Raw genomic sequence first — 112,622 nt, 5'->3', positions numbered from 1 at the left:
CCGATGCCCCTGGATCCTCCGGTGACGACCGCGACCCGGCGTGCAGTGGTGGTGGTCTGCTCAGTCAAGGCATTGCTCCCGCTTCAGGGGGGCGGTGATGTCCGCATCCCGATGGAACAACGCTAACACCATTTGGGTAGCGTCGCTACCTTCTATGCGTAGCAACGTTACGCCCGTCGCTACCCACTCTTCGGTCGGTCAAAATTCCGATGCGTCGAGGTTGGCCGCCGTGATAGTCCGGCGAGTCATGGAAGCTCTTGTGACAACGCGGCTCGTGCTCCACCCACTGACCCCCGCGGAGGCGGAGTGCGTAGTGGAAGGCAGTCCCGGACCGGACGCCCTCTGGGCACCCGACTACCCCAACGACGGCGACCGGGCGGGCGCGAGGCACTTCCTGGAACACTGCGCGGATACCGGCAATCCTCATCCGTTCGGCGCCTACGAGATCCGCCTCCGCGAGGACGGGCACGCCATCGGTGGAGTCGGTTTCCATGGCGTCCCGGACGACCGGGGGCAGGTCACGATCGGCTACGGCCTGATACCGGCGATGCGCGGCAAGGGGTACGCCTCCGAGGCCCTGCGTGCGCTGCTGGAGTTTGCCCGCGCCGCGGGTGTCGCGTCGGTGAAGGGCGACGCCGACGTCGACAACACCGCGTCCCATCACGTCATGGCAGCGGCGGGTATGCACTTCGTCAGGGAGGACGACCTGCTGAGGCATTACCGGATCGACTGGCCGGCCGGATCGGCGGCCGAACCCGGGGGCGGAGCGACTGCGACGGACGAAGCCGCCGGTTCCGAGCCTTCTCTCCAGGTCTCCGCTCGACGTCCGTCGTGACGCCGGACGGCCGGACCCCGACCACGACTGAACCCGCCAGGCGTCTCCAGGCGGGTTCGGTCGTAGCGGTGTTCCGGCCGGTCAGTCGGCAGCGGTGGCCGTGCGGGATGCCGTGCCGCCGCCCGCCGGGACCGTGTCCGGTCCCGGCACCAGCAGCCGTTCGGTCAGATAGCCGAAGAACAGACCGAAAGTGGTCCAGAGCGTGACCTGAACGGCGAGGGTGGCGAGGCGGAACTCCCACAGCAGACCGGCCGGGAAGTCCTTGCCGACCTCGTTGAACGAGGGCAGGAAGGCGTAGGCGAGCCCGATGACGAGGACGTAGCCGACGGACGCGGCGATCGTCGCGTTCCAGTTGCCCAGCCGAGGAGCCAACCGCTTGCCGAGGATGACGGCCGCGACGGCGAGCAGCACGCTGAGAGCGACCATGAGGAAGAACAGGGCGGTGCGTTGGCCGATCGTGTCGGGGTTGCCGACGGCCGGCGGGTTGGCCGGGTACTTGAGGAACGGCACGACATACACGGTCAGCAGGGCGCCGAACGCGATCAGTGCTGCGGTGGCCCGCGGGCCGAACCTGCCGATGCGGCCGAGGGCGTAGCAGAAGACGAGCGCGGCGATGCCGCCGATGGCCACGCCGAAGACGAGGACACCGGTGGCGAGGCCGGCCGTGGACTGCATGGCGCGGCTGACGAGTTCCTCGCCGCCGCCGTGGTCGTGGCTGTGCGCCTCTTCGAGGGCGATCGCCGCGTCGACCCGCGACTCCCCGAGGAAGTAGGCGACGGCAAGTGCGAGCGCGCCCGCCACAAGGCCGGCCAGCATGCCGCGGACCAGTAGGGCTCTGACAGATATGGAGTTCATGAGGGGTTCCCCTGGCTTGCGCGGTGTGTCAGTGGCAGGGGAAACCGAGCAGGTGGCGACCGTCGTGGACCCATTCGTGGACACCCTCGCCGGAGATGACCGCAGTGGCGCCCTGCTCGGCGCCGACGAAGTACAGCAGGACGAGCATGAGAATGCCGAAGAAGACCGCCCATGGGGCGATGGCCTTCAGCGAGATGGGGGTGATGGCGGGTGATGCGACGGCGGCGGGGGCAGCAGTCTGTGCCATGGCAGAACCTCCTGGGGGAACACGCGTCCCGATCGTGGTGCCTGAGACGACAGTGCTGGGTCTGACTTCCCGTACGGATACGGGTTCACAGTGGCGCGACCGTGCCGGATTCTCACCGGACTTCCATCACACCGTCGTCATGTTCGTCGCGACCATACCGTCTGGGAGCACCCCGCCGCCATGGCACCATCTGCCCACCTCACAGCCCTGGATGCCATGGTGTGCTTACTGAAGAGGCCACAGTTCAGGGAGTTGACACGGGTGTTGACGGTACGGGTGATGTTGATCTCACCGGCGCTCAACGCAGCGCTGCGCGAGGCCCGCTTCGACGGCGACGCCCCGCTCGACGCGTCCGGTGTCCGGCGGGCGCGGGCGGCCGCGACCGCGGTGCCTGGTGCCGATCGCCGGGTGCACGGCCCGGACGAACGGTGCGCCGGGACCGCCGAGGCGTTGGGGCTGCGGTCCGATCCCGAACCTGCCCTTCGTGGCTGGGACTTGGGGCGCTGGAGCGGGCAACGGCTGGCGGAGGTGAGCCGGGACGAGCCGGAGGCGGTGTCGACCTGGCTGTCCGGCCCCTCGGCGGCCCCGCACGGCGGTGAGTCGCTGCTGGATCTGCATGCGCGGGTGGGCGGCTGGCTGGATTCGCTGCATCGGGAGGGTGCCGATGACGGCAGCGTGCTCGCCGTGGTCGAACCCGCGGTGGTGCGGGCCGCGATCGTGCATGCGCTGGGCCTTCCGTCGCAGACGTTCTGGCGGTTGGACGTCGCTCCGCTGACGCTGACCGAGCTCAGCGGGCGGTCCGGGCGCTGGAACCTGCGATGCGGGCGGTCCCTGGGCACCGGAACCGACGAGACCACCGCAGTGCACAGACGGTAGCCGGGGGGAGCCACCTCCGTGATGGACCGGGAATCACGTACGTCGCCTTCACCATGCGTCGCGACGGACTTCGCCTCCCTGTCCCGGACCGGAGGGCGGGCACCCGAGGCCGGACTCCCCCACAACAACCCACTCCCCTCAGCGGCGGGCTCGGCCATCCACCCTTCCGCCCAAGCAATGCCGACAAATGGTACGTAAAATGGCCAAGGCGATCGAGCCCACCTCCTCTTCGGAAGGGCGACCGACCATGACCGATCAAACACAGCTGAGCCGGCCCGAGACCACCCGCCCGGCGTCCGAGTCCACGCACGGACCGGGACCGCATGGCGAAAACCGCCGAACGGAACCCGGGGCACGGGGGCGTACCACGATCGCCGACGGTGTGGTGGCGAAGATCGCCGGGCTGGCGGCCCGGGGCGTGCCCGGAGTCCAGGGCATGGGCGGAGGATTCATCCGCGGTATGGGGACCGTGTGGGAGCGAGTGCCCGGAGCGGGAAGCCGGTCCGTCACCGGCGGTGTCAAGGTCGAGGTCGGCGAGGTCCAGACCGCGGTCGACCTGTCGATCATCGTCGAATACGGCTTCCCGATCGTCGAGCTCGCGGGCGATGTCCGGACCGAGGTGATCGCCGCCATCGAGCGGATGACCGGTCTGGAGGTCGTAGAGGTCAACATCACGGTGACCGACGTGAAGCTGCCCGACGAGGAAGAGGAGCAGCAGGCGCCGGAGAGGCGAGTCGTGTAGTGGTTCGCCGGACCGGATCGCGCCTGGTCGAAGGGGGTGACCATCGGCCATGGCGACGGCCTGTTCGGCGGCGGCATCTGCAAGAACGCTTCGGGCCCGAGTACGAGCGCGCTGTCGAAGCCGGTGACAGCCGCACGGCGGCAGAGGGTGATCTGCGCGACCACGAGCAACGGCACGACGACCTCGATCTGAAGCCGCTGGCCCGGCCCCGGACGACAGTGTGAGCGCAGCAGCCGTCGGTCACGTGGAGAAGCATGCATGTCTCGCCCGACGAGCTCGCCGCCACTTCGTCCGCACTTCGGGACGCGGGTACAGCGTGCGAGTACGCGGGGGCGACGGATCCCGACAACGCAGCGACCCCGTCTCTTGCCGGGGGGTCGGTCATGTCGGGATCCGTCCCTCCACGCGCCGGCACATCGTCCGTGCTCAGCCGCGGTACGCCTCCAGCAGGCGCAGCCAGACCTCGCTGATCGTGGGGAACGCAGGGACCGCGTGCCAGAGCCGGTCGATGGGGACCTCGCCCGCGACCGCGACGGTCGCCGAATGCAACAGCTCGCCGATGCCCGGCCCGACGAAGGTGACGCCGAGCAGGATCTCCCGGTCGAGGTCGACGACCATGCGGGCGCGCCCCCGGTAACCGCTCGCGTAGAGGCCGGAGCCCGAGACCGCGGCGAGGTCGTAGTCGACGGCGCGTACGCGATGACCGGCCCGCTCCGCCCCGGCGAGGGTGAGACCCACGGACGCGGCCTCCGGGTCGGTGAAGACCACCTGAGGGACGGCCGCATGGTCGGCGGTCGCGGTGTGGGCGCCCCAACGACCGGTCGCCTGCGGGGTGCCCTGGGCGCGGGCGGCGATCGCGGCACCCGCGATACGGGCCTGGTACTTGCCCTGATGGGTGAGGAGCGCCCGGTGATTGACGTCGCCGACGGCGTAGAGCCAGTTACTGCCCTCTACGCGGCAGCTGTCGTCGACCGGGAGCCAGGATCCGGGCTTCAGGGCCACCGTCTCCAGCCCGAGGTCGTCGGTGCGCGGGGCGCGGCCGGTGGCGAAGAGGATCTCGTCGGCCTCGATGCGCTCGCCGTTGTGCAGCTCGACGGTGACGGGGCCGTCCGGGGCTGTGCGGTTGACGGAGCTGGCCGAGACGCCGGTACGGATGTCGGCTCCGGCCTCGGTGAGCGCCTCGGCGACCAGCTCACCCGCGAACGGCTCCATCTTCGGCAGCAGGCCGTTGCCACGGATCAGCATCGTGACCTCGGCGCCGAGCGCCTGATAGACGGTGGCCATCTCCACGCCGACGACCCCACCGCCGACGATCACCAGGCGGCCCGGAACCTCCTTCGCGCCGGTTGCCTCCCGGCTGGTCCAGGGGTGGGCATCGGCGACTCCGGGCAGGTCGGGAACCACGGCGCGGCTGCCGGTGCAGACGGCGACGGCGTGCCGCGCGGTGAGCCGGTGTTCGGTGCCGTCGGGAGTGGTGACGGAGACCTGCTTCGTACCGGCCAGACGGCCCTGGCCCCGGTAGAGATCCGCACCGACGCCCTCCAACCAGGCGACCTGTCCGTCGTCGTGCCAGTCCGAGACGTACCAGTCACGATGGGCAAGGATCGCAGCCGTGTCCAGCGGGCCCTGCACGGCTGCGCTGAGGCCGGGCACCCTGCGCGCGTCGGCACGGGCGACGACCGGGCGCAGCAGGGCCTTGCTGGGAATACAGGCCCAGTACGAGCATTCGCCGCCGACCAGCTCCGCCTCGACGACCGCCGTACTCAGCCCGGCCGCGCGGGTCCGGTCCGCCACGTTCTCCCCCACCGGCCCCGCGCCGATCACCACGACGTCGTATACGGCGTTCTTCACAGCATCAGCATCTGTCATGGGGACAGTCTGGTGGTGGGTGTGGGCTGCGGCCACATGGGCAGGCGGAATAGCGCAAAGAAAGCCACCGTTGTCCGGGGACAGGTCCGAACGGGCACAGGAAGAGGTACAGACGCATGAGCACCGTAGAGCTCACCAAAGAAAACTTCGATCAGGTCGTCAGCGAGAACGAGTTCGTCCTGATCGACTTCTGGGCTTCCTGGTGCGGCCCGTGTCGGCAGTTCGCGCCGGTCTACGACGCGGCGTCCGAGCGCCACGACGACCTGGTCTTCGCCAAGGTCGATACGGAGGCGCAGCAGGAGCTGGCGGCGGCCTTCGAGATCCAGTCCATTCCGACGCTGATGATCGTCCGGGACAATGTGGCGGTGTTCGCCCAGCCCGGGGCGCTGCCGGAGGCGGCGCTGGAGGATGTCATCGGGCAGGCCCGGAAGCTGGACATGGACGAGGTGCGCAAGTCCATCGAGAACCAGCAGAAGGAACAGCAGCAGTAGCCTGCGCGCGCCGGAACTGTGGGTGGAGGAGGGCCCGGCCATCGGCCGGGCCCTCTCGGCGCTACGGAGGCGGACAGGCCCTAGAAGGGGTGGCCGGCCGGTTCGTGGCGCACGGTCGTCCAGCGCAGCTCGGTGAAGGCCTCCAGATTGGCCCCGCCGCCGAACCGTGCGCCGGTGCCGGACGCGGCGATGCCGCCGAAGGGCGCGACCGCCTCGTCGTTCACCGTCTGGTCGTTGATGTGGACGATGCCTGTCGGGATCCGGTCCGCAAGTTCCAGGCCGAGCGCGGTGTCACGAGTGACGATGCCGAGGGAGAGTCCGTACGGGCTGTCGGCGGCCAGTGCCGCGGCCTCGTCCAGGGTCTCGAAAGACCGCACGGGGGCCACCGGGCCGAAGACCTCCTCCGTGTAGGCAGGCGTGTGGTCGTCGACGTCGGTGAGGACGGTGGGGCGGTAGAACAGATCGCGGTGGGTGCCGCCGGCCGCGAGCTTCGCGCCACCTGCGGTGCTCGACTCGACCAGCCGGTGGATCTTGCCGAGCTGGCCGCGGTCGATGATCGGGCCGAGGTGGACCTGCTCACGGTGCGGGTCGCCGACCGCCAGCGCGTCCGCCTTGGCGACGAGCCGTTCGACGTACTCGTCGAGCAGCGAGGCGTGTACGAGGTGTCGGCCGGTGGTCATGCAGATCTGGCCCTGGTGGAAGAACGAGCCCCAACTGGCCTGGGCCACCGCGCCCTCCAGGTCGGCGTCCTCCAGAACGACAAGGGCGGAGTTGCCACCGAGCTCCAGGTGGGCGCGCTTGAGGAGCCGTCCGGCAGCCTCGCCGACGGCTCGGCCCGCCGCGGTGGAGCCGGTGAAGGAGATGACCGGGACGCGCGGTTCCGCGACCAGCGCCTGTCCGGCCTCGGCGCCGCCGGGCAGGACGTGCAGCAGGTGTTCGTCGAGTCCGGCCTCGGCGAAGACCGCCGCCAGCGCGAGCCCGCCGCAGACGGCGGTGCGCGGGTCGGGCTTGAGGAGGACCGCGTTGCCCAGGGCGAGTGCGGGGGCGACGGACCGGATGGAGAGGATCAGCGGCGCGTTGAACGGGGCGATCACGCCGACGACGCCGACCGGGACGCGCCGGGTGTAGGAGAGACGCTCGTCCTCGCTGGGCAGGACCTCACCGGCCGGCCGGGATGCGAGCGCGGCGGCCTCGTAGCACTCCTGGGCGGCGACGTGGAGCTCGAAGTCGGCCTTGCCGGGGATCGAGCCCGACTCCCGTACGATCCATTCGCGCAGTTCGTCGGCGTGCGCCGTGAACAGGTCGCCGGCCCGGCGCAGGACCGCGGCGCGGACGAAGTGCGGGGTGCGGGACCAGGCGGCCTGGGCGGCGGCCGCGGACCGGGCAGCCGCGGCGATGTCCTCGGGCGCGGCGAGGGTGACACGTCCGAGCACCTCACCGGTGGCGGGCTCGACGACGTCCGACTCACCTCCCGCAAGCGTGCGGGACTGCCAGGCTTTGGGGTCGAGCAGGGACATGACGGCTCTCCAGTCGATCGGTTCGAGGGGTGGTCCCATGCGGTGGGGCGCGGGGGTGCGGGCGCGGCTTCGCGGGACGACGCGATCCGGCGCAACCGTGCGAGCTGCGTCCGGTGATCGAACGTGTCCTCGCTCGGTTGAACGTGCAACATCGTAGCCACGCGGCACCCACCGACAAGGGAATTGATCGAACTGCTGCTCCCTTTTCCACTCGACATTCCGTGCTGACCTCACACAGCGACGGCACCTCCCAACTCTCCGCTGACAGAAGGAAGTTGTCTGTGCCCCGGCTCAGCCTTCGGTCTTCCGCTCCGAGACCCTGACCGAGAGGCCGTAGTCCAGTTCGGCGCCGTCGATCAGCAGGGCCTCCACGGTCCGGGTCGCCGGATCGATATCCGCCACCATGCCCTCCCCGGCGTATCTGGGGTAGCCCGAGGCCCCCGTCTCGCCCGTGGCCTCCACGACGGCCGAGCGGATGGCGGCGACGGAGTCGGAAGCCTCGGTGGTGTCCGTGTGCTCGGTGTCGTCGGTGGCTTCTGGGCGTTCGGTGGCCTCGGCCGGTTCGGCCGTGGTGTCGGTGAACCCGGGAACGAGCAGGATCTCGTAACTCTGCGGATAGCTCATGGTCATGACGCTAAGCAAGCGACGCGCGGCGCGCACGTTGCCGCGCTGCCGTGTTGCAGTGCCGGGCAAACCACCCCGGGTGCTGCCGCCGGCGAGCCCGGCGACCGCACCCCGCCGCCTCAGCTCGACTCGCGGGGAATCGTCCGTGCACTCAGCAGGTCGTGACGCTCGGGCTCGCTCACCGGGTTCTGCACCAGCCGGTCGACGAGATCGGCCAGCGGCTGCGCCGCCGCCAGTTCCATCCGCACACTGCTCAGCCGGGGCCGCAGCAGCCTGCCCAGCATCAGATCCCCGGCTCCGATCACGGCGGTCTCGCCAGGCACCTCGATGCCCGCGTCCTGGAGCGCCCGCATCAGAAGCATCGCGTACTCGTCGTTGTACGCGAACACGGCGTCGAGTCCGAGCGTGCGCCATCTCGCGGCGAGGGCGGCGGCCGACTCCTCCTCGTACCGCAGGGGCAGCGGCTCGATACGGGCTCCGCCACCGGCCGCGGCCCGCCGGGCTCCGGCCAGCCGGGGTTCGGCGAACACGCCGACGCCCCGTTCCTCGGGCATGACCACTCCGATCCGTCGGCGGCCGCGCTCCAGAAGATGCGTGGTGGCGCAACTGCCCACCTCCCGCTCGTCCATGACCAGGGCGTGGGCGCCGTCGACCGGCTGCGGGCCGAGAGTGATCACCGCCTTGGCCCCGGAACGCCGGAGCACGGCGATGCCCTGCGGGGTGAGGGCGATCCCGCCGGGTGCGACGACGGCGACGGGACGGAGCTCGGCCCAGGCGCGGGTGGCTTCCTCGGCGTCCAGGCCCAGACTGCCGTGCCGGACCACGGTGTAGTCGAGGCGGCGCAGGCCGGACTCGAGCTCATGGAAGAAGTGGTGGTGAAGCGATCCGGCCGGATGGTCACCGGTGGGCAGCAGCACCATCCGGGTGTGTCCGGCGCGCAGACTACGGGCCGCCGCGTGCGGCACGTAGCCGAGTTCGCCGGCCGCTTCCCTGACCCGACGGCGGGTCGGATCACTGATCCGTACGGTCGAGTTGTTGTTGAGTACGTACGACACGGTGGCCCGGGAGACACCTGCGAGTCGCGCCACGTCGGCGCTCGTCGGGACCGGACCTTCGGAGGGCTGCTCGGGTAACTGGCTCATGGCGTCGGGCAGTCTTCCAGACCGGTCCTGCGTGGGTACGCTCCGGGGCATGGATGACTCGTCGATGGTGGGACTGCTCGGCCGGGTGACCGGGACGGTGGGGCCGGGGCTGGTCGGCGAGGTGATCGTACGGATCCGTGGGGGCGCCGAGCACTTCCTGGCGTACCCGTCCTCACCGAAGGACCGCATGGAGCCGGGGACAGTGGTGACGGTGATCGACTATCTTCCCCCGCGCACGGTGTATGTGGCGCGCGCGTACGACTGTTGAGGTGTACACGCAGAACAGTTCAGGTGTGTGACAGACAGGCGTCGGGTCCGCGCCAGTCAAGAATGCGACAAGGTTTTGCACACCCCTTCTCCGTCGTCGCGCGCAGGAGAAGACTCCGTCTGTTCAGCAGTGCCGACGGGGCACTGCGATAAGGGGGCGCATGCCGATGGTCATCGGCGTCATGGCGGGGCTGGTTCTCGCCGCCATCATTGTGTTGATCGGCCTGTTCAAGCTGATGTGGCGAGTGGCCGAGCCGAACGAAGCACTGGTCATCTCGGGCTCCAAGCACAAGACCGAAGGCCTTGGGCAGGGCATGGGGTTCCGTATCGTCACCGGGCACGGCACGCTCGTCCTCCCCGGTGTGCAAGCGGTACGGAAGATGTCTCTCGACCTCAACGAGACGGAACTGTCCGTCGATTGTGTCACGCATCAGGGGATTCCCCTGCGGGTGCGCGGTGTCGTCATCTTCAAGGTGGGCGACGACTTCGTATCGATCGCCAATGCGGCCCGCCGCTTCCTCGACCAGCAGAAGATGATGGCGGAGCGGGTGCACAACGTGTTCGCCGGTCATCTCCGGTCCATCGTGGGCGGGTTGACCGTCGAGGACATGATCCGGGACCGGGAGAAGCTCACCGGTCAGACCCGGGCGGCGTGCGGCAGCGAGATGGAGAAGCTCGGGCTGATCGTCGATTCGCTGCAGATCCATGAGATCGAGGACCCGACCGGGTACATCAAGAATCTCGCCATGCCGCATGCCGCCGCCGTTCAGCGGGATGCCCGGATCGCGCAGGCCGAGGCCAACCGGCGGGCGACCGAGGCGGAGCAGCAGGCCGCCGCCCGGATGTCGGAGGCGACCCGCGACAGCGAGATCCTGCAGGCCGGCTACCAGGCCGAGCGGGACAAGGCCGCGGCCAAGTCGCGGCAGGCAGGTCCGCTCGCCGACGCAGCGGCCCGGCAGGAGGTCGTGGTCCAGGAGACCCGGGTCGCCGAGCTGGAGGCCCAGCGGCGCGAGCAACAGCTGCAGGTCGACGTACGGAAGCCCGCCGATGCCCAGGCGTACGAGAAGCGCACGCTGGCGGAGGGCGAGCGCGACGCCCGGATCTCGGCCGCCCAGGCGCATGCGAAAGAGACGGAGCTCGCCGCGATCGCCGAGGCCAACCGGGTGAAGACGGCGGCGATCGCCGAGGCCGAGGCGACCAAGGCACGTGGCGCCGCCGCCGCGTCGGCGACCCGGGCGACCGGTGAGGCGGAGGCAGCAGCGGCCCAGGCCAAGGGGCTCGCGCTGGCGGAGTCGACCCGGGCGAAGGGTCTGGCCGAGGCAGAGGCGATCAAGGCACGGGCCGCAGCCCTGGCCGAGAATCAGGAGGCCGTGGTCGCACAGCAGTTGGCGGAGAAGTGGCCGGAGATCGTCGAGGCCGGCGCAGGCGCCTTCAGCAGCGTCGATCACATGGTGCTGCTGAACGGGGCCGACGGCATGTCGGAGATGTTCGCGAAGGCGCTGACGATGGGTGGTACGGGGCTGGGCCTGGCCCGCCAGCTGCTGTCCACGATGAGCCAGGGCGACGGCCGGAACGATGGCCGGAGCAACGGCGGGACGGAGGCTGCGCCCCCGGTCAACGGTGTCGCACCCGCCGCCCCGCCCGCGCCGCTCAAGGAGCACATTCCGGTGACGGGTGGTCAGGAGGGCGGCAGGCCCTCCTGACCGGTCGTGGCAGCTGTGGCCCGGTTCTTGTCCGTCAACCACGGACGAGTACCGGCCACAGCTATGTGCTGTCCCGTCCAGGTCCCATCGAGCGGCACGGCGCGCCCGGTGCACGCCGCAGCGCATCCGCGTCGTCCTTCCCGGTCCGCTGCGTGTTCGGCGGACCCGACTCCACGGAATGGGTCGTGCACGTTCTACGGTGTCCGGATGACGATCCCTCACCGTTCAGTCGGCACATTCAGCATGATCAGCACCGACGGCTCGGCCGACTTCCCCGGCCGTTCCGGTCCGACCGCCACCGCCGAGGCCGACCCGCACGACGTGGGCCAGGTCCGCACCTCGTACGCCCCCGACCGTGACGGCGATCCCGACCCCGGCGAGATCGTCTGGACCTGGGTGCCGTTCGAGGAGAACGACAGCCGGGGCAAGGACCGCCCGGTGCTCGTGGTGGCACGGGAGGCGACGGGCACGCTGCTCGCCGTGCAGCTCTCCAGCAAGCAGCACGACCGGGAACGCGAGTGGGTGGCCCTCGGCGCCGGGCCGTGGGACAGCTCGGGCCGGCCGTCCTGGGTCGATCTGGACCGGGTGCTGCGGGTGCACGAGGACGGGATGCGCCGCGAGGCGTGCGCGCTGGACCGGGACCGGTTCGATCTGGTCGTCGGGCGGCTGCGGGAGCGCTACGGCTGGAGCTGACCGACGGGGGCCGGGCCCACCGGCCGTGGCGGCCGACGTCGATCTCTCCGGCTCGACACCGTTCCGGCCGGCGCCCATCCCTCCAGCTCAACCTGACGGTTACGGTTGGCACCCGTCCCTCCGGCCCGACGTCCCCTCGCAGTCGGTACCCGCACCCCCGGTCGGACGCCAGCCGTCACGGTCGGTGCACACTCCTCTGGCTCAACGTGACCGTTGCGGTTGGCCTCCACTCCTTCGGCCCAACGTCAGGGTCACGTCTGCGGCTCATGGCCGACCGTCCGGGCGAACGCGTCCCGGGTGGCCGCGGTGCGGCTGCGGTCGAGGATGCCGAAGACGATCTGCTCGAAGTGGCCGGCGAACCGGCCCCCGTCGGCGAGCAGCGCCCGGAACGCGCCGGCCACCTGCGCCGGATCGTTCATGAACACGCCGCAGCCCCACGCCCCGAGCACGAGCCTGCGGTACCCGCGCACGGCGGCGACCTCCAGCACCCGCTCGGCGCGGGACGCGAGCGCCGCAGGGATGCGATGGGCGTCCTCGGGTGTCCGGCTGCGGATCACTCCGGCGTTGGGTGCCGGCGAGGTGAGGAAGCCCACGGTGTACGGGGTGTCCAGCAGCCGCCCCCGGTCGTCACGGAACACCGGCACGCCGGGCGAGTGGATCACCCGATCGGTGTAGAACGCGCTGCGTTCGGCCCGGTGGTGGGCGTAGTAGTCGGGGGCCCGCAGCAGGGTGGCGTACAGGGCGGAACCACGGCACAGGGCCTCCTCCTGGGCCTGCGCGCCGTTGAGGTAGCCACCCCCGGGGTTACGGGCGGAGGCGTAGTTCAGGACGGCGATCCTGCCGGGCCCTTCGCCGGTCATCCGGTGCGCCGCCTGCAGGCTGCTCTCGCCGGTCACCTCGATGACCGCGGTGCGGTCGGTGTCGAGTGCGGCGACGGGCACCGGGTCGGGCCCGTACAGCCGGGTCCCGGAGAGCGCGGCGGCCACAGTGCGCTCAATACTGATCTCACGCCCCTCGGGCGTGCGGTAGAGCCCGGCTTCGACAATGGACTCGGTCTCTGTCGCGATGGCGCGCAGCCGTGCGCTCATCGGCACTCCCCCGTGTGATGCATACGGGGCATGATCGACGCTCCTGCGCTCCTTGCGCAACGGGATTATGTGCCCGCGCAAGGGCACCCTTGTGCGATCTCCCTGCAAGGGTTTGGGTGGTACGGACGTACCGAAAAAGGAGGCCCCGGCATGTCACCGGACGCACCCGTCGGCCACGGTCCGACCGATTACGACCGCCCCCTCGGTGAGGGCGAAGCGGAGGATTTACTGCGATGCATCTGCTTCAAGACCGGCCCGCCCCGGACGGTCGGTGTCGAGCTCGAATGGCTCATTCACGACCGTGACCGGCCCCGTACCCCGGTCGCCCACGACCGTGTCGACGCGGCCGTCGCCGCCGTGGGCGCGCTGCCGCTGAGTGCGGCGCTCACGTTCGAACCCGGCGGACAGCTGGAGCTCAGCTCGCAGCCGGCGGACTCCCTGATGACCTGTATCGATGCCATGGCCACCGACCTGGCCGCCGTACGTGCCGCGCTCGGCCGGCTGGACCTCGTACCGGTCGGTCTCGGCGTCGATCCGTGGCATCCCCCACGCCGTCTGCTGCACGAGCCCCGCTACGACGCCTTGGAGGCCTCGCTGGACCGGTCGGGACCGGCGGGTCGCGCCATGATGTGCTCCACCGCGTCCGTCCAGGTCTGTCTGGACGCCGGCGAGGAGGAGCCGGGGCCGCTCGGCTACGGGCGGCGCTGGCAGCTGGTGCATCTGTTGGGTGCGGTGCTGGTGGCGGCGTTCGCCAACTCGCCGTACCGGGAGGGCCGGCCGACGGGATGGCGGTCCACTCGCCAGTCGCTGTGGGCCGACCTCGATCCGGTACGGAGCCTGGCACCGCCGGGCCGTCTCGCCCCGCGCGACGACTGGGCCACGCATGTGCTCGACGCCCCGGTGATGTGCATCCGGAGCGACGAGGCGCCGTGGGCCGTGCCGGTCGGTCTGACCTTCCGGGACTGGATCCGTACGGGTGCGCCGCGGCCGCCGACGCGCGCCGATCTCGAGTACCACATGACCACGCTGTTTCCGCCGGCTCGCCCGCGCGGACATCTCGAACTGCGCATGATCGACGCACAGTTCGGTGACGACGGATGGCTTGTGCCGCTCGCCGTCACCACCGCCCTGTTCGACGACCCGGAAGCTGCCGAGACCGTGTACCGAACCGTCAAACCTCTGGCCGAGATAGCAGGCGCGCGGTCCGCTCCGCGCAATCCGCTCTGGGTCGCCGCCGCCCGTGACGGCCTGACCGACCCGGAACTGCGAGGGACAGCCGCGACCTGCTTCGAAGTGGCGCTGGAGGCTCTGCCCCGACTGGGCGCGTCCGAGGCCGTTCAGCAGGCTGTGGCGGACTTCCACGACCGTTTCGTCACCCGGGGCCGATGTCCGGCCGACGATCTGCCCGAACTGCTCGCGATGCCCTCGGTGCATGCGGCGCCCCCGGCGCTCCGTCCGGATGAGGGAAGGAAAGCCCGCTCATGACTGAATCCCCCGCAACCCCGACGCCCGATCTCGATACGGAGGCGCTCCGGCAGCGCGCTCTCGCGGCGCTGCTCACCGCCCGGGAACGCACCACGCTCCTCACCGACAGCGTCGACGACCGTGAACTGACGTCCCAGCACTCACCGTTGATGTCGCCCCTGGTCTGGGACCTCGCGCACATCGGCAATCAGGAGGAGTTGTGGCTGCTGCGCGGAGTCGCCGGGCGGGAGGCGATGCGCCCCGAGATCGACGGGCTGTACGACGCCTTCGAGCATCCGCGGGCCAGCCGCCCCTCTCTTCCGCTGCTGCCGCCCGCCGAGGCCCGCTCGTACGCCGCGGAGGTGCGCGGCAGGGCCCTGGACGTCCTGGAGAGCACCGCACTGATCGGTGATCGTCCCCTCGTGGAGGCCGGCTTCGCCTTCGGAATGATCGCCCAGCACGAGCAGCAGCACGACGAAACCATGCTGATCACCCATCAGTTGCGATCCGGTCCGGCCGTGCTCACCGCACCGGAGCCGCCGCGGCCCACCGACGCGGGCTCGCTGCCCGCCGAAGTCATGGTTCCCGGCGGCCCGTTCACCATGGGCACGTCGACCGAACCATGGGCACTCGACAACGAACGCCCCGCCCACGTGCGTGAGGTGCCGGGGTTTTTCATCGACACGGCTCCGGTCACCTGCGGCGCGTACGAACGCTTCATCGAGGACGGCGGCTACACCGATCAGCGCTGGTGGGCACCCGAGGGCTGGGCGATGGTCCGTGAGCACCGGCTGACCGCCCCGCTGTTCTGGCACCGGGACGGAGGCCAGTGGCTGCGCCGCCGTTTCGGTGTGACCGAGCCGGTGCCCGCCGACGAGCCGGTGCTCCATGTCAGCTGGTACGAGGCGGACGCGTACGCTCGCTGGTCGGGGCGCAGGCTGCCCACCGAGGCCGAGTGGGAGAAGGCGGCGCGGCACGACCCGGCGTCAGGGCGTTCGCGGCGCTATCCGTGGGGCGACGAGGACCCGTCCCCCGAGCGGGCCAACCTGGGCCAGCGCCATCTGCGGCCCGCACCGGCCGGGGCGTATGCGGCGGGTCGGTCACCGCTCGGAGTACGGCAGTTGATCGGCGATGTGTGGGAGTGGACGTCGAGCGACTTCCTCGCCTATCCGGGCTTCTCGGCATTCCCCTACCGCGAGTACTCGGAGGTCTTCTTCGGGCCCGCCCACAAGGTGCTGCGCGGCGGCTCGTTCGCCGTGGACACGGTGGCCTGCCGGGGCACGTTCCGGAACTGGGACCTTCCGGTGCGGCGCCAGATCTTCTCCGGATTCCGTACCGCGAGGGATCTCTGATGTGCCGCCATATTGCCTATCTGGGGCCGCCCGTGGCGCTCGGTGAGCTGCTGACCCGGCCGCCACACGCGTTGGTCCGCCAGTCCTGGGAGCCACGCCGGCAGAAGTACGGAACGGTCAACGCGGACGGCTTCGGCGTGGGCTGGTATGCGGACGGCGACCCGGTCCCGGGACGCTACCGGCGCCAGGGACCCATCTGGGCCGACCAGTCGTTCGACGATCTGGCCAGAGTCGTACACAGCACGGCGCTGCTCGCCGCCGTCCGGGACGCCACCGAGAGGGACGCGGACGGTGAGGCTGCCGCTGCGCCGTTCGCCGCGGGGCGGCTGCTGTTCAGCCATAACGGCGCGGTGAAGGGCTGGCCCGGATCGCTGGCGCCGCTCGCCGCCACACTGCCCCCGGCCGAGCTCCTCGCCCTTGCGGCCCGCTGCGACTCGGCCCTGATCTGGGCGCTGGTGCAGCACCGGGTCGCGGATGGCGACGACGTACCCCAGGCGGTCGCCGACACGGTGCGCGAGGTCGCGGAGGCGGCGCCCGGTTCACGGCTGAATCTGCTGCTCACCGACGGTACGACGATCGTGGCGACGGCCTGGGGCGACACCCTGTGGTATCTGGCCGAGCCGGGCCACCGAACGGTCGTGGCCTCGGAACCCTACGACGACGATCCGCACTGGCGCGAGGTCCCCGACCGCACTCTGCTGGCCGCGACCCGCGCCGATGTTCTGCTCACCCCGCTCAAGGAGCCCACCGAGTGAGTCCCTTTCTGCTGACCCGCACCCTGCCGGTGGACGCGACGGACGCGGCGCTGCGCGCCGATGTGCTGCACGGCCTGACCCGGCACCCGAAGACGCTGCCGCCCAAGTGGTTCTACGACGCGCACGGCAGCGAGCTGTTCGAGGAGATCACCAGACTCCCCGAGTACTACCCGACCCGCGCGGAGCGGGAGATCCTGGTCGCCCGCGCGCCCGAGATCGCCGCAGCGTCCGGGGCGAAGACCCTGATCGAGCTGGGTTCCGGCTCGTCGGAGAAGACCCGGCATCTGCTGGACGCGCTGCCCGGACTGCACAGCTACGTGCCGGTGGATGTGAGCGAGAGCGCGCTGCGAGGCGCGGCCGAGGCGCTGCTCGTGGAACGGCCGGATCTCTCGGTCCACGCCCTGATCGCCGACTTCACGGGCGAGCTCGCGCTGCCCGACACGCCGGGACCGCGACTGGTCGCGTTCCTGGGCGGCACGATCGGCAACCTGCTGCCGGACGAGCGGGCGGTGTTCCTGAAGTCCGTACGGTCGCTGCTCTCGCCGGGCGACGCGCTGCTGCTCGGCACGGATCTGGTGAAGGACGAGGAGGTACTGGTCGCGGCGTACGACGATGCGGCCGGAGTGACGGCGGCGTTCAACAAGAACGTACTGACCGTCGTCGACCGGGAGCTGGGCGCGGACTTCGACCCGGCCGACTTCGACCATGTGGCGCGGTGGGACCGGCGGCAGGAGTGGATCGAGATGCGCCTGCGGGCCCGCAGAGCGCTGACGGTGAAGATCCCCGGGCTGGATCTGGTGGTTCCGTTCGAGGCCGGCGAGGACCTGCGCACGGAGGTGTCGGCGAAGTTCCGCAAGGAGGGGATCCGGGCCGAGCTCGCCACCGCCGGGCTGAGGTTGACTCAGTGGTGGACGGACTCCGCGGACCGCTTCGCCCTGTCGCTGGCCACGGCGGTCTGAGCGGCACGGGCAAGCGCACGGCGGCCGGGCAGCGTGCCCGCGGGGATCGGCGGCAGGACGCGGATCTCTGCGGTCAGCCCGGCCGCCGTGACCACGCGCCACAGTGAGGCGGTGAGCGGATCGTCCCCGACGAAGGCGGCGGCGCCGGCTGCCGGCTCGTCCGGCCGGGCGGTGCGGTAGGTGATGCGTACCGGGCGGACATCGACGTGCGCGTCGAGCGCGGCCTGGAACGCGGCGGGCCGGAACCGGCCGCCGGTTCCGCGCCCGCACCAGGTGCTGCCTTCGGGGAACACCACCACCCGGGACCCGCCGCGCAGCGCCCCAGCGATGTCGCGCACCGTCGTGGGCAGCGCCCGCAGCCGGTCGCGTTCGACGAACAGAGTGCCGCCGAGGGCGGCGAGCGCGCCGAGCACCGGCCAGCGCCCGATCTCGCTCTTGGCGAGCATGCGGCCGGGGAGCACGGCGGCGACGAGCGGTATGTCCAGCCACGAGATGTGGTTCGCGACAACGAGCGCGCCGACGTGCGCCTCTCCGGCCGGCTGCTGAGGTCGGCCGATCACCCGTACCCGTACGCCGAACGCCCGCACCACCCCGTATGCCCACCAACGGATCAACCGGTCCCGAGGTGCCCGGCCGAGCAGCAGCACGGCCGGGACGCTCACCACGCCGACGAGGACGACGATGCACCCCGCGACCAGCAGGGCCGAGGCCGGGAGCCGGCCGCGCACGGGGCCGGTGTGACCGGCGCAGGTGTGCGGGGTGCAGGGTGCCGTGGGCAGCCAGACGCTCATGTCAGCGGAGCGAGTGACAGGAAGTGGCGCAGATAGCGCGGGTCGGTGCGGCGCAGCGACAGCAGTACGTAGAGGTCGGCGACGTTGAAGTCCGGGTCGTGCGCGGGCGCACCGCAGACCCACGCACCGAGCCGCAGGTAGCCGCGGAGCAGCGGCGGGAGGGCGGCGAGCCCGGTGCGCGCGGTGGTCTGCCCGGGGGCGCCCACGGCTCCGGTGGGGCGGGTGGCGGCGGTGGGCTGCCAGAGACGGTGCGGGGTGACCCAGTACTCCTCGGGGGCCAGGTACTTCGTCCTCACCGTGTCCCAGGAGTCGGCGGCCAGCATGCCGCCGTCGGCCAGGGAGATCGAGCAGCAGCCGGCCAGCCAGTTGTGCCCGCTGCGCTCCATGTAGCGGGCGAGGCCCGCCCAGATGAGGGCGATGACGGCGCCGTCCCGGTGGGCCGGGTGGACGCAGGAGCGGCCGACCTCGATCAGGTCGTGGCGGATCGGGCCGAGGCGGACGAGATCGAATTCGCTCTCCGCGTAGAGACGGCCGGCGATCCGGGCCCGCTCGGGCGGCAGGAGTCGGTACGTGGCGATGACGTCGCCGCTCGCCACCTCCCGTACCAGAAGGTGGTCGCAGTACGAGTCGAAGGCGTCGCTGTCCAGGCCGGGTTCGGGGCCGTCGAGCCGGGCGCCGAGTTCACCGGCGAAGACCTGGTGGCGCAGCCGCTGTGCGGCGCGCACGTCTTCCTGGCTGACGGCGAGGGAGACCCGGTAGAGCGGCGGGGCCGGACGGTCGGACGGGGCCGGGGCTTCGGACAGTGCCGGGGCGGACTGCACCGGCGCGGACTGCACCGGCGCGGACTGCACCGGCGCGGACTGCTGCGGTACGGAGGTGAGCGGTCCGGCGACGAGTGGTGGAGTGGGCGGCGCGTTCATGACAGTCTCCGGGGACGGATCGGCAAGGGCGGCTGCCGGGCTGCCGCACTGCTGCGACGGCCCGGCCCCTTACTTCTTCCGTGACCGGCTGGATTCGACATGACCGCTGTGGAGAGCCTGGATGTGCGACGGCTGAATCCCGAGGTGTCGGGCGGCGGACCGGGCGCCCTGCCGAACACCGATCAAGCTGTCCCTCAGCTGCCCGCGAGCTGGGCGGTGATCCGTTCCGAAGCGGACTTGGCCTCTTTCAGCGGGTCGCCGCCCTGCAGGACAGCCGTCATGTACGGCTTGATGGGGTTGGCGGCCTCGACCGCCGCCCACTGGGGCGAGCTGGGTGTGGCACGCCCACGCCGGGCGCCCTCGGCCATGGCGACGGTGCCCTCCTGGCCCTCGATGACATGGGCGAGGGTCGCCTTGTTCGGCACGTAACTCATGGTCCTGGCGAGGTCCTCCTGCCACTTCTCGCCTGCGAGCGCCGTGATCACGTCTATACCGGCGCTGCGCTCGGCCGCCTTCTCCGGAACGATCAGATCGGAGCCGCCGGTGAATACGGAGCCGGGGTTCTTCGCGGTCTTGCCGGGGATCGGGAAGTATCCGAGTTTCCCCTTGAGTTCGGGGTTCTTCTGCTCGATGAGCTTTGCGCTGCCCGGCACGGAAATGATCTGCGCGACATCGCCCTCGGCGAACACGTCGGTCTGTGGGGGCTTTTCCTCGTCGGCGTCCTTGGGGCCTTTGCCGTACGACTGGAGTTCCTTGTAGAAGGCCATGCCTTTGAGTGCGGCGGGAGTGTCCAGGGCGCCTTCCCATTCGCCACCGTTGTCGTCGGCCAGCTCGCCGCCCTCGTCCCAGATGAACCCGGCGAGTACGTACCAGTTCTGGCCCGCGAGATACATGCCCTGGTTGCCCTTCCGGTTGAGCACCCGGCTGTCCTCGATCCACTCCTGCCGGGTCTTCGGCGGGTTCTTGATGCCTGCCTGCTCGAAGAGGTCCTTGTTGTAGATCACCACACGGTTGGCCGCGTACCAGGGGATGCCGTACTGAATGCCCTCGATGCTGCCCGGGTCGGCGAGGCCGGGCAGCCAGTCCTCGCTGCCGAGGTCACGCATCGATTCGAGAGTGAGGTCGCGCAGACCGCCGCTCTCCGCGTACTGGGCGATCTGGGTGTTTCCGACTTCGATGACGTCCGGGGTGTCCTCACCCTTGAGGGCCGCGGTGACCTTGGGCCCGATTCCACTCCATCTCTGAATCTTGAACTCCAGCTCGATGGTGGGGTGTTCATCCTCGTACGACTTCGTGAAGCGGTCCAGGAAGTCGGCCGAAACACTGTCCTTCATCAGCCAGATCGTGACCTTCTGGTCGCCGGACCCACCCGAGCCCGGGAGATAGCCGCAGCCACCCAGCACAACGGTGGACACGAGCGCGACGGCGCCGATGAGTACGCGGTTCTTCACAGGGGTCACCTTCTGCGAAACAGCACGACTGGTACAGGACCCGATGTGGGGGGACTGCGGGCGGTGCTCGCACGGGCGTGGCTGGATTTTGGTATGGACCATTCAATTTGGTCAAGACCAGTTCACGACACGTTCCCCACCCCGACCCCTCGCGTACCAGGGCCGGATGGGGCACCGTGGTAAGGACGAAAGGAGACACGCGATGTCAAGCCACACCTATCGGGTCACCGAAATCGTAGGAACCTCCCACGAAGGGGTCGATGACGCCATTCGCAGGGGCGTCGCAAGGGCCTCGGAAACGTTGCACAACCTCGACTGGTTCGAGATCACCCAGGTGCGCGGGCAGATCGTGGACGGTCGAATCGAGCACTACCAGGTAGGCCTGAAGGTGGGCTTCCGGCTCGACGAGACCAGCTGAGCCGACGCAACGTGCACAGCCGAGCCGGTCCGACGTGACGACCGAGCCGGCCCGACGACGTCACGTACGCCCTTTGCGTTCCTGCGCGTCCCGCATCGAAGGCGAGGTCACCGCCCAGCGGGCCCGCACGACGGCGAACCCGGCCTGCTCGACCGCATCACAGACCAGCTCGTCGTCATCGACCAGCATCCGCACGTCACGCTCCCGGCCCAGCCGCTTCAGGATCTCCAGCTTGGTGTGGCGGGCCGGCCGGCGGTCGTCGTTGCGGCGCATGTACACCCGCCCCTCGGGCAGGCCCTGTTCCTCCAGCCAGGCCACGGTGTCGCGGCGGCAGCGCTCGGGCCGTCCGGTGAGATATCTGATCTCGCACTCCTCGGCGCTGCTCAGCACCAGCCGTACGCCCTCGTCGAGCGGCGGATCGTCGACGGCGGCGGCGAAGAAGCCGCCCCAGTCACGCCGGACTCCTTCCAGGAAATGCTGCCGGTGGCCGCTGTCCGCGAGCGTGCCGTCCAGGTCGAATACGGCCAGCGGCCGGGCGTCGTCCATCACGCCCCCAGTGTCCTGGGCGACAAACAACGCGTCCACACCTCCGGACTCCCCAGGTCGCTTCGCACGGCCTGCGGCAGGCCTCTTCCCGGGCCCGGCCACCATCGACGCCTAGGATCGTGCTGTTTGCCCTCAGGTGCCATCCCTGTCCCGATCCGTACGGAGTCCCGCGCGCATGCCCACCCCCCACGATCGGTACGTCCGGGTGCGCGGCGCCCGCGAGAACAATCTTCAGGACGTCCGGGTCGACATCCCGCGCGACACCCTCACCGTCTTCACGGGCGTCTCCGGCTCGGGGAAGTCCTCGCTCGCCTTCGGGACGATCTACGCCGAGGCTCAGCGCCGCTACTTCGAGTCCGTCGCCCCGTACGCCCGCCGGCTGATCCACCAGGTCGGCGCGCCCAAGGTCGGCGAGATCACCGGGCTGCCGCCCGCGGTCTCCCTGGAGCAGCGCCGGTCCGCGCCCGGCGCCCGGTCCTCCGTGGGCACGGTCACCACGCTGTCCAACTCGCTGCGGATGCTGCTCTCGCGCGCCGGGGAGTATCCTGCGGGCGCCCAGCGGCTGGACTCCGACGCGTTCTCGCCGAACACCCCCGCCGGGGCCTGCCCCGAGTGTCACGGCCTGGGCCTGATCCACCGCACCACGGAGGAGCTGCTCGTCCCCGACCCGTCGCTGTCGATCCGCGACGGTGCGATCGCGGCCTGGCCGGGCGCCTGGCAGGGCAAGAACCTGCGCGATGTGCTGGACGCGCTGGGGTACGACATCGGCCGGCCGTGGCGCGATCTGGACACGAAGGACCGGGATTGGATCCTCTTCACCGACGAGCAGCCGGTGGTGACGGTCCATCCGGTGCGTGACGCGGGCCGGATCCAGCGCCCCTACCAGGGCACGTACATGAGCGCGCGGCGCTATGTGATGCACACCTTCGCGGACTCCAGGAGCCGCACCCTGCGGGCCAAGGCCGAGCGCTTCCTGACCGGTGTCGCCTGCCCGGTCTGCGGCGGCAGCCGGCTGCGCCCGGAGGCGATGGCCGTCACCTTTGCGGGCCGTACGATCGCCGAGCTGGCCGCACTTCCCCTCGCGGATCTCGCCGAGGTGCTGTCGACCGCGGGCGGCGACGACACCGCGCGGGTGCTGACGGCGGATCTGCTGGCCCGGATCGAGACGGTGACCGAGCTCGGTCTCGGCTATCTCGGCCTCGACCGTACGGCTCCGACGCTGTCCTCCGGCGAGCTGCAGCGACTGCGGCTCGCCACCCAGCTGCGGGCGGGGCTGTTCGGGGTCGTCTATGTGCTGGACGAGCCGTCGGCCGGTCTGCACCCGGCGGACACCGAGTCGCTGCTCGCGGTCCTCGGGCGACTGAAGGAGGCCGGGAACTCGGTCTTCGTCGTGGAGCACCAGATGGATGTGGTGCGGCAGGCGGACTGGCTGGTCGATGTGGGGCCGCTGGCCGGCGAGCACGGGGGCAGGGTGCTGCACAGCGGGCCCCCGGCCGGGCTCGCGGACGTGCAGGAGTCGGCGACGCGACGGTTCCTCTTCGACGGGGGTCCGGTGCCGGTACGGGAGCCGCGTACGCCCTCCGGGTGGCTGGAGCTGATCGGTGTCGACCGGCACAATGTGCGCGGAGTCGACGCCACGTTCCCGCTCGGGGTGTTCACGGCGGTCACCGGTGTCTCCGGTTCGGGCAAATCGACCCTGGTCGGCCAGGTGCTCGCCGGGGCCCTCGCCGACCGGCAGGCTTCCACCACCGCCGATCTCCGCGCCGAGCGACCCGTGCCGGGGTGCGCATCGGCGCTGGGGCTGGAGGCGGTGGACCGTCTCGTCCAGGTCGACCAGCGGCCGATCGGCCGTACGCCGCGCTCCAACCTGGCCACGTACACCGGGCTTTTCGATGTCGTACGGAAGCTCTTCACCGCGACCGACGTGGCGCGCGAGCGCGGCTACCGGGCGGGGCGGTTCTCGTTCAATGTGGCGGGCGGGCGGTGCGAGACATGCCAGGGCGAGGGGTTCGTCTCTGTCGAGCTGCTCTTCCTGCCGAGTACGTATGCGCCCTGCCCGGACTGTCACGGCGCGCGGTACAACCCGCAGACACTGGAGGTGACTCTGCGCGGGCTGAACATTGCGCAGGTGCTGGACCTGACGGTGGAGTCGGCGGCCGGCTTCTTCGCGGGGACGCCCGCCGCCGAGCGCAGTCTGCGGACACTGCTCGATGTCGGGCTCGGCTATCTGCGGCTGGGGCAGCCGGCGACGGAGCTGTCCGGTGGTGAGGCGCAGCGGATCAAGCTGGCCACCGAGCTGCAGCGCACCCGCCGCGGCCACACCCTGTATCTGCTCGACGAGCCGACCACGGGTCTGCATCCGGCCGATGTCGAGGTGCTGATGCGGCAGTTGCACGGGCTGGTCGACGGGGGCAGCACGGTGGTGGTCGTGGAGCACGACATGGCGGTCGTCGCGGGCGCCGACTGGGTGATCGACCTCGGTCCGGGCGGCGGGGACCGGGGCGGCCGGATCGTCGCCGCGGGACAGCCGGCGGAGGTGGCGCGTGCGACGGACAGCCGGACGGCGCCGTACCTGTCGGCGGCGCTAGGACTGGACTGAGCCTTGGCCCTCCGGTCCCGGGAGCGGGCGGCTCCCGGGAGCGGAACGACGGCGACGCTCTAGCGGTGTACCTTGCGGGTCGCTCGCAGCCACTCCTTGTTCATGGCCGAGATGGACGGCAGCGGGATGCCCTTCGGGCAGGCCGTGGCGCACTCCCCGGTCAGCGTGCAGCCGCCGAACCCCTCGCTGTCCATCTGGTCGACCATGTCGAGCACCCGCGTCTCGCGCTCGGGGGCGCCCTGCGGCAGGACGTTGAGGTGGTTGATCTTCGCCGACGTGAAGAGCATCGCCGAGCCGTTGGGGCAGGCCGCCACGCAGGCGCCGCAGCCGATGCACTCGGCGTGCTCGAACGCGAAGTCGGCATCGAGCTTGGGCACCGGGGTGGCGTGGGCGTCGGGTGCTGTGCCGGTCGGGGCAGAGATGTAGCCGCCCGCCTGGATGATCCGGTCGAAGGCCGAGCGGTCCACGACCAGGTCCTTGACGACCGGGAAGGCCGAGGCGCGCCACGGTTCGATGTCGATCGTGTCGCCGTCCTGGAAGGACCGCATGTGGAGCTGGCAGGTGGTCGTGCGTTCCGGGCCGTGGGCGTCACCGTTGATGACAAGACTGCAGGCGCCGCAGATGCCTTCACGGCAGTCGTGGTCGAAGGCGACGGGATCGTCTCCGGTGAGGATGAGCTCCTCGTTGAGGGTGTCGAGCATTTCCAGGAACGACATGTCCTGCGAGATGCCGTCCACCTGGTAGGTGGACATGGCGCCGGGGGCGTCGGCGTTCTTCTGGCGCCAGACGCGCAGGGTGAGCTTCATGCGTAGCTCCGCTGAGTGGGGTGGACGTACTCGAAGACGAGGTCTTCCTTGTGCAGGACGGGTGCTTCGCCGGTGGCGCTGAACTCCCACGCGGCGGCGTACGAGAACTCCTCGTCCCGGCGGGCGGCTTCGCCGTCCGGGGTCTGCGACTCCTCGCGGAAGTGGCCTCCGCAGGACTCGGCGCGGTGCAGGGCGTCGAGGCACATGAGCTCGGCGAGCTCCAGGTAGTCGACGATGCGGTTGGCCTTCTCCAGGGACTGGTTGAACTCGTCACCGGTGCCGGGGACCTTGATGCGACGCCAGAACTCCTCGCGGATCTCCGGGATCCGGTCGAGTGCCTTGCGCAGCCCCGCCTCGGTGCGGGCCATGCCGCAGTACTCCCACATGAGTTCGCCGATCTCCCGGTGGAAGGAGTCGGGAGTGCGGTCGCCGTCGACGGCGAGCAGCAGGTTCAGCCGGTCCTCGGTCTCCACGAGGGCCTCTTCCACGGCCGGGTGCGAGGCGTCGACCTCGTCGTGGTGCGGGTTGCGGGCCAGGTAGTCGTTGATGGTCGACGGCAGGACGAAGTAGCCGTCGGCGAGCCCCTGCATCAGCGCCGAGGCGCCGAGCCGGTTGGCCCCGTGGTCGGAGAAGTTGGCCTCGCCGATCGCGAACAGGCCGGGGATCGTGGTCTGGAGGTCGTAGTCGACCCAGAGTCCGCCCATCGTGTAGTGCACGGCGGGGTAGATCCGCATCGGGGTCTCGTACGGATTCTCCGCGGTGATCCGCGCGTACATGTCGAAGAGGTTGCCGTACTTCTCCTCCACCCCGGCCTTGCCCATCCGCTCGATGGCCTCCGCGAAGTCGAGGTAGACGCCCTGTCCGCCGGGGCCGACGCCGCGGCCCTCGTCGCAGACGTTCTTCGCGGCGCGCGAGGCGATGTCACGCGGTACCAGGTTGCCGAAGGCCGGGTAGATGCGCTCCAGGTAGTAGTCGCGCTCGTCCTCGGGGATCTCGTTGGCCGGCCGGTTGTCGCCCTTGGCCTTCGGGACCCAGATCCGGCCGTCGTTTCGCAGCGACTCGCTCATCAGCGTCAGCTTGGACTGGTGGTCGCCGGTGCGCGGAATGCAGGTGGGGTGGATCTGGGTGAAGCACGGGTTGGCGAAGTACGCGCCGCGCCGGTGAGCGCGCCAGATGGCGGTGGCGTTGGAGTTCATGGCGTTCGTCGACAGGTAGAAGACGTTGCCGTAACCGCCGCTGGCCAGCACGACCGCGTCGGCGAAGTACGTGTCGATCTTCCCGGTGACCAGGTCGCGGGCGACGATGCCACGGGCCTTGCCGTCGACGATGATCAGGTCGAGCATCTCGGTCCGTGCGTGCAGCTCGACATTGCCCGCGGCGATCTGCCGCGACAGCGCCTGGTAGGCACCGAGGAGGAGCTGCTGCCCGGTCTGGCCGCGGGCGTAGAACGTACGGGAGACCTGGACGCCGCCGAAGGAGCGGTTGTCGAGCAGACCGCCGTACTCGCGGGCGAAGGGAACGCCCTGGGCGACGCACTGGTCGATGATCTCGACGGAGATCTGGGCGAGCCGGTGGACGTTGGACTCGCGGGCGCGGAAGTCGCCGCCCTTGACCGTGTCGTAGAAGAGCCGGTGGATCGAGTCGCCGTCGTTGCGGTAGTTCTTCGCGGCGTTGATACCGCCCTGGGCGGCGACGGAGTGGGCGCGGCGGGGGGAGTCCTGGAAGCAGAACTGGATGACGTGGTAGCCCTGTTCGGCCAGCGTCGCCCCGGCCGAGCCGCCGGCCAGGCCGGTGCCGACGACGATGACGGTGTGCTTGCGCCGGTTGGCCGGGTTGACGAGCTTGGCCTCGAAGCGGCGGGTGTCCCAGCGTTCGGCGACGGGGCCCTTGGGGGCCTTGGTGTCGACGACGGGTGCACCGGTCTCGTAGTGCGAGTAGTCGGTCATGTCAGCTCACGACTCCGGTCATGACGGCGACGGGTACGGAGATGAAGCCCACCGTCAGCACCAGTGCGAGGACGTTGGCGATGGTCTTGAGAACACGGTCGCGGGTCGCTCTGCCTGCGCCGAGGGTCTGTGCGGCGCTCCAGAAGCCGTGCTGGACGTGGAGTCCGAGGGCGAGCATGGCGACGATGTAGATGACGTTGCCGTACCAGGTGGAGAAGGTGTCGATGACGTTCTGGTACGGATGCCCGGACTGGAAGCCGCCGGAGTGCACGGTGCCCGTGGTCAGGTCGAGGATGTGCCAGACGATGAACAGGGCGAGGATGATCCCGCCCCAGCGCATGGTGCGGGTGGCATAGCTCGCGCGGGGCCGCTTGTGGACGTACTTGCTGGGGCGCGCCCTGGTGTCGCGACGGCTCAGCTGGTACGCGGAGGTGGCGTGCAGCACGACAGCCGCGACGAGCACCACCCGGACGATCCACAGGGCCCACTCGTAGTGCAGGAAGGGCTCGCCAATGGTCCGCAGCCAGTGGGCGTAGTGGTTGAACTCGCCGGACCCGAAGAAGATCTTCAGGTTGCCCACCATGTGAACGACCAAGTAGAGGAGCATGATCAGGCCGCTCACGGCCATGATCGCCTTCTTGCCGACGGACGAGTCCCAGAGCGTGCGCGTCATGGACGGCCGTCGGTCCGTCCGTGTTGCCAATGCCATGGACACGACGCTAGGGCGGAAGGGCCTCATCAGTCCAAGACATGGTCTGGCTCATATCCATAGGCTGAGGCTATCGTGGGGTTAAGCTGCGTGTATGCAATTCCAGCAGCTCACGTATTTCGTGGCCGTCGCCGAGGCGCGGCATTTCACCCGCGCCGCGGAAGAGGTGCATGTCTCCCAGCCGTCGCTCTCCCAGCAGATCAGGGCCCTGGAGAACGAGCTGGGGGCGGAACTGTTCAGCCGGGCCCGCGGCAACATCACGCTCACCGACGCGGGCGAGGCGCTGCTGCCGCTCGCCCGCCGGATCCTGGAGGACGCCGACACCGCCCGCCACGAGGTGCAGGAGCTGGCCCAGCTGCGCCGCGGCCGGGTCAGGCTCGGCGCGACTCCGAGCCTGTGCACAGGACTGCTGCCCGACGTGCTGCGCGCCTTCCACGACCGGCATCCGGGGATCCAGCTGCTGCTGGAGGAGGGCGGCTCCCACGACCTCGTACGGGAGCTGGCGCGCGGCGCACTCGATCTCGCACTTGTGGTGCTGCCGCTGCCTGCCCCGTCTCCGGCGCTGACGACGGTGGAGCTGCTCCAGGAGGACCTGGTGGTGGTGTCGGCGGCGGAGGCTCCGCGGCCCGGCAAGGGCGGGAGCGTACGGATCGCGCATCTGGAGGGCGAGCCGCTGGTGATGTTCCGGCACGGCTACGACCTGCGGGAACTGACGGTGGCTGCCTGCCGGGCGGAGGGCTTCGAGCCGTCGTTCACGGTGGAGGGCGGCGAGATGGACGCGGTGCTCGGGTTCGTACGGGCGGGGCTCGGGGTGGCGGTGGTGCCGAGCATGGTGGCGATGCGGGCGGGGCACGATCTGCGGACGACGCCGTTGGCCCCGCCGGGGTTGCGGCGCACCATCGCGCTGGCGCACCGCAGTGACGTGGCGCCGCCACGGGCGGCGCGGGAGCTGCAGAAGGTACTGCTGGCCAGTCGGCCGGAGCAGGATTAGCTCACCGGACGGGCTTGTTTTTCCCCCGGACCACGATTGTCTGCGGGCGCCCCGACGGGCTTGGTTTCGGCCTTCGCCCGCGGGTGCCGGACGGGGTGATCGAGCCCGTCCGGCGAGTGAGGACGGAACCGTTGCCCCGTCTCCCCGTTCAGACCGCGTCGGCCAGTAGCAACGAATGGATCCGGTCCGGCGCACCGGGCCGCGCGTAGTACCACCCCTGCGCCGTGTCGCAGCCCAGCTTCCGCAGCTGCTCCGCCTGGGCGCCCGTCTCCACGCCCTCCACCGTCACTGCCAGGTCCAGGCTGTGCGCCAGCGACACGATCCCCTCGACGATCTTCAGGTCGACCGGGTCCGCCGGATGCTGCTGCATGCCCCGGGTGAAGGAACGATCCAGCTTGAGCACGCTCACCGGCAGCCGGCGCAGATTCGCCAGGTTCGAGTACCCCGTGCCGAAGTCGTCGAGCGCTATGTCGACGCCCATTTCGGCCAGTTGGCGCAGCGGCTTCAACAGATCGTCGTCCGCACCGATGAGCGCGGACTCGGTGACCTCCATGCAGAGCGCCCTCGGCTCCAGCCCCGAACGCTCCAGGACATCGACCGTCTCGGCGACCAGCTGCGGGTGGTGCAGCTGGGTCGGCGACAGGTTGACGTTGATCCGCAGCGGGCCGCCGTCGCTGTGCCGCTCCTGCCAGAGGTTGGCCTGTCGTACGGACTCCTCCAGCACCCAGCGCCCGAGCGGCACGATCAGCCCGGTGCGCTCGGCGAGCGGGATGAACCGGTCCGGGCCGAGCACCCCGTGCTGCGGGTGGCACCAGCGCACCAGGGCCTCCGCACCGTGCACCGTACCGTCGCCGAGATGCACGAGCGGCTGGTACTCGATGAAGAACTCGCCGCGTTCCAGGGCGGCGGGCAGTGCGGTGGTCAGCCCGTGCCGGGTGATGGCGCGGGCGTCCGCCTCGGCGTCGGCGAGTTCGAAACGGTTACCGCCCGCCGACTTGGCCCGGTACATCGTGATGTCGGCGCTGCGCAGCACTTCGGCGGCGGTGCGTTCGCCCGCCGGTCCCTCGACGACGCCGATGGAGCCACGCACCGTCAGTTCGCGGCCGTCGAGCCGGATCGGGGTGGCGATTACGCCGAGGATCCGGCTGGCCAGTTCGTCGACCTCCTCCTCGGTGCTGGGCCCGGTGGTCAGTGCCACGAACTCGTCGCCGCCGAGCCGCGCCACCATTTCGCCGGGCGCGGTCGCACAGCTCTGCAGCCGGTCGGCGACCTCGACGAGCAGCCGGTCCCCCGCCGCGTGGCCCAAGCTGTCGTTGATCGCCTTGAAACCGTCGAGGTCGAGGTAGCAGAGCCCGAAGCGGCTGCCGTCGTCGGCGGACAGCGCCTTCTCCAGCCGCTCGAAGAACAGAGTCCGGTTGGGCAGCCCGGTGAGCGCGTCGTGGGTGGCCTCGTAGCGCAGCCGCAGATTGAGCAGCCGGCGCTCCGTGGTGTCCTCCATCAACGCGAGCTGGTACTCCGGCCGCCCCTCGGAGTCGCGGAGCAGCGACACCGTGAGGTTGGTCCACAGCACGGTGCCGTCGTTGCGGTAGAACGGCTTCTCCACCCGGTAGTGCTCGCGGTCGCCGCGTACCAGCTCGTCGTAGTACTTCCACACGTACGGCGAGTCCTCGGGGTGGACCCACTCGTTGACCTTGTGGCTGCGGACATGGTGGTCGAGCCCGCCGAACATCCGGGTCAGGGTGTCGTTGACCTCCAGCACATTGCCTTCCAGGTCCGCGATCCCGATGCCGATGGCGGCGTCCTTGAAGACGGCACGGAAGCGCGCCTCCGTGGCGTGCAGGGCCTGTTCGGCGTTGGAGCGGGCGGTCAGCGCCGAGCGGGCGATGGCCTCCTGCTCGGCAAGGGTCCGTTCGCGCAGCGCCTGGGTGAAGCCGCCCGCGAGGGCGTGCTGCATCCGGGCGCAGCGGGCCCGGCTGTCCTCGGTCGACAGCGCCACCGGGCCATTGCCGCCGCAGTAGAGCACCAGGTACGAGTCGACGACGCCGAGCGTGGAGCTGAGCGCCTCCGGGTCCGTGCAGTGCGCGTCGACGAGCGCGGCCCCCACCTTGTTCGCGGGCGCCGCGTCGAAGGGCCGGGCGTGCAGGATGTCACTCAGTCTGCGGGCCAGCGGCAGCAGATGCTGCTCGAACTCCGGACGGGTCATGGAGGTGGCCGTCGACGGGAAGGTGGCCCGGCTCCAGATCGTCGCGAATCTTCGGAGCCGGTCCTCGGGACCGTCGGGCTCCGCGTCCGGTGCGTCGGACGCCTGGGCGGGAATGCTCACGCCTTGCGTCCCACTCCGGCGAAGCCCGAGAACGCATACGGGTCTTCCTGTTCCTGCGCCACGGAGGTGTCGGGACGCCACTCCGGCATCGCCACGAGACCGGGCTGGACCATCTCGTACCCGTCGAAGAACCTGGCGACCTCGTCGCGCGACCGCATGATCAGCGGGTTACGGATGTTCCGGTAGACGCCGACCGCACCCCCCGCCTCCTCCTGGGTGAGCGGAATGCCCTCGTACGAGGCGTGGGTGATGATGACGAGGCTGCCGGGTGCGAGCCCCTCGCGCAGTTCTGCGACGGCCGTCTGCGGGTCGTCGGCGTCCTCGATGAAGTGGAGGACGGCTACGAGCAGCAGCGCCACCGGGCGGTCCATATCGAGGAGTTCGGTGATCTCACGGCTCTTCAGGATCTCCTGCGGGCGCCGCAGATCGGCGGTGACGATCACCGCCCGGTCGTTGCCCTCGAGTACGGCCTGGCTGTGCGCGACCGCAACGGGGTCATGGTCGACGTAAGCGACTCGCGCCTCGGGGTCGGCCGCCTGGGCGATTTCGTGGACATTGCCGAAGGTCGGTATGCCGGAGCCTATGTCCAGGAACTGAGTGATGCCCTCACTCACCGCGTGACGCACAGCCCTGCGCATAAAGGCGCGATTGGCTTGCATGATCTTGGGAAGTCCCGGCATGAACTCCATGGCCTTGCGGGCCGCTTCCCGGTCCACCTCGAAATTGTGCGATCCGCCCAGATAGAAGTCATACATGCGTGACACGCTCGGCACCGAAATGTCAATGCCCTGCGGTGCCCAGGCGGGACGCTCCATCGATGTCTCCAACAAGTCGCCACGGCGATCCGGCCATGTTCATGGTCAGTGTGGACCAGAGGCTACTGATCGACCGCCAGGAGAGCGAGCGGAAACGGAAATTAGCGGTCCGTTATTGGTCACACACCAGTGGCATGTGCAACCGGCCCGTCGCTAAGTGTGACATTCAGCGACGGGCCGGTCCGGAGCGGCAGTTGTGGGGTTACTTGGGAGCGCCCACGAGCTTTGCATCGGGCGACACCGCGTACCATGTGCCCCCGACACCTTGGCCGTTGGTGTCACCGGGCTTCGTGTCACCGGAGAACGTATAGATGGGCCAGCAGCCGATGGACTGCTGCTTGAGTCCGTCGGGCCGATTGAAGGTGACAAATCCCTTGGTGGTAACACCCGAAACATCATTCTTGGCCAACGGGGCGACAACCGGCCACTTCGAGAGGCAGGCCCCGGTGCAGGCCGACTTCATCGGCCAGGCGGAGTCCTTTTTGAACCGGTAGACCGTCATGCCCCGCTTGTCGACAACGATGTTTCCGAGTTTCGGGTCCTTGCGCACCGAAAGTCCCGCGAGATCGGCCTGCTCGCCACCGGCCGGCCCGTCGGCGTTCACCGCAGCCTTCTTGCCGTCGGGAGCGGAGGCGAACCAGGTGCCTCCCACACCCTGCCCATTGGCGTCGCCGGGCTTGGCGTCCTTCGCGTACCGGTACATCGGCCACCCCGCAATGGTGAGTTGCTGGGTGCCGTCCGCGCGGGTGACCTTGCCGATCAGTGCCGCATCGGTACCGGCGGCGGCCGTGACATTGCCTGCCGGAACGACCGGCCAGATCTTCGCGCAGTCACCTTCGCAATTCGACTTCGGCGGACTCGCGGTGTCCTTGTCGAAGCGATAGAGCGTGAACCCCTCGCTGTCCGTCAGCACCTTGCCGAGCTTCTTGCTGTCCCACACCGCGAGCTGTCCGGCCTGCTTCGACTTGGCGGACTGCGCCTCGGAACCGGAACCGGAGCCGTAGCCGGTGTCGGAGCCGTACCCGCTGTCCGTGTCGTAGCCGCTGCCCACCTGCCCGGCCGGGCTCGCATTGCCCACGTTCTGCCCGTTGGGGGACTCGGTGCCCTTGTCCTGACCGCACGCCGTCGTCAGCGCCAACAGGGCCGCCGCGGTCACCGCGAGCGAGGCGTTCCGCCAGGTGTTCATGTCAACTCCCGTAATTCTTCCGCCAGTTACGACGCAAGTCCGCGTCGTTCATGGCCCTAGGTACGGGCGGCGGGTGCTTCTTTGTTCAACGCGTCCGCAGAATTTTCCGGAGCCGCAAACGTCCAGCGCCCCAGGTCCCCTCCATCAGGGGAACCTTGGCCGCGGTCCGCGTGTGGTCCGACCAGCCGGAACATGCTCACCGTCGTGTACGGATCACTCGTAGGGCGGCTCACCGCTGCCCTCGCCCTCATCTGGCTCCTGGCCGCCCCGGTACCCGCGACGGCCGACAACTGTTCGTACGCCTCAATCGGGGACGGCGGCGGGAACGCGGCGGTCGCCACGACGGGCGACGGGCACTGCCAGGCGGGCCCAGCGCCCAAGCCGACTCCCCGGCCCGAGCCACCACCCCCACCACCGCCTCCCCCGCCTCCCCCACCACCGCCACCGCCACCGCCACCGCCACCGCCCGCACCGGAACCGGAGCCCGTGCCGCCACCTCCGCCGCCCCCGCCCTCCGCACGCCCCACGCCGCCCCCGCCCAGGCCGGTGGCGCTACCCGCCTACCGCAGGCCGCCGCGCAAGGCCCCGCAGCGCGGCCCCTCCCTGGTCACCCTCACCCTGCTGATCACCGCCCCCGCGGTGTTCGCGGTCGCCGTGCTACGTCCCCGCTCCCGATGACCCACGGAGAAGCCCATGTCGGAATGGCTTGTTCTCACCCTCGCCATGGCCGCGGCCAGCGCCGTCGTGCTGACCATCGCCGTACTCAACAACCGCCGGATCGCGGAGGACGACGACCCGTCAGAGACCCCTGACGTCATCGAGTACATGACGATGATGATCGGCGTGGTGTACGCGATCGTGCTCGGCCTCGCCATCGCGGGCGTCTGGGAGGGCCGCAGCGCCGCCCAGGAGTACGTACGCCAGGAGGCCCAGGCCCTGCACGAGGTGAACGTCCGCTCCTCGGTCTACCCGGCCGAGGTGCGTGCCCGGATCCGCGCCAACGTCGACGCGTACGTCAGCTATGTCGTCCACGACGAGTGGCAGGCGATGAGCGAGCACGGAGACCTCACCGACCGGGGCGCGGAACTCCTCGGCCGGGTGCGTGCCGATGTCACCGAATACCGGCCGAAGACCGACCACGAGGGGCAGGCCTATCAGCCACTGGTCGACCAGGTTGCCGCGGCCGACGACGCACGCAGCGCCCGCGGGCAGAGCGCCGGCGCCACCATGCCGGGCGTCGTCTGGTTCGGTCTGATCACCGGGGCGCTGGTGACCGTCGGACTGATCTTCACCCTGCAGATCCGCAGAACGTTCCGGGAGCTGCTGCTGGCCGGACTGTTCAGCGTGCTCATCGCCTTCCTGCTCTTCCTGATCTGGGACTTCGACTCCCCGTTCGGCCGCGGCATCTCCGCGACCGCGGCACCGTTCCTGGATCTGTTCCCCAACGCGACCGGTGACCCGTTGTCCTGACGGCATGGCGGTGCGCCGCCCGAGGGACACCCGTGCCCCATTCGCCGGACCCCGATCGCGCATGATATGCGGCACTCCTAGCGTTTCTCCCATCGAGGTGCATATCTGACGCTTTGTGGGAAACCGTTCCGCAGCTGCTCCTCGGGACTCGGAGGAATCACCATGCGCCCCATAGGTGTCGCACCCGTCGCCCTGCTGGGCGCCGCCGCTCTCACTCTGACCGCTCCGGCCGCGACCGTGCATGCCGCGATGTCGGGGGAGGCGCCCAGCGCGACCGGACCCATCGTCGCCCCGTCGGTGGTCGCGCCGGGCGGCCAGGTCACCCTGACCGCCCGGGGGTGCTCAAAAGCAGCGACGGCCAGTTCGGGCGTCTTCGACAGCATCACCATTCCCAGCGGGGGCACCGCCGCGGCCACGGTCGACTGGGATGCCAAACCTGGCGCTACCCATGAAGTGACGTTCATCTGCAATACGTCCCCGACCTCCACGACGAAGGTCCGCCTCACGATCTCCGCCGGCACTCCCACACCCACCGGCTCCACGACGATCGCGCCGCACAGCGTGCGGGGTGGCCTCGGCGGCATCGGCCGGATGAGTTCCGCGGAGGCCGTCGGCGCTACCGCACTGGCAGTGGTCGCCACCACCGGCGCCGTCTTCGTGGTGCGCCGGCGGAAGGAGAGTCGTCACCACTGAACGGCGCGAGCCGACGGTGGAACGCCCGTCGCCCCGGGTCCTGATCCAGGACCCGGGGCGACGCGCACATCGGACCGATGATCCGACACATCCCGTCGGGATCCGCTGATCTGACGGGGCCACATGTAATGGACGGACAGAATCGTCATCCGGTCCCGGCTCCCATGAAGAGGAGCTCTCGGCCGGCCACCCATTCGCCCTTCCCTGATCGCCGCTCGGCCGCCGCGCGCCTAGCGTTCCTAGCGTCGCGACGAAGGGAGAACCGTGACTCCTCCTCCTCGTAAACGAGGCGGCTTCTCACCTGACCCCACGGGGTCACATGACGGCCAAGCCCTGACCGCTGCCGAAGCAGGATCGCAGCGTACTGTGCCGCTTCGCGGCTCCGAATCTCAGGATGTGTTTCCCGCCAGGCCTGAAGGCCGGGATTCCCACCCAAGATCAGGGATGGGCCGGGACCACTGGCGCGTCGAGCGGACCGGATACTCGCCCTGGGGCGCGCTCGCCCTGGTACTGCTCACCGGCCTTGCCCTGGTGCGGAACGGTCCGGACCACTCGCCGGGCCCGCCCCAGCCGGTCGCCGCCGCCTCGGCCGAACACCATCAGGACGCCCCCGGTGCGCCTCGGGCGGACGTCACGGTGCAGCCACTGGCGTACGCCCCCGCCTCGCGTGTGGTCATCCCTGCGATCCGGGTCGATGCGCGGCTCACCGATGTGTACCTGGAGCCGGACGGCTCGATCGGGACGCCCCCTCCGGAGGATCCCCAGCTTGCCGGGTGGTACCGCAACGGTGTCGCCCCGGGCCAGCTGGGCACTTCGGTCCTCGTCGGCCATGTCGACACCATGGCGGGACCCGCCGTCTTCCACGGTCTCGGTTCGCTGAAGAAGGGCAACCGGATCGAGGTGCCACGCCACGACGACCGGGTCGCGGTGTTCGAGGTCTACGGGCTCGAGGTGCTCTCCACGACCGACTTCCCCGGCGACCGGGTGTACCGCGACACCGGCAGGGCGGAGCTGCGGCTCATCACCCACGGCGGCTGCACGACAGCCGATGGCCACGACGGCAGTGTCGTCGTCTTCGCCCGCCTGGTCGCGACCCTCTGATCCAGGGCCGAGCAGCCGCCGCCGCGCGCTCAGCCGCGGTGCGACACCGTGATCCGGTGGCCGTCGTCGGGGGCGGCGTCCTGCGCTCCGGAGCGCTTTGCACCCAATGGAGGGAGCGCATCTGTGGTAATCGGCGGCTCCGGACCCAGCAGCGGGGCAGCCCGGGTCGGGGGTGGCGGCGGGAGCGGCTAACCTCACTGCCGTGACAGACCAGCAGCCCCACCAGTTCGAACGTGGCACAGACGGTCCGAGGGTGATCGTCGCGGGCCTCGACGGGTCCGATTCCTCGATGCGCGCCGCCGCGTACGCCGCCGGGCTGGCCCGTCGGCAACACGCCTTGCTCGCCCTCGTCTATGTGCAGCCCGTGATGCCTGCGGGTGCCGCGCTCGGCGCGCCGGTCGCCGACACGACCGGCGAGGTCGCGGAGGGTCTGGTGAGCGAGATCCGTGCGGCGACCGAGCGGCTGAAGGACATATGGGATGTGCGCTGGGAGTTCCACACCTTCCGCGGTGATCCGTACAACGGGCTGGTCACCGCGGCCAACGAACTGAAGGCGGACGCCGTCGTGGTGGGCGCGTCGGAGTCGGCGGGGCACCGGTTCATCGGTTCGGTGGCGATCCGGCTGGTGAAGGCGGGGCGCTGGCCCGTCACCGTCGTTCCGTAACCGGCCGACGGTGTCGGGGCGGCCGCCGCCTTCCGCGCCGTCAGGCGTTCCTCTCGATGGACTTCTGGAACTCCCGGGCCATCCGGTCCAGCCCTCGGAGCGCCACTCGGTCCAGAACGGCTTCCACTCGCCGATCTTCTTGCGGTCGCTGAGATGTCGTTGACCAGGTCCGTGGCCTCGGTCGACATGCGCCCGTAGTGCTCGGTGTACGCGTCGGAGTAGTGGCCCACCGTCGGGTTGGCGATGGCGGTCTCGATGAGCTTCTGCTCGACGGCGTACATCGCCTTCACGTCCTCGGGGCCGTGGGTGCCGGGGAAGGCCGACGGCAGCAGCGCGAACGGTGCGGTCGTCGCGGTCGCCAGTCCGCTGTAGAACCCCTCGACCTGCTGCTTCCCCTTCTTGGTGCGCTGCGGGAAGCCCTGCTCGTCGTACGTGAAGTCGGCTCCCTCGGTGCCGAACTCCAGGAGCTCGCGCTCCTTGCTGCCGAACGGCGCAGCGAAGTGGTCCAGCAGGCCGAGCAGCATCCGTACCCGCTCCTCGCTGCCCTTCTTGATGGCGGTGCAGCCGATCGTGCCCAGGTGGTAGTGGTGGCGTACGACCGGACCACCATGAAGCGCGTACGCAGGATCCTGGCCCGCTCCGGCGACACGGCACCCCTGATCGATCTGCACTCCTGCACCCAGTGCCGGGAGCCGGACGGCTTCGCGTCCAGCGCCAATCTGTACGTCCAGCGCCAATCTGTACGCGGAATTGATGCCGTACACCGACCGGCTATGGCTGGGCGAGCTGTTCGACTACGAGGGGAGCGATCCCACGTACTGGCTGGTGGAGTTGTCAGGCATCCCGTTCGGGCTGATGGGCGAGATGCTGGAGGGCGGCGGCAACCCGTGGCGGGGACTGGTCTTCGGGATGACGGCGCGTGCCCCGATGACCGATGTGCGGCCGATGTGGCGGGTCTTCGACGAACTTCGCCTCATTGAATTCGAGTTCACCGGCTGGTGGGCGGACGAACCTCCCATGGCCACGGGCCGGGACGATGTCCTCGCCTCCAGCTGGGAGGGACCCGGTGGGACGGTGACCGCGGTCGCGTCATGGGCGGCGGAACCGGTGGGGTGTGTCCTGACGGATGCCGATGGCCCGGTGGCGGCGTATGCGCCCGCGATCGAGGGCTTCCAGCCGGAACGCTCCTTCGTGGCGGGTGAGCGGGTGCCGGTGGCGCCGGGACGCGGCTGGCTGCTGTCCGTACGGCCGGCTCCGGTGCCCTGCTGACCGGCCCGTCCTCGGCCGCGGCGGCCGAGGACGAGCCCGGGGTCTGCCGAAGAGCGCCCTGAGCCCGCTCGGCGTCCCTCCGACCGTTCACCGCACCATTCGCCGCTCTGTGCGACCGCTCGTCGCACGCCTCGGTGCATCTGCTGTTCGTCTCGGCGCGAATGCGTTCGTATACGGCGCAGGCAGCGGCGCGGCGGCAGGGGCCTCCGCGGGAAAGGGCGTGCACGATGACCACGACGACGACCGACGAGCAGGCCCTCGCGAAGGTGCAGCGCGAACACGGTCCCGCGCTTCTGCACTTCCTGCTCGGTCTGACCTTCGGCGACCGGCAGCGGGCCGAGGACCTCCTCCAGGAGACGCTGGTACGGGCCTGGCAGCACCCGGAGGCGTTCGACGGTCCGTACGACTCGATGCGGCCCTGGCTCTTCACCGTCGCGCGGCGCCTCGCGATCGACGCGCGCAGGTCCCGGCAGGCCCGGCCGACCGAGGTCGGTGACATCGCGCTGGAGAGCGCCCCGGACCGGGAGGACTCCACGGAGTCCACCGTCGCCGCGCTCGATGTACGCGAGGCGGTGCGCACGCTCAGTCCCGAGCACCGTGCGGTGCTGGTGCAGATATATTTCCGCGGGCTGAGCGTGGGCGAGACGGCGCAGGTGCTCGGCATTCCGGCGGGCACGGTCAAGTCCCGCTCGTACTACGCGCTGCGCCTGCTCTCCCGTAATCTGCCCGGCTACTCCCCGAGCAGGTCCTCCTCGCTGACCAGGCCGAGCAGGGCCGCGGCCTCCGCGACCTCCACATAGTCGGCGGCGCAGCGGTCGCACTCCCGCAGATGGTGGCAGACGCGGCGGGTCTCCCCGGGCGTGAGCGCGTCGAGAACATAGGCGCCGAGCAGCTGCCGCACATGCGGGCCCTCCCCGGGATCGGCGGTCATCGCAACCTCATGTCTGTTCTGTGACGGATCCGGTCCGACGGATCCTGTCCTTCTGGCCACGCGGGGCGCGCTCCCCCGGTTCAATGCTGCGTGTAGCCCGGTGCCGAGAAGAGAAAGAGGCGAGACGGGATGCGTCCGGAACGTACGGATGGAACCAGTGGGGGCGGGCTGCTGGTCCCGATGGCCTGGATGTACGCCGAGTACATCGCCGATGAACTGCTGCGGACCGGCGATCTGATGGAGCCGTCGACGCTTGAGTACCGCGCGGGGCGCGATGCGCTCGCCCTGACCATCTTTCTCTCCGACGGAGGCGTGGCCGACGTCCTGCCCGCGACCCGGATGGACGAGCTGCGGCTGCTGACCGCGTACGGGACGGCCTGGCGCATGTGGGTCTGCGAGCGGCTCGACGCACTGGCGGCGGCTCCGGCGCCGGACGGTGAGCGGGACGGACCGGACCCCGATCTGGCGCTGGCCCGCGTCGCGTGGCGGTGGCTGGAGGAGACCGAGCTGCTCGCGGCCGACCTCGATGCGATCGGTCCGGTGCCGTGGGAGCCGGTCGACGTCGAGGAAGATCTGGAGTGGCCGCAGGACACGGCCCAGGTGTGGACGCCGGCCTGGCAGCTGGGACTGCCGCTGGGGCATCTGGCGATCCACCTGTACTGACCGCTGTCCGCCCGGCGGGTGTCGCTCGTGGCGGCGGTCACGAACCGTGCACCCCGGCGCGGTACTTCGGCAGCCGCACCGTGATCTTCATCCCTGCGCCGGTCCCCGTCTCGATGACGAGCCCGTAGTCGTCGCCGTACACCTGACGCAGCCGCTCGTCGACGTTGAGCAGCCCGATGCCGGTGGAGGTGCCGCCCTCGCCGCGCAGGATCTGCCGGAGCCGTTCGGGGTCCATGCCGGTGCCGTCGTCCTCGATGACGACCACCGCCTCGGATCCCGCGTCCAGGGCGCTGATGGTGATGCGGATCGGGGTCTCCCCTGCTCGAACAGGGTTGAGAGGTCGGGGAAGGGTGACGGCGCCTTCGAGGCCGTGCTTGACCGCGTTCTCGACGAGCGGCTGGAGACAGAGGAACGGCAGGGCGACGGGCAGCACTTCGGGGGCGACCTGGAGCCTGACCGAGAGCCGCTTGCCGAAGCGGGCCCGTACGAGCGCCAGATACTGATCGATGGAGTGCAACTCGTCGGCGAGGGTTGTGAAGTCGCCGTGGCTGCGGAACGAGTAGCGGGTGAAGTCGGCGAACTCCAGCAGCAGCTCGCGGGCCTGCTCGGGGTCGGTGCGGACGAACGACGCGATGGCAGCGAGGGAGTTGAAGATGAAGTGCGGGGATATCTGGGCGCGCAGGGCCCTGATCTCGGCCTCGATGAGCTGGGTCCGGGACCGGTCGAGTTCGGCGAGTTCCAGCTGTACGCAGACCCAGCGGGCGACCTCTCCGGCCGCCCTGGCCAGCACTGCGGACTCGCGTGGGGCGTAGGCGATCAGGGTGCCGAGGACCCGGTGGTCGACGGTCAGGGGCACGGCGACGGCCCAGCGCAGCGGGCAGTCGAGGTCGTCGCAGTCGCTGTGGAAGGCGGTGTCGCGGCCGCTGACGAGGAGGCCTCGCACCTGGTCCATGACGTGCTTGCCGTGGTGGTCGCCCTCGCCGTCCCAGACGAGCACCCGGTCCCGGTCGGTGAGGCAGAGTGCGTCGGTGCCGAGCAGGGAGCGCAGCCTGCGGGCGGACTTGCGGGCGCTCTCCTCGGTGAGTCCGGCGCGCAGCGGGGGCGCGGCGAGCGAGGCGGTGTGCAGGGTCTCGAAGGTGGCGTGCTCGACGGGGGTGCCGACGTCGCTGGTGCGCACGGGGCGGGCGGTACGGCGGCCGAGCAGAAAGCCGCCGCCGAACAGCAGGAGTACGAGCAGGACGAGTACGGCGTATCCGGCCCCGGTCATGGCTGTCCCCCATGCGTCGCGGCCCCCGGCGCATCGCGTTCCTCAGTCATCGCGGCCCCGGTCATCGGTGTCTGCCGGGCATCAGCGCTTCCGGCAGGTGGAAGCGTGTCATCGCGGCGTTCGTCCCGGGCGGGATACGGCCGGGCGTGGCCAGCGACACCAGAACCATCGCGAGGAAGCCGACCGGCACCGACCAGACGGCGGGCCAGGCGAGCAGCGTGTGCGGCCATCCCGGCGGACGTACCGCACCGCTGACGGTGACGGCGACGGACAGGAACGCCGAGCCGCCACCGAGCAGCAGTCCGGCGATCGCGCCGGGCGGGGTGAGCCGCCGCCACCAGATGCCGAGGACCAGCAGTGGGCAGAACGACGACGCCGATACGGCGAACGCCATCCCCACCGAGTCGGCCACCGGCACCCGGCTGACCATCAGCGAACCGGCCAGCGGGACACACATGGCGAGCACGGTGGCCAGCCGGAAGTGCCGCACCCCGCGCGACGGCAGGACGTCCTGGGTGATGACTCCGGCGACGGCCATGGTCAGTCCGGAGGCGGTCGACAGGAACGCGGCGAACGCGCCGCCCGCGATGAGCGCGCCGAGCAGATCCCCGCCGAGCCCGCCGATGACCCGCTCGGGCAGCAGCAGCACAGCCGCGTCCGCGTCCCCGCCGTGGATCAGCTCGGGGGCGTACACCCTGCCGAGCGCTCCGTAGACGGGCGGCAGCAGATAGAACACGCCGATGAGGGCGAGCACGACGACGGTGGTGCGGCGGGCGTCACGGCCGTTGGGGCTGGTGTAGAAGCGGACGACGACGTGCGGCAGCCCCATGGTGCCGAGGAACGTCGCGATGATCAGCCCGTACGTGGCGTACAGCGGATGGTCGGCGCGGAAGACGGACAGCGGCTCGTCGAAGGTGCCCCGGGGATGCCCGCTGCCGTGCCAGGCCAGCACCAGGAAGATCGCGGGGACCAGGAGCGCGGTCAGCTTCAGCCAGTACTGGAAGACCTGCACGAAGGTGATGGACCGCATGCCGCCCGCGGCGACGGCCGTCACGACAACCGACGCGACGAGCACATCGCCGAGCCAGCCGGGCGCCCCGGTCAGGATTTTCAGGGTGAGCCCGGCGCCCTGGAGCTGCGGTACGAGATAGAGCCAGCCCGCTCCGACGACGAGGACGCTCACCAGCCTGCGGACCTGCCGCGACTCGAGCCTTCCCTCGGCGAAGTCGGGCAGGGTGTACGCCCCGGAGCGGCGCAGCGGCGCGGCGACGAACACCAGCAGCAGCAGATAGCCGGCGGTGTAGCCGACCGGGTACCAGAGCATGTCGGGGCCGTGCACGAGTACCAGGCCCGCGATGCCGAGGAAGGAGGCGGCGGAGAGGTATTCGCCGCTGATCGCGGCGGCGTTGAGCCGGGGTCGGACGGTGCGGGAGGCGACGTAGAAGTCCGAGGTGGTGCGGGAGATGCGCAGCCCGAAACCGCCGACGAGGAGGGTGGTGAGGACGACGGCGGCCACGGCCGCCACCGCGTAGCTCCGGCTCACTGTGCGGGGCGGCCTTCCACGAGCCGCGCGAAGTCGCGCTCGTTGCGCTCGGCCCGCCGCACGTACCACCAGGCGATCAGGGTCAGCGGCGGATAGGCGGCGAAGCCGAGGACCGCCCATACGACGGCGACGCTGTGCAGGGCCTCGAAGACCAGCGGGAGCGTACCGACGACCACGGCGAGGACGCCGAAGGCGGTGAGTCCGGCGCGCAGCTGACTGCGCATCAGCGAACGGACATAGGCGCCACCGAGGGCGGTCTGCTCGTCGATCTCCGACTGGGTGCGGTAGCGCGGCAGCGGGCGCACCCGCCGGGGCTCCCCCGTCACCACTTCACGCCGGGGCGTCGACTCTGCGGACATGGGCCCGGAGTGTACGCAGCCGGGGACGCTCTGGGAAGGGTTCGAACCCGGGTAGGCCCTGGTCAGCGGCCGGTCCGCCGCATCAGCAGATCGCGCAGCGCGCGGGTGTGGCGTCGGCTCACGGCGAGCTCCGCGGTGCCGATGCGGACGCTCATGGTGCCCGCATCGAGCCGCAGTTCGTCGATGCGGGCGAGGGAGACGAGATGGCGGCGGTGGATGCGTACGAAGCCGCGCGAGCGCCAGCGCTCCTCAAGGGTGGTGAGGGGAATACGGAGGAGGTGGCTGCCGGTGGCGGTGTACAGCCGCGCGTAGTCGCCCTGCGCTTCGGCGTACGCGATGTCGTCGACCGGGATGAACCGGATGACTCCGCCGAGTTCGACGGGTATCTGGTCGGCTGCGGTGTCGTGGACGGACGCGGAATGGACAGGCGTGGAGTACACGGGTGCGGAGCGGTCGCCGAGCTGTTCCGCGACGCGGCGGACGGCTTCGGAGAGCCGTTCGCGGCGCACGGGCTTGAGGACGTAGTCGACGGCTTTGAGGTCGAAGGCGTGGACGGCAAAGCCTTCGTGGGCGGTGACGAAGACAATGAGCGGGGGCGCGGCGAACCCGGCCAGCAATTGGGCGACATCGAGTCCGGTGAGCCCCGCCATGTGGATGTCGAGGAAGACGACATCGATGGCGGACGGGTCGTCAGGTCCCGCGTCGACGGCGCTGCCGATCCGGCGCAGCGCCTCGGTGGCCCCGGTGGCGCCCTCGGCGCTGCGGATGCGCGGATCGGCGCGAAGGAGGTAGAGCAGCTCCTCCAGGGCGGGTGCTTCGTCGTCGACGGCCAGTACGCGCAGCATGAGGCCGGAGTGTAGAGCGTGTCCGGTGGAGTTGGCTTGAGTGATTCGCGGGCCGGTTCCGTACCAGACGGCATGCGCACCCCGGAACCTCATCGCAATGTCGGCGCCTATGCATTGGGCGTGCTCGGCGCTGCCGATGCCTTCCGCTTCGAGGAGCATCTGACCCAGTGTCCGCTGTGCGAGATCCGGGCGGCGGAGTTCGGCGCGGTGACCGCGGTGCTCGCGGAGCATGCCCGGCGGACGCCGCCGGGTGTGGATCCGGTGGTGCGGGCGGGCCCGGAGCTGATGCGGCGTGCGGTGGGTGCGGTGGTGGCCGCGCGGCACAGGAGCCGCAGGCGACGGCTGGCGCTGGTGGCGGCGGCGGTGGTCCTCGCGGTGGGCGGGCCGCTCGTGGTGGTCGGTGAATCGGCCGGATCGGCCGGGCCGCCGGGGCAGACGCAGCTGCAGCGGTGGGCGGCGGCCGACCGGTCCACGGGGGTGGCTGCCGTGGTGACGACCGGGGCGAAGGAGTGGGGCACGGATGTCGGCCTGGAGGTGTCGCGCGTGCCGTTGGCGGGGGTGTGCGCTCTGGTCGCGGTGGGGCGGGACGGCAGCGAGGAGACCGTCACCACCTGGTCGGTGGCCGGTCCGGACGAGAAGCCGCTGTCGATGCAGGGCGGGGCTGCGTTGCACCCGGCCGCCATCGACCGTTTCGAGATCCGCGCGGCGGACGGACGACGGCTGCTGCAACTCACCCGCTGAGAGCCGGCAGTGAGCGCGGCGGCACGCTATTTGAGCAGCTTCGAGAGCCGGCGGTCGGCCAGTGGTTTGCCGCCCGTCTGGCAGGTCGGGCAGTACTGCAGCGACGAGTCGCTGAACGAGACCTCCCGGATGGTGTCCCCGCAGACCGAGCAGGGCTCGCCGGCGCGGCCATGGACGCGGAGCCCGCTCTTCTTCTCCGCCTTCAGCCTTCCGGCCGCCACGCCGCTGGAGCGTGCCACTGCGTCCTGGAGGGTGGTGCGCAGCGCGGCGTGCAGCCGGGTGGTCTCGTCGTCGGTGAGGCTCGCGGTCAGTTTGAACGGTGACATCTTCGCGGCGTGCAGGATCTCGTCGCTGTAGGCGTTGCCGATGCCCGCGATCAGCGATTGGTCGCGCAGAGCGCCCTTGATCCGACGGCGTTCCCCGGCAAGCAGCGCGGCGAACGCGTCACGGTCGAAGGCGTCGTCGAGCGGATCGGGCCCCAGGCGGACGATGCCGGGCACCTCGGCCGGGTCGCGCACCAGATACACGGCGAGGCGTTTGGTGGTGCCCGCCTCGGTGAGGTCGAAGCCGTCGCCACCGGTGAGTACGGTGCGCAGCGCCAGGGGGCCCTTGCCGGGGCGCGGCAGGGTGGCGGGGAAGCTGTCCTTCCAGTGCAGCCAGCCGGCCCGGGCGAGATGGGTGACCAGATGCAGCGAGCCGGCGCCGATGTCCAGGAACTTGCCGTGCCGAGCGACGCCGGTGACGGTGAGGCCTTCCAGGGCGGTGAGCGGTGGGTCGTAGGTCTTGAGCACGCTGACAGCGAGCGGCAGGACGCGGGCGATCTCCCTGCCGACCAGGTTTTCGTCGAGAAAGACCCGCAGGGCCTCGACCTCCGGTAGTTCGGGCATGGTTCCCAGGGTGCCGCACCTGACGGGCCCGTGCCTATCGAAGTCCGTACACCCGCTCGGCGGTGGTCGCGAAGACCGCCGACCGCTCGTTCTCGGCAAGGTCGTCGGTGAGGGTGCGGGCCACGTCGACGACTTCCGCGTAACTCGCCGCGAGCCGGCAGACCGGCCAGTCGGAGCCGAACATCAGCCGGTCGGGCCCGAACGCCTCGAGAACGGTGTCGGCGTACGGGCGGAGGTCGTCGACCGTCCAGGAGCGCAGGTCGGCCTCGGTGACCAGGCCGGAGAGCTTGCATACGGTGTTGGGGCGGTCGGCCAGGGCCTTGAGGTCGGCCGCCCAGGGGTGCAGGCTCCGGGTGGCGATGGGCGGCTTGCCGGCATGGTCGAGTACGAAGGTGAGTTCGGGCAGCAGGGCGGCGGCCGAGACGGTGGCGGGCAGCTGATGGGACTGGACCACCAGGTCGTAGACGAGTCCGGCGGCGGCCACGGCGGACAGCCCGCGACGGACGTCGGGGCGCAGCAGCCACTCGGGGTCGGATTCGCCCTGGACCTGGTGGCGGATGGCGACGAGCCGGTCGCCGCCGGGGAGTTCGCGCAGCGCAGCAAGCGTGTCGGCGATGTCGGGCGCGGTGAGGTCGGTCCAGCCGACGACACCCGCGACGAGGTCGTTGCCGTCGGCGAGGGCGAGGAACTCGGGGGTCTCCTCGGGGACGGTGACGGTCTGGACGAGGACGGTGGCGTACACCCCGGCGGCGCGGGCCTCGGGCTCCAGGTCGGCGAGGGTGAACGTGCGGGCGAGCGGGGCCAGTTCGTCCCCGGTGATCCACTCCTGGTCGCGTACCGCCAGGTCCCATACGTGGTGGTGGGCGTCGACGATTCGTTCCCGGCCGGTCATGTCACAGCTCCCAGGCGACGGGGAGACCGGCTGCGGCGCCGTCCGACGAGTAGTCGTGCGCGACATCGAGGAGCTCGTCCATCCGGGCCTGCCAGGCTACGTTGACGGGGAGCTGCTCCAGCTCCGCGAGGAGCCGGGCGTAGTCCGCGCAGTCGATGACGTGGAAGAGGTCGGTGCCGCTGCGCCAGATCGTCCACGAGGTGGCGCCCGCCGCGCGGATCGCGGTGGTGAGTTCCGCGGGGACTTCGCGGTGCGCTGCCTCGTACTCCTCGATGCGGTCGGCACGGACCTTGGTGTGCAGGGCGATCCTCATGATCAGCGTCCGTCCTCGTGGAGCGGGTCCTCGGTGAGCAGGCCCTCGGCGCGCAGGTCGTCCCAGACGGCGTCCGGGATCTCGCGGGAGAGCAGGTCGGCGGCGTCGTGCATCTCGTCCGGCGAGCGGGTGCCGACGAGCACCGAGGCGACGGCCGGGTGGGCGAGCGGGTAGCGCAGTGCGGCGGCGCGCAGCGGTACGCCGTGCGCCTCGGTGACGGCTTTGATGCGCAGGGCCCGGTCGAGCAGGGGCATCGGGGCGGCAGCGTAGTCGTAGGTCGCGCCGGGGCGCGGGTCGGCGAGCAGCCCGGAGTTGAACACCCCGCCGATGACGACGGAGCGGCCGCGGGCGGCTGCTTCGGGCAGCAGCTCGGCCAGCGCGGACTGGTCGAGGAGGGTGTAGCGACCGGCGCAGAGCACGGTGTCGACGTCGGTGTCACGCAGGAAGCGGGTGAGCATCGCGGTCTGGTTCATGCCCGCGCCGATGGCGCCGACAACACCTTCCGCGCGCAGCTTCTCCAGGGCCGGGTAGGCCGTGCGGAAGGCTGCCTCGGCGTGGTCGTCCGGGTCGTGCAGATAGGCGATGTCGATCCGGTCGACGCCGAGCCGTTCGAGGCTGTCCTCGATGCTGCGGCGTACGCCGTCGGCGCTGAAGTCCCAGCGGCGGCGGTGGGTCGCCCGTACGGCGAAGCCTTCGGAGAGACCGTCGTCCGGGGCCGGCGCGTCGGCCGGCAGAGGGTCGAGCACCCGTCCGACCTTGGTGGACACCACGTACGCGTCGCGGGGCCGGTGGCGCAGGGCCTCGCCGAGCCTGCGTTCGGAGAGGCCGAGCCCGTAGTGCGGTGCCGTGTCGAAGTAGCGAACGCCCTCGTCCCAGGCGGCGTCCACGGCGGCGGCGGCCTGCGCGGGATCCACCTCGTGGAAGAGATTGCCGATGCCGGCCGCCCCGAAGGACAGCTCGGTCACTTCGACCGCACTGCTTCCCACCCTGTTTCGCCGCATGCCGTTGCCGCCCTCCCCGATGATCGTTGTTTCTGCACAACGAATATTCATCGGATCACTTGGGCACGTCAACTCTCTGAACGCCACCGCGTACCGCTCGTGCGAGTAAATCTGTCCGACCTATAGCCGGATGCCTTCCGACAGTCGGGCGCCCTGGTCCGCCGGCATCAGGGCGAGCAGCTCGCGCAGCTCGTCCTCGGCGCAGCGGGCCAGCCGCTCCAGGTCCGGGACCGCCTTGCCGTCGGCAACCAGACCGAGGTGCACCCGGCCGCTGTACGTGGACAGGGCGACGGCCAGGGACTGGCCGCGGGCCAGCGGCGCCATCGGATAGACGGCCTGCAGCGGACAGCCGCCGAGCGAGAGCGCCGAGCGCGGCAGGGGCACACTGGTGACCAGCACGTCGAAGAGCATCCGGGCCGCGCTACCCGCCAGCGGGGCACCGAAGCGGTGCGCCAGCGAAGGCAGTTGGTCGGCGAGTACGGCGACCGCACCCGCACCCCGCAGCGGTCCGGCGGCCTTGTTGCGGTCCATGGCCGTACGGACGGCGCGCAGCCGGTTCCACGGGTCGGCCTCGGAGACGGGGAGGCCCAGCAGATAGGCGGAGAGCCGGTTCCCGGTGGCGGCGGTGGCACCGGGCCTGCGCCGGGAGACCGGGACGAGGGCGCGCGGGTCGGCGTCGGGCAGCTGGTCGCCGCGCTCCAGCATCCAGCGGCGGAGCGCCCCGGCGACGACGCCGAGCAGGACGTCATTGGTGGTGCCGCCCACGATCCGGCGGATCCGGCGGACGGCCTCCGCGTCCAGGTCGGTGGTGGCCAGTCGCCGGGTACCGCTGGAGGTCGCGGTGAGTGCGGGGGCGCCGCGCAGATCGAGGCGACTGGCCCGCACGACGGAAGCGCCGACACCGAACGCCCGGCCCAGATCCTCGATCCGGCCCAGCGCGAAGCCGGCCACCTGGCGTGGCCCGGGCATCCAGGAGCGGGGCGGGACCGGGCGCGCCAGGCGGGTGCTCGCGCCGCCGCGGGAGCGTGCCCCGACGGAGGCGATCTCGTCGAAGATCCCGGCGCCGATGGCGACCGCGCGCATACCGTCGGCGAGCGCGTGATGCAGCTTCACGAGCACGGCGAAGGGGCCGTCGTCCGCGCCGCTGATGACGTACATCTGCCAGGGCGGCAGCCCGCGTTCGAGGGACTGCTCCATCAGCTCACCGGCGAGCCGGGTGGCCCCTGCCATGAACCCGCCGCCCGCCGGATCCACCTCGCTCCGGGGCAGTCGCACCCGCTTGACGTGCCGGTACACGTCGAACTCCTTGTCGACGGACCAGGCGGCGCCGCCGACCGGCAGCAGGACGTCCCGTACGCGCATCCGCAGCCGGGGGATCGCGGCCGCACGGGTGCCGAGCAGCTGCAGGACCGCCTCCGCATCGACGCCCGGCGCGGAGACAGGGGGCGGCGAGAAGACGGCGAGCGCGCCGAGGTGCATCGGGTGCGCATCGGTTTCGAGGTGCCAGAAGGCCAGATCGAGAGGTGCCAGTAGCTCAGTGCCCAACGGATCCTCATGTCATCGAAGACAAAGATTGCCGGAGTCAACGACTGCCGCAGTCGCAGTCAATCCCCCTCGATCGGTTACGGTCAAGTACAGACATGTTACGTTCTGTTACTGTTCGGTAGTGTCGCACGCCCCCTCCACCGGCCCAGCCCCTCCGCCCGACCCGTCATTCGCGCTCCGGAATGATGAATTCACACCAGACGCACTTGCCGGTGCCGCGGGACTCCACACCCCAGGCGTCAGCCAGCCGGTCCACCAGCATCAGGCCCCGTCCGGACACCCCGGTCTCGCCCGCGTCCCGGCGTCGCGGCAGGGCGCTCGACCGGTCCTCGACATCGACCCGCAGCCGCCGCCCGGGCCCGGTGAGCACCCGAACGGTGACGATCGCCCCGCCGTCGGTGTGCATCAGCGCATTGGTGATGAGCTCGTCGGCGGCCAGCTCGACCTCGTCCACCCGTTCCTTCGCGCCCCAGGCCCGTACCGCGGCCCGGATCATGTGCCGGGACGAGCTCAGCGCCTCCGGGTCGTTCTGAGCCACATTCTGCTGGAGCCGGCCGCCCGGCTGGGGCGCGTGCGCGGCCTTGCGGCGCAGCAGCAGCAGCGCCACGTCGTCCTCACCGCCGCACTCCTCGACCTCCTCGCAGAGCTGGTCGGCCAGTTGCTGAAGGTCCTGCGGACCGTTGCGGATCATGGCAGCCAGCAGCTGCATCCCGTCGTCGAGATCGACGCCGGGCAGCTCGACCAGGCCGTCGGTGTACAGCACGATCGTCTGACCCGGGTCCAGCTCCATGGTGCTGACCGGGTACTCGAGCCCTCCGAACTCGGCCGAAAGGCCCAGCGGCAGCCCGCCCTCGACGGGCATCCGGCGACAACTCCCGTCGACATCCCGGACCAGCGGGTCGATATGACCGGCGCGGACCAGCTGTATGACTCCGGTGGTCAGGTCGAGCTCGGCGTACGTACAGGTCGCGAAGCGGTCGGTGTCGAGTTCGTGGAGGAACGCGGAGGCCCGCGCCATGACCGTGGCCGGGCTGTGCCCTTCCGCCGCGTACGCGCGGAGCACGATGCGCAGCTGTCCCATGACGGCCGCCGCGTGCGTGTCGTGGCCCTGTACGTCCCCGATGACGGCGCCGACGCGGCCGCCGGGAAGCGGAATGACGTCGTACCAGTCGCCCCCGATGTCCTGCCCCTGCCGGGCCGAGCGGTACCGGACGGCGATCTGCGCGCCGGGCACCTCGGGGATCCGGCGGGGCAGCATGGCCTGCTGGAGCCCCTCGGCGAGATCGTGCTCCTGCTCGTACAGCATGGCCCGCTGGAGGCTCTGGGCGATGGAGCTGCCGAGTGCGACCAGCAGATTGCGTTCGTCGCCCTCGAAGCCGTCCTTGTCGCTGTAGAGGAGTCCGAGTGCACCGATGGGCCGGGCCTGGGCGATCAGCGGCAGATAGGCGGCGGAGGTGATACCGAGACCCGTGATGCGCGGCCACAGGATCGGGTACGAGGTGGCGAAGTCCTCGGCGGACACGATGAAACGGGGCCTGAGTGTACGGATCACTTCGCTCATCGGGTACGGCTCGTCCGTACGGGTGAAACGGGTGCCCGGCACGAAGGACCCCGCAGGACCGTCCGCGACGAGATGGATGCGCCCGGCTTCGAGGAGCCCCACGACGAGACTGGTCGCACCGAGGTGGGCCAGGCCTTGCGAGTTCTTCAGGACCTCGATGACGTCCTGGACGGTACGGGCATGGGCCAGGGCGGCCGTGGTGGTCTCGACCAGGCTGGTTCGGCGACGCCGCTCCTCGTCCAGCTCCCGGCGGGCGGTGGAGTCGGCCAGTTCCTCGGTGGCGTCCCGGACGATGCCGATGATGCGGTGGGGGCGGCCGGCCTCGTCGCGACGGATGAAGCCCTGGGTGTGGGTCCAGCGCAGCGTGCCGTCGCGCCGGAGTATGCGGAAGTACGCCCCGTAGTTGACCTGCCCGCGCTTGAGGGCCTCGGACACCATGGCATCGAGTCGTGCGGCCTCGTCGGTCGGTACCCGAGGACCGAGGCTCTCCGGCCGGCCGTCGTATTCGTCGACGCGCAGGTCGAACACGTCGAGTGCGGGCCGGTCCATATGCATGAGACCGCTGTCGAGGTCCCAGTCGAAGCTGCCCATACGGTTCAGGGCGAGGCTGAGATCCGGGTGGGCGGGCCAGTCGTCCGGGAGTGACAGGGCACCCGCAACCCGATCATCCATGCGGGTCACTCTGCCATCAATTGTCCGATTCTTCGAATGATCCCGATCGCCGGGCGCCCTGCGCCGCAACGCTGCCTCGCCGATTTCAGCGACCCTGGAGCGCCTTGACGTTGTCCCCGAACGTCCACTGCTTCGAGCCGTCCCGGTTGAGCGACCAGTCCATCAGGCCCTTCAGCCCGCCGCCGTAGGTGTTCCAGGCCTGTGAGACCGGGTCGGGCACCATGTAGCCGCTGCCGGCGCCGGGCTGCGCCGGCAGCCCCGGGACCTGTTTGTCGCCCCAGATGGAGCCGTACGCCACGCTGCCCCCGGTGACGTATGCCTGGACCGACGACGGGCGAGGGCGCCGAGCGGGCCGCTCGGCGCGGGAGGCTCCACGAGCAAGGCGCGGCACGGCCCGTGCCGCGCCCGAGCGGCGGCGCGGAAGAGCGCATATCGTTCACTAGAGGTGGTGCGCCGGTGCGGCTGCAGTCCGCGTGCACAGCACCCCGGAATCCGTGGTGGACGGAGGACGGAATGTCAACGGCCAGGAATCTGCTGGACGCGCTCCCACCCGAAGGGCGCGCGCGACTGCTCGACCAGGCGGCCCGCGAGGTGTCATTGCCCGTCGGTACCCGGATCTTCGAAGAGGGCCGAAAGGCCGACCGCTTCTGGATCATCCGTTCCGGCCAGGTCGAACTCGACCTCCATGTGCCAGGCCGTCGTGCCGCGGTGATCGAAACGCTCGGCCGAGACGAACTGCTGGGCTGGTCCTGGCTGTTCCCGCCACGCATTTGGCATCTCGGCGCCGCCGCGGTCCGCCCGGTGGAAGCCGTGGAGTTCGATGCCGCGGCCGTCTGCGCGCTGTGCGACGACGACGCCGAGCTGGGCCGCGCGTTGTACAAATACGTCGCGGAGACCGTGGCGGCACGGCTGCGCGGGACCCGGACCCGGCTGCTCGCACTGTACGGTCCACAGTCCGGCAACCCGGCGGGTACAGCCCATGAATCGGACATCGGCCAGGACCTCGCGGATATCTGACGCGCCGCGCACGTTCGCACCCGACCCGCCGTTCCACCATCCCCCGTTGAAGCGTGCGCACATCCCCGGTACTCCATCTTGAACACGTTCAAGAAAGGCTCTAGAGTCGGCGCAGGCAACCACTTGAACGCGTTCAAGACGGGGGATGTGCCGTGTCCGTACTGGTCGACCTGATCGTGATGCTGGGCATGCTGGTCGTCGTACCGGCCGGGCTGCGGCTGACCGGGGCACCTGAGCTCGACCGGATCCGGCGTCTCTGGCCGCTCTTCGCCGTCCCCGGAGCCGTAGCCCTCTGGCTGCCACGCGGCGGACCCGCCACGGTGCTCGCCGGCTGCTACGCGCTCGGGGCCGTACTCCTCGCCCTGCATGCGCCGCCCCGTCTGCTCCGCCCGGTCCGGGCTTCCGCCGCTCACCGCACCGCCGAGCTCGCAGTGTTCACCGCCCTGGTCACCCCGTCGGTCGCCGCCACCGCGCTGGTCGCCGAACGCTCCGGGCATGCCCTCTTCGGCTTCGGTCCCGGAATCCTCGCGCTGACCGTGCCGCACTTCCATTTCGCCGGGTTCGCCGCCGCACTGATCGCCGGACTCGTCTGCCGGGTCGCGGACGGCCCGGCCGGCCGGTTCGCCGCGTCGAGCGTGCCGTTGGGCACCCTGCTCGTGCTCATCGGATACTTCATCGGCGACTGGGCCGAGCTGGCCGGCGCAGTCGTGCTGACGGCCGGGATGTGGACCGTCGCCCTGCTGACCTGGCGCACGATCCGCGGCAGCGGCCGGGACCGGACCACCCGCGCGCTGTTCGGCGTCTCGTCCGCCGTGCTCGTGGCGACCATGGTGCTCGCGCTGAGCTGGGCGCTCGGCGAGGCGACCGGGCTGCCCCACCCCACGTTGACCTGGATGGCCGCGACCCACGGTCTCGGCAACGCACTGGGCTTCGCGCTCTGCTCGGTGCTCGCCTGGGGACGGCTCCAGGACCGTCCCGAACAGGCCCCACCCGAGCAGGCCCCACCTGACCGTCCTCGTACCGAGCGGCCCCCTGCCGACCCGGCCCTCACCACCTCGGCCCTCACCACCTCGGTCCGCACCGGCCCGCCCCTCGCCGGCCCCGACCTCACCGACCTCAAAGGCAGGACGTCATGAGCACCCTCACCTATCCGGAGGTCGGCGCCACTCGGCTCGGCCCGCTCCCCGACGGATACCACCATCTCCACCACCGGGTCGCGGTGGGCCGCGGCCGCGCCGACTTCGAGGCTGCGGGCGCCGCCGTCACCGACTGGCGCATGCATCGCACCTCCGGCGCCCGGGTGCGGGCCTCGACGGCACGCGCCGAGGCCGGGGCCACCGTGCGGGTATCGATCGGGGTCGGCCCGTTCCGGTTCACCGCGCCGTGCGAGGTGGTCTGGACCGCGTACGAGAAGGAGCGCATCGGCTTCGCCTACGGCACACGTCCGCACCACCCCGAGTGCGGTGAGGAGTGCTTCGTGGTGGACCTGGCGGACGACGGGACCGTGTGGTTCACCGTGCTGGCGTTCTCCCGTCCGGCCGGCTGGTACACGCGGCTCGCCGGGCCGCTCGTGCCGGTGGCCCAGCGAATGTACGCGCAGCGGCTCGGGACCGCACTGCGCCGGATCGTATCGGCGAGCTGAACCGGCTCAGTCGCTCCGCAGCGCCGATACTGGACGTGATGGAGTGGTTCACCGCAGATGGCTACTGGCTCAGCCGGCTGATCTTCCAGCGGGCTCTCGCCGGCATCTATCTGGTCGCCTTTCTCGCCGCCGCGCTCCAGTTCCGGGCGCTGATCGGCGAACGCGGCATGCTCCCGGTGCCGGAGTTCCTGCGGCGTACGGAGTGGCGGGACGCCCCCGGTCTCTTCCGCCTCCACTACTCCGACCGCTTCTTCGCCGCCGTCTGCTGGACGGGCTGCGCCGTCGCGGTCGCGCTGATCGCGGGGGTGGACTCGTACGTTCCGCTGTGGGCGGCGATGCTGCTGTGGCTGCTGCCCTGGGCGCTGTATCTGTCGATCGTCCAGGTCGGCCAGGTCTGGTACAGCTTCGGCTGGGAGTCGCTGCTCCTGGAGACCGGCTTCCTCGCCGTCTTTCTCGGCAACGCCGCTACGGCTCCGCCGGTCCTGGTGCTCTGGCTGCTGCGCTGGGTGCTGTTCCGGGTCGAGTTCGGCGCCGGACTGATCAAGATCCGGGGCGACGAGTGCTGGCGCAGGCTGACCTGTCTGGACTTCCACCATGAGACCCAGCCGATGCCGGGCCCGCTGAGCTGGTTCTTCCACCGGCTGCCGAAACCCCTCCACCGGGTCGAGGTGGCGGCCAACCATGTCACCCAGCTCCTGGTCCCGGTGCTGCTGTTCGCCCCGCAGCCGGTGTCGAGCGCGGCCGCCGGGCTGATGATCGCCACCCAGCTGTGGCTGGTGCTGTCCGGGAACTTCGCCTGGCTGAACTGGGTGACCATCACCCTCGCCCTGTCCGCCGTCGACTGGTCCCTGGTGGCCACGCCGCCCGCACAGTCCGCCCCGCCGCTCTGGTACGAGGTGGTGGTCATCGCCGTCACCGCGCTGGTCGTGGTGCTCAGCTACCGTCCGGCGCGCAACCTGATCTCCCGCCGCCAGGTGATGAACCGCTCCTTCGACCCGCTGCATCTCGTCAATACGTACGGTGCGTTCGGCAGCATCAGCCGGGTCCGTCTCGAGATCGTGGTCGAGGGCACCGACGAGCAGCTGCTCCACCCGGGCACGGCCTGGAAGGAGTACGGCTTCCACGGCAAACCGGGCGATCCGCGCCGATTGCCGCACCAGTTCGCCCCGTACCATCTGCGGCTCGACTGGCTGATGTGGTTCGCGGCACTGTCCCCCGTGTACGCACAGTCCTGGTTCGGCCCGTTCGTGGAGCGGCTGCTGGAGAACGACCGGGACACTCTGCGGCTGCTGCGCCACAACCCGTTCCCCGACGCCCCGCCCACGCACATTCGCGCCAGGGTGTACCACTACCGGTACACGACCTGGCGCGAACTGCGGGCCACCGGACGCTGGTGGCACCGCACCTATGTACGGGACTTCATCCGGCCCGTCTCGCTCGGACCCTCGTTCCTCAGCCCGACCAGGCGACCTTGAAGACCCAGGCGTGCTTCCCGGTCCTCCGGGCGCCCGCCGGTACGTCGATCACCAGCGAACCGCCCGTGGTGCGCCAGTGGAGCGGCCGGTCGTACCCGAGCAGGGTGACCCGGTCGCCGCTGCGGATCGGCACCGGGGCCTCGACGGTGAGGGTGGCGCCGGGCTGTGCCAGCGAGTGGATGTAGAAGGCCTTGTCCGGCCGGACGGTGAACCGCAGATCCTCGCCGAGCTGCGGCATCCGTGACCAGTACGTGGTCCCGTGGATGGCTTCGCCGTTGGTCTTGAGCCACTCCCCCGTCTCGCGCAGCCGGCGCTGCATGATGTCGGGGATCGTGCCGTCGGCCTTCGGCCCGATGTCGAGCAGGAAATTGCCGTTCTTGGAGACGATGTCGACGAGCGAGTGCACGACCTCCTCGGTCGTCATGTACTTCTCGTCGGGTGTCTGGGCGTTGTAGCCGTACGAGAACGGGTCGAGGCCCCGGCTGGACTCCCATTTCGCCGTGACGATCTGGTCGTACGTCGTGTATTCGGGCGTCGTGAAGTCGTGCGGCCCGATCCCGGAGCGGTTGTTGACGGTGACGTCGATGGGCCGGGCCCGGTTCTTGGCGTGGTTGAAGTACTCGGACAGCACCCGGTGACTGTCGTTGTCCCCGCCGATGTCGCACCAGAGGATCTCGGGGTCGTACCCGTGGACCAGCTCCAGCATCTGTGGGCCCTGGAACTCGGTGACGTAGTCCTTGCCCGCCGTGTATCCGGTGTACGGGACGGGTTCCAGGGTGTACGGGTTGCGCGGGGCGTGGCCCATCCATGGGTGGTCGGGATTGAACCATTCGGGCATCGAGAAGTACAGCCCTCGGTGCAGTTCCGGGGTGTAGCGGCGCGAGGCGTCGAAGAGCTCCTTGACCAGGTCGCGCCTCGGCCCCATCTTCACCGCGTTGCGGTCGGAGAGCTTGGTGTCCCAGAGCGCGAAGCCCTCGTGGTGCTTGGAGGTGAGGACGTGGTACTGCGCGCCTGCGTCCCGGAACAGCTCCACCCAGGACCGGGGGTCGAAACGTTCTGCGCGGAACTGAGGGATGAAGTCGTCGTAGTTGAAGGACTCGCCGTACGTGTCGCGGTGGTGGGCGTACGTCGGGTTGTTGGGGTCCTGCATCTGATTCCAGTACCACTCGGCGTACTGCGTGCCGACCGGCGCCCAGGCGGGCACCGAGTAGACCCCCCAGTGGATGAAGATGCCGAACTTCGCCTCCTGGAACCAGTACGGCGCCTGATGGATGGAGAGGGAGGTGTCGGTGGGCCGGTAGTCGGGGACGCCGAGGGTGAGCGACCGGCGGACGGTGGCCGCCTGCTGTCCGCGGCCGCGCGCGACAACGTTGCCGTCCTGGGCGGTGCCGGGTGCGGTGCCCGGCCTGCTGCGGATGCCGATCCGGACGCGGGCCTGGTCACCGGGGGCGAGCCGGGTGATCCGGGCGGGTTCGACGGTACGGGCTCCGGGGACGTCCACGGAGAGACTGAGACCGTCAGCGGCCAGGACGGCGACGGTGCCCGCGTTGACGACGGTGGCCTCGACGCTCTGCGCGCCGGAGTCCAGCAGCGAGGTGGTGGAGTGCGCGTCGCGCAGGGACAGTGCCCGCCCCTCGGCGGCCGGCTGGAGCGAGAGCGCGAAGATGTGCAGGGATGAGCTGTTGGCCTCGGCGGGCCGGGTGGTGGGCAGGGTCAGCGCGACGGCTTCCCTGGTCGGGTCGAGCGCGATCTCGGCGACGGCGATGGAGACCTGGTGCGCGTCCTTGTCGCCGTTGGGGCGGTAGCGGTACGCGACGGTGAGCGCGCCACTGCCGGAATACCAGTCGGGGCCGCCGAGGGCGGGGGTCGATGTGGTCCCGTCCGCGTAGTGGACGGTGGCCTGACCGGAGGCGGCGCCGTAGCTGCATGCGGTCAGGAAGAGCCCGGAGAGGTAGCGGCCGGGCGGCAGATCGATGCGCTGGCCGAGGGCGACGATGTTGTTCTTGGCTCCGGCGTCGGAGGCCGGGAAGAGGAACGTGGTGCCGTCGATCTCTGTTTCTCCGGCGGGGAGCTCCTCACCGGGGAAGGTGTAGCCGGAGCCGTCGAAGTTGCCGCCACGGGCCTCGGCGGTATCTATGCCGTCGTTGTCGAACCAGCTGTCCAGGGGCACGGGGACAGCGGCGGGGACAGTGCCCCAGTCGCTGCCGTGGGCGTCCGGCCCCGGGAGTGCGGCTCCGGTTCGCGGGGCCGCATCGGCGGTGGCGGGGGTGAGCAGGGCGGCGCCGACTGCCGCCCCTGCCGTCATTCCGAGTACATGGCGTCTGGGAAGTTCGGTCATGACGTCCGATGATTGAAGCGTGGCGGGAACCTGTCAATGAAATTTTCCAGACAGAACGAAACTTCTTCCCCACAACCATCGGATGACTGGATGCATCTGCGGTCCGCCGGCCCTGCCGAACTGCTGGACCACATGCCGAAGCCCCGGCTCTCCATGGTGGCGGAGGGCCGGGGCTTCCGAGCTGACGGACCGGGGCGAGTGATCGGGCCGCGCGGGTCGGGCCGGAGGATCAGTCGATGCCCGGCAGGATGTGCGGCTCGGCGAGGTCGTCCTCGTAGCCGGCCAGCCGGATCGGTGCGGACCTGGCCCAGACTTCGATGTTCCGGAGCTTCTCGGGCCGCTTGGCCTGCTCTCCGTGTCGCTCCGCCGGTCGCTTCTCGTGCTTCGTCACTTCTGGTGTCACCGCGCACTCCTTTGTGTCACGTCACCCCGGGCGGCGCCGAGCCTCCGGCCTCAGTAACCGGAAATCGACTGCCCGTAAGGGGCAGGGGAAGGAACAGTTCGGTCGCGGTGGCGCCGGGTGTGGGTCGGGGACGACGGCCTGGTTACAGACCTGTCCCAGGACGGCCGAGGAGGTTTCGTGGATCCCTTGGTGGCGTCCGTGCACATCAGACTAACCAAATGAGCGCGTCCGCGCTCGATGGAATGCGTGCAGTGACTCACTTTCGGACAACCGGGTGATCTACCAGCCTGCGGGCGCGTAGTCCTTGAGGAAGCAGCCGAACAGATCTTCGCCCTCTTCGCCCCGCACGATCGGGTCGTAGACCCGGGCTGCGCCGTCCACCAGGTCGAGCGGGGCGTGGAAGCCCTCCTCGGCCAGGCGGATCTTGTCGGGGTGCGGACGCTCGTCGGTGATCCAGCCGGTGTCGACGGCGGTCATCAGGATGCCGTCCCTCTCGAACATCTCCTGGGCGCTGGTGCGGGTGAGCATGTTCAGCGCGGCCTTCGCCATGTTGGTGTGCGGGTGGCCCGCGCCCTTGTAGCCCCGGCTGAACACACCCTCCATCGCCGAGACGTTGACCACATAGGCCCGCTTGGCGGCCGTCGCGGCCATCGCCGGGCGGAGCCGGCTGATCAGGATGAACGGTGCGGTGGAGTTGCAGAGCTGGACCTCGAGCAGCTCGATCGGCTCGACCTCTTCGACCGTCTGGATCCAGCTGTTGGTGTGATGCAGGTCGGGTACGAGACCGCCCGCGTCGATCGCGGTGCCTGCGGCGATCCGTTCCAGGGACGCGGAGCCGGTGACCAGGGCGAGCTCGGTGACGTCCTGCGCGGTCAGGCCCTCCTTGCGGGCGGCGGGCAGGGCCGCGACGCGGTCGACCGAACCGCTGCCGAAGGTGCCGATGACCTCGGCGGCAGGGAGCTCGCCCGCAGGCAGCGGAGCGGATTCGGCACTCACCAGTTCGCTGTACGCCTGCGGGGAGCGGCGCACCGTCTGGGCGGCGTTGTTGATCAGGATGTCCAGCGGCCCTTCGGCGGCGACCGAGTCGGCGAGCGCGACGACCTGGGCGGGGTCACGCAGATCGATGCCGACGATCTTCAGCCGGTGGATCCACTCGGCGCTGTCCGGCATCGCCTTGAAGCGGCGGATCGCGTCGTTGGGGAAGCGGGTGGTGATCGTGGTGTGCGCGCCGTCGCGCAGCAGCCGCAGCGCGATGTACATGCCGATCTTGGCGCGGCCGCCGGTGAGGAGCGCCCGGCGCCCGGTGAGGTCGGTGCGCGCGTCGCGGCGGGACCGGTTCTCCTTGGCGCACTGCGGGCAGAGCTGGTGGTAGAACGCGTCGACCTCGACGTACCGGGTCTTGCAGATGTAGCAGGACCGGGGCCGCTGAAGTATCCCGGCGATCTCGGCACCGGCCGAGGAGGACGGCAGGACGCCCTGGGTCTCGTCGTCGATACGTTCGGCCGAACCGGTGGCTGTGGCTTCGGTGACGGCCTTGTCGTGCGCGGTCTTGGCGGCCCGGCGCTCCTGGCGGCGGCGCTGCTTCACGGTCCGGTAGACACCGGCGGTGGCGCGGCGCACGGCGATGGCGTCCGGGTGGTCGACCTCGATGGTGTCGAGTTCGTCGAGCACGCTCAGGCAGACGGCCAGCCGCTCCGGGTCGATACCGGGACCGAACTCCTCGATACCGGGAGCGAGTTCTTGGCTGTCCTCTGTCACCGTCATTGCCGTTCCTCTGTCAGTCATGCCGCCGGGATCTCTCGGCGGCCCCGGGCGCACTGCCGCCGTGGGCTCACGAGGACTGGCATCCACGGTGTTGAGGCCCGGCTGCGGGCTTGCGCGAAGCCGCCGCACTTCGGGCCGAGTGCCCCGCTCAAGTCTGCCATGTCCGCCGCGCTGCTCCATCCGGGTACGCGGACTGGAACGGCGGGAGGCGCGAGGGGCGCCAGGACCGGGGCGACCGGTGAAGCCACTGGGACCCTGCGCGGACAGGGTCTCGTCCGTCGGCGCCCGTCAGAACCGGTCCGAAGGGCATCACCGGAAGAGATGAAGCACACATAACGGGGCACAGTGCGCGCCGTGACCGGCCCGGCGAAAAAAATCCGGACCTTCGCGCATCACTCACGGGAAGCGGGGCAGACGCGGCTCGATGCATCCAACGAACAGGGAGGGCGACGAGATGGTGACCGCGTCGGAGCAGATCGGCGGAGCAGGAACACTGCACCAGCAGACCGGTGCACTCACCGACGCCGGGGATGTTCAACTCCCCTGGATCGAGGACACCGGAAAGGTCGCCCCGAAGGACGCGCGCCAGCTTTCCAAGCTGTTCCTCGACAAGCTCCAGGTGCTCGAAGAGGGCACGCACGACTACCAGTACGCGCGCAACACCCTCATCGAGATGAATCTCTCGCTGGTGCGCTTCGCCGCGTCGCGGTTCCGCAACCGGGCCGGTGACGACACCGAGGACATCATTCAGGTCGGCACGATCGGCCTGATCAAGGCGATCGACCGGTTCGACCTCTCCCGTGAGGTGGAGTTCGCCACCTTCGCCGTGCCGTACATCGTCGGCGAGATCAAGCGCTTCTTCCGTGACACCACCTGGTCGGTGCATGTGCCGCGCCGGCTCCAGGAGCTGCGTGTCGACCTCGCGAAGGCGAAGGAGCAGCTCGCGGCCGAGCTGGACCGCGACCCCACCGTCAAGGAGCTGGCCGCCCATCTCGACCTTCCGGAGGAGGAGGTCATCGAGGGGCTCGTCGCCGCCAACGGTTACTCCGCCGGTTCCCTGGACACCCCCTCGGCCGACACGGAGTCGAACAAGGACCAGCGGTCGTACGCCGAACTCCTCGGTGAGACCGACCCCGGCATGGAGGCGGTCGAGAATCTCCACACGCTGGCTCCGCTGCTGGAGCAGCTGGACGACCGCGAGCGGCGGATCGTGCAGATGCGGTTCGGGCAGGAGATGACGCAGTCCCAGATCGGTGCCGAGCTCGGGGTCTCGCAGATGCACGTCTCGCGTCTGCTGGCACGGATCGTCCAGCAGCTGCGCGCGGGGATGTCCGTGGAGGCGTGACCGCGGTACGGAACGCGAAAACGTACCGCCATCGGTCTCTCCCCGCTCGAACAGACCACGCATCGCCTGCGTGATGCCGGGGCAGGCGGAGACGCCGCCCGCGCGGACATGGAGCCGGCAGCGGTACCGGCCGTCCGCGCGGGAGCGGCGGCCGGGACGGTGGCGGAACTCGCCGGGCCCGTTCCGCACCATCTGCCGCGGATGGAGACAACGAAGGGCGACATCCCACCGGGCTGAGCCGCCGAGGCTGCCGTGGCGCGATGCCGCCCGTTCCGGTGGCGCGGTCCCCGGCACGCCGTGCCCGCCCGCCTCGGGCATTCCCGTCGCGCGGCGGACCGTACCGAGGCGTTCCGTCCACGCGCCGCGGCACGTCGACAGCGCTCCTTCGCATATGCTGCGGGACGCCCGGGAACTACCTGCGCCGACCGTACAAGGGGGTGGAGAGTGTCCGAGCCTCGCGCAAGCGCCTGGGTACATCCCGCGGCCCTCGCCGCCCTCCCGGTGCAGCACGGCCCAGGGCGTTCGGTATGGAATGTCGATGCCACGATCCTGCTGGTCGAGGACGACCCCGGTGACGTCCTCCTCGTCGAGGAGATGCTCGCCGACAGCGAACTGGACTCCGGACTCATCTGGCGCAAGTCACTGACCGAGGCCCTGGAGTTCCTGCGGGCCCTCAGCACCCCGGTCTGCGTGCTGCTCGATCTGCATCTGCCCGATGTGCACGGGCTGCAGGCGGTCACCCAGATCGTGGAGAGGAATCCGGACGCCGCGATCGTCGTACTGACCGGACTTGCCGAAGCCGAGGCGGGCCTCGCAGCCGTGGCCACCGGAGCGCAGGACTACCTCGTCAAGGGACGGCTCGACCCTCAGGCGCTGTCCCGCGCCGTTCGCTACGCCCTCCAGCGCAAGCAGGTCGAACGGGCCGCCGCCGCGCTGCGTGCCAACCGGCTGATGGCGCAGGAGAACGCGCGCCTGGAACGCGGGCTGCTGCCCGTGCCGCTGCTGCGCGACGAGAGTTTCGATGCTGTCGCCCGCTACGAGCCGGGCCGCGCGCACGGTCTGCTGAGCGGCGACTTCTACGACGTGGTGCAGACCCCCGACGGCACCGTGCACGCCGTGATCGGCGATGTGTCGGGGCACGGCGCGGCGGAGGCCGCTCTCGGTGTGTGTCTGCGTGTGGCATGGCGTACGGCCGTGCTGTGCGACACCGACCCGCTGGAACAGATAGGGCTCCTGGAAGCGATTCTGGTCGCCGAGCGTTCCGACCCGCATGTCTTCGCGACGGTGACCTCGCTCGTCTTTCCGCCGGACACCGGGCACGTCAGGGTGGTGCGGGCCGGACACCCCGGGCTCCTGCTGCGGCGCGGCACGGAGGTCGAGTGGGCGGAGCCCGAGGGCGGCATGGCGTTGGGGCTGCTTCCCGGAGCCGGCCAGTGGTCGACGACGGAACTCGTCCTCCCCCGCGACGGCGGGGTGGTGCTCTTCACCGACGGGCTCTTCGAGGGGCGCACGGGTCCTGACTCCCGGCTCGGCGAAGAGGGGCTGCTCGCCATGGCGCGGAGCGCCGGAGATCTTGCCGCCCGCCCCTTCATCGACGCGCTGGTCGCCGGCGCCACCGAGGGCGCCTCGCCCTACGGCGGCCTCGCCGACGACGTCGCCGTACTGCATCTCGGCTGGAGAAAGACCCCCCATGAGTGACACAGCCACCGGACCGGCCTCGCGCAAGCGGTGGTTCTCACGCCTGTCGGTCCAGAACTGGGTGCATCTGATCCTGGCCGGATTCGTGCTGGTCGTCTGCGGGTGCCTGGTGGTGGGAGGGCTCGTGCTGACCCGAATATCCGACGGGACCACAGAGCTGGTGGACCGCATCCAGCCGGCCCGCTCCTCCGCCTTCCAGCTGCAGAATGCCCTGCTCGATCAGGAGACCGGGGTCCGCGGGTACGCCCTCAGCGGCGACAAGACCTTGCTCGAACCGTACGAGGCCGGCAAGCGGGACGAACAACAGGGGATCGACCGGGTGCGAGCGGTACTCGGTGACGAACAACCGTTCAGCGATGATCTGGACCGGATCGCCAGGGCTTCCGCGCGCTGGCGCACCCTGCACGCGGAGCCGTTGATCGCCGCGGCCCGGCAGGGTCCGACGGCAGACTCCGCCACCAGGATCCTGGAGAGCAAGCAGGAATTCGACATCCTGCGCTCGCTGTACGGCACGCAGCAGCGGCATCTCGATGCCGCCCGGGACCGGGCCCGCGCCGAGCTCAATGACGCCCGGGTCATACGCGACCGGGCGATGATCGCCCTGGTGCTCGTCTTCGTGCTGTCCGTGGTCTCGCTCAGCATCTTGTTCAACCGTGTGGTAGCCCGCCCGCTGAGCGTCCTCGCCATCGGCTCGGGCAAGGTGCGAGCCGGTGCTTTCCGGCACCGTATAGAGGTGCACGGGCCGTCCGACGTGCGGGCGGTGGCGGCAGCCGTCGAGGACATGCGCAGCCGTCTGGTGTTGGAGCTCGAAGAGGCCCAGGAGCGTGAATCGCTGCTGGCCCAGCAGACCGACGAGCTCCGGCGCTCCAACTCCGAACTGGAGCAGTTCGCCTACGTCGCCTCGCACGACCTCCAGGAGCCGCTGCGCAAGGTGGCATCGTTCTGCCAGCTCCTGGAGAAACGGTACGGCGAGGAGCTGGACCCGCGGGGCAAGCAGTACATCGACTTCGCGGTCGACGGGGCCAAGCGGATGCAGGTGCTCATCAACGATTTGCTCACCTTCTCGCGGGTGGGCCGGGTCCACGACAGCTGGAACGCCGTGGACCTCGACCGCTCGATGGACCGTGCCGCGGCCAATCTCGCACTGTCCATCGAGGAGACCGGCACCACCCTCGTCCGGGAGAACTCGCTGCCGCAGGTGATCGGTGACCCCACGACGCTCACGATGATCTGGCAGAACCTGATCGGGAACGCGGTGAAGTTCCGCAGGCCCGAGGTCCCGTGCGTGATCACGGTCAGCTGTGTCCGGGAGGAGGACGAATGGCGTTTCACCGTGCAGGACAACGGCATCGGCATCCCCCCGGAGTTTTCGGAGAAGGTGTTCGTCATCTTCCAGCGCCTGCACTCCCGCGAGGACTACGACGGCACGGGTATCGGACTCGCGCTCTGCCGCAAGATCATCGAATTCCACGGCGGCCGGATCTGGCTGGACTCCGAGTACCGCGAAGGCGCTCGCATCCATTTCTCGCTGCCGGTCAGCCCCGACAGGGCGCACCCCACGGCCGCGGAGCCCACCGCCCCCGCTCCTGATCCCGATCCCTCCGGAGACGCAAAGTGAACACCCCGGTACAGCCCATCGAAGTCCTTCTCGTGGAGGACGACCCCGGCGACGAGCTCATGACCCGGGAGGCTTTCGAGGACAACAAGATCCGCAACACTCTCCATGTGGCGAGGGACGGCCAGGAGGCGCTGGACTTCCTCTACCGCCGGGGCGACCACATCGACGCTCCCCGCCCCGAACTGATCCTGCTCGACCTGAACCTGCCCCGGTACGACGGCCGGCAGGTTCTCGAAAAGATCAAGAGCGACCCGGAACTGGCGCTCATTCCGGTGGTCGTGCTCACCACGTCCTCCGCCGAGGAGGACATCCTGCGCAGCTACGAACTGCATGCCAACGCGTATGTCACCAAGCCGGTCGACCTGGATCAGTTCATCTCGGCCGTGCGCCAGATCGACGAGTTCTTCGTGACGGTGGTACGGCTGCCGGGCCGCTCCTGATCCCCGTCGCCCTACCCAGGAGTGGGATCTCATGACACGGGTAGATGAACCGCGTAGAAAAGGTCACCGACCTCCCCCGCTGCGCCCTGGTTGGAGCTCATGAACCAACACGCCCTCTCCCGGCCGGACGACCCGCACCCGGGTCACTGGCTCACTGAGGCACTCCACATCGCCGAAGTGTTCGGTGGTGAGCCGGGTTGCATCGCGCAGGCACGCGCACTGGCCGATCATTTCCTGATGCGGCTCACCAGCGAATGGCTGGCGGTGCTCGGCGAGCACACCCGTGACGACCTGATGCTGGCCGTGAGCGAGATGGTCACCAACGCCGACCGCTACAGCCACGGCCCCTACCTGCTGGAGCTTGAGGGCACCGCGCGGCGGATCAGCGTCACGGTCTACGACAGCAGCACGGCGCTTCCCGTCCTCTTCTCCCCCGACCCGAGCCGCCTCGGCGGTCATGGCATGGAGATCGTCGTCGCCCTCTGCGACCGCCTGACCGCCGAACGCGTACCCGTGGGCAAGCGGATCCGGGCCGAGTTCGAGCTCAGCAGCTGACGTGGTGGCAGCCGGCCCCGGTCCTGCGGAGACCCTTCGGGCCATGTCCCGGGGAAGAGTCCCTACTGCCTGCCGAACCAGTCGATGCACATGACGAGAGCGTCGTCGAGTGTCTCCGAGCCCCGGTAATCGGCCAGCTCACGCAGTACGGCGCGGGGCACGGTGGCGGCCGGCAGCATCCTGGTCGCCAGGATCGCACGGGCCAGGGCCCGTGCCCCGTACGCCTCCCCCAGTGGCGACACCGCCTCGTAGACACCGTCGCTGACCAGCAGCAGCCGGTCCCCGGGCACTACCTGGAACTCCTGGACGGAGTACTGGGACTCCTCGAACATGCCGAGCGGAAGCTCCGCCTCCAAGCCGATGCGGGCGACCATCCTGCCGCGCAGCCGCCACAGCTGGGGAGAGCCGGCGTCGACGGCGCCCACCCGGCCGGTGTCCAGGTCGAAGTGGAGCAGCAGGGTGGAGACGTGGGCACTGCCGCGGTGCAGCCCGTAGATCGCCTGGTCCGCGAGGGACGCCTGGTCCGCGATACCGATCCCGGCACGTCTGGCGTTGCGCAGCGCGTTCACGGCGAGGTTGGTGAGCAGGGACGCCTGGATGCCCTCGCCCATGCCGTTGGTGACGGCGACCGTCAGCTCGCCGGCGTCGGCGGACCAGTCGAAGTTGTCGCCGTGGATCGCGTAGGCGGGTTCCAGCTGGGCGCCGATGGCGTACTCCGCCGCGGTGCAGGCCCGCGCGGGAAGGAGCTGCCACTGCATTTCGGCGGCGAGCGTGAGCCTGCTGACCCGGCGCGCCCGCTGGTAGAGGTCGGTGTCCCGTTCCGCGACCAGGATCTCGTGGCCGAGGAGGTCGGCCACGTGGGTCAGCTCGTCCACCATGCCGGGGGTGGAACTCTCGGCGGGCAGGCGCACGGTGAGAATGCCGAGCCGTTCCCCGCGCACCGTCACCGGAAGGTGATGGTCCAGTGCGTCGTCGTGCCTGAGGAGCTGTTCGCGCGGTTCCTGGCTGCCGAAGGCCCGGCCCTCCGGGCTGTTGTGCATCGACAGGGGGTCGCCGGGGCCGTCGGCGGGGTCGACGGGCTTGAGTACGGTCATGCCGTAGTCCGCCAGCAGGAGCTGGACGCGGAGCGCGCCGTACTCCCTGCGCAGTGCCTCGCGGACCGTCTCCACCAGGGCGTACGGCGCCGCCGCCCGCACCGCTCTCTCGATCTCCTGACGGGCGTTCACGGTCTCCCGGGCTTTCTTCGGGCGGCGACGGGGCCGGTTCCGGGCTGACAGACGGGTGTGCGGAGTGAAAGAGTGGAGGGATGCCCCGTACCACCGGTCACCCGCGCCCCATTGAGCAGGTGTCCGCGGATGTCTGTTCCGCCTCCGAGCTGCTGGAGGTGTTGTGGTCGCGGGGGCAGGAGGCCGCGACCCCGATCGCGTTCTCGCCCTCCCAGCTGCGGGCGCTGCTCGTGATCGAGCAGCAGGAGGGCAGCAATCTCCGGTCGCTCGGTGAGGCGCTCGGTTCGCGCGCGCCCTCGGTGAGCCGGCTCTGCGACCGCTTGGAGGCCATGGGCATGGTCCGGCGCGAGCCCAGTGCCACCAGCCGCCGGGAGGTCGAGCTCCGGCTGACCCAGCGGGGCCGCACCCTGCTGGAGGAGTACCGGGCGATCCGCACCCGGGAGTTCGCCGCGGTGCTGGGGCGCATGCCGCAGGCCGCGGTGGCGGCCCTCGCGGAAGGGCTGACCGCATTCAACACGGCCGCTGCCGAGCGGATCGGGGCGGACGACGGTCCGGGGACCCGGTTGCGCGACGATGTCGCGGAGAGCGCCTAGCTTCATCCGGCCCCTGTCCTGCGCGTAAGCGAGCCGGACCCGACGTGGGTGCGGTCGTTGTTGATCAACTGGAAATAGATTGTTACCCACGGAGAATGTTGTCAAGCGACAACTGTTCCTTCTAAGGTTCGGCAGGTACCCACGCCGCGAGCCGGGACGGATCGCGACCGAGCCGTCCGCCCGCGACGGCCGTTCCCGTCCACCCAGTGCATCTGAGGTGCCTTCCGTGCTTCCACCGCCCAGCGAAGACAAGGCCATGCGAATCGTCCCACGCCAGGAGCGGGGAGCGCTGATACTCGCCCTGACGGGTGAGCTCGACATCGACAATGTCGGCCTTCTCGGCACTGCGCTGGAGAACGCGGCGCGGGAGGGGCTGGCCCCGGTCGTCGTCGAGCTCTCCGCCGTGTCGTTCGCGGACTCCACGACGGTGAACATGCTGCTCCACGGGCAGGCCCTGCTGGGCCCCCGGATGCGGCTGGCCGCGCCGTCGCCGTTCATGGAGCGGCTCATCCGCGTGCTCGGACTGGACAGCGCGGTGCCGGTCTTCGCCACCGTGGCGGAGGCCATCGACCCGCCGTCGCCGGCCTGACCCCGGCAACGGCGGACGCCCGCCCCCTGGTGAGCCGAGGGGGCGGGCGTCCGGGTTTTCGGCGGAGCGGGGCTCAGCCGAGAGCGGGTGGGGCGTCCTCGGGCGAGGTGCCCCATGCCGACGGGCTGCTGCCCACCATGAAGGCGAGCGACCGCGCCGAGCGGATGTCCTCGGTGGTGAGGTACGTGCGCGACTGCGCCGCGCCGTCGATGCTCGCCGACTGGATGTAGCGGTCGGCTTCCGACGTCCCGGGCGCGCTCACCGTCAACGACCCGTGCGGGCGACTTTCTTTCTGATGCGCACGGATCCTCCTTGGTGAGGAAGGGTGGCGGCTCGTTGCAACAGGATGTACAACGTTGGAAGGAATGACAGTTGACATGAAAGCACGACTCCCGTTCCGCTGTCCAGGTGCATGACAACCCGAAGGAGAGGGCCGGAGGGAAGCCTCAGAACGCCAGCGACGGACCGGCCGGCAAGACGGCCGCGCCGCGTGCTGGCCTGCGCATTCCTGGCCGCCATCACCTCGTCGCACGCCGGGCCGGCGCAACCGCCCGCGCGGTCCCGTCCGCTCCAGTCAGCGTCGCGGCCGACGCCGCCGAGCGGGATCTCGCCGACGGCCGACGCTGTCATGGAGAGAGCGACGGAGCGGAAGCGCCCGGCCGGCGGTCGAAGACGCAGTCCCCGCAGAGACCGGCGCCCGGGCATCGGTAGTAGAGGCAACAGCTGTTCCTGCGGAATGCCGGGGTGTGCGGGGTTCCGGTGGTCCGCAGGTCCGGGTGGTCGAAGAGTTCGGCGGCCAGGGTGCGGGCCCGGTGCGCTGCGTCGGGGCGCTGGTGGACGCGGGCCCAGGTGATCAGCTCGCGCAGCGCTCCGGCCAGGGCCGAGCCCGCATTTCCCCACAGCAGCCGGGGTGCGATGTGTCCGTCCCGTTGGATCGCCTCCGCGAGCGGTACGAGGTGGCCGTACTGGACGCACTCGCGGATGCGGTCCGCGGTGCCCGGCAGCGTGTCCGCGGAGTCCAGCCACAGGTCGTCCGGCGCGGGGAGCTGCGGATCCCACCGGAGTGCGGCCGGGGAGAGATCCGGGAAGCGACCGGAGAGGACGGCCGGTCCCAGGGCGGTCGACCAGAGGCGGGCGGCCAGCCCCAGGTGCGCGACGGACGCGGCGACCCTGCGCTCGGGGGTACGGAGCCGGGCGGCAACGGTGTCGATGCGGGCCGTGAGCGGTGCCGTCTCCCCCGCGTACAGGTGGGCGAGCGGACGGTGCGCGCCGCCGGGCACCGGTGTTCCGCGCAGGGCGAAGAAATCGCCCATCGACGCCGCCCCGGCCTGCTCCATGCACTGCTCCTTCACGGGCTCCCCCGGTCACTCGTAGTGACGACCCGGCCGCCCCTCGGGCCGAGTCTCACCGTTCACCGTATCCGTGGGGATGATCGTCCTGAGGCTCGGCAGGGAGAGGACTACCGTCGGGAGGAGGACACAAAAACCACTCCCCTACTACCAAAGCAGTACGTCGGAACGCCGTCTCAGGGACGACGACTCGGCGGCTTTGAAGGGCCATCGTGGTGTACATGAGCTTCCTTGCACTGTCCGTGCTGCTGTCCCTGATCTCCGCGGTCGCCTACGCGGCCGGGGCGATCGTCCAGGAGCGCGTCGCCACGGCCGGAGACGGCCGTTCGTTCGCCCCTCTGCGCAACCGCGTCTGGTGGGTGGCGGTGGCGTTGAACGGTGTGGGTGCGGTGCTGCACGTGGTGGCGCTGGCGTACGGCCCGCTCAGCCTGGTGCAGCCGCTCGGCGCGCTGACGATCGTCTTCGCCCTGCCGATGGCGGCGCTCTTCGCGCGCCGCCGGGCCAGGGCGACCGCCTGGCGTGGCGCGATCATGGCGACCGTCGGTCTGGCGGGTCTGCTCGCCCTGACCGGCAACAAGGAGTCGCACACGCTGGGCGGCCCGGAGCAGCTGATGCTCGCGACCGTGACGTTCGGTGGCGTGGCGCTGCTCGTGCTGATCGCGAAGGGCATGCGGCCACCGGTGGTACGGAGTGTGGTCCTGGCCGGGGCCGCCGGTGTCGCCTTCGGTATCGCCTCGGTGTTCACGAAGACGGTCGCGATGCAGTGGGCCTCCGGTTCGGTCGGCGCGGGGCTGCCCTCGCTTGTGGTCATAGCGGCTCTGGCGTCGGCCGGGCTGCTGCTGTCGCAGGCCGCGTACCGGGGCGCCGGCCTGACCGCACCGCTGGCGACGGTGACCGTGGTGAACCCGGTGATCGCCTCGGCAGTCGGCATCACATTGTTCGGTGAGCAGTTCCAGCACGGCACGGCCGGCGCGTTCCTGGCACTTGCCTGCGGTGTGGTTGCCGCGGGCGGCCTGATCATGCTGATGACGGAACGGCTGGGCACGGAGCAGCGCGAGGGACAGCAGGTGCTCCCGGTCGGTCCGGATGTCCCCGCGGCTGCCGCGGAGGGCGAGCCCGCACTGATCGTTTCTCCGGAGCCCGGACGGGCCACGGCCGTGGCCGTCGGGGCAGCCCCGCCCAGCGCTGCCGTCGAAACGCTTCCGGCGCCACTCCCGCTGGCTGTCACGATGCCGCTGGAGCGGCGACGGGTGGGGCAGGTCGACTTCGGCTCCGCACGGCAGCCGCGCACCGGTTCGGGACGGCAAGGTGCGCTATCCGCCGAGGACGGTGGGGCCGGCGATCCCACGGCGCTGCACAGGACCGTTCAGACGTTGACGCCGCCCGCCCGGAGGTAGGACAGCGGATCGACGTCGGATCCGTAGCCGGGCCCCGTACGGATCTCGAAGTGCAGGTGCGGTCCGGTCGCATTGCCCGTGGAACCTGATCGGGCGATGCGCCGGCCGCCGCCGACGTGCTGGCCCTCGCGCACCAGCAGTGCGGACAGGTGGGCGTACTGGCTGTACTTGCCGTCGCTGTGCCGGATGACGATCTCGTAGCCGTACGCCCCCGCCCAGCCTGCCGAAACGACCGTGCCGGAGGCCACCGCCTCGACCGAGGTGCCGGTGGGGACGGGGAAGTCGACGCCCGTGTGGTAGCCGCTCGCCCAGGAACCGGCCTGGTGGTACGCGGTGCCGACCCGGGTCGCCGACACCGGTGCGACGAGCCCGGAGTCCTTCTCGGCCCGCTCGGTCTTCTTCGGCTGCGCCTTCGTGACCTGGTGCGGACTCGTCGGCCGGTGACTCGGCTTCGCGGGCTGGTGCGGATGGGTCTTCTGCTTCGGCTCGGCCGACCGGCTCGGCTTCGCGGCGGGCCTGGTTCCGCTCTTCGGGCCGGCCTGCGGGGTGTCGGCCACATCCAGGGTGAGCCGCTGGCCCGGGAAGATCAGATCGGGGTTGTCGCCGACGACCTCCCGGTTCGCCGTGTAAAGGCGCTGCCAGCCGCCCTGCACATGCCCGGTCGCCGCGATCCCGGAGAGGGAGTCGCCGCGCGCGACGGTGTACGACTCACGCTTGCCGGGCACCGTGGTCGGGGTGGCGGGCGCGACCGTCTTCTTCGTCTTCGGGTTCGCCTTCTTGGGCGTGGAGGTCGTTGCCGACGAGGCATCGACGGGACCGCCGGTCCGTTCCGACCGCGGCGTGATGTCGGGGGCGCCGCCCCGCGTCAGGCCCGCCCTTACGGAGCAAGTCGGCCAGGCACCCGGTCCCTGTCCCTTCAGCACCTTCTCCGCGACGGTTATCTGCTGTTCCCTGGTGGCCAGATCGGCACGCGGGGCATGGACCGTGCCCCCGTATGCCGCCCAGGTCGACCGGGTGAACTGCAGCCCGCCGAAGTAGCCGTTGCCCGAGTTGATGTGCCAGTTGCCAGTGGACTCGCAGGCGGCGACCTTGTCCCAGACATCGGCCGATGCGGCGCCCGCCGAGGCGGCGGTGACGAGGGGGAGCGCGATGCCCGCGCCGCCCGCCGTGACCGTGAGCGAGGCGCGGTTGATGCGGCTCGGCTGGTATCTGCGGTGTCGTCCGTTCGCGGCCATGACTTGGCTCCCCCACTGGCTGTAGGACACGTCGCAAGCGGTCAACTTATGGGCAGACAACGGGTGATGACAAGGCAGTGGCCGAGACCTGCCGGTCGTGGGCGGATCGGCGAGCGCACGACGGGCTTCATGGTGCCGGGGTGCGGTGGCGGTCGCGTACGACGTCGGCTGCCGCGAGGAGCCGGGCCGCGGGCACGTTCGGTGGCGCGTCCGCCGTACGGCGGCTTCCGCCGCGTGCCAGGAATTCGGCCAGCGGGAGCGTCGCCGCGCCGAGGGTGACCGCGTCCGGGCCCAGCCGGCCCATCTCGATCGTGGTGCGGGCCGCCGGGTGGCTGAGCGCATACTCCTGCGCGTACCGGCGGATGTCCGGAATCAGATGCGGTCCGATCAGCAACCCCGCCCAGCCGCCCAGCAGGATGCGTTCGGGCAGGAACAGGTTGACGAGGTCGGCCAGGGCCGCGCCCAGGCATGCGGCGGTCTCGTCGAGGACGGCGAGCGCGACCGGGTCGGGATCCGGGACGTCGCCATCGGGGTACGCGGCGGCCAGGAGCGCCGCCAGCGCGGTTTCGTCGTCGGCGTCGCGGGGCAGCGGGCCGCCCGCCTCGTGCCAGCGCTCGCGCATGGCCTGCGCGCCCGCGTACGCCTCCAGGCAGCCGATGGCCCCACAGCGGCAGCGGCGGCCGCGAAGCTGCACCGTCGTGTGGCCCCATTCCAGTGCCATGCTGCTGCGGTCCTCGTCGAGGATGTCGCCGCGGTTGACGCAGGCACTGACACCCGATCCGATCAGAGCGATCACGGCGGCATCCGCGCCGCGTCCGCCGCCGAACCACATCTCGGCCTGACCCAGCGTCTTCGCACCGTTGTCGATGAACAGCGGGACGTCGACGAGCACGTCGACCGCGTCGCGCAGCAGCCGTTCGAAGGGGACATCGCGCCAGCCGATCGTCTGACCGTGCACGACGGCGCCGACTTCGCCCGGTGCGCGCGGCGCCTCACCAACGGCCCTCTCGCGGCTGTCCCGTTCGACGATGCCCGGCACCCCGATACCGATGCCGAGCAGCCGTCGCGTACTGGCATCCGCATCCGCTCCCGCTTCCCTCAGCACGTCCGCCACGCCGCTGCCGACGTGGCCGACGATGCACTCGACGTCGTAGCCGTCCTGGGCCAGCAGCCGTTCCGTGCGCGCGAGTTCGGTAAGCGACAGGTCGAAGAGCTCGACACGGACCCGGGTCTCGCCGATGTCGATGCCGATGAGAAGACCCCCACCGGGCGCCACACGCAGCAGCGTGCGCGGGCGGCCGCCGTCGGAGCCGACGATGCCGGCCTCCTCCAGGACCCCCTCCGCGGCAAGCTCCGCAACGACGTTGCTGATGGATCCTGCGCTCAGCCCGGTGGCGGGGCCGAGCTCCTGGCGACTCAACGGCCCGTCGAAATACAGCCGTTGCAGTACTCTCGCCCGGTTGCCCCGCCGCAGGTCGCGCACGGTCCGTCCGGCACGCCCGGCCATGTTTTCCTTCCCTTCACGGAATCAAGCCCGTCGGCCGGGCGCGGAACGGGTGCGGCCGCCCCGTCGGCCGATGCCGCGCGGCACGGACCGGGCGTCGCTCACCTTGTGGTGGAGGATCGCTCCGGGCACTTCCGGACGGCCGGTGCGGTTCGAGGCCGCTCATCCATCGCCCTCCCCCTCCCCGCTCCGCTGTGCGGACGGCCAACGCTCCAGTACGAGGTGCAGCGCCTCGACGCACTGCTGCCAGGACGCCTGCACGTCGCGGGGGGCACCGAAACCGCCGTTGGCCTCCAGGGCGCTGTAGCCGTGGAAGGTACTGCGCAGCAGCCGTACGGCGTCCGTGAAGTCGGGTTCGGACAGGTCGTAGGCGCGCAGCATCGCGTAGATGATCTCGATGGTGCGGTGGTATGCGGTGGACCCGGCGACGACGGCGGGATCGAGCCGGATCTGGGTCGCCGCGTACCGGCCCGGCCGTTCGAGCGCGAAGGCGCGGTAGGCGTCGGCGAACGCGACGAGTGCATCTTTTCCGGCCCGTCCGGCGACCGCCGTGCCGAGCCGGTCGGCGAACTCCCCCGCGGCCAGCAGGGCGACCCGGTTGCGCAGGTCCTGCACGCTCCTGACGTGGGAGTACAGGCTGGCGTCCTTCACCCCGAAACCACGCGCCAGCGCGGACACGGTGACCTTGTCGAGGCCGATGGAGTCGGCCAGATCGGCCGCCGCCTCCACCACGCGATCGGTCGTCAGACCAGCGCGAACCATCCGCCACCTCCACCGGAGCAAGGAGCCCTAGGCTACTACCTAGAGCCCCTGGAGACTCCGGTCATACGCAGGCGCCGACGCTCACCGGCTGTCTACTGCTCGAAGGTGTCCGGGACGGACAGCCAGTCCCATCGGTCGACCGGCCAGACGACGGTGAAAGCTCGTCCGACCACGTCGTCGACGGGTACCGCACCGCCACCCGGCTGCCCCCGGTGGTAGCGCGAGTCCGCCGATGCCTGGCGGTGGTCGCCCATCACCCAGATATGTCCTTGCGGAACAGTGATCTTGAATTCGGCATCCGAGCTGCAGGGGGTGTTCCCGGGGAACACATAGGGCTCGTCGAGGGCCTTGCCGTTCACCTTGACCTGGCCGGTGCCCTTGCACTCGACGGTGTCTCCTCCCACCCCGATCACGCGCTTGATCAGGTCCTTCTCGTCCGCCGACGGCATCAGGCCGATGAAGGACAGCACTTCCTGCACCGGGTTGGCGGGCGAAACCGGGTCGGAAGGAAGCCAGTTGCCCGGGTCGTGGAAGACCACGACCTCCCCGCGCCGGGGCTGTGCGCCGAACCAGGGTGTGAGCTTGTCGACCAGCACACGGTCCCCGGGCTGCAGGGTGTTCTGCATGGAGTCCGAGGGGATCGAGAAGGCCTGAGCCAAGAACGTCTTGATGAGCAGCGACAGCACCAGCGCAATTCCGATGAGCAGGGGCAACTCGACCCAGAACGACCGTCGTTCATTCTTCCGGGCGCGCTGCTCGGCAGGGGGTTCGCCCTCTGCGTCGCTCGAATTGCGCGCTCCGACCTCTGCTTCTGTCACGCCGCCCCCGCTTCGTCGCGGCATGCCGCGGACGGCTGCCGCACGCCCCGTCCGCAACCCTTGTGAGGTCGGGACCAGTTGTCAGTGCTTCGCAACCACTCTATGGGCAACGCGCTTCAGGTTTTAGCCGCCCCCACCAGGCGAACTGTGCTGTGGATCTTCCGTACCGTCGCCTCCGGCACCACGCCGACCAGCGCTCGCGCCGACGGACGTCCGGCGAGGGAGCCCCCGGAGTTCCTGACGGTGACTGCGGTGGCCTTACCGCCCCCCTGAACGGACGGCGGCAGCGACGGACCACCCGCTCGGCGACTTTCTGCCACTCGGTGATCCACCGACCGTCGCGCAGCGGAAAGGGCGGCGCGCAGGCACGGTGGAAGAGTCGGACATCGAGACATGTGGAGGCGCCATGAATCACGAAGACGGCGCACCGGTACTGCGCTGCCTCGTCACCGGTGCGACGGGCTACATCGGGGGACGGCTGGTCCCCGAACTGCTCGATGCCGGGCACAGCGTGCGCTGTCTCGCACGTACGCCAGAGAAGCTGCGGGACCACCCCTGGGCCGGCCGGGCCGAGGTCGTCCGCGGTGATGTCATGGACCCGGAGTCGCTGGGGCCGGCCATGCAGGGAGTGGACGTCGCCTACTACCTGGTGCACGCGCTCGGCAGCGGCTCGGACTTCGAGGCCACGGACCGGAGGGCGGCCAGGACATTCGGCGAGCAGGCGCGTGCCGCAGGTGTGTCACGCATCGTCTACCTGGGCGGACTCACCCCCGCCGGCGTCCCCGAGCACGAACTGTCGCCCCATCTGCGCTCACGTGCCGAGGTCGGCAGGATCCTGCTGGAGTCGGGCGTGCCGACCACGGCGCTGCGCGCAGCCGTGATCATCGGCTCCGGTTCGGCCTCCTTCGAGATATTGCGATACCTCACCGAACGTCTACCGGTCATGGTCACGCCGAGCTGGGTGTCGACCAGGATCCAGCCGGTCGCCGTCCGTGACGTACTGCGATATCTCGTGGGCAGTGCAACCATGCCTGCCGAGGTGAGTCGCACCTTCGACATCGGCGGCCCGGACGTCGTCACGTACCGGGAGATGATGCAGGATTACGCGGCCGTCGCCCGCTTGCCGCATCGGCTGATCCTGCCCGTCCCGATGCTGACGCCCGGACTGTCGAGCCACTGGATCGGGCTGGTCACACCCGTCCCTCCCTCCATCGCACGCCCGCTCGCCGAATCACTGAAGTACGAGGTCGTGTGCCGCGAGCACGACATCACACGCTACGTCCCCGACGGGCCGGGGCAGCCGTTCACGTTCCGCAGAGCGCTCGCGCTCGCACTGCAGCGCGTGCGCGAGGCGAACGTGACAACCCGGTGGTCGTCGGCCTCGGTGCCCGGTGCGCCGAGCGACCCACTGCCCACGGACCCCGGCTGGGCAGGCGGCAGTCTCTACACCGACGAGCGGGAACTCGACATCGACGCCGCCCCGGAGGCCCTGTGGCGGGTCATCGAAAGCATCGGGGGCGACAACGGCTGGTACTCCTTCCCCCTGGCATGGGCCGTCCGCGGCTGGCTCGACCGTGCGATCGGCGGTGTCGGACTGAGCCGAGGCCGCCGGGACGCCACACGGCTCAGGGCGGGCGACTCGTTGGACTTCTGGCGGGTCGAGGAGATCGTGCCGGGCCATCTGCTTCGGCTGCGCGCGGAGATGCGGCTGCCCGGCCTGGCCTGGCTGGAGCTGTACGCCGAGCGGAACAGGACCGGAGGCGCGCACTACCGGCAGCGCGCGCTGTTCCATCCCCGAGGGCTGCTGGGTCATGCCTATTGGTGGAGTGTCGCCCCGTTCCACGCCGTCGTCTTCGGCGGGATGGCCCGCAACATTGCTCGCGCCACCATGCTGCCCACCCGGTCGGAGCAGGTGAAGGCGGCCTCCGCCCTCTGACAGGCGACACGCGAGCGTGGCACCGCGACAGCCGCACACCGCCCCGGCTCGCCCCCGCCGACGCAACCGGCCGACCCGAACCGGGCGCCCCCAGGAGCCCGAGCACGGTCATCCCGCCGGCCCCGCCGCCGGAGCTCTCGTTCCACCGGCCGGTCCGGTCGGCTCGCACTCGACCGTACGGACGTTTTGCGGCGGCGGCGTGACCGGCGTGCGGCGGCTTGAACAGGCCGTCCCCGCGCCCCGTATCCATACTGGTCATCCCGGCATCCTCGACAGATTGCAGGAGCACACAGATGAGCGGCACTGCGCAGATCGGCGTCACTGGACTTGCGGTGATGGGCCGCAATCTCGCCCGGAACTTCGCACGTAACGGCTTCACCGTCGCGGTGCACAACCGTACGACCGCGAAGACCGATGCCCTGGTCAAGGAGTTCGGCGACGAAGGCACATTCGTCGCCGCGCGCACGCCCGAGGAGTTCGTGGCGGCGCTGGAACGCCCGCGCAGGCTGGTCATCATGGTGAAGGCAGGCGATCCGACGGACGCAGTGATCGAGGAGTTCGCCCCGCTGCTCGACGAGGGCGACGTCATCATCGACGGCGGCAACGCGCACTTCGAGGACACCCGCCGTCGCGAGAAGGAGCTGCGCGAGCGCGGCATCCATTTCGTGGGTGTCGGTATCTCGGGCGGCGAGGAGGGCGCGCTGAACGGGCCGAGCATCATGCCCGGCGGTTCCACCCGGTCGTACGAATCGCTGGGACCGCTGCTGGAGAAAATCGCCGCGAAGGCGAAGGACGGCACTCCCTGCACCACGCACATCGGCCCCGACGGTGCCGGGCACTTCGTGAAGATGGTCCACAACGGCATCGAGTACGCGGACATGCAGCTGATCGCGGAGGCGTACGACCTGCTGCGGAGGGTGGCCGGCTACTCCCCCGCGAAGATCGCCGAGACGTTCCGCAGCTGGAACACCGGCCGGCTCGACTCGTATCTGATCGAGATCACGGCGGAAGTCCTCTCCCACACGGATCCGGAGACGGGGAAGCCGTTCGTCGACATCGTGCAGGACCGGGCCGAGCAGAAGGGCACCGGCCGCTGGACGGTGCAGATCGCACTCGATCTGGGCGTGCCGGTCTCCGGTATCGCGGAGGCCGTCTTCGCCCGTTCGCTCTCGGGCCACGCGGATCTGCGGGAGGCCGCACGGGAGCTGCCGGGCCCATCGGCCACTCCACTGGCCGGAGCCGAGGCCGCGGCGTTCGCCGACCGGGTGGAGCAGGCGCTGTACGCCTCCAAGATCGTCTCGTACACGCAGGGCTTCCATCAGATCCGCGCGGGCAGCGAGACGTACGACTGGAAGATCGATCTCGGCGCGGTGGCCGCGATCTGGCGGGCCGGCTGCATCATCCGGGCGGCATTCCTGGACCGGATCCGGGCGGCGTACGACGCACGGCCGGAGCTGGTGAGTCTCCTCTCCGACCAGCAGTTCGCCGAGGAGATCGGTGCGGCGCAGGACGACTGGCGGACGGTGGTCGCCGAGGCGGTACGCCAGGGAGTGCCGACCCCCGGATTCGCTGCCGCGCTCTCGTACTACGACGGTCTGCGCGCCGACCGGCTCCCGGCGGCGCTCACTCAGGGGCAGCGGGACTTCTTCGGGGCGCACACCTACCGGCGTACGGACCGTCCTGGCTCCTTCCACACGCTCTGGGGCGGCGACCGGTCGGAGACCGCCACCGGCTGACGGGCCTCGGGCAGCTGTTCGTCCGGCCGGGTCATCCGGGGTGCGGCGGGACCGTACGTATGCGTAAGTAGCAGCGAGTCCCGCCGTACTCCTGCACCGCCGCCACGAGCGCGCTGTCGCCACCACTCCTCGGAGCCGCCGCATGCCCGACGCCGTCCCGGACCCGGCCGCCGCCCAGCCCGTCGTCTCGCCGCTGACCACCGCCGCCCTGATCCTGGTCGTCACGATCGAGCCCGGTGGTGAGGCCGCCGTACGCGAAGTACTGCCGGACCTCAGGGCATTCGCCCGGTCCATCGACTTCCGGTTCCCGGGCACCGATCTGGCGTGTGTGACCGGGTTCGGCTCGGATGCCTGGGACCGGCTGTTCGCGGGGACGCGGCCGGCCGGACTCCATCCGTTCCAGGAGCTGCACGGCGCCCGCCACCACGCGCCCGCCACCCCCGGCGATCTGCTGTTCCACATCCGGGGCGAGCGGATGGACGTGTGCTACGAGTGGGCCGCCCGGCTGATCGGCAGACTCGGTGGGGCGGTGAAGGTCGTCGACGAGACCCAGGGGTTCCGCTATCAGGACCACCGGGATCTGCTCGGCTTCGTCGACGGGACGGAGAACCCGGTGGGTGCCGATGCGCGGGCTGCGGCCCTCGTGGGCTCCGCCGACCCGGACTTCGCCGGCGGCAGCTATGTCATCGTGCAGAAGTATCTCCACGACCTGGCCGGCTGGAACTCGCTGAGCACGGAGGAGCAGGAGCGGGTCATCGGCCGCACCAAGGCCGACGACGTCGAAATGTCCGATGCCGTCAAGCCCGCCAACTCCCATGTCGCACTGAACACCCTTACCGCGCCGGACGGGTCGGCGCGCGAGATCGTGCGCGCCAATATGCCGTTCGGCAGCTTCGAGCAGGGCGAGTTCGGCACGTACTTCATCGGTTACGCCGCCGACCCGGACGTGACCGAGCAGATGCTCCGCAACATGTTCCTCGGCAGTCCGCCCGGTACGTACGACCGCATTCTCGACTTCTCGACCGCGGTCACCGGCACGCTCTTCTACGCCCCCTGCGCCGACTTCTTCGACGCCCCGCCGCCGTCTCCCGTCCTGTCCGGGACCGAGTCCCTGCCGCAGCCGGCGTCCGCGCCGGTGGCCCAGGCCCCGGCTCCGACGGGTGCGGGCGACGGTTCGCTGCACATCGGCAGCCTGCAAGAAAGCGCCCAGTGATGAACAACCTCCACCGCGAGCTCGCCCCCGTCACGGAAGCCGCCTGGGACCAGATCGAAGAAGAGGCCCGGCGCACCTTCAGCCGCCATCTGGCGGGCCGCCGCGTCGTCGATGTGACGGACCCGGAGGGGCCCGCGCTCGCGGCGGTCGGTGACGGGCATCTGCGTGACATCGATCCGCCGACACCGGACGTCATCGCCCGGGCCCGTACGTCGAAGCCGGTCATCGAGTGGCGGGTGCCGTTCACAGTGACCCGGGCGGCCGTGGACGACGTCGAGCGCGGCTCCGACGACAGCGACTGGCAGCCCGTCAAGGACGCCGCCCGGACCTGTGCGTTCGCCGAGGACATGGCCATCATCGACGGGTACGCCTCCGCCGGGATCACCGGTCTTCGGGACGGCTCCTCGCACCCTGCGCTGCCGCTGCCGGCCGATGCCCGCGACTACCCGACCACCGTGAGCCAGGCGCTCACCCAGCTGCGGCTGGCCGGTGTCGACGGGCCGTACCGGCTGCTGCTCGGCGCCGACGCGTTCACCGAGGCGACCGAGACGTCCGACCACGGCTATCCGGTGGCCACGCATCTCGCGCGCCTGCTGGACGACCAGATCCTGTGGGCGCCCGCCGTCAAGGGCGGGGTGCTGCTGTCCACCCGTGGCGGCGACTTCGAACTGCGGCTGGGCCAGGATCTGTCCATCGGCTATCAGGACCACGACGCGACCCACATCCGGCTCTACTTCCACCAGTCGTTCACGTTCCGGATGCTGACGCCGGAGGCCGTGATCCCGATCGTCGCCTGAGGCGGGAGGGCCCGGAACAGCCCCGCTACTTCCGGTGACCGGTGGCCTGGACGCTCCAGGTGAGCGTGCCGGTGGCCAGGGCGCGGACGGCGGGGTCCCGGATGGCGTCCGTACGGTCCACGGCCTCGGCCGTCACCTGGTGACTGCGGCCGTCGGCACGGACGCCGAGCGAGTCTGTGGGCATGGCCGGCGGGGTGTGCGCAACGTTCTCGGTGCGATCTGGGACGCCGGGTGTGGTGTCAGCGGTCGAACGGGTAGCCCTCGGCCTGCAGACCGGAGTAGCCGGCACCGCCGTACTTCGTGGAGTTGGCGATGACGACGAGGTCGGCGGCGGGCGCCTCGGCCGCGGTGCGGTGGCCGGGACCTCAACGGTCCTCCCGGCGCCGCCGGGCTGCGGGAACTATTCGACCCGGCGCCTTCCCCCTCCGCCGTTCCCGGTCGCGCGGCCGCCGCGAGGGCGGTGCCGGCGGCGGTCGCCGCGAGGGCGGTGCCGGCGGCGGTCGCCGCGAGGGCGGTGCCGGCGGCGGTCGCCGCGAGGGCGGTGCCGGCGGCGGTCGCCGCCGGCAGGCCGGCGAGGGCGAGTCCCGCCACCGATCCTGCCGTTCGGCGCGTGCCTGGGCGTATGCGCATGTAGAACTCCTTGAGAGCCTCGGACTCCGGGCGGACGCGAGTCGGCGCAACCGTTGATTGACTTGCGAGTTAAATCGACTTAGCGCGAGGCTTGACCTAGAGGTGCGTCGGACGCGGAACAAGGCCCGGACGGCGCATGGTTGGTGTTCATCGCCGGGCAACTGCCCTTCATGGGGCGCAGGGTGAGATGTGAGATGCAGGAGGGCGACTCAGTGGCCGCGAAGCACACCGCAGGGACGGACACCGGGCAGAAGCCGAGCGACGGGGGCGAGACCCGGCGTGGGCCGTCCGACGACCCGGGCGCTGTCGGACGACGCGTGCACCGACTGCGTACGGAGCGCGACCTCACCCAGCGCCAGCTGGCCGAACCCGCCTACACCCCGGCGTACATCTCCACCCTGGAGGCGGGCCGGGTCCGCCCCTCGGAGGCTGCCATACGCCATCTCGCGGAGCGTCTGGGGGTGACGTACGAGGAGCTGGAGACGGGACGTCCCGCCCATCTCGCCACCGACCTGCGGCTGAAACTTGTCGAAGCCCAGCGGACCCTGGCCACCGGCGCCGCCGAGGACGCCGTGGCCGACTACACCAGGCTGCTCGCCGAGGCGGAACAGCTCGGCCTCGACGGCGAACGCGCCACGGCTCTGCTGGGGCTCGGGCAGTGCGCGCTGGAGACGGGCGAGCTGCCGGTGGCCCGCGAGCGCTTCGAGGCCGCGGAAAAGCTGCTTGCGAACGCCCCGCTCCCGCAGCGCGCCCCGGCCGTGCGCGGCCGGGCCGTCGCGCACCTCCTGACGGGTGAACTCCGGTACGCCTGCTATCTGCTGGAGAGCGCGATCGACGAACTGAACGCCTCCGGTCTGCAGGACCCCGGTGCGCTCCTGCTGCTGTACACGGCCGCGATCGCCCCCTACATGGACATGGGCGCCCACGCCCGCGCCGCGCAGGCCGGCGAACTGGCCCTGGCCCTGGCTCCCCAGGTGTCCGACCCGGAGCTGGTCGCCGGGCTGCACCGAGGCGTCGCCCGCACGCTCATCGCGGCCGGCCGCACACAGGAGGCCGACGCCTCGCTCGCCAAGGCAGCCGAGATCTACCAACAGCTCCAGATCCGTACGGAGATGGCGCACTGCCACTGGATGCGCGGCTACGTCCATGCGCAGGACGGCGATCTGTCCGGCGCCGAGACCGAACTGCGGGCCGCCCGCGACATGCTGGCGTCGAAGCGGGCCGCGCTCTACACGGCGCAGGTCGAGGTGGAGCTCGCAGATGTCCTACGCCGACTCGGCAAGCGGCAGGAGGCGGAGACCCTGCTGCTGCGGCTGCTGGGCGAACTGCAGGCGGACCGGGGCTCGGTCCATGCGGGCGGCGTGCACCGGCTGCTCGGCCTGATCGCCGAGGAGCGGAGCGACCTCGACCGCGCCGAGGAGCATTACGTCACCGCGCTCGGCCTGCTGGAGCGGGCGGGCGCCGCCGGTGACCTCGCGGACATCTGCCGGCTTCTCGGGGATCTGCTGCGGCGGGCCGGCCGTACCGAGGCCGCGATGGACGCGTACCGGACCGGCCTCGGCCACCGGGCGGCGCCCGGCAGCACGACGCTGGGTCCGGCGCCGGTGCGCCCGCCGACCTCGTAACCCTGAGGTACCGGCTGCACCGCGCCCGGGACCGGTTCGTCGTCGATCTCGACGACCCCGACACCCGGCTGCTCATCACTTCCGCCGTCCGCCTCAGCGGATAGATTTGTCCTGTATTGCTGAAACCGTTGGCCCCACGGCCAAGGACCGACACCGATCCTGTCCCGTCCGACAGAGACCTGCGGGGCTCCCATCACCGACTCTCGCCATATGCCTCTCACCTCGCCCGCTCCCGGCCCTCCGTCCTCCGCGCGTGTCGCCGCCGCGGTCCGCCACGCCGTCGGCGCCGGGCTGCTCGGCGAGTCCCGGCCCGTCGCCGGGTTCATCGACACCGACGGGGTGCGCGACTCGGTCGCCGCCCTCCAGGACGCGTTCGCCGGGAGCCCCGGCGTGCTGCACACGTTCGCCGCCAAGGCCGCGTCCCTGGTCCCTGTGTTGCGGCTGCTCGCCGACTGCGGCATGGGGTGCGAGGTCGCCAGCCCGGGCGAGCTGAGGATCGCCCTCGACGCCGGTTTCGCGCCCTCGGCCATCGTGCTCGACTCCCCCGCCAAGACCCGTGACGAGATCCGTCAGGCGCTCGCGCTCGGCGTGGCGCTCAACGCCGACAGCCTCGACGAGGTGCGCCGGATCGCCTCGCTGCGGCCCAGCAGCTCGGTCTCCGTCATCGGGATACGCGTCAACCCGCAGGTGGGCGGTGGCTCCATCGGGGCGATGAGCACCGCCACGGCGACCTCCAAGTTCGGCGTGGCGCTGCTCGATCCCGGCGCGCGCGAGCATGTCGTACAGGCCTTCGCCGAGCACTCCTGGCTGACCCAGCTGCATGCCCATGTCGGTTCCCAGGGCTGCTCGCTGGAGCTGATCGCGGCCGGTGTCGCGGAGATGTACCAGCTCGCCGAGGAGATCAACAAGACGCTCGGCACCCGGCAGGTCACCAGCATCGACATCGGCGGCGGCCTTCCCGTCAACTTCGACGACGACTCCGTACGGCCCACCTTCGCCGCCTATGCGGCGGCGCTGCGGGCGGCGGTGCCGGGTCTCTTCGACGGCCGCTACGGGCTGGTCACCGAGTTCGGCCGGTCGTTGCTCGCCAAGAACGGGTTCATCGGGGCGCTCGTCGAGTACACGAAGGATGCGGGGGGCCGCCGTATCGCGCTCACCCACGCGGGGGCGCAGATCGCCACCCGTACCGTCTTCATGCCTGACGCCTGGCCCCTGCGGGCGGGGGCCTTCGACGCCGAGGGGCGACCCAAGGACGGTCCGCCGCTGGTCCAGGACATCGCGGGGCCGTGCTGCTTCGCAGGTGATGTCGTCGCGCACGCCCGGGAGCTGCCGGAGCTGCGGGAGGGCGACTTCGTGGTGCTGTACGACACGGGCGCGTACTACTTCTCCACACCGTGGTCGTACAACAGCCTGCCGCGCCCCGCCGTGTACGGCTTCAGCACGGTCGGCGACGGCGGGGACGACGGCTCGGACGGGGACACGGTGCGCTTCGCGCCGGTGCGTGATGCGCAGTCGCTGGACTCGATCGCCGAGGAGAGCGGCGCCGGCCACGCCGATTCGCTCCTCGGGCTCGGACCGCGGCGCGACCGGTAGCAGGTCGCGGCGGTACGGACCGGGCCCGTCATCCGGGCGGCTGGGGCGACGGCTCCGGTTCCGGCACCGGCTCGGGCCGCGGCGGCTGCGGAATCGGGTGGGGCGACGGACCGGGCGGCACAGGGCCGGGAACGGGGGGCGCGGGCGTCGGCTCGGGCAGCGGCGACGGCGGTCCCGGCATGGGGCCGGGGGTCGGCGCGGGTGGAACGGGGTCGGGATACGGGTTGGTCATCTCGGGCCTCCGAAGGTTCGGGCAGATCTCGAGTCCACCGTCTCCCGGAGCGGCTGCCCTCGCCTGCCGAGTCCATACGTATGAGTTCCGTACCGTCGGACGAGAACCCGTACGGCGGCTCAACCCGCCGCGGCGGCCGCGGCGGAGAGCCCGGGTCGGGGGCTGGAGAGGACCGGAATCCGGGTGGCTGTGCGGGTGGCGGCATCGGCCATGGACGCCTGGGCCAGCACGATCACATCGGCGTCCGTCACCCGGTCGGCAGCCGCCGCCACCAGATCGAGGTAGCCGTCACGGTCACCGGCCCGGAACCGCGCCCATGCGCCGTCCACCAGCACCGTGCGAATGTCCACGCACCGATTGCCGGCCTCCTCGGCGAGCAGGGCGAGCGTCGGCGGCAGGGTGTCGTCGATCGCCGCGAGGATCACCACCCGGTCCCACGTGACGGCGGCGGCCGCCATCGGGCGGTCGACGCGCAGGACGGGGACGCCGAGCGACTCCGCGACGGACTCGGCGACCCCGCCGATCGTCGAACAGGTGCAGAGCACCGCGGTCGCACCCTCGGCGACCGCTCCCGCGAGCAGCGCCTCGATCTCACCCCGCACCGCGTCCGGACCTGCGTCCCGGGCACGGGCGAGCAGGTCCTCGTGCACGAGATGCCGCAGGGCGAGACCGGGGTGGTCGGCGTCGCGGAGCGCCTCGAAGACCGGGACGTGGACCGGGGAGGTGTGCAGGAGCGCAAGTGTCATCGGCGGACTCGGATCCTGTTCGGACGGGACGGGATCGGATCGCTACAGCTCGGGGTGGGACTTGAGCTGCTGCTTTGCCTGCTCCACCAGCTCGGTGGGCGCCACCGGAGCCTGGTCGGGGTGGCCCAGGGCCCACTTCGCGGCGTACGTGCAGAGCGGGACGACGGGCACTCCCTCGCGGTCCGCCATGGCGTAGAACTCCTGGACCAGGGCTCCGGCGAAGCCCTTGCCCCTGTGCTCGGGTTCGACGACGGTGTGCACGGCGACGAGCGCGGCGGGGGTGCCGTCCATCACGAAGTACGCGATGACTCCGGCGGTCCGGCCGTCCACCCGTGCCAGCAGGTTGCCGTTCTCCCGATCGTCGAAGAATTCGAGCGCGGTGTTCTCAGCCATGGCGGGGTCTCCCTCGTGAACGGAACGGTCAGTTGGCTGCGGGAAGGGCGTACGGGCTGCGTTCGGTAGCGGTGCCGGGCACGGGTGCCGAGGCATCGGTTCCGAGCTCGACGATCCGGTTGTCGGCGTCGACATGGACGATGCGCGGGGTCAGAGCGCGGGCCTCGGTATCGTCGACCTGGGCGTAGCTGATCAGGATGACCAGATCGCCGGGGTGCACGAGGTGGGCTGCTGCGCCATTGATGCCGATGACACCGGAGCCGCGCTCGCCCTCGATGACGTACGTCTCCAGCCGGGCGCCGTTGTCTATGTCGACGATGTGCACGAGCTCACCGGGCAGCAGATCGGCCGCTTCCATCAGCTCGGCATCGACAGTAACGGAGCCGACGTAGTGCAGATCGGCTTGGGTCACGGTGGCCCGATGGATCTTCGACTTGAATAGAGTACGTAGCATTTGGGCGCTCCTGCTGTTCGGCTCCCTGCCTGCTTGTGCAGGTCAAGGGCGTTTCTCACTCTACGACGGCTGGCTTCGCACTGGTTTCCCGCCTGCTGTTCAGGTATCGACGCTGACCGATTACTGAGTTTCCTGATCCAGTGCCAGGCGGACGCGGAGGCGTCCCGGGGCATCCGCTCTGCCCTCGAGGTCGACAGGCGGAACCATGGTACGGAAGCGGCACTCCGGGACGCACTGAGAGCCCCGTCACGGTCACGTGAGCATGACGTGCCGAAGGCGCGGGGGCGACGCCTGCTGCACATTGAATTCCATTTGCGGTGGACCCGTGCTGGAGGTCAAGCCGGCGCGAGGCGAGCCAGCACGGACCCGTTGGTCTACGGCTCCCCAGGTCTCCCCTACTCCTGGGCCGCGGACTCGCCTGGCGCGGCCGACATTTCAACTACTCAAGTAGTCGTGGCGCTTCAACGGAGACCACCCCGTGCGGCAGGTCGGCTGCCCGATGACGTGTCTTTTCGCGAACCACTCCCTACCAATCAGCCAGCGATCCTGCCCGCCAAGGCATCGAGTAGCGCGACGGCCTCACGGCGACTCAACAGCTCATGGAAACGCTCGTTGCGGAATGTCCGCAGGCATGCGTAGCAGCTGCTCTCCGGGCCGCACTCGCAAGCGCCCACACGGGCAAGCGCGGCCTCGACAACCGGTTCGAGGCGGTCTCCGATCCGGATCACGTTTCCCGCGCCACCCGGCGTGGTGTCGAAGAGCAGCAGCGAAGGCATCCCGTCGGTTCCCGTGTGGACCGTGCCGTCGATGTCGTCTCGGCTGATCTCCAGGTGAGTGGCGGCGCCTTCCAGCAGGGCGTAGACGCCGGAGCGAAGGCGTTCTTGCGGTGCGGAGAGGGCAGTGAACGGGTCGAGGTGAACCTGGAGGAAGTCGGTCTGGTAGCGGTGCGCGAGGGAGACGACCCGCAGCGGGCCGGTGCATTGGGCGTCCTTCAGCAGGTGCGGATGGCCCGCCCGCCGGTTCCCCGCCCGAGCGTGCGGACGGCCCCAGCCGCACCAGTCGCAGATCTCGTAGCCGGCGCCGCCCGGCCCTTCCGAGACAACGACCATCTCGCCCCGTGCTCCCGCCGACCAGGCCGTGGTGTGACCGGAGGTGAAAGCTGTCACCCCGTCCCGCACGTCGGCGGTGTCGGTGGACATGTGGACGTCGCCGTACCAGGACCGGCGCGGCGGGGTCTGCCCCGGCCGCCGCTGGGGCCCGCGTGCGGCGACGAAGCCGTAGACGGGCTCGATGTACCGGCGCGGCGCGGTGGTGGACACCGCGCCGCAGGCGGTGCAGGTGGGATCCACGGGCTCGGTTGCCTCGCCGTAGCGCCCGCAAGCGCCGCATACGGTGTAGTGGCGGCTCACCAGTTCGCGGTCGGGCAGGCGGTAGACGCCGGCGGACGACCACAGCCGGCCGCCCGCCACGATCTCGGCGCCTGGCGCGTACTCATGGACGGCGGCACTCAGATCGCGGGTGAGTTCGAGCTGGCTGGAGACGGCGCCGCCGTCCTGCGGGATGCGCAGTTCGACGGTGTCCACGGGGAATCCGTACTTGGGCAGCACGTTGCGGTTGGCGAGGACACCGAGCAGGTCACGTTTCGTCAGAGTGTGGATGACCTTCTGGTACATCTCCGCCAGCCGGTACTTGCGAGTTGCCGCCGCCTGGTCACGGCGTTCGCTGTAGGCGGTGACGTCCTGGGCGAGGATCTGCTGCGCGACCCGTAGGAGACGGTCCATTTCGCCTACCCAGGCGTCCGATTCCACGCCGATCTCGTCCTGGACATTTCGAGGAAGAACGCGGCGCAGAGAAGCGGTGACGCTTTCTGAAACGGGCGTCAGCCAGTCCCGCACAGCATGGGCGGCGACCTCACCAGTGGTGTCGTCGGGCAGGAAGAACTCGCCCGCCGTGCGCCAGATGCGGCCCCGTTCCTCCTTCATGGCGCGAAAGAAGGCAGCGAGGGCGATGGAGTGGGCGTGGCGGCGGTCGATCCGGACGTTGTCGACGGGGACGATCGGGGCCCGGACCTCCCCGGCGATCATCCGCTGGGGTTCCGCATACCGCGCGAGGTCGTGGGGGCGTCGCTGGGCGTAGGTGAGAACGAGGGCGGCGGAGTCCGCGCGCCGCCCGGCACGTCCGGCTCGCTGCACGTAGTTGGCAGTGGTGGGTGGCATGTTGCGCAGCACGACGGCCTGCAGCTCGCCGACGTCGACCCCAAGCTCGAAAGTGGTGGAACAGGACAGGGCGTTGACCTGCCCGCGGACGAACTCGCCCTGGATCTCCGCGGCCTTCTCACCGGTCCACTGCGCGGTGTGTTCCTGGGCTCGCAGCGGGACGGGGCCGAAGGTGAGGTAGAGGCGGCGGAGGTGGCCGTCCGACTCGTTGGTGGGCTTGTACTCCTCGAGGCGGCCGGTGCAGCGCAGTGTGGGGCAGACTCCCCGGACGGACACGGCGACGACGCGGCGGCAGCGATCGCAGGCGTGGAGCGGTTCGCTGTCCGCGGTGACGGGCCGCAGTCGCAGCCAGGCGTGATCGAGCCGACGGACCGCGCCGATTCCGGGCTGGCTCTCCCCTCGCAGCCAGTCGGCAAGGTGCCCGGTGGTGAGGTCGGTCCACAGGCGGCTCAGTATCTCCAGCGCGGCGGCCCGCCGGTCGCCCGGGTGGCCGAGTGCGTCGAGCACCCGCTCCAGGTAGTCGACGCGGCGGTTGGAGACGCCCGCCGCGCTGGGCAGCCAGCTGATCACCTTCCGCGCAGCGTCGGACCCCTTGGAGCGGACCCAGACGGGTCCGCGGCGCGGGGCGAACGCCTCGTCGCCCGCGTCCACGTCCTCGGGCATGGTGAGGGCGCCCTGGTTGCGCACGGTGCGCACCAGTTCCTGCACCAGCCGCCAGGCTTCGACGTCCGTCAGGCCGAGGGAGGTCAGGGCGGAGGGTGGCTGCCAGAAGGGCTCGCGGTCGAGGTCGACACGGAGCAGGCCGAGGCCTTCGAGTGACTGGCGGTCGTCGAGGCTGAGTACTTCCTGCATGACCCACAGGGCGACCTCGCGCTGCTTGGCCTGCCTGGAGTCGTTGCGGCGGAAGACTCCGGCACGGTCGGCGGCGCGGACCGTGTGGGCCACGAGATCGTCGATGTGCAGAGGCTCGTCGGGGTCGGGGCAGCCCTTCAGAGCGGCCTGCGTCATCAGGCGCCGGTGCTGGATGCGGGTGTAGGAGTCCTCAAGGTAGGGGGCGAAGTACGCGGCGGCCTGCCGGCTGTCGCTGAAGAACAGGAGTTTGCGGCCCTGACCGGGCAGCGCGGCGGCGGGGCCTTCGGTGGCCGGGGGCAGCGCCTGGTAGAGGGCGGTGCCGAGGACCGAGGCCGCGGCCTCGTTGCCCGTCTCGAAGAGGCGTATCATCCCGTGGCCGCGGGCGCCGCAGGCAAGGCAGGAAGCGGGGGTTCCCTCGTGGGTGTCGAGCTGGTGGACGCGGCGCAGTTCGGTGCCCTGGCATTCGTCCGCCGTGCAGGCCGCCGTTCCGGCGGGGTGCACGGCCGCGCAGCGGGTGCACAGTCGGCGCTCGCTGAGACCGCCCTTGGCCCTCTCGCCGAGGGTTTCGTCGTCCTCGTCGACGCCCGCGCCCGAGTCGTCCCCGTCCAGGAGCAGCCAGGTGTGGGGTTTGTCGGGGGACTTACGGTGCACGAGACGGGGTCGTCCCCCCGGCCCGTCAAGGCTGCCGTGCAGGTGAACGGCACCGCAGCGACGGCAGGCGCCCAGTTCGAAGGAGGGGCGTGCGCAGTGCGGGCAGCTCTCATGGCGGGCCAGGTCGAGGTGGGGTCCGGCCGGGTCGAGGCAGGTGAAGGCACCTTCGGTGGCGCGCGCGAAGAGGTGGTAGCGGGCGGAGAGCACAGGGGCGCCGTCGGTGTCGGTCAGCTGACTGGCGAGCTGGATGAGCGCGGTGACGGCGGCCGGTCCCACCGGGTCGTCCGGGAAGACGGTGTGCGCGATCTCGCTCACGGGCCGGGGCCCTTCGGCGAGGGCTCGGCGCAGGGCGGCGGTTCCGGCTTCGGCGGCGAGGGCCGTCGCCGGGGTGGTGGCGGCCAGTCCGTGCATGCGCGCGGCCGATACGATCTCGGGGCCGGGGTCGGCCGTGGCGGCCAGGCGCAGGTACTCGGTGGTCGGCAGTGGCCCCCAGTGCGGGCCGTCGGGTGTGCCCACCCGGGTCGCCGTGACGAGGTCCTGTCCGGCCAGGTCGTCGGCGTCCCAGTCGAAGGGGACGTCGAAGAGGGCCTGGGCGAAGGCGGTGACGGCGGCCGGGTTCTCCTCCGCGCCGACGGTGGCGCTGGTGGCGATGGCCTGGATGTCGCGTCCTTGGCTCACCCGGTCCTTCAGCCGGCGCAGCAGCATGGCCAGTTCAGCGCCGCGTGCTCCGTCGTAGACGTGGGCCTCGTCGACGACGATGAACTTCCAGCCGCCCGCGTGATCCCCTTCGAAGAGGTCCATGTCCTGGGGGCGGAGCAGCAGGTATTCCAGCATGGCGTAGTTAGTGAGCAGGATGTGGGGCGGCGTGGCGCGCATCTCGCGGCGGCTGAGCAGTTCGTTGGGCAGGCGTGGTTCGCCGGGGTTGAGCTGTTCGAAGGTGTCGGCGGCTCGGCGCGGGTCGTCCTTGGTGTCGCCGGTGTAGCGGCCGAAGGTGATGTGGGGCGCCTCGGCGAGCAGCCGGCGCAGGCGCTTCATCTGGTCGTTGGCCAGCGCGTTCATGGGGTATAGCAGCAGGGCGCGGATGCCGGGGCCGAGGGTGCCGCGGGCGTGTTCGGCGGCGAGCGCGTTGAGGATGGGCAGCAAGAAGCTTTCCGTCTTGCCCGAGCCCGTGCCGGTGGCGACGACCAGGTTGCGTCCGGCTGCGGCCTTGCGCAGTGCCTGCTCCTGGTGCCGGTACAGGGGACGGTCGGCGGGCAGGGCGGGGCCCGTCAGGTGCCGGAACGCGGGGTCCAGTACGCCCTCGCCGATGAGCTCGTTCAGGGTGGCGCCCGGCGCGTAGGCGGGAGTGGCTTCCAGCAGAGGGCCCTTGGTGAGCAGCGGGCTGGTGTCGATGGCGTGGGCGAGGGCCTCGGCCAGCCGGGGTTCACGCAGGGGCAGCAGGGAGCGCAGATAGCGGCGGTAGGTGTCGCTGATCAGTGCGGACGTGGCGAGCGGGTCAAGGCTGTGCACGGGCTGACTCCGGGTCGGCGGCGGGCTGGGCGGGTGTGGCGGTGTGGAACGACGGCCGAAGGCCAATGCGGCTTGGTCCGCGTCGGCCAGGACGGCAGCTCCGGCCGGGCTCAGCCGGTGGCCTGCACGGCCTCGGCGGTGACCAGGCATTCCGCGAGGGCGAGGTCGACGGCGGTGAGGTCGGGCGCGTGGGCGGCGACGGACGTCCACAACGGCCGCAATCCCCGCTCCAGTTTGGCGGCCCGCGCGTCTCCCGCAGCGGCCAGCCGTGCGATCAGCGCACACCCGAGGGAGAACTGGGGCACCCGCATCCAGGCCTCTTCGGGGCCATGCAACGGGCCGGGTCCGCGGTCGCGGAACGCCCGCGCCAGGAGATGGTGTCCGTCGTCGAGGAAGATCGCGACCGCGTCCAGCCAGTCGCCACATTCCTCCCGCACGGCGTAGTACTGGAGGGTGCGCCGGTCGCGGAACGCCTGCCAAGCGGCTTCGGCCCGGGCGTCGGTGTCCAGGAGGCCGCGCGGTACCACCCGTGCAGTGCGCCACACGGCCTGCTGCTGAATCTCGGGGAGTTCATTCAGGACCCGGGCATGGGCGTCGAACCGGCCGACGCTGCGGCTCGGGTCCTCGTGGCCGACCAGGAGTGCCGGACCGGCATCACCCAGGAACTGCCCCACCTCGTGGAGGAGTTCCGCTTCCTCCGGGTACAACTCGTCGATTTCGTAAGCTGGGTCGTCGGACAGGTACGGCAGCAGTGGTGCCGTGAGCAGCAGTGCGCACAGCGGAGCCCGCCTCCAGACGGGGCGTACGGCGGCCGGGTCGGTGACCTCCCGGATGCGCAGGGCGGCCAGGCCGCTGCCCACCAGCACGGCGGCGAGCTCGCCGGAGCGCAGAGCGGAGTCGGCCGCTCCCACGAGGGCATCGGGTCCAGCGTCCCCCAGGGCGTGCAGGCACTCGGCCGGTGCGGCCTCCCTTGCTCCGCACGCCTGCAGGTCCCGGCCGCGGGCAGCCACGATCCACTGGTAGGGGATGGCCTCGGTGCCTCGGGGCAGCGTTCCGCCGCCTCCCAGGTACTCCGTGGTCCTGGCCGCGGCAGTGGCCTCGACAACCGTGGATGTCCAGGGGGAGCGGCGCAGCACCAGGGTGTCGCGGTCACGCAGGCGGGGCCAGGAGGATGGGGTGCCGGACATGGGGGTTCCCGCGCGCAGGGTCACGACGAGCGGGCCGGCCGACCGCCAGGCGGCGGGCAGCAGGATACGACCGCTGTCGTCCACGGGCGCGGTCAGCGGCTGCTGCCACGGGGCGAGGACCGTGTGGAGCTGGGCGGTCAGTTCCCCGGGGTGACGCAGCCCTCGCAGTAGCAGTCCGGTGCCGTCCGGTACGACGTCTTCCGCGATGGGCTGCGTGCGGACGGTTCCGACATGGATGCTCTGCCCCGCGACCAGCAGCCGTATCTCGGCCTTGGCACAATCGCGGACGGTGTCCGTCAACGCGGCCAGGGCATAGCGCAGATCGCCCTTGCGGGTCCGTATGCGGCGTTCCGGCCGCAGGGTGTGCAGGGTCGCGCCCTCGACGACCAGCGCCAATTCGGGGGTCACGGCCACCGCCTGTTCCGGCAGGCGCACGGTCAGGGCGCCGTCCCTCGCCAGGTCGGCCGCGTCGATGTCGAGCGGCCGGACGGACCAGGAGAGGGGCCGGCCGTCGAGCTCCAGGCGGACTTCGGAGTGCGGGACGAGCGCCTGGACCTGGAACGCGCTTGTTCCGTCGCTAAGTACGAGCTCTTTGGCGATCTCGTACGGGGCGAACCGGACCGTGCCTTCGGAAGCGGTGACCGGTCGGCCGGTGCGGAGGTCGAGCCGCGCGGGCGCGAGTCCGCCGTGCGGGGCGAGCAGGCGCCATGCGGCAGAGGGCGTGGCCTCGACACCCTGGGCGAGGAAGGCGGTGAGCCGGCGCCGGCCCCGCTGTCGGCCAGGGCGGTGGACGAGGAGCTCGTACGTGCCGAGAAGCGGGCCGGGCACGTTCTGCCAGGGGTCGAGAAGGGCGCCGGGGGCACCGGTGAGGCAGGCAAGGGTTTCCTCGTGGCCGGGACGGCGCACCTCGACCTGCCAGTGCCCTGGCTCCGGTTCACCCGGCCGGCGTCGCAGCCGGAGCTTGGGCGGGCGGTACCACACCGGTGCTCCGTCCTCACCGGTGAGCCATGGCAGCGTCGCGCCGCCTTCCCAGCCGAACGATCGTCCGACAGCCACATCCAGCCAGCTGTCCGGTGCCGCTTGGGAGGTACGGAGGCGCGTCACGCCGGCCAGGGACACCTTGCTCAGGGTCCAGCCGCTCCAACCGTACGGGGTGGGCAGTTCGACGGCCGCGACCTGCGCGCCCCCTGTATCCAGGGTGCCCACGTGCAGCAGGTGGATCTCGGCAACGGGCAGCGGCTCGTCCAGGGGGAGCCGGTGGCCGTCGGCGGCAAAGGCCAGCAGGACGGTGTGCGGATCGACGACAACCGACACGTGGGTGGTTCCCGCCGGGTCGGTGGCCTCGATGCGCCGAACGGGGCCGGGCAGGGCCCAGTGCGGCGGCGACGCGATGAACGACTCGCCATCGGCGGCCAGTTGCCAGGCGGACGCGTCCCGGCGGCCGGGCAGGGTCAGCAGGACGCTGCCCGCGCCGGGCCCGAGGCGGAGCTCCGGAGGAGTTGTCGCGGCCCAGGGTTCGGGACCGCGCGGAGGAGTCTGCACCAGATCCGCAGCGGTTGACGGACGCCAAGTCCAGCCCAGTGAGCGAGCCGCCTCTTGTGCGGCCGCAATCCAACGCGCGTCGGTCGTCGGTGCAGTCGGGACGACACCGGGAAGGCCGAGTTCGGGGCGGGCCGCGACGACCCGCGCCTGTGCCTCCGACAGTAGTTGTACGAGACCAGGCGAATCACCCTGCTCGCCGAGGGCCACGGCATGAACCGTGCAGGCCGGCCAGCGTGCGAACACGGTGTCCTGCGGCATACCTGACCGGTCGGCAAGCAGCGCGTAGGCCACCAGCGCCTCCGTGACGAGAGTGGTCCGCCAAACGACGGACTCCGTCAGCTCCCCCGCCTCGCGCCACGCCCGCTCGCAGTCGTTCAGCAGCTGCGCGGGATCCACCAGCATGTTTTCCCTCCCCGTCCGGACCGTACTTCCTTGCAGTACAGACCGGCTGATGTTTACCTTTTTACCATTCCTTCACGCCGGGACCACAGGGACTCCGCAGACTAAAGGGGATGCAGCCAGCGGGCGTGACGCGTTGTCAGTGGCAGGTGGTCGAATACGAGCGGGCTGGTTGCACTGCTGTTCAGCACATGGGGGGCACGTCGATGACAACGGATGTCGAGGCCGGAACGCCGGCCGCATTGCACACGGACCTTCTGGCGGCGGCAGGTCCGGAGCGCAGGCTGACTCTGGTGGCCTTGCGACGCCTACTGGTCGGCGTGGACAAGGCCGTGCTCGTCGAAGCGCTCAGCCGGGTCGTGCGGGAGGGCGTCACGCTCCCCCCCAACGTGGCAGCCTCGTTCGGCGTGCCGACCGGCGCCCCTGTGGCGTCGTCCAATCCTGACCGTCCTACGCCCGCACGGACTCCGAACGAGGCGCCCGTCACCACCCAACTCCCCGCCATACCGACCCAGAAAGCGCCCGGCCCGCGCTTCACCATCGAGGTGGGCCCGGACAGCCGACTGGACCTGACCGCGCTGACAATACGTACGCTGCGCCCGGCCTCGCCCCCGTCCGCATCGGTGCCGAAGCCCCCGGCGAGCACTGCCTCCGATGCTGCTGACGCGGCTTTCGAGGAGTCCTCCGCAGCCGGGCCCGTGTTCGACTCCCTGAAGTACTACCGCAAGGTGATCGGCAGGTACCCGCTGCTCTCCCGGCAGCAGGAGGCGGAACTGGCCCAGGCCATCGAGGCGGGACTGCTGGCTCGCGAGAAGCTGGACGACGCCGACCGAAAGACCGCCCCCAAGCTCCGCCGCGAGCTTGAACAGGTAGCCCTGCTCGGCGAACACGCCTTCACGGAGTTCGCCCACTCGAACCTACGGTTGGTGGTGAGCGTCGCCGTCAGATACACCGGGCGCGGGCTGGACCTCATGGACCTGATCCAGGAGGGCAACGCCGGCATGGTGCACGCGATCGAGATGTTCGACCATCGCAAGGGCTTCAAGTTCTCGACGTACGCAGTTCAGTGGATCCGCCAGGCGATCACACGCGCGATAGCCGATCAGAGCCGTACGATCCGGCTCCCGGTCCACGCCCACGACACCGTGACCGCACTCTGGCGAGCCGCCGGCAATCTGGCGCTGCACTCGCCCCACGACGACCTGCTCGCAGTCGCCGCCCGCGTGGGGACACCGGTGGACGAGGCACGCGCCCTGCTGTCGCGAGTGCGCACCACACTCCCGCTGGAAAAACTGGCCGAAGCGATCGGCGACGACGCACTGCACGAGGAGTTCGACCGCACGGCGCAGCGGCCGGAGAGCCTCGACGACGAACCGGACTACATGGGCTTGGGACCGGACGAGGTGGGTCGCCTGCTGGACCACCTGTCCACGCGCGAGGCCCGAGTGCTCATACTGCGCCATGGTCTGGACGATGGTGGCCCCGGCCTGACCCTTGATGCCATCGGCCGACAACTCGGGGTCACCCGGGAACGAGTGCGTCAGATCGAGAAGCTGGCCGCCGAGGTGCTGCGCGACCTGGTCGTCGCCTACAAGATGTCCGGCTCCGTTCTCCCGAGTCGTCCGGCCGAGCCTCGCCGCGTCCGCCCTCGCCCCGCAGGGGCGAAGGTCGTGCCCACAGCGTCGAAGTCCACTGCCCCTCCCGATGCCGCAGCCTCTTGCGAGTTCACCGTCCCCGCAGCGTTCACCAGGGAGCGACACCGCGTGGACTCCTCCGGGCACATCATGGTCGAGGGCCGGGCGATCAGCGTCGGCGCCGGTCTGCGAGGGGGGACAGTCGTGGTGCTTTTGGAGGAGGAACTGCTCCGGGTCATCCACGACGGCCACCAGCTCACCACCGCGCCCCGAGAGCACATCGGCCGCGGTGGCAAGACCGGAAGCGAGCGACACCGCGTGGACTCCTCCGGGCACATCACGGTCGAGGGCCGGGCGATCAGCGTCGGCGCCGGTCTGCGAGGGGGGACAGTCGTGGTGCTTTTGGAGGAGGAACTGCTCCGGGTCATCCACGACGGCCACCAGCTCACCACCGCGCCCCGAGAGCACATCGGCCGCGGTGGCAAGACCGGCAGCGCGAAGAGCTGAGGCGGAGCCGTTGCTTCGCGGTGTCAGCTCGCCCCGTCGAGGAACGCACTGGGCCGCCGACCGTACGACACATACAGCGCTTCCGGGGCCCGGGTGCAGGCGACGAACAGCAGGCAGCGTTCGGCCGTGAGGCCAGTGGCGTGCTGGATGCCGTCCACGTCGGCCGGGGTGACGGCCGGAGGGAAGGGGAAGGCCTTCGCCGTGGCACCGGCGACGGCCACGCACCGGCACTCCAGTCCCTTCATGCTGTGCAGGGTCGACACCCGCACCCCGACCGCGCCGTCCGGTTCGCCGTCCCGTACGCGGACCACGGGGACGCCGGCCGCGGCGATCCGATCGGCGAGATTCCCCGTCAGGGTGTTGAAGCGGGCGCAGACCGCGATGTCCGAGGGGGCGACTCCGGCGTCCATCCAGCCGCGCACCTGCCGGACGACGGCGTGGGCCTCCTCGTTCTCCGAGCAGTGGCCCTCGCACACGGGCTGGCGCCGTGCTGCAGGGAGCGGTAGCCGGTGAGGGTGTCGTGGCCGTCGCCGGTCAGGTCGGCGACCGGTTCGCTGTCGAGCAGTGAGCGGGCCCAGCGCAGGATCTCCTCGGTGGAGCGGTAGTCGACGCGCAGCCGTCCGCTGCGGCCCGCGACGGCGATGCGAGCGCAGGAAGACCTGGGCGTCGCAGATCCGCTGGTGCGGGTCGCCGGTGACGAACAGGTCGTCGGGACCTTCCGGGCCCAGCGCGCGCAGCAGCCGCCACTGCGCCGGGTGCAGGTCCTGTGCCTCGTCGACGACGACGTGGTCGTACGACGGTCCCGTGCCGGGCTTGACCCGCAGCAGCCGGCCGCCTCGGTGCACACCTGAAGCCAGGTGTGCGTGCGGGTGCGTGCCGGGTCGTCCTTGAACAGGCTGATGGCCTGCCAGCCCCGCCGCCGCTGGGCCTGCCCGAGCGCGCTGTCCCGTCCGCGCCGCTCGCACACGAGGTCCTCCTCCTCGCTCCGCAGGTTCTGGGCGAGCACCAAGTGCCGGTACTCGTGCAACAGGAACGCCTCATTCCAGGGCAGGTCGAGACGGCGGAACAGGCGCTGCCAGCGGGCGCGCTCGTCCTTGTCTCCGAGCGCGCTGCCGGGGTTGCCGCGCAGCTGCCGTACGGTGCGATGGGCGACCGCGTCCACGGTCCTGACGTCGACGCGGGCCAGCAGGCCTTCGTCGTGGTCAGCAGCGGGGCGAGGCTGCTGTGCAGGGAGCGGGCCAGGGCGCCGGTGTAGGTGGTGAGGAGAACACACGTGTCCGGGGCGCGGTGCAGCAGGTGCTTGACCCGGTGCAGGGCCACGACGGTCTTGCCGGTGCCCGGTCCGCCGGTGATCTGGGCCGGTCCGGCGTATGCGGGCCGATAGGCGATGCGCCGCTGTGTGGGATGCAGGAAGATACGCCAGGCCGCGAAGGGCTTGGCCAGGATGCCGGCGAGTTCGTCGTCCCCGGTGACGAAGGCGATCCGGCTTCTGGCGCGGGTGACGGCGGCGGCCAGGTCGTCCGCGGCGGTGGCGTCGGCTGGCTCCTTTCTGCCGTACGGCGATCAACTCGCGGTAGATGTCGTCGGGGTCGAGACCGTCGGCGAGCAGCCATAGCACCTCGAACTGGTCCTCCGGCATCAGCGAGCCGAACACCTCCAGCTGGACCTTGCTGGTGACGGTACGGGCGGCGCGCAGGGTGACGTCATCGACACCGAGGTGCCGCAGCACGGTGTCCGACCAAGGCGCGAACGGCAGCTGTCACCCACACCGGCTCCGAGACGACCGCCTCTGGAAGCGGACTGGTCAGGTGCCGTGCTGGAAGCGCACCGCTTCACCCAGCACCACGCGGGCGCTCTCGAAGTCGGCCAGACGGGCCGCGACCGTGGCGACTGCGAGGCGTTCCGGGAGGGCGGCGGAGAACTTCAGGCCGCGTACGGCCCGGTGGTCCACATCGGGTAGGACCAGCCTCTCGCCGACGCTCTCGCGAGCCGCACGCCAGTCGGCCGGGGTGAGGTCTTCGCGCAGGCGCATCCAGCAGTCGGTGGGGCGTTGCAGAGGGTCCGTGACCGACTGCAGAGTTGCCCCGAGGGTGGCATTGGCGCGGTAGCCGGCCCAGGTCCACCAGCGCACGTCGCTGCCGACGCGCGTGATCAGTGTGCCGCCCGGGTGCACGGTGTCGGGGGCGTCGCTCTCGCGCTGTTCGGCCAGGCACGCCTCGGCGCGGCGAGTGAGCGACACGGGCGGGTCCGCACCGAGCAGCACCTCCCGCATGGCGCGTGTGAGGGCGTAGGACAGTCCAGCGATGCCGCCGTTCATCCACTTGGCGATGCCGCCGCCGTCGGCGGGTTCGACGAAGACCCGTTTGCGCAGCCAGTCGATGTAGGTGACCTGCCAGCTGCGTCCGCCGAGCAGCAGGCGCCGGGGCCCCGGGCGTTCCTCGGTGAGAACACTCGGGTCGGTGCGGCCGATCTCCGTGCGTCCGGACAGCACGGTGAACTGGGGCGGCGCGGTGAAGGACGCGGTGAGCTCGATGAAGTGCCGCCTGCCGAAGCGACGTTCGGCCTCGGGCCCGACGAACAGCAGGCCGCCGTCGTCGTCGAGGAAGCCCTCTTCGGTGAGGTGGCGCAGGATGGGGGAGGCGGAACGGTCGAAGGGGGCGAGCCCGTTCCACTGCCGGTCCCACAACTGGTCGCCGAGCTTGTGCTGTTGAAGGGTGACGGCGAGGAGTTGCTGGGCGACGAGGTGGCGCGGCTCGGGCGGGGGGAGGACCGGTTCGACCCAGCCGCGCGACCACAGCAGCAGGAGTCCTGCCGCCTGCAGCAGTGTGTCCTTGCGGGTAGTGAGGAACAGGCAGTTGCGCACGGTGCCGGAACGTCGGCCGGTGCGGCCGATGCGTTGCAGGAACGAGGCGACGGAGGCCGGTGAGTCGATCTGGATGACGCGGTCCAGGTCACCGACGTCGATGCCGAGTTCGAGGGTGGAGGTGGAGACGATGACGCAGTCGCGGGCCTCGGCGAAGGCCTGCTCGGAGCGGGTACGTTCGTCGACGGATAGGGAGGCGTGCGACAGGAAGACGGTCACCTCGCGGGCCCGGAGCGCGGCCCCCAGTTGCTCGACCTGGGCCCGCGAGTCGCAGAAGACGAGCCGTTTCTCTCCCCGGTGCAAAGCCTCGATGAGTTTGGCGGCGTTGTCCAGGGAACCCACGTAGTCGAGCTCCACCTCGCCTGCAGGCCTGGGGAGTTGGTCGGTCGGAGCCTGCCCGTCGTGCCCAGCTACGGTGGGCGCGGGCGGCAGTTGTACTCCGGGGGCGACGACCTGTCCGGTACGACTTCCGGCGCCTGCGCCCTGCAACCAGTGCAGCAACTGGTCGGGGTTGCCGACGGTTGCCGAGAGTCCGATCCGCTGGATAGGGCGGCCGGTGACCCGCTCCAGTCGTTCGAGTACGGCGAGCAGGTGCCAGCCCCGGTCGTCGCCCGCGAAGGCGTGCACCTCGTCGACGACGACGGTCCGTACGCCGCCCAGCAGCCGGGCGTGATCCGTCTTGACGCCGATCAGCATCGCCTCGAGCGACTCGGGCGTGGTGAGCAGGATGTCCGGCGCCTCGGTGCGGATGCGCTGCCGCTGGGACTCCTTGGTGTCGCCGTGCCAGAGCGCGGCACGGCGGCCCAGCCACTGGGCATACGTGTCGACGCGGCCGACGAGGTTGTTGAGCAGCGCCTTGAGCGGGCACAGGTACAGCACCGAGGTGCCGGTCCACTTCTGCTCGGTCATGGCCGACAGCAGGGGGAAGCAGGCCGCCTCGGTCTTGCCGCCCGCCGTGGGCGCGAGCAGTACGGCGTCCTCGCCGCCCATGAGGGGCGTGATCGCCGCCCGCTGGAGAGGACGCAGGTCGGGCCAGCCGAGGGTGTTGACGATGTGGTGCAGGACGACGGGGTCGAGCCGGTCCAGTATGTCGGCCGGACCGTCGCCGTTCGCGGTGTCGCCGACCGGGGCGCCGTCCTCCGCCATCACAGCTCCAGGTCGAAGTCGTCGGCCGAGGCAGGTCCGCCGGAGACCGAGGCGGCCAGGTTCCTCTCGACGTCGGTGAGTTCGCTGCTCGCGACCGTCAGCCGGTAGTGCTGCCGGGGATCGAAGTCGTCGAACTGGTCCACCCGGTCCAGGACATCACCCACGAGCTTCTTCAGGAACAGCCGGGGTGCCACACCGACTTTCCCGCCCAGCGCCCCGCCGACGGCCCGCGCGAGGTCGGCGACGTAGGAGTCGTCGACGACCGTCTTCACGCGTTCGGGCGCCTCGGCGGCGTCCGCGTACAGGTCACGGATGGTGACGCCGAGGCCGACCAGGGACTCCTGACTGAAGCCGGGCAGCCGGATCTGCACGGCGCGGGGGTTGTCGAAGCGCGGGTCGGTGGTGAAGTCGGTGGCGAGCCGCTGGGCGAGCGGGGCGAGGCGCTGCACGCCCTGCTGACCGTCGTAGAAGGCCGGCGTGCCGGTGATTACCAGGTACAGGCCGGGGAAGCGCCCTGAGTGGACCTCGTCGATGAGCTGCCGCAGCGCGTTGAGCGCCTTGTCGCGCGCGTCGGACCGGACCCGCTGCAGGGTCTCCACCTCGTCGAGGACGACGAAGAGGCCGGTGTGCCCGGAGTCGCGGAGCACGGTGAGCAGGCCCTGCAGGAAGCCGAGCGCGCCGAAGTGGTCGAGGTCACCGCGTACACCGGCGGACCGGCGTGCGGCGGCGGCCACGTGCGGCTGGCCGCCCAGCCAGGCGAGCACGGCGGCCGCGGTTGCCTCGTCTCCCTCGGCGAGCGCCGTCCGGTAGCCGCGCAGCGCGGTGGCGAAGGACGGCGCGTGCCGGGACACCTCGGCGAGCCGGGCGACGAGGAGCTTCTCGACCTCTCCTGGCAGCTCCTCCTCGGTCGCGCCGGCGGCGAGGGAGTCCTCCTCCAACGCGTAGAACCAGGCGTCCACGACCGGCCGCAGCGCGCTGGGCGGGAAGCTGGGCGTGGTGAGCCGTTCGGTGAGCCGCCGGTAGACGGTCTCCAGCTTGTGCAGCGGGGTCTCGGTCTCCGAGATCTGGATCTCGGCCACGGCGAAGTTGCGCCGCTTGGCCCGCTCCCCCAGCCACCGGGTGAAGAACGTCTTGCCGGACCCGTACTCACCGCGCACCGCCTTGAACACGGACCCCCCGGACGCCACGGCGTCCAGCTCCGCGTCCAGAGCCGTCTCAAAACGGTCGAGTCCGGTGGCGAGCAGGTCGAGGCCGCTCTCAGGCACGGCCCCGCGGCGCAGCGCATCGATGACCGTACGGCGGCGGGCGGCGCTGACCTGGGCGGGGCGCCTTGATCCGGTGGTACTCACGGGGGCCAGTGTTCCATCTCCCTGTGCACCAGGACCTCGGCGAGGGATCGCGATGTCCGCTTTGCGGGCATATGAGTTCGAGTGCGTCACTGTACACGCCGCCACCCTCATCGTTCGAAACGATCACGTGCAGGTCGACGTCGCAGCCGTGTCGGGCTGCCAAGCAGTGCGAGAAGCGTCTACAAGCACACCCCCGAGGGATTCCTGCCGCAGGGCGCCCCCACAAGCGGGTACCTGTCGACCTCCGGGACGGCGAAGCACGACCTCACGAGGCGCGGGTGCTCGCCTGCAAGGGGGACCCGCAGAGGCTGCGTCGTGAACCCAGCGGCCATCACTTACGTGGCGCCGGTCTGGGAGTCGTCGTCCCGGTCGGTCGCCAATGCGGCCGGCAGCGGCAGCCCGTACTTTTCGCACAGAAATCGGGTCTGGCAGTACCGCTGGGCGTCGGCGGCCACCCTGCCGAGGACCGCGGAATTCATGCCGGCACCGATGAGGACGCCCACGAACGGCACGACCTTGGCGACGTTTTTGACTGGCACCCTGGAGCCAGCCGGGCCCAATTGCTGCATCAACTTTTCAAGAGCGGCCAGGAGGCGGTGGTCCTGGCGAAGCTTGTTCGACCACCGTATGCGTCCCTTGACCGCATCCGCCGCCCGTGCGGCCTCATGCAACGGCTTGACTTTGGCCGCCTGTGCCATGAAGGACCGTTGTACCAGGCGTTGGATGAAGATCTGCTCATTGGGGTCTTTGGCGTCGTAGCCGTAGGAATATGCGATGCGCGATGCGATCGACGTGCTCAGGACCTGGATGACGAGGATGTCCGCTGTCATCGCGACGGGGATACCGGCGACGGGGACCATGGCCAGCAGGCCCATGGCGCCACCTTCGAACGCGCCGGCGGTGCGCCACCTGAGGGTGTTGCGGGACAGCAGCCGGTCGCAGACCTTGAGGTCCTGCTGCCGTAGTTCGGTGAAACTGTTGAGTGCGAAACCTTGCTTGCGGGCGAGCTTCTCGACGTTCTTCGGGTCGTTGAGCTCCATGGCCCAGTCGTTGACCAACTCGAGCAACGCGGCCGCGGCGCCGAGCGCCGGTCGCATGGCCTTGTCGGCGACCGCGTCGCCTGCGCGACGGATCGGTTCCGCGACCGCCTCTGGCACAGCGTCCGTAGCCCGTCTCACGGCGTTTCCCGCGACCTCACCGGTGCGACCGAGGGCGGCGCTCGCCCAGTTCGGCAGACCACGGCGGTTGTTGCGGCGCTGCCAGTGCTCGTTGAGCGTGTCCCATACCTGCCCCTCGTACGCGCTCATCGGGGTTGCACGGTCGACGAGCGGGTCGGCGTAAGTGCTCATTGAGGTTCTCCATTCGACTGTGCTCGCGGGTCCACGATGCCTACCAGCCGACACGTGGGTGAAGCCGCAGTGCGGGGGCGACGTCCGAAGTCGACTGCACCGACCACCTGCGGGTTGCTGAGAAGCAACATTTCCTTCGAGAAAGACCGGCCACCATGCACTCATCCGCATGCTCTACGAACTTGGGCGCAGCGCGCAGCGGTATGGCCACATACGCCGGGAGTATGTCCACTCGGACGACGCGGCAAAGCGGGTGGAGCTGGCCGACGCTGCCCGCGCCAGAAACTGCCACCTTGCGTCTGAGTACCGCTCAGGCGAAGGTCGCAGTCGGACAACTCAGCGGTGATATTCGGCCATGCCTCTTGGACTGTCCGCGCAGTAACACTGGGGGCGGCACAATGGCTCCGCAGACCGACACCGCGTTCCTGGGGGACTCATGACTCGCTCTTCATGCGCATGCCTATCAGCAACCTGCTGGTTGCGGGCTCCCTAGAGCTCGTACGCGCATCGCTGGGAAGAACCACTCGCCTCGGTGAGTCGTGCCCTCTTCCCGCAAGCGAGCCAACAAGTCAGTGGAGGAACGGTGTCGACCAACTCGACCCATCAGGCGTGCCACCACCCGGCGCGTGACATCACCATCGTCACTCTGGTCTCCGGTGTGGTCTCTCTCGGCACTGCCGTCACGACGATGGCGTTCGATGTCAGCCCGTTGGCGACTCTCACGAGCAGCGGTGGTGCGTTCATCGCCGTCCTCAGCGCGGGGATGAACGTGCTCAATCACGTGAAGCGCAACATGTAGCGCCTTCAGGGGCAGCCCGCTGGAAAGCGGGCCGCCCCTGTCTGCAGCATGCGCCACAGGCTGCGGCGAACCTGTTGTCGCTCTCTTTTGAAGCCGTGGGCCTGCAACCTCAGCTGGATGTTGCTCTCGGTGATCTCGTTCTTCGGCGAACCTGTTGACGGTAACCGGAGATCACTGCTGGAATCACTCTGCGTACACCCGGCGGGTGAGAAGAGAGACACATGGCGGCACTGGACAACGTGAAGCTCAAGGACGTACTCGCGGATGTCGCGTCCGGGGCGTTACAACTGCCCGACTTCCAAAGGAACTGGAAGTGGGACGACGACCGGATCAGGGCCATCATCGCGACAGTGACGCTGGACTACCCGCTCGGCGTGGTGATGACGCTGCAGACAGGCGGTGCCACCCGCTTCCGCTCCCGCACACTCACCGGGGCCCGCCCCGAGGGCGATCCGAAGGCAGACCTCCTGCTGCTGGACGGACAGCAGCGCCTCACCTCCCTCTTCCAGGCACTGTGGTTGGACGCCCCGGTGGAGACGTCCGACTCCCGCGGCAAGCCCATCGAGCGCTGGTACTACGTCGACATCGAGAAGGCCGTCGGACCGTCCGCCGACCGCGACGAGGCGATCCTGTCCGTCCCGGCGGACAAGGTCCTCCGCACCGACTTCAACCGCACGGTGGTACTGGACCTGAGGACTCAGGAGGCCGAGTGCACGGCGGGGCTCTTCCCGCTGCACCTCGTCTTCGACGCCCAGCGCGTCAACCAGTGGAAGAAGGGCTACATCAAGGCGGACGAGGAACGGAACTGGGACCGCTGGGGCCAGTTCGACGACCTGGTCCTCCAGCAGGCCCGCGCCTTCCAGGTCCCGATGATCCGGCTGGGCGCCTCCACCTCCATGGACGCCGTCTGCGCGGTGTTCGAGCGCGTCAACACGGGCGGCGTGCCCCTGAACGTCTTCGAGCTGCTCACCGCCACCTACGCCGGCGAGCCCGAGTACGTGGAACGGACCGGCGACTACTACCAGCTTCCCGAGGTGTGGCGGGAGATCAAGCAGTCGCTGGCGTCGAAGTACCCGGTCTTCGGCCGGCTGGACAGCGGCCTGGAGAACGGCCTGAGCAGCATCGACTTCCTTCAGGCCATCGCGCTGGTACGCACCTGGGAGCGCAAGAAAGCGGGCGTCGGGGCTGCGGTGTCCTGCAAGCGGCGCGACCTGCTGGACCTCCCGCTGGCGGACTTCGTCCGCCTGGCGCCCGAACTGGCCGAAGCCTTCGCCTGGGTGGGCGATTTCCTGGAGCGGCAGTGCATCGTCCGGCACAACGACCTTCCGTACAAAACGCAGCTCGTCCCGCTCGCGGCCGCCCGCGCCATTCTCGGCGACGAAACGGAGGGCCTGGGCCCGGAGGAGAAGATCGAGCAGTGGTACTGGTGCGGGGTACTGGGTGAGATGTACGGCGGCTCGACCGAGACGCGCTTCACCCGGGACGTCGAGCAGCTCGTCGACTGGATCCGGCGGGAGGACCGCTCTCCCGACACGGTCGCGGAGGCCTTCTTCTTCGCCGAGCGGCTCGACAGCCTCACCACCCGCAACAGCGCTGCCTACAAGGGAATCTACGCACTGCTGATCAAGCAGGGTGCAGTCGACTGGCACTACACGGACGCCCCACTCAGCCCAGGCCGGCTCGACGAGTACAGCGTGGACGTCCGGCAGATCTTCCCCAAGGCCTGGTTCCGCCGGGGCAACAGCCAGGGTCTGCCGACGAACTCGATCGTGAACAAGACCCCGCTGTCCTACCGTGCCACGATGGACATGTTGGGAGCGCCCTCGTCCTACATCTCCACCCTGATCGCCGCCTCCGACATGCGCCCCGAGTGGTTTGACGACGTGGTCGCCACCCACCTGATCGATCCGGAGTCGCTGCGCGAGAGCGACTACAAGCGCTTCTACACCGACCGTTCCCGGCAGTTGCAGGACCTGGTGCAGTCCGCCATGGGCAAGCGCACCATGCTCCGTGACCCCTCGGAGGGCGAAGCGCGATGACCACCACGCCCAGCGAGAAGGATCTCGCAGCGCTCAAGGGCAGCACCGTGCCCGTGCAGGGAATCCTCGACCTGTTCCAGGTACGGGTCCGCGACCACCGCACGGTGCACCTGATCTCACAGGCACTGGCGGACTCGGGGCTGACGACGCTGCCGGACTTCGCGGTCTGCGGACTGCGCAGCAGTGTCGACGTGGTCCCCATCGCCTCCGTCCCCGCGCAGGCCGGGCCTGTCGAGAGCGACGCCGGGGAGGAGGCGGACGGGGCCCTCCCCTCACTCCCCCAGCGGCTGCTGCTCGGTGACATTTCATCGGCCAAGCGGGGCGTGCGCGGCGTCACCCTTGGCAACTCCCTGGCACACGCTACCTTCCTGATGCGTACCGAGAGTTTCTCCCAGGTGCCGGTGACCACCGGTATGGCGCAGATCCACGGCGTGGTCACCTGGGGTTCGGTGGCCAGGATGTACGAGGCTGGCAAGGCCGCCTCGCTGGAGAACGCCATGGAGAAGGACTCCCTGCCGGTCGCGGACGCGCGACAGGAGCTCTTCGCGGCCCTCTCGGTGGTCAAGGAGCACGGTTACCTGCTCGTGCGCGGCGACGACGGCTGCCTGTCGGGCATCGTCACCGCCGCGGACGTCACGGAGCGCTTCGAGGGGTCGGCGCGGCCCTTCTTCATCGTCGGGGAGATCGAATCCCTGCTGCGCCGCTGTCTGGGCGCGGCTCTGGACGAGGAGTCCGTCAAAGCCGTCCAGACGAACAAGAAGCCCGAACACCGCACCGGCCAGGTGTCAGACCTGATGTTCGGCGACTACCTGAGGCTCCTGGACGGCGACCAGACGAAGCAGTCGTTGGCCGAGCGCGCCGATCTCAACTGGGAGGCCCTGAAGTGGCCGAACATGCCCCGGGAGCAGTTCATCGGCCGCCTGAAGCGGGTAAAGGACATCCGTAACCGGATCGCCCACTTCGACGAGAAGCCGCTCCCGACGCAGATGATCGAGGAGTTGACCGCCTTCGCCGCGCTGCTGAGGGCGTTTGTCTCCTGATCACACAGTCCCGGCCAACCCGTCCGGCTCACGACGGGTGCGTGATCTCCGCCCACACGGTTTTCGTGTGGGCGTCTCGCGTCTGGCAGCCCCAGTTGTCGGCGTACGCGGCGACGAGGAGCAGGCCCCGGCCCGTCTCCGCTTCCGGCGCGTCGGGGTCGGTGGGCGTGGCTGCCGCCTTCGGGAGGCGTTCCGGGCGGGTGTCCGCGACCTCGATACGGATGCCGCCCGGGAGTCGTGCCAGCAACAGCAGGAAGTCCCGGCCGGGCAGCCGGCCGTGCGTGATCGCGTTCGCCGCCAGCTCCGCCGTGACGGCCACGGCGGCGTGCGAGGCCTCCGAGTCGTACGGGATTCCCCAGGCGGCGAGCCGCTCGGCGGTGAGGCGGCGGGCGAGTCGAGCACCGCGTCTGGTGCTGCTGAGGCGGACGGTGAACTGCTTGGCGGAGACGGAGCGTTCGGGGGCGGTGTCGGCCAGTTTCATGCGGTGACCGTCTCGTCACAGCCACCGTCCTTGCCAGGTCGGAGGGTGGTAGCCGATCACGGGTACGGCTCCGGCACGGGTTTGTACGGCCGTTGTACGGGTCTGCACCGCGCATCGGTTGAACCGAGGCGTCGTTGAGCAGGTCGCATCAGCATTGTGGCAGATCAGGGGGCGACATGGGCAGGGCAGCGGAGCGCACGTGCCAGACGATGGGCGGACGCAAGCCGGACAAGGAACGGCCGGTCGTGTGGAGCGCCTACGGCAAGCTGCTGCGCCTGTTCCGCGAACGGGCAGGGCTGACGCAGCAGGGGCTCGCGGACGCGATCGGGTACTCGGTGGAGCAGGTGGCTTCGGTGGAGCAGGGGCGGCGGCCTGCGAAGGTCTCCTTCACCGAGGCTTCGGAACGGGTGTTGGAAGCGGGTGGCGCTCTCCGAGTTCTCCAAGATGACGTGGACCGAGCAAAGCTCCCCCTGTTCTTCCAAGACTTCGCGCTTCTGGAGTCCGAGGCCGTCAGCCGCTTCTCCTACGATCCTCTGCTGATTCCCGGCTTGCTTCAGACGCAGCAGTATGCGGAGGCGCTGCTCGAAGCACATTTCCCGCCGCTGGACGAAGAGACCATTGAGCAGCGAGTAGCAGCCCGCTTGTCCCGGCAGGGGCTGCTGACGCGCAAGAACCCTCCCATCGTCTTCGTGTTCGTTGTGGAAGAGACTGCGGTACGACGCATGGTGCGCAGCGTCGAAGTAATGCGCGGACAGTTGGAGCACCTGTTGCAGTGCTCGGCCATGCGCAACGTCGAACTGCAGCTCATGCCCACGGCTCGGGGCGCCCACAGTGGGTTGAACGGCGGGATGGTCCTGCTGGAGTCCGCCGACCGCAAGCAGTACGTCTATGTCGAGACCCAGGACATTGTCGGCGTCAGGTCAGACCGCCACGAGGTGAGCGAGTTCTGGCTGCGATATGGAATGCTGCGGACGCAGGCCCTCAGCACCGAGGAGTCCTCACGCCTTATCGAGCGCATGGTAGGGGAGCTATGAGCACTGATCCGCACGCCAACCAGTTCGGTGAACTCGCTTGGTTCAAGAGCAGCCACAGCGGAACGAGTGGCGGAGACTGCGTAGAGGTCGCCACCACACCCGCCACCGTTCACGTCCGGGACTCGAAGAGTCCCTTGGCGGGCTCACTCACCTTCTCCGCAGAGCAGTGGAGCGCGTTCGCCACCTACGCCGGGCAGGCATAAGCAAGCGGACCGCCTCACCTCTACCGCAGCTCGAACTGGTCCCTCAGCAGGGCTGTATGCAGCCGAAGCGTGCGGCCGTCGGGGAGGGTCTCCAGGACCTGGACCCCGTCGTAGTTGAGGAGCTGCCGCAGGACGGCCGCGAAGCCGTCGCCCCGTGTGGGCGGCAGGCCGACTCGCTGGGCGAGGGCGGTGACCGGGAGGGTGCCCGCGTCGACGAGGGTCGCGAGCGCCTTCCTGATCTGTTCCTGCGGCGGCTTGCGGGCCAGGAGACCGAGCTGGGCCTGGTAGGTCTCCGAGGCGAGAAGGCCGTTGACCAAGGTCTCGTCCGGGGACACCAGCGTGGGGGTGACGAGCATATCGTCGCCCCCCGCAGTGACGGCCACGTCGAAGAGGGCGTCATGGGTCTTGGCGAGTTCGGCCTGTTCCTTCTTCGGCTTGGCCGCCGTCCTCTTCGCCGGGACCGCGGCCGGGGCCACTGGACGGGCCGCGACAGGATCGGCGGTCCGCGTGCCGATGGGCCACCACTCCGGCCGCTGCTCCCCCAACTCCCGCCATCCCTGCGGCGGTTCCGCGCCGAAGGGCAGGAACGCGAGCACCGGAATGGTGAACTCGGCGAGCGAAGCGCCGCCGTGGTAGCCAGCCTTGAGGGCGATGTAGCGGGAGTCGGCGTCCCATAGGGCGACGATGGTCGCGCCGGGCTCGGGCCATACGACTCGGGGACCGGACAGCGTGATCTCCTGCTCGGCGAGCGGGCCGTCACCGGGGAGGCGATGTCGGGCGGACGGCGGTTCCGCCACGTCCACCCTCACACCATGCCGGTCGACGACGTGCCCGTGGTCGCTGGTGAGGACGACCGCCATACCCTGGGCGGCAGCCACCCGCAACAAGTCGCGCAGCCCGGCGACATGATCGACGTGCCAGGCGCCGTTGCCGAGCTTCTGCTCCTTGGCGAGCCGGTCGTCGATGGTGTTGAGGACGACCGCGACGTGCGTCTTGCCGTCCGTGAGCGCTTCGGTGAGGGCGGGGCCGAAGGTGTCCCCGGCCTGCTCGGCGCGCAGGTCGTCCTTGTGGAAGACGGCGGCCGGAGCGCCGCCCCACAGCTTGTGCGTCGGGAACAACCGCTTCTCGTCGGCCTGGGTGCCCTTCATCAGCCGACCCGCGAACAGGGAGGTGCGGGACACGGCGGTCAGGGTGGGCAGTGCGGCAGCCATTGCGCGACGCTGCGGCCCGCCATGGGGCAGCGGGTCGAACTCGGCCCAGGTCCGGCGCAGTTCCTCACCGAGTTCGTTGGCGATGGCGGCACTCATGCCGTCGAGGACGAGGAGCAGCACGCGCCGTCCCTCACCGTGGTGGACGACGGGCTTCACGACCTGGTCGAGGAAGGTCTCCACGGCCAGCATCGAGCCGGGCTGGGTACCGGACTCGGTCCAGACGGCGAGTGCACGGGCGAAAGAGGCGTCGATCGCGCGGCGCCGCTCACGGACCCGCGTGCCAAGAGCGTCGTACGCGGCCTTGAGCACCGGGTCGGGGTCGCCGCCGGCCTCGATGTGTTCGAGGGCCAGGTCGACCCAGCCGGTCTCGGTGACGTGCCGCTTTATGGCGTCGCCCACGGTGGGTGACTCGGCGGACGACTCGGTGGCCAGCCAGCGGGCGAGCCGCTGGCCCATCCGGGCCCGTTCGATGCGGGCGTACTCCTCCGGGTCACCGGCGAGTTCGTGCTCCGCCAGGTGCCGCACGGCGTCCGCCACCGCGCCTGTGTCAGTGGCAACGGCGAGGGCATGTCCCACGGCAGTGAACCGTGCCTCCAGCCCACCGGTCATCACCGGGCTGGACTCGACGGCCTTCTCCGCGCCGAACTGCCGGGCCAGGGCCGCCGCCCGGTCGAGGACGATGCCGGTCAGGCGGCGGGCCTCGCGCGCCCGGTCCGGGTCCGTCGTGCCGGCGGTCCGGTGGCCGGTGGAGAGCAGGGCGACGACGTACTTCTCGGCGGCCCGGCCGAAGACGGACACCAGCGTGTCGAGCTGGTCACCGGTGGCCGGAGGCCGGTCTCCGAAATAGCGCTCGGCCCGGCCGCGGGCCTGATACGTCTCAGGGGCGGGCTCGGCGTGCTCCCACAGCGCCGCGCACACCAGGCCGAAGGCGACCGCGTCAGCTCCGCGTTCGGCGTCTACGAGGGCGAGCAGGGCCCGCCCGGCGAGTCCGGCCTGGTCGTCCTCGGCGAGGAAGGCGGCGAGCCCGGTCCGTTCGGGGCCACGCAACCCGAGAAGCCGTTCGGGGCCGCCCGCGCGCGTGGACCAGTCCAGCAGGGCCTGTGCGTCGAGCCGTTCGTCACCAGGCCGCTGGACAGTGGCAACCGCGCTGTCGGTGTCGTAGCGGCCGAGGCGCAGACGGCGCTGGGCGAGGGCGGTGAGGGCGTACTGCCGGGACAGCCACCCGCCGGAGACAGGCGGCCAGCCACCGGGCGGGGTGGCGTCGAGCACGGCCTCGGCGGCCCAGTTGGCATCCTTCAGGCGCGGGTCGATCTGCCGGGCGCCGAAGGCCTCCCGGACCACGTCCCAGCTGTCGACGGTGTCGATGGCCTTCTTGTGGACGCGAGCGAGGATCGCCGGGTCGAGTTCGTGCTGTTCCCGGTCGGTGAGGACGACGAGGACGGCGGGGCCGAGGGTGCGGCCCGCGAGGTGGTCGAGGACCAGTTCGTGGACGGCGAGCGGGGACAGCGCGGCTGTGACGCGCGCGGTGCGGCCCTCGGCCCAGGCGGGCTCGGCGGATCCGTCCCACTGGGGTGCGGAGCGCAGCAAAACGACCCTGCGCCGCTCCTCGCCGCCCGGCCGGAGGGAGGCGGCGAGCTGCGGCTGGGAGGAGAGGTACTGGGTGACGGTCGCGGTGTTCAGCCGGACCGCGCCCGGTACGGCGGCGGAGTCGGAGGCGGGAGTGGTGGTGGTCATCAGTCGACGACCCGCCAGGTGATCTCGATGGTGGCTTCCGGGTTGCTCTTCGCCAGCTCGGTCAGCTCCGACTCCAGCGCCTTGACCGCCTGACGGGCAGTGGTGGTGCGGCGGCCCCCGGACTGCCCTGCTGTGCCAGCGCCCTGGGTGGCGGTGGGCTCCTGGGTAAAGGGGATGCGCGGGTCGCTCGTCGGCGTGTTCAGGGACAGGTCGTCGGGCTTGACCGAGTCCGTGGCCGCGGGAGGCGTGACGGGGGCGGGCGGCGGAGTGGCTGCCGCCTGGTTGCGCTTGATCAGGGCGAGGATTTCCCGCTCGGTGCGCTTCAGTGCCTCGCGCAGGTCGGCGGTGCGCTGGTCG

Annotated in this window: 101 protein-coding genes, 4 pseudogenes and 1 riboswitch (2 of these 106 cut by a window edge); of the genes and pseudogenes, 51 read left to right on the top strand and 54 right to left on the bottom strand. The window is 70.3% G+C overall.

Annotated elements, in window-relative coordinates; translation table 11 throughout:
* Positions 1–68, bottom strand: partial view of an SDR family oxidoreductase gene (locus ACWCP8_RS06165; protein ID WP_352268275.1) — the start only. Its footprint begins 682 nt before the window's first position; 68 of the gene's 750 nt are visible here — the first part of the coding sequence; the start codon lies at positions 66–68; the stop codon falls past the left edge of the window.
* A gap of 191 nt (positions 69–259) precedes the next feature.
* On the opposite strand from ACWCP8_RS06165, the gene ACWCP8_RS06160 reads away from it, so the two are divergent.
* Entirely contained in the window at positions 260–835 is a 576-nt protein-coding gene (locus ACWCP8_RS06160) for a GNAT family N-acetyltransferase (RefSeq protein WP_451114475.1), read from the top strand.
* A gap of 81 nt (positions 836–916) precedes the next feature.
* Here ACWCP8_RS06160 and ACWCP8_RS06155 read toward each other — a convergent pair whose 3' ends face one another.
* Both ACWCP8_RS06155 and ACWCP8_RS06150 read right to left on the bottom strand, forming a co-directional pair.
* Positions 917–1,690, bottom strand: coding sequence for a CbtA family protein (locus tag ACWCP8_RS06155; protein WP_352268278.1), 774 nt, complete (start codon positions 1,688–1,690; stop codon positions 917–919).
* Positions 1,691–1,718: 28 nt separating this feature from the next.
* Entirely contained in the window at positions 1,719–1,937 is a 219-nt protein-coding gene (locus tag ACWCP8_RS06150) for a CbtB domain-containing protein (protein ID WP_030980799.1), read from the bottom strand.
* Between the two features lie 3 nt (positions 1,938–1,940).
* A riboswitch (adenosylcobalamin (AdoCbl) riboswitch) is annotated at positions 1,941–2,089 on the bottom strand.
* 112 nt (positions 2,090–2,201) lie between these two features.
* Here ACWCP8_RS06150 and ACWCP8_RS06145 point away from each other — a divergent pair.
* The 3 genes from ACWCP8_RS06145 (at position 2,202) to ACWCP8_RS06135 (ending at position 3,747) form a co-directional block, all read left to right on the top strand.
* A complete protein-coding gene (locus ACWCP8_RS06145; RefSeq protein WP_352268403.1) occupies positions 2,202–2,813 on the top strand; it encodes a histidine phosphatase family protein in 612 nt (203 codons plus the stop codon).
* 247 nt (positions 2,814–3,060) lie between these two features.
* Positions 3,061–3,555, top strand: coding sequence for an Asp23/Gls24 family envelope stress response protein (locus ACWCP8_RS06140; protein ID WP_451114473.1), 495 nt, complete (start codon positions 3,061–3,063; stop codon positions 3,553–3,555).
* Positions 3,556–3,591: 36 nt separating this feature from the next.
* Positions 3,592–3,747, top strand: coding sequence for a hypothetical protein (locus ACWCP8_RS06135; RefSeq protein ID WP_451114471.1), 156 nt, complete (start codon positions 3,592–3,594; stop codon positions 3,745–3,747).
* A gap of 234 nt (positions 3,748–3,981) precedes the next feature.
* On the opposite strand, the gene ACWCP8_RS06130 is transcribed toward ACWCP8_RS06135, so the two are convergent.
* The gene (locus tag ACWCP8_RS06130) at positions 3,982–5,424 is read right to left on the bottom strand and encodes a dihydrolipoyl dehydrogenase family protein (protein WP_451114469.1); all 1,443 of its coding nucleotides are present in this window, start codon (positions 5,422–5,424) and stop codon (positions 3,982–3,984) included.
* A gap of 116 nt (positions 5,425–5,540) precedes the next feature.
* Between ACWCP8_RS06130 and trxA the strand changes: the two genes are divergently transcribed.
* Positions 5,541–5,915: a thioredoxin gene (gene trxA, locus ACWCP8_RS06125; protein ID WP_352268282.1), complete on the top strand. Its 375-nt coding sequence runs from the start codon at positions 5,541–5,543 to the stop codon at positions 5,913–5,915.
* 80 nt (positions 5,916–5,995) lie between these two features.
* On the opposite strand, the gene ACWCP8_RS06120 is transcribed toward trxA, so the two are convergent.
* The 3 genes from ACWCP8_RS06120 to ACWCP8_RS06110 form a co-directional block, all read right to left on the bottom strand.
* A complete protein-coding gene (locus ACWCP8_RS06120) occupies positions 5,996–7,432 on the bottom strand; it encodes an aldehyde dehydrogenase family protein (protein ID WP_267008451.1) in 1,437 nt (478 codons plus the stop codon).
* 291 nt (positions 7,433–7,723) lie between these two features.
* Positions 7,724–8,056 carry a hypothetical protein gene (locus ACWCP8_RS06115; RefSeq protein ID WP_451114467.1) on the bottom strand — a complete coding sequence of 111 codons (333 nt, stop codon included), beginning with the start codon at positions 8,054–8,056 and terminating at the stop codon, positions 7,724–7,726.
* Positions 8,057–8,175: 119 nt separating this feature from the next.
* Complete coding sequence (locus ACWCP8_RS06110) at positions 8,176–9,198, bottom strand: LacI family DNA-binding transcriptional regulator (protein ID WP_352268287.1); 1,023 nt, start codon at positions 9,196–9,198, stop codon at positions 8,176–8,178.
* A gap of 49 nt (positions 9,199–9,247) precedes the next feature.
* Between ACWCP8_RS06110 and ACWCP8_RS06105 the strand changes: the two genes are divergently transcribed.
* From ACWCP8_RS06105 to ACWCP8_RS06095, 3 genes are all read left to right on the top strand, one after another.
* Positions 9,248–9,466, top strand: coding sequence for a hypothetical protein (locus tag ACWCP8_RS06105; RefSeq protein WP_352268288.1), 219 nt, complete (start codon positions 9,248–9,250; stop codon positions 9,464–9,466).
* Positions 9,467–9,626: 160 nt separating this feature from the next.
* Positions 9,627–11,168, top strand: coding sequence for a flotillin family protein (locus ACWCP8_RS06100; RefSeq protein WP_451114464.1), 1,542 nt, complete (start codon positions 9,627–9,629; stop codon positions 11,166–11,168).
* Positions 11,169–11,375: 207 nt separating this feature from the next.
* Entirely contained in the window at positions 11,376–11,861 is a 486-nt protein-coding gene (locus tag ACWCP8_RS06095) for a type II toxin-antitoxin system PemK/MazF family toxin (protein WP_451114462.1), read from the top strand.
* Positions 11,862–12,112: 251 nt separating this feature from the next.
* Here the strand turns inward: ACWCP8_RS06095 and ACWCP8_RS06090 are convergent, their stop codons facing one another.
* Positions 12,113–12,949, bottom strand: a complete 837-nt coding sequence (locus ACWCP8_RS06090) for a TIGR02452 family protein (protein ID WP_451114460.1) — start codon at positions 12,947–12,949, stop codon at positions 12,113–12,115.
* A 150-nt stretch (positions 12,950–13,099) separates the two neighbouring features.
* Here ACWCP8_RS06090 and egtA point away from each other — a divergent pair, with 150 nt between their 5' ends.
* From egtA to egtD, 4 genes are read left to right on the top strand one after another with little or no spacing between them, the layout of a single operon-like run.
* Positions 13,100–14,434: an ergothioneine biosynthesis glutamate--cysteine ligase EgtA gene (gene egtA, locus ACWCP8_RS06085; RefSeq protein ID WP_352268293.1), complete on the top strand. Its 1,335-nt coding sequence runs from the start codon at positions 13,100–13,102 to the stop codon at positions 14,432–14,434.
* Complete coding sequence (gene egtB / locus ACWCP8_RS06080; protein WP_451114458.1) at positions 14,431–15,765, top strand: ergothioneine biosynthesis protein EgtB; 1,335 nt, start codon at positions 14,431–14,433, stop codon at positions 15,763–15,765. Before egtA ends, egtB begins: the two co-directional genes overlap by 4 nt.
* Entirely contained in the window at positions 15,765–16,520 is a 756-nt protein-coding gene (gene egtC, locus ACWCP8_RS06075) for an ergothioneine biosynthesis protein EgtC (RefSeq protein WP_352268295.1), read from the top strand. Before egtB ends, egtC begins: the two co-directional genes overlap by 1 nt.
* Positions 16,517–17,479, top strand: a complete 963-nt coding sequence (gene egtD / locus ACWCP8_RS06070; protein WP_352268296.1) for an L-histidine N(alpha)-methyltransferase — start codon at positions 16,517–16,519, stop codon at positions 17,477–17,479. The genes egtC and egtD overlap by 4 nt, the downstream gene beginning before the upstream one ends.
* On the opposite strand, the gene ACWCP8_RS06065 is transcribed toward egtD, so the two are convergent.
* The 3 genes from ACWCP8_RS06065 to ACWCP8_RS06055 all read right to left on the bottom strand — a co-directional run bounded on the left by ACWCP8_RS06065 (position 17,422) and on the right by ACWCP8_RS06055 (position 20,641).
* Entirely contained in the window at positions 17,422–18,270 is an 849-nt protein-coding gene (locus tag ACWCP8_RS06065) for a lysophospholipid acyltransferase family protein (protein ID WP_451114456.1), read from the bottom strand. The two genes, egtD and ACWCP8_RS06065, sit on opposite strands and share 58 nt — an antisense overlap.
* Entirely contained in the window at positions 18,267–19,190 is a 924-nt protein-coding gene (locus tag ACWCP8_RS06060) for a GNAT family N-acetyltransferase (protein WP_451114454.1), read from the bottom strand. The genes ACWCP8_RS06065 and ACWCP8_RS06060 overlap by 4 nt, the downstream gene beginning before the upstream one ends.
* A gap of 194 nt (positions 19,191–19,384) precedes the next feature.
* On the bottom strand, positions 19,385–20,641 hold the full coding sequence (locus ACWCP8_RS06055) for an extracellular solute-binding protein (RefSeq protein ID WP_451114452.1): 1,257 nt from the start codon (positions 20,639–20,641) through the stop codon (positions 19,385–19,387).
* A gap of 202 nt (positions 20,642–20,843) precedes the next feature.
* Here ACWCP8_RS06055 and ACWCP8_RS06050 point away from each other — a divergent pair, with 202 nt between their 5' ends.
* Entirely contained in the window at positions 20,844–21,059 is a 216-nt protein-coding gene (locus ACWCP8_RS06050; protein ID WP_030933957.1) for a dodecin, read from the top strand.
* Between the two features lie 60 nt (positions 21,060–21,119).
* On the opposite strand, the gene ACWCP8_RS06045 is transcribed toward ACWCP8_RS06050, so the two are convergent.
* Entirely contained in the window at positions 21,120–21,608 is a 489-nt protein-coding gene (locus ACWCP8_RS06045) for a phosphatase domain-containing protein (RefSeq protein ID WP_451114890.1), read from the bottom strand.
* A gap of 172 nt (positions 21,609–21,780) precedes the next feature.
* Between ACWCP8_RS06045 and ACWCP8_RS06040 the strand changes: the two genes are divergently transcribed.
* On the top strand, positions 21,781–24,204 hold the full coding sequence (locus ACWCP8_RS06040) for an ABC transporter (protein ID WP_451114450.1): 2,424 nt from the start codon (positions 21,781–21,783) through the stop codon (positions 24,202–24,204).
* A gap of 59 nt (positions 24,205–24,263) precedes the next feature.
* On the opposite strand, the gene ACWCP8_RS06035 is transcribed toward ACWCP8_RS06040, so the two are convergent.
* From ACWCP8_RS06035 to ACWCP8_RS06025, 3 genes are read right to left on the bottom strand one after another with little or no spacing between them, the layout of a single operon-like run.
* The gene (locus ACWCP8_RS06035) at positions 24,264–25,010 is read right to left on the bottom strand and encodes a succinate dehydrogenase/fumarate reductase iron-sulfur subunit (RefSeq protein ID WP_352268303.1); all 747 of its coding nucleotides are present in this window, start codon (positions 25,008–25,010) and stop codon (positions 24,264–24,266) included.
* Positions 25,007–26,956: a fumarate reductase/succinate dehydrogenase flavoprotein subunit gene (locus ACWCP8_RS06030; protein ID WP_451114447.1), complete on the bottom strand. Its 1,950-nt coding sequence runs from the start codon at positions 26,954–26,956 to the stop codon at positions 25,007–25,009. Before ACWCP8_RS06030 ends, ACWCP8_RS06035 begins: the two co-directional genes overlap by 4 nt.
* A 1-nt stretch (position 26,957) precedes the next feature.
* Positions 26,958–27,665 (bottom strand): succinate dehydrogenase, encoded by a 708-nt coding sequence (locus ACWCP8_RS06025; protein ID WP_355996527.1) that lies wholly within the window; start codon positions 27,663–27,665, stop codon positions 26,958–26,960.
* A 94-nt stretch (positions 27,666–27,759) separates the two neighbouring features.
* Here ACWCP8_RS06025 and ACWCP8_RS06020 point away from each other — a divergent pair, with 94 nt between their 5' ends.
* Positions 27,760–28,656, top strand: a complete 897-nt coding sequence (locus tag ACWCP8_RS06020; RefSeq protein WP_451114445.1) for a LysR family transcriptional regulator — start codon at positions 27,760–27,762, stop codon at positions 28,654–28,656.
* A gap of 148 nt (positions 28,657–28,804) precedes the next feature.
* On the opposite strand, the gene ACWCP8_RS06015 is transcribed toward ACWCP8_RS06020, so the two are convergent.
* From ACWCP8_RS06015 to ACWCP8_RS06005, 3 genes are all read right to left on the bottom strand, one after another.
* A complete protein-coding gene (locus ACWCP8_RS06015) occupies positions 28,805–30,979 on the bottom strand; it encodes a putative bifunctional diguanylate cyclase/phosphodiesterase (protein WP_451114443.1) in 2,175 nt (724 codons plus the stop codon).
* On the bottom strand, positions 30,976–31,794 hold the full coding sequence (locus ACWCP8_RS06010) for an SAM-dependent methyltransferase (RefSeq protein ID WP_352268309.1): 819 nt from the start codon (positions 31,792–31,794) through the stop codon (positions 30,976–30,978). Before ACWCP8_RS06010 ends, ACWCP8_RS06015 begins: the two co-directional genes overlap by 4 nt.
* A 202-nt stretch (positions 31,795–31,996) precedes the next feature.
* The gene (locus tag ACWCP8_RS06005; protein ID WP_451114440.1) at positions 31,997–32,980 is read right to left on the bottom strand and encodes an SCO0930 family lipoprotein; all 984 of its coding nucleotides are present in this window, start codon (positions 32,978–32,980) and stop codon (positions 31,997–31,999) included.
* 546 nt (positions 32,981–33,526) lie between these two features.
* Between ACWCP8_RS06005 and ACWCP8_RS06000 the strand changes: the two genes are divergently transcribed.
* From ACWCP8_RS06000 to ACWCP8_RS05965, 8 genes and pseudogenes are all read left to right on the top strand, one after another.
* Positions 33,527–33,658, top strand: a complete 132-nt coding sequence (locus tag ACWCP8_RS06000; RefSeq protein ID WP_451114438.1) for a hypothetical protein — start codon at positions 33,527–33,529, stop codon at positions 33,656–33,658.
* A gap of 15 nt (positions 33,659–33,673) precedes the next feature.
* Positions 33,674–34,450, top strand: coding sequence for a bestrophin-like domain (locus ACWCP8_RS05995; protein ID WP_451114436.1), 777 nt, complete (start codon positions 33,674–33,676; stop codon positions 34,448–34,450).
* A gap of 162 nt (positions 34,451–34,612) precedes the next feature.
* Complete coding sequence (locus ACWCP8_RS05990) at positions 34,613–35,143, top strand: hypothetical protein (RefSeq protein WP_451114434.1); 531 nt, start codon at positions 34,613–34,615, stop codon at positions 35,141–35,143.
* Positions 35,144–35,587: 444 nt separating this feature from the next.
* Positions 35,588–36,244, top strand: coding sequence for a class F sortase (locus ACWCP8_RS05985; RefSeq protein ID WP_451114432.1), 657 nt, complete (start codon positions 35,588–35,590; stop codon positions 36,242–36,244).
* 202 nt (positions 36,245–36,446) lie between these two features.
* On the top strand, positions 36,447–36,908 hold the full coding sequence (locus ACWCP8_RS05980; protein ID WP_352268314.1) for a universal stress protein: 462 nt from the start codon (positions 36,447–36,449) through the stop codon (positions 36,906–36,908).
* Between the two features lie 608 nt (positions 36,909–37,516).
* A pseudogene (locus ACWCP8_RS05975) lies at positions 37,517–37,579 on the top strand (hypothetical protein); the annotation flags it as partial.
* 82 nt (positions 37,580–37,661) lie between these two features.
* On the top strand, positions 37,662–38,177 hold the full coding sequence (locus ACWCP8_RS05970) for a glycoside hydrolase domain-containing protein (protein WP_451114430.1): 516 nt from the start codon (positions 37,662–37,664) through the stop codon (positions 38,175–38,177).
* Between the two features lie 227 nt (positions 38,178–38,404).
* Positions 38,405–38,977, top strand: a complete 573-nt coding sequence (locus ACWCP8_RS05965; RefSeq protein ID WP_352268316.1) for a sigma-70 family RNA polymerase sigma factor — start codon at positions 38,405–38,407, stop codon at positions 38,975–38,977.
* Here ACWCP8_RS05965 and ACWCP8_RS05960 read toward each other — a convergent pair.
* A complete protein-coding gene (locus ACWCP8_RS05960; RefSeq protein WP_352268318.1) occupies positions 38,908–39,108 on the bottom strand; it encodes a zf-HC2 domain-containing protein in 201 nt (66 codons plus the stop codon). The genes ACWCP8_RS05965 and ACWCP8_RS05960 overlap by 70 nt on opposite strands.
* A gap of 129 nt (positions 39,109–39,237) precedes the next feature.
* On the opposite strand from ACWCP8_RS05960, the gene ACWCP8_RS05955 reads away from it, so the two are divergent.
* Positions 39,238–39,771 carry a hypothetical protein gene (locus tag ACWCP8_RS05955; RefSeq protein ID WP_352268319.1) on the top strand — a complete coding sequence of 178 codons (534 nt, stop codon included), beginning with the start codon at positions 39,238–39,240 and terminating at the stop codon, positions 39,769–39,771.
* 37 nt (positions 39,772–39,808) lie between these two features.
* Here ACWCP8_RS05955 and ACWCP8_RS05950 read toward each other — a convergent pair whose 3' ends face one another.
* From ACWCP8_RS05950 to ACWCP8_RS05935, 4 genes are all read right to left on the bottom strand, one after another.
* Positions 39,809–41,038 carry a sensor histidine kinase gene (locus ACWCP8_RS05950; RefSeq protein WP_451114427.1) on the bottom strand — a complete coding sequence of 410 codons (1,230 nt, stop codon included), beginning with the start codon at positions 41,036–41,038 and terminating at the stop codon, positions 39,809–39,811.
* Positions 41,039–41,099: 61 nt separating this feature from the next.
* Entirely contained in the window at positions 41,100–42,581 is a 1,482-nt protein-coding gene (locus tag ACWCP8_RS05945) for a sodium/solute symporter (protein ID WP_352268321.1), read from the bottom strand.
* Entirely contained in the window at positions 42,578–42,940 is a 363-nt protein-coding gene (locus ACWCP8_RS05940) for a hypothetical protein (protein WP_352268322.1), read from the bottom strand. Before ACWCP8_RS05940 ends, ACWCP8_RS05945 begins: the two co-directional genes overlap by 4 nt.
* A gap of 62 nt (positions 42,941–43,002) precedes the next feature.
* Complete coding sequence (locus ACWCP8_RS05935; protein WP_352268324.1) at positions 43,003–43,785, bottom strand: LytR/AlgR family response regulator transcription factor; 783 nt, start codon at positions 43,783–43,785, stop codon at positions 43,003–43,005.
* Between the two features lie 36 nt (positions 43,786–43,821).
* Between ACWCP8_RS05935 and ACWCP8_RS05930 the strand changes: the two genes are divergently transcribed.
* Entirely contained in the window at positions 43,822–44,526 is a 705-nt protein-coding gene (locus tag ACWCP8_RS05930; RefSeq protein ID WP_352268326.1) for an anti-sigma factor family protein, read from the top strand.
* A 26-nt stretch (positions 44,527–44,552) separates the two neighbouring features.
* Here the strand turns inward: ACWCP8_RS05930 and ACWCP8_RS05925 are convergent, their stop codons facing one another.
* From ACWCP8_RS05925 to ACWCP8_RS05895, 7 genes and pseudogenes are all read right to left on the bottom strand, one after another.
* Positions 44,553–45,413: an Fpg/Nei family DNA glycosylase gene (locus ACWCP8_RS05925; protein WP_451114424.1), complete on the bottom strand. Its 861-nt coding sequence runs from the start codon at positions 45,411–45,413 to the stop codon at positions 44,553–44,555.
* Positions 45,414–45,447: 34 nt separating this feature from the next.
* Complete coding sequence (locus ACWCP8_RS05920) at positions 45,448–46,305, bottom strand: amidohydrolase family protein (RefSeq protein WP_352268328.1); 858 nt, start codon at positions 46,303–46,305, stop codon at positions 45,448–45,450.
* 1 nt (position 46,306) lies between these two features.
* Positions 46,307–46,618, bottom strand: coding sequence for an L-rhamnose mutarotase (locus tag ACWCP8_RS05915; RefSeq protein WP_030973703.1), 312 nt, complete (start codon positions 46,616–46,618; stop codon positions 46,307–46,309).
* A gap of 2 nt (positions 46,619–46,620) precedes the next feature.
* A complete protein-coding gene (locus ACWCP8_RS05910) occupies positions 46,621–47,619 on the bottom strand; it encodes an aldo/keto reductase (RefSeq protein WP_352268329.1) in 999 nt (332 codons plus the stop codon).
* Between the two features lie 120 nt (positions 47,620–47,739).
* Positions 47,740–49,164, bottom strand: a complete 1,425-nt coding sequence (locus tag ACWCP8_RS05905) for a wax ester/triacylglycerol synthase family O-acyltransferase (RefSeq protein ID WP_352268331.1) — start codon at positions 49,162–49,164, stop codon at positions 47,740–47,742.
* A 166-nt stretch (positions 49,165–49,330) separates the two neighbouring features.
* Positions 49,331–51,397 carry a SpoIIE family protein phosphatase gene (locus ACWCP8_RS05900; RefSeq protein WP_352268332.1) on the bottom strand — a complete coding sequence of 689 codons (2,067 nt, stop codon included), beginning with the start codon at positions 51,395–51,397 and terminating at the stop codon, positions 49,331–49,333.
* 85 nt (positions 51,398–51,482) lie between these two features.
* Positions 51,483–51,716: pseudogene (locus ACWCP8_RS05895) on the bottom strand (hypothetical protein); the annotation flags it as partial.
* A gap of 194 nt (positions 51,717–51,910) precedes the next feature.
* Here ACWCP8_RS05895 and ACWCP8_RS05890 point away from each other — a divergent pair.
* The 4 genes from ACWCP8_RS05890 (at position 51,911) to ACWCP8_RS05875 (ending at position 55,531) form a co-directional block, all read left to right on the top strand.
* Complete coding sequence (locus tag ACWCP8_RS05890) at positions 51,911–52,414, top strand: cyclic nucleotide-binding domain-containing protein (RefSeq protein WP_352268333.1); 504 nt, start codon at positions 51,911–51,913, stop codon at positions 52,412–52,414.
* A 152-nt stretch (positions 52,415–52,566) separates the two neighbouring features.
* Positions 52,567–53,550, top strand: a complete 984-nt coding sequence (locus ACWCP8_RS05885) for a YndJ family protein (RefSeq protein WP_451114420.1) — start codon at positions 52,567–52,569, stop codon at positions 53,548–53,550.
* Positions 53,547–54,056, top strand: coding sequence for a DUF1990 family protein (locus tag ACWCP8_RS05880; protein ID WP_352268335.1), 510 nt, complete (start codon positions 53,547–53,549; stop codon positions 54,054–54,056). Before ACWCP8_RS05885 ends, ACWCP8_RS05880 begins: the two co-directional genes overlap by 4 nt.
* 38 nt (positions 54,057–54,094) lie before the next feature.
* Complete coding sequence (locus ACWCP8_RS05875; RefSeq protein ID WP_451114418.1) at positions 54,095–55,531, top strand: lipase maturation factor family protein; 1,437 nt, start codon at positions 54,095–54,097, stop codon at positions 55,529–55,531.
* On the opposite strand, the gene ACWCP8_RS05870 is transcribed toward ACWCP8_RS05875, so the two are convergent.
* The 3 genes from ACWCP8_RS05870 to ACWCP8_RS05860 form a co-directional block, all read right to left on the bottom strand.
* Positions 55,509–57,869, bottom strand: coding sequence for an alpha-L-fucosidase (locus ACWCP8_RS05870; protein ID WP_451114416.1), 2,361 nt, complete (start codon positions 57,867–57,869; stop codon positions 55,509–55,511). The genes ACWCP8_RS05875 and ACWCP8_RS05870 overlap by 23 nt on opposite strands.
* Before the next feature lie 229 nt (positions 57,870–58,098).
* Complete coding sequence (locus tag ACWCP8_RS05865) at positions 58,099–58,272, bottom strand: hypothetical protein (protein WP_352268338.1); 174 nt, start codon at positions 58,270–58,272, stop codon at positions 58,099–58,101.
* 279 nt (positions 58,273–58,551) lie between these two features.
* Positions 58,552–60,036: an SDR family NAD(P)-dependent oxidoreductase gene (locus ACWCP8_RS05860; RefSeq protein WP_352268340.1), complete on the bottom strand. Its 1,485-nt coding sequence runs from the start codon at positions 60,034–60,036 to the stop codon at positions 58,552–58,554.
* Between the two features lie 454 nt (positions 60,037–60,490).
* Here ACWCP8_RS05860 and ACWCP8_RS05855 point away from each other — a divergent pair, with 454 nt between their 5' ends.
* The 5 genes from ACWCP8_RS05855 to ACWCP8_RS05835 all read left to right on the top strand — a co-directional run bounded on the left by ACWCP8_RS05855 (position 60,491) and on the right by ACWCP8_RS05835 (position 65,692).
* Positions 60,491–61,381, top strand: a complete 891-nt coding sequence (locus ACWCP8_RS05855; protein WP_451114413.1) for an RNA polymerase sigma factor SigF — start codon at positions 60,491–60,493, stop codon at positions 61,379–61,381.
* 501 nt (positions 61,382–61,882) lie between these two features.
* Complete coding sequence (locus tag ACWCP8_RS05850; protein WP_451114888.1) at positions 61,883–63,079, top strand: PP2C family protein-serine/threonine phosphatase; 1,197 nt, start codon at positions 61,883–61,885, stop codon at positions 63,077–63,079.
* Positions 63,072–64,697 (top strand): sensor histidine kinase, encoded by a 1,626-nt coding sequence (locus tag ACWCP8_RS05845; RefSeq protein WP_451114411.1) that lies wholly within the window; start codon positions 63,072–63,074, stop codon positions 64,695–64,697. The genes ACWCP8_RS05850 and ACWCP8_RS05845 overlap by 8 nt, the downstream gene beginning before the upstream one ends.
* Positions 64,694–65,137 (top strand): response regulator, encoded by a 444-nt coding sequence (locus ACWCP8_RS05840; protein WP_451114409.1) that lies wholly within the window; start codon positions 64,694–64,696, stop codon positions 65,135–65,137. Before ACWCP8_RS05845 ends, ACWCP8_RS05840 begins: the two co-directional genes overlap by 4 nt.
* A 99-nt stretch (positions 65,138–65,236) precedes the next feature.
* Positions 65,237–65,692: an ATP-binding protein gene (locus ACWCP8_RS05835; protein ID WP_352268344.1), complete on the top strand. Its 456-nt coding sequence runs from the start codon at positions 65,237–65,239 to the stop codon at positions 65,690–65,692.
* 62 nt (positions 65,693–65,754) lie between these two features.
* Here ACWCP8_RS05835 and ACWCP8_RS05830 read toward each other — a convergent pair whose 3' ends face one another.
* Entirely contained in the window at positions 65,755–66,918 is a 1,164-nt protein-coding gene (locus tag ACWCP8_RS05830; RefSeq protein ID WP_451114406.1) for a PP2C family protein-serine/threonine phosphatase, read from the bottom strand.
* Between the two features lie 80 nt (positions 66,919–66,998).
* Between ACWCP8_RS05830 and ACWCP8_RS05825 the strand changes: the two genes are divergently transcribed.
* A complete protein-coding gene (locus tag ACWCP8_RS05825) occupies positions 66,999–67,511 on the top strand; it encodes a MarR family winged helix-turn-helix transcriptional regulator (protein WP_451114404.1) in 513 nt (170 codons plus the stop codon).
* Between the two features lie 256 nt (positions 67,512–67,767).
* Positions 67,768–68,100 (top strand): STAS domain-containing protein, encoded by a 333-nt coding sequence (locus ACWCP8_RS05820; protein WP_382833763.1) that lies wholly within the window; start codon positions 67,768–67,770, stop codon positions 68,098–68,100.
* Between the two features lie 73 nt (positions 68,101–68,173).
* Here the strand turns inward: ACWCP8_RS05820 and ACWCP8_RS05815 are convergent.
* Both ACWCP8_RS05815 and ACWCP8_RS05810 read right to left on the bottom strand, forming a co-directional pair.
* Positions 68,174–68,380 (bottom strand): annotated as a pseudogene (locus tag ACWCP8_RS05815) (hypothetical protein); the annotation flags it as partial.
* A 346-nt stretch (positions 68,381–68,726) separates the two neighbouring features.
* Positions 68,727–69,437 (bottom strand): (2Fe-2S)-binding protein, encoded by a 711-nt coding sequence (locus tag ACWCP8_RS05810; RefSeq protein ID WP_451114402.1) that lies wholly within the window; start codon positions 69,435–69,437, stop codon positions 68,727–68,729.
* A gap of 224 nt (positions 69,438–69,661) precedes the next feature.
* Between ACWCP8_RS05810 and ACWCP8_RS05805 the strand changes: the two genes are divergently transcribed.
* Positions 69,662–70,846 carry a DMT family transporter gene (locus ACWCP8_RS05805; protein ID WP_352268350.1) on the top strand — a complete coding sequence of 395 codons (1,185 nt, stop codon included), beginning with the start codon at positions 69,662–69,664 and terminating at the stop codon, positions 70,844–70,846.
* On the opposite strand, the gene ACWCP8_RS05800 is transcribed toward ACWCP8_RS05805, so the two are convergent.
* The 4 genes from ACWCP8_RS05800 to lepB form a co-directional block, all read right to left on the bottom strand.
* On the bottom strand, positions 70,816–72,081 hold the full coding sequence (locus ACWCP8_RS05800) for a transglycosylase family protein (RefSeq protein ID WP_451114400.1): 1,266 nt from the start codon (positions 72,079–72,081) through the stop codon (positions 70,816–70,818). The two genes, ACWCP8_RS05805 and ACWCP8_RS05800, sit on opposite strands and share 31 nt — an antisense overlap.
* A gap of 127 nt (positions 72,082–72,208) precedes the next feature.
* A complete protein-coding gene (locus ACWCP8_RS05795; RefSeq protein WP_451114398.1) occupies positions 72,209–73,588 on the bottom strand; it encodes an ROK family transcriptional regulator in 1,380 nt (459 codons plus the stop codon).
* Between the two features lie 159 nt (positions 73,589–73,747).
* The gene (locus ACWCP8_RS05790) at positions 73,748–74,347 is read right to left on the bottom strand and encodes a TetR/AcrR family transcriptional regulator (protein WP_352268353.1); all 600 of its coding nucleotides are present in this window, start codon (positions 74,345–74,347) and stop codon (positions 73,748–73,750) included.
* A gap of 92 nt (positions 74,348–74,439) precedes the next feature.
* Entirely contained in the window at positions 74,440–75,189 is a 750-nt protein-coding gene (gene lepB, locus ACWCP8_RS05785; RefSeq protein WP_451114396.1) for a signal peptidase I, read from the bottom strand.
* A gap of 382 nt (positions 75,190–75,571) precedes the next feature.
* Between lepB and ACWCP8_RS05780 the strand changes: the two genes are divergently transcribed.
* From ACWCP8_RS05780 to ACWCP8_RS05765, 4 genes are all read left to right on the top strand, one after another.
* Positions 75,572–77,101: an SDR family oxidoreductase gene (locus ACWCP8_RS05780; RefSeq protein ID WP_355996615.1), complete on the top strand. Its 1,530-nt coding sequence runs from the start codon at positions 75,572–75,574 to the stop codon at positions 77,099–77,101.
* Positions 77,102–77,394: 293 nt separating this feature from the next.
* Entirely contained in the window at positions 77,395–78,837 is a 1,443-nt protein-coding gene (gene gndA, locus ACWCP8_RS05775) for an NADP-dependent phosphogluconate dehydrogenase (RefSeq protein ID WP_352268357.1), read from the top strand.
* 142 nt (positions 78,838–78,979) lie between these two features.
* Positions 78,980–80,050: a Dyp-type peroxidase gene (locus ACWCP8_RS05770; RefSeq protein ID WP_352268358.1), complete on the top strand. Its 1,071-nt coding sequence runs from the start codon at positions 78,980–78,982 to the stop codon at positions 80,048–80,050.
* On the top strand, positions 80,050–80,847 hold the full coding sequence (locus ACWCP8_RS05765; protein WP_352268359.1) for a family 1 encapsulin nanocompartment shell protein: 798 nt from the start codon (positions 80,050–80,052) through the stop codon (positions 80,845–80,847). The genes ACWCP8_RS05770 and ACWCP8_RS05765 overlap by 1 nt, the downstream gene beginning before the upstream one ends.
* Positions 80,848–80,872: 25 nt before the next feature.
* Here the strand turns inward: ACWCP8_RS05765 and ACWCP8_RS05760 are convergent, their stop codons facing one another.
* Positions 80,873–81,031: a hypothetical protein gene (locus ACWCP8_RS05760; protein ID WP_352268360.1), complete on the bottom strand. Its 159-nt coding sequence runs from the start codon at positions 81,029–81,031 to the stop codon at positions 80,873–80,875.
* A gap of 640 nt (positions 81,032–81,671) precedes the next feature.
* Here ACWCP8_RS05760 and ACWCP8_RS05755 point away from each other — a divergent pair.
* Both ACWCP8_RS05755 and ACWCP8_RS05750 read left to right on the top strand, forming a co-directional pair.
* Entirely contained in the window at positions 81,672–83,102 is a 1,431-nt protein-coding gene (locus ACWCP8_RS05755) for a helix-turn-helix domain-containing protein (RefSeq protein ID WP_451114392.1), read from the top strand.
* A gap of 210 nt (positions 83,103–83,312) precedes the next feature.
* A complete protein-coding gene (locus ACWCP8_RS05750; protein WP_451114390.1) occupies positions 83,313–84,695 on the top strand; it encodes a diaminopimelate decarboxylase in 1,383 nt (460 codons plus the stop codon).
* A 351-nt stretch (positions 84,696–85,046) separates the two neighbouring features.
* Here ACWCP8_RS05750 and ACWCP8_RS05745 read toward each other — a convergent pair whose 3' ends face one another.
* From ACWCP8_RS05745 to ACWCP8_RS05725, 5 genes are all read right to left on the bottom strand, one after another.
* Positions 85,047–85,673, bottom strand: coding sequence for an aspartate/glutamate racemase family protein (locus ACWCP8_RS05745; RefSeq protein ID WP_451114388.1), 627 nt, complete (start codon positions 85,671–85,673; stop codon positions 85,047–85,049).
* 42 nt (positions 85,674–85,715) lie between these two features.
* Positions 85,716–86,066 carry a GNAT family N-acetyltransferase gene (locus ACWCP8_RS05740; protein WP_451114386.1) on the bottom strand — a complete coding sequence of 117 codons (351 nt, stop codon included), beginning with the start codon at positions 86,064–86,066 and terminating at the stop codon, positions 85,716–85,718.
* A gap of 28 nt (positions 86,067–86,094) precedes the next feature.
* Entirely contained in the window at positions 86,095–86,520 is a 426-nt protein-coding gene (gene panD, locus ACWCP8_RS05735) for an aspartate 1-decarboxylase (protein WP_451114384.1), read from the bottom strand.
* A 533-nt stretch (positions 86,521–87,053) separates the two neighbouring features.
* Positions 87,054–91,748 carry a DEAD/DEAH box helicase gene (locus ACWCP8_RS05730; protein WP_451114382.1) on the bottom strand — a complete coding sequence of 1,565 codons (4,695 nt, stop codon included), beginning with the start codon at positions 91,746–91,748 and terminating at the stop codon, positions 87,054–87,056.
* Positions 91,749–91,858: 110 nt separating this feature from the next.
* On the bottom strand, positions 91,859–94,879 hold the full coding sequence (locus ACWCP8_RS05725) for a hypothetical protein (RefSeq protein ID WP_451114380.1): 3,021 nt from the start codon (positions 94,877–94,879) through the stop codon (positions 91,859–91,861).
* 203 nt (positions 94,880–95,082) lie between these two features.
* Between ACWCP8_RS05725 and ACWCP8_RS05720 the strand changes: the two genes are divergently transcribed.
* Entirely contained in the window at positions 95,083–97,017 is a 1,935-nt protein-coding gene (locus ACWCP8_RS05720) for a sigma-70 family RNA polymerase sigma factor (protein WP_451114378.1), read from the top strand.
* A gap of 23 nt (positions 97,018–97,040) precedes the next feature.
* Here ACWCP8_RS05720 and ACWCP8_RS05715 read toward each other — a convergent pair whose 3' ends face one another.
* A complete protein-coding gene (locus tag ACWCP8_RS05715) occupies positions 97,041–97,757 on the bottom strand; it encodes a 3'-5' exonuclease (protein WP_451114885.1) in 717 nt (238 codons plus the stop codon).
* Here ACWCP8_RS05715 and ACWCP8_RS05710 point away from each other — a divergent pair.
* On the top strand, positions 97,659–97,868 hold the full coding sequence (locus ACWCP8_RS05710) for a hypothetical protein (protein ID WP_451114923.1): 210 nt from the start codon (positions 97,659–97,661) through the stop codon (positions 97,866–97,868). The genes ACWCP8_RS05715 and ACWCP8_RS05710 overlap by 99 nt on opposite strands.
* Positions 97,869–97,876: 8 nt before the next feature.
* A complete protein-coding gene (locus ACWCP8_RS05705) occupies positions 97,877–98,272 on the top strand; it encodes a hypothetical protein (protein ID WP_451114376.1) in 396 nt (131 codons plus the stop codon).
* A gap of 5 nt (positions 98,273–98,277) precedes the next feature.
* Here ACWCP8_RS05705 and ACWCP8_RS05700 read toward each other — a convergent pair.
* The 4 genes and pseudogenes from ACWCP8_RS05700 to ACWCP8_RS05685 all read right to left on the bottom strand — a co-directional run.
* Positions 98,278–98,370, bottom strand: a pseudogene (locus tag ACWCP8_RS05700) (hypothetical protein); the annotation flags it as partial.
* A gap of 451 nt (positions 98,371–98,821) precedes the next feature.
* A complete protein-coding gene (locus ACWCP8_RS05695) occupies positions 98,822–101,026 on the bottom strand; it encodes a DEAD/DEAH box helicase (RefSeq protein ID WP_451114374.1) in 2,205 nt (734 codons plus the stop codon).
* Positions 101,026–102,375, bottom strand: a complete 1,350-nt coding sequence (brxD, locus tag ACWCP8_RS05690) for a BREX system ATP-binding protein BrxD (protein ID WP_451114372.1) — start codon at positions 102,373–102,375, stop codon at positions 101,026–101,028. Before brxD ends, ACWCP8_RS05695 begins: the two co-directional genes overlap by 1 nt.
* A 335-nt stretch (positions 102,376–102,710) precedes the next feature.
* Positions 102,711–103,682, bottom strand: a complete 972-nt coding sequence (locus ACWCP8_RS05685) for an EcsC family protein (protein WP_451114370.1) — start codon at positions 103,680–103,682, stop codon at positions 102,711–102,713.
* Between the two features lie 625 nt (positions 103,683–104,307).
* Here ACWCP8_RS05685 and ACWCP8_RS05680 point away from each other — a divergent pair.
* From ACWCP8_RS05680 to ACWCP8_RS05670, 3 genes are all read left to right on the top strand, one after another.
* Positions 104,308–104,523 (top strand): hypothetical protein, encoded by a 216-nt coding sequence (locus tag ACWCP8_RS05680; RefSeq protein WP_451114368.1) that lies wholly within the window; start codon positions 104,308–104,310, stop codon positions 104,521–104,523.
* A gap of 221 nt (positions 104,524–104,744) precedes the next feature.
* Positions 104,745–106,562 (top strand): GmrSD restriction endonuclease domain-containing protein, encoded by a 1,818-nt coding sequence (locus ACWCP8_RS05675; protein ID WP_451114366.1) that lies wholly within the window; start codon positions 104,745–104,747, stop codon positions 106,560–106,562.
* The gene (locus ACWCP8_RS05670; RefSeq protein WP_451114364.1) at positions 106,559–107,602 is read left to right on the top strand and encodes a CBS domain-containing protein; all 1,044 of its coding nucleotides are present in this window, start codon (positions 106,559–106,561) and stop codon (positions 107,600–107,602) included. Before ACWCP8_RS05675 ends, ACWCP8_RS05670 begins: the two co-directional genes overlap by 4 nt.
* A 28-nt stretch (positions 107,603–107,630) precedes the next feature.
* Here the strand turns inward: ACWCP8_RS05670 and ACWCP8_RS05665 are convergent, their stop codons facing one another.
* Positions 107,631–108,083, bottom strand: a complete 453-nt coding sequence (locus ACWCP8_RS05665) for an ATP-binding protein (protein ID WP_451114362.1) — start codon at positions 108,081–108,083, stop codon at positions 107,631–107,633.
* A 176-nt stretch (positions 108,084–108,259) separates the two neighbouring features.
* Here ACWCP8_RS05665 and ACWCP8_RS05660 point away from each other — a divergent pair, with 176 nt between their 5' ends.
* Together ACWCP8_RS05660 and ACWCP8_RS05655 are read left to right on the top strand one after the other, a co-directional pair.
* Positions 108,260–109,117, top strand: a complete 858-nt coding sequence (locus ACWCP8_RS05660; protein ID WP_451114360.1) for a helix-turn-helix domain-containing protein — start codon at positions 108,260–108,262, stop codon at positions 109,115–109,117.
* Positions 109,114–109,320, top strand: a complete 207-nt coding sequence (locus ACWCP8_RS05655) for a DUF397 domain-containing protein (RefSeq protein WP_451114358.1) — start codon at positions 109,114–109,116, stop codon at positions 109,318–109,320. The genes ACWCP8_RS05660 and ACWCP8_RS05655 overlap by 4 nt, the downstream gene beginning before the upstream one ends.
* Positions 109,321–109,340: 20 nt before the next feature.
* Here ACWCP8_RS05655 and pglZ read toward each other — a convergent pair whose 3' ends face one another.
* Together pglZ and pglY are read right to left on the bottom strand one after the other, a co-directional pair.
* Positions 109,341–112,265 carry a BREX-2 system phosphatase PglZ gene (gene pglZ, locus ACWCP8_RS05650; protein WP_451114356.1) on the bottom strand — a complete coding sequence of 975 codons (2,925 nt, stop codon included), beginning with the start codon at positions 112,263–112,265 and terminating at the stop codon, positions 109,341–109,343.
* Positions 112,265–112,622 carry the final stretch of a BREX-2 system ATPase PglY gene (pglY, locus tag ACWCP8_RS05645; RefSeq protein WP_451114354.1) on the bottom strand. It continues 3,539 nt past the right edge of the window, so 358 of the gene's 3,897 nt are visible here — the last part of the coding sequence; its start codon lies beyond the right edge, outside the window — the gene reads right to left on this strand; it ends in the stop codon at positions 112,265–112,267. Before pglY ends, pglZ begins: the two co-directional genes overlap by 1 nt.

Source organism: Streptomyces sp. NPDC002206 (genome assembly GCF_053593595.1).
The sequence above is the reverse complement of the archived record's forward strand: the minus strand, read 5'-3'. Positions and strand labels throughout refer to the sequence as shown.

Excerpts from the sequence above, each read along its gene's own strand:
- ACWCP8_RS05740 (WP_451114386.1), bottom strand. The coding sequence starts at position 86,066 with ATGGCTGAGAACACCGCGCTCGAATTCTTCGACGATCGGGAGAACGGC.
- ACWCP8_RS05765 (WP_352268359.1), top strand. The coding sequence starts at position 80,050 with ATGAACAACCTCCACCGCGAGCTCGCCCCCGTCACGGAAGCCGCCTGG.
- ACWCP8_RS05710 (WP_451114923.1), top strand. The coding sequence starts at position 97,659 with ATGCGAGCGCAGGAAGACCTGGGCGTCGCAGATCCGCTGGTGCGGGTC.
- ACWCP8_RS06115 (WP_451114467.1), bottom strand. The coding sequence starts at position 8,056 with ATGAGCTATCCGCAGAGTTACGAGATCCTGCTCGTTCCCGGGTTCACC.
- ACWCP8_RS05935 (WP_352268324.1), bottom strand. The coding sequence starts at position 43,785 with ATGCTGCGCGTACTGGCCGTCGACGACGAAGCACCCGCCCTGGAGGAG.
- ACWCP8_RS05770 (WP_352268358.1), top strand. The coding sequence starts at position 78,980 with ATGCCCGACGCCGTCCCGGACCCGGCCGCCGCCCAGCCCGTCGTCTCG.
- ACWCP8_RS06090 (WP_451114460.1), bottom strand. The coding sequence starts at position 12,949 with ATGAGCGCACGGCTGCGCGCCATCGCGACAGAGACCGAGTCCATTGTC.
- ACWCP8_RS05890 (WP_352268333.1), top strand. The coding sequence starts at position 51,911 with ATGTCAACGGCCAGGAATCTGCTGGACGCGCTCCCACCCGAAGGGCGC.
- ACWCP8_RS05685 (WP_451114370.1), bottom strand. The coding sequence starts at position 103,682 with ATGAGCGCGTACGAGGGGCAGGTATGGGACACGCTCAACGAGCACTGG.
- egtA (WP_352268293.1), top strand. The coding sequence starts at position 13,100 with ATGTCACCGGACGCACCCGTCGGCCACGGTCCGACCGATTACGACCGC.
- ACWCP8_RS06060 (WP_451114454.1), bottom strand. The coding sequence starts at position 19,190 with ATGAACGCGCCGCCCACTCCACCACTCGTCGCCGGACCGCTCACCTCC.
- ACWCP8_RS05845 (WP_451114411.1), top strand. The coding sequence starts at position 63,072 with ATGAGTGACACAGCCACCGGACCGGCCTCGCGCAAGCGGTGGTTCTCA.
- ACWCP8_RS05940 (WP_352268322.1), bottom strand. The coding sequence starts at position 42,940 with ATGTCCGCAGAGTCGACGCCCCGGCGTGAAGTGGTGACGGGGGAGCCC.
- ACWCP8_RS05995 (WP_451114436.1), top strand. The coding sequence starts at position 33,674 with ATGTCGGAATGGCTTGTTCTCACCCTCGCCATGGCCGCGGCCAGCGCC.
- ACWCP8_RS06035 (WP_352268303.1), bottom strand. The coding sequence starts at position 25,010 with ATGAAGCTCACCCTGCGCGTCTGGCGCCAGAAGAACGCCGACGCCCCC.
- ACWCP8_RS05955 (WP_352268319.1), top strand. The coding sequence starts at position 39,238 with ATGCGTCCGGAACGTACGGATGGAACCAGTGGGGGCGGGCTGCTGGTC.
- ACWCP8_RS06095 (WP_451114462.1), top strand. The coding sequence starts at position 11,376 with ATGACGATCCCTCACCGTTCAGTCGGCACATTCAGCATGATCAGCACC.
- ACWCP8_RS06120 (WP_267008451.1), bottom strand. The coding sequence starts at position 7,432 with ATGTCCCTGCTCGACCCCAAAGCCTGGCAGTCCCGCACGCTTGCGGGA.
- ACWCP8_RS06130 (WP_451114469.1), bottom strand. The coding sequence starts at position 5,424 with ATGACAGATGCTGATGCTGTGAAGAACGCCGTATACGACGTCGTGGTG.
- pglZ (WP_451114356.1), bottom strand. The coding sequence starts at position 112,265 with ATGACCACCACCACTCCCGCCTCCGACTCCGCCGCCGTACCGGGCGCG.
- ACWCP8_RS06030 (WP_451114447.1), bottom strand. The coding sequence starts at position 26,956 with ATGACCGACTACTCGCACTACGAGACCGGTGCACCCGTCGTCGACACC.
- ACWCP8_RS06110 (WP_352268287.1), bottom strand. The coding sequence starts at position 9,198 with ATGAGCCAGTTACCCGAGCAGCCCTCCGAAGGTCCGGTCCCGACGAGC.
- ACWCP8_RS05990 (WP_451114434.1), top strand. The coding sequence starts at position 34,613 with ATGCGCCCCATAGGTGTCGCACCCGTCGCCCTGCTGGGCGCCGCCGCT.
- ACWCP8_RS05695 (WP_451114374.1), bottom strand. The coding sequence starts at position 101,026 with ATGGCGGAGGACGGCGCCCCGGTCGGCGACACCGCGAACGGCGACGGT.
- ACWCP8_RS06050 (WP_030933957.1), top strand. The coding sequence starts at position 20,844 with ATGTCAAGCCACACCTATCGGGTCACCGAAATCGTAGGAACCTCCCAC.
- ACWCP8_RS05810 (WP_451114402.1), bottom strand. The coding sequence starts at position 69,437 with ATGGAGCAGGCCGGGGCGGCGTCGATGGGCGATTTCTTCGCCCTGCGC.
- ACWCP8_RS06065 (WP_451114456.1), bottom strand. The coding sequence starts at position 18,270 with ATGAGCGTCTGGCTGCCCACGGCACCCTGCACCCCGCACACCTGCGCC.
- ACWCP8_RS06105 (WP_352268288.1), top strand. The coding sequence starts at position 9,248 with ATGGATGACTCGTCGATGGTGGGACTGCTCGGCCGGGTGACCGGGACG.
- ACWCP8_RS05800 (WP_451114400.1), bottom strand. The coding sequence starts at position 72,081 with ATGGCCGCGAACGGACGACACCGCAGATACCAGCCGAGCCGCATCAAC.
- ACWCP8_RS05755 (WP_451114392.1), top strand. The coding sequence starts at position 81,672 with ATGCAGGAGGGCGACTCAGTGGCCGCGAAGCACACCGCAGGGACGGAC.
- ACWCP8_RS05660 (WP_451114360.1), top strand. The coding sequence starts at position 108,260 with ATGGGCAGGGCAGCGGAGCGCACGTGCCAGACGATGGGCGGACGCAAG.
- trxA (WP_352268282.1), top strand. The coding sequence starts at position 5,541 with ATGAGCACCGTAGAGCTCACCAAAGAAAACTTCGATCAGGTCGTCAGC.
- ACWCP8_RS06100 (WP_451114464.1), top strand. The coding sequence starts at position 9,627 with ATGCCGATGGTCATCGGCGTCATGGCGGGGCTGGTTCTCGCCGCCATC.
- ACWCP8_RS06040 (WP_451114450.1), top strand. The coding sequence starts at position 21,781 with ATGCCCACCCCCCACGATCGGTACGTCCGGGTGCGCGGCGCCCGCGAG.
- ACWCP8_RS05675 (WP_451114366.1), top strand. The coding sequence starts at position 104,745 with ATGGCGGCACTGGACAACGTGAAGCTCAAGGACGTACTCGCGGATGTC.
- ACWCP8_RS05780 (WP_355996615.1), top strand. The coding sequence starts at position 75,572 with ATGAATCACGAAGACGGCGCACCGGTACTGCGCTGCCTCGTCACCGGT.
- ACWCP8_RS05875 (WP_451114418.1), top strand. The coding sequence starts at position 54,095 with ATGGAGTGGTTCACCGCAGATGGCTACTGGCTCAGCCGGCTGATCTTC.
- ACWCP8_RS05655 (WP_451114358.1), top strand. The coding sequence starts at position 109,114 with ATGAGCACTGATCCGCACGCCAACCAGTTCGGTGAACTCGCTTGGTTC.
- ACWCP8_RS05860 (WP_352268340.1), bottom strand. The coding sequence starts at position 60,036 with ATGACGGTGACAGAGGACAGCCAAGAACTCGCTCCCGGTATCGAGGAG.
- lepB (WP_451114396.1), bottom strand. The coding sequence starts at position 75,189 with ATGCCGCGACGAAGCGGGGGCGGCGTGACAGAAGCAGAGGTCGGAGCG.
- ACWCP8_RS05835 (WP_352268344.1), top strand. The coding sequence starts at position 65,237 with ATGAACCAACACGCCCTCTCCCGGCCGGACGACCCGCACCCGGGTCAC.
- ACWCP8_RS05720 (WP_451114378.1), top strand. The coding sequence starts at position 95,083 with ATGACAACGGATGTCGAGGCCGGAACGCCGGCCGCATTGCACACGGAC.
- ACWCP8_RS05985 (WP_451114432.1), top strand. The coding sequence starts at position 35,588 with ATGGGCCGGGACCACTGGCGCGTCGAGCGGACCGGATACTCGCCCTGG.
- ACWCP8_RS05925 (WP_451114424.1), bottom strand. The coding sequence starts at position 45,413 with ATGCCCGAACTACCGGAGGTCGAGGCCCTGCGGGTCTTTCTCGACGAA.
- ACWCP8_RS06025 (WP_355996527.1), bottom strand. The coding sequence starts at position 27,665 with ATGGCATTGGCAACACGGACGGACCGACGGCCGTCCATGACGCGCACG.
- ACWCP8_RS05855 (WP_451114413.1), top strand. The coding sequence starts at position 60,491 with ATGGTGACCGCGTCGGAGCAGATCGGCGGAGCAGGAACACTGCACCAG.
- ACWCP8_RS05665 (WP_451114362.1), bottom strand. The coding sequence starts at position 108,083 with ATGAAACTGGCCGACACCGCCCCCGAACGCTCCGTCTCCGCCAAGCAG.
- ACWCP8_RS05760 (WP_352268360.1), bottom strand. The coding sequence starts at position 81,031 with ATGCCCACAGACTCGCTCGGCGTCCGTGCCGACGGCCGCAGTCACCAG.
- ACWCP8_RS05970 (WP_451114430.1), top strand. The coding sequence starts at position 37,662 with ATGCCGTACACCGACCGGCTATGGCTGGGCGAGCTGTTCGACTACGAG.
- ACWCP8_RS05825 (WP_451114404.1), top strand. The coding sequence starts at position 66,999 with ATGCCCCGTACCACCGGTCACCCGCGCCCCATTGAGCAGGTGTCCGCG.
- ACWCP8_RS05795 (WP_451114398.1), bottom strand. The coding sequence starts at position 73,588 with ATGGCCGGGCGTGCCGGACGGACCGTGCGCGACCTGCGGCGGGGCAAC.
- ACWCP8_RS05910 (WP_352268329.1), bottom strand. The coding sequence starts at position 47,619 with ATGCGGCGAAACAGGGTGGGAAGCAGTGCGGTCGAAGTGACCGAGCTG.
- ACWCP8_RS06010 (WP_352268309.1), bottom strand. The coding sequence starts at position 31,794 with ATGGAGCGTCCCGCCTGGGCACCGCAGGGCATTGACATTTCGGTGCCG.
- ACWCP8_RS05880 (WP_352268335.1), top strand. The coding sequence starts at position 53,547 with ATGAGCACCCTCACCTATCCGGAGGTCGGCGCCACTCGGCTCGGCCCG.
- ACWCP8_RS05900 (WP_352268332.1), bottom strand. The coding sequence starts at position 51,397 with ATGGATGATCGGGTTGCGGGTGCCCTGTCACTCCCGGACGACTGGCCC.
- ACWCP8_RS05790 (WP_352268353.1), bottom strand. The coding sequence starts at position 74,347 with ATGGTTCGCGCTGGTCTGACGACCGATCGCGTGGTGGAGGCGGCGGCC.
- gndA (WP_352268357.1), top strand. The coding sequence starts at position 77,395 with ATGAGCGGCACTGCGCAGATCGGCGTCACTGGACTTGCGGTGATGGGC.
- ACWCP8_RS06140 (WP_451114473.1), top strand. The coding sequence starts at position 3,061 with ATGACCGATCAAACACAGCTGAGCCGGCCCGAGACCACCCGCCCGGCG.
- ACWCP8_RS05750 (WP_451114390.1), top strand. The coding sequence starts at position 83,313 with ATGCCTCTCACCTCGCCCGCTCCCGGCCCTCCGTCCTCCGCGCGTGTC.
- ACWCP8_RS05670 (WP_451114364.1), top strand. The coding sequence starts at position 106,559 with ATGACCACCACGCCCAGCGAGAAGGATCTCGCAGCGCTCAAGGGCAGC.
- egtB (WP_451114458.1), top strand. The coding sequence starts at position 14,431 with ATGACTGAATCCCCCGCAACCCCGACGCCCGATCTCGATACGGAGGCG.
- ACWCP8_RS05725 (WP_451114380.1), bottom strand. The coding sequence starts at position 94,879 with ATGCTGGTGGATCCCGCGCAGCTGCTGAACGACTGCGAGCGGGCGTGG.
- ACWCP8_RS05950 (WP_451114427.1), bottom strand. The coding sequence starts at position 41,038 with ATGACCGGGGCCGGATACGCCGTACTCGTCCTGCTCGTACTCCTGCTG.
- ACWCP8_RS05965 (WP_352268316.1), top strand. The coding sequence starts at position 38,405 with ATGACCACGACGACGACCGACGAGCAGGCCCTCGCGAAGGTGCAGCGC.
- ACWCP8_RS06020 (WP_451114445.1), top strand. The coding sequence starts at position 27,760 with ATGCAATTCCAGCAGCTCACGTATTTCGTGGCCGTCGCCGAGGCGCGG.
- panD (WP_451114384.1), bottom strand. The coding sequence starts at position 86,520 with ATGCTACGTACTCTATTCAAGTCGAAGATCCATCGGGCCACCGTGACC.
- ACWCP8_RS05820 (WP_382833763.1), top strand. The coding sequence starts at position 67,768 with ATGCGAATCGTCCCACGCCAGGAGCGGGGAGCGCTGATACTCGCCCTG.
- ACWCP8_RS06005 (WP_451114440.1), bottom strand. The coding sequence starts at position 32,980 with ATGAACACCTGGCGGAACGCCTCGCTCGCGGTGACCGCGGCGGCCCTG.
- ACWCP8_RS05960 (WP_352268318.1), bottom strand. The coding sequence starts at position 39,108 with ATGACCGCCGATCCCGGGGAGGGCCCGCATGTGCGGCAGCTGCTCGGC.
- ACWCP8_RS05920 (WP_352268328.1), bottom strand. The coding sequence starts at position 46,305 with ATGACCGGCCGGGAACGAATCGTCGACGCCCACCACCACGTATGGGAC.
- egtC (WP_352268295.1), top strand. The coding sequence starts at position 15,765 with ATGTGCCGCCATATTGCCTATCTGGGGCCGCCCGTGGCGCTCGGTGAG.
- ACWCP8_RS05745 (WP_451114388.1), bottom strand. The coding sequence starts at position 85,673 with ATGACACTTGCGCTCCTGCACACCTCCCCGGTCCACGTCCCGGTCTTC.
- ACWCP8_RS06150 (WP_030980799.1), bottom strand. The coding sequence starts at position 1,937 with ATGGCACAGACTGCTGCCCCCGCCGCCGTCGCATCACCCGCCATCACC.
- ACWCP8_RS05870 (WP_451114416.1), bottom strand. The coding sequence starts at position 57,869 with ATGACCGAACTTCCCAGACGCCATGTACTCGGAATGACGGCAGGGGCG.
- ACWCP8_RS05915 (WP_030973703.1), bottom strand. The coding sequence starts at position 46,618 with ATGAGGATCGCCCTGCACACCAAGGTCCGTGCCGACCGCATCGAGGAG.
- ACWCP8_RS06155 (WP_352268278.1), bottom strand. The coding sequence starts at position 1,690 with ATGAACTCCATATCTGTCAGAGCCCTACTGGTCCGCGGCATGCTGGCC.